Source organism: Aeromonas sp. MdU4, from assembly GCF_041929505.1.
Taxonomy (GTDB): Bacteria; Pseudomonadota; Gammaproteobacteria; order Enterobacterales; family Aeromonadaceae; genus Aeromonas.
In genome coordinates this window covers 175742-286544 of record NZ_JBHFMW010000023.1, presented here as the reverse complement: position 1 = coordinate 286544, position 110803 = coordinate 175742, and the positions used below count along the sequence as shown (strand labels likewise).

The 110803-nt window shown below is 56.1% G+C and carries 109 protein-coding genes and 1 pseudogene; 76 read left to right on the top strand and 34 right to left on the bottom strand.

Features of this window, described 5'->3' with window-relative positions; translation table 11 throughout:
* Nucleotides 1–7: 7 nt before the first annotated feature.
* The 4 genes from mobA to ACE1BR_RS13600 form a co-directional block, all read right to left on the bottom strand.
* Nucleotides 8–652, bottom strand: coding sequence for a molybdenum cofactor guanylyltransferase MobA (mobA, locus tag ACE1BR_RS13615; protein WP_374871099.1), 645 nt, complete (start codon nucleotides 650–652; stop codon nucleotides 8–10).
* On the bottom strand, nucleotides 624–1319 hold the full coding sequence (locus ACE1BR_RS13610; RefSeq protein WP_374871097.1) for an ATP-binding cassette domain-containing protein: 696 nt from the start codon (nucleotides 1317–1319) through the stop codon (nucleotides 624–626). The genes mobA and ACE1BR_RS13610 overlap by 29 nt, the downstream gene beginning before the upstream one ends.
* 28 nt (nucleotides 1320–1347) lie before the next feature.
* Nucleotides 1348–2049, bottom strand: coding sequence for an ABC transporter permease (locus tag ACE1BR_RS13605; RefSeq protein ID WP_374871117.1), 702 nt, complete (start codon nucleotides 2047–2049; stop codon nucleotides 1348–1350).
* A gap of 64 nt (nucleotides 2050–2113) precedes the next feature.
* Nucleotides 2114–2944, bottom strand: a complete 831-nt coding sequence (locus tag ACE1BR_RS13600) for a substrate-binding domain-containing protein (protein WP_374871095.1) — start codon at nucleotides 2942–2944, stop codon at nucleotides 2114–2116.
* Between the two features lie 255 nt (nucleotides 2945–3199).
* On the opposite strand from ACE1BR_RS13600, the gene ACE1BR_RS13595 reads away from it, so the two are divergent.
* Both ACE1BR_RS13595 and ACE1BR_RS13590 read left to right on the top strand, forming a co-directional pair.
* Complete coding sequence (locus tag ACE1BR_RS13595; RefSeq protein WP_374871093.1) at nucleotides 3200–4555, top strand: sigma-54-dependent transcriptional regulator; 1356 nt, start codon at nucleotides 3200–3202, stop codon at nucleotides 4553–4555.
* Nucleotides 4556–4580: 25 nt separating this feature from the next.
* Nucleotides 4581–6695 (top strand): cache domain-containing protein, encoded by a 2115-nt coding sequence (locus tag ACE1BR_RS13590; RefSeq protein WP_374871091.1) that lies wholly within the window; start codon nucleotides 4581–4583, stop codon nucleotides 6693–6695.
* Nucleotides 6696–7082: 387 nt separating this feature from the next.
* On the opposite strand, the gene ACE1BR_RS13585 is transcribed toward ACE1BR_RS13590, so the two are convergent.
* The 3 genes from ACE1BR_RS13585 to ACE1BR_RS13575 all read right to left on the bottom strand — a co-directional run bounded on the left by ACE1BR_RS13585 (nucleotide 7083) and on the right by ACE1BR_RS13575 (nucleotide 9923).
* Nucleotides 7083–7949, bottom strand: coding sequence for a substrate-binding domain-containing protein (locus ACE1BR_RS13585; RefSeq protein ID WP_374871115.1), 867 nt, complete (start codon nucleotides 7947–7949; stop codon nucleotides 7083–7085).
* A 101-nt stretch (nucleotides 7950–8050) separates the two neighbouring features.
* Nucleotides 8051–8908 (bottom strand): formate dehydrogenase accessory sulfurtransferase FdhD, encoded by an 858-nt coding sequence (locus ACE1BR_RS13580; RefSeq protein WP_374871089.1) that lies wholly within the window; start codon nucleotides 8906–8908, stop codon nucleotides 8051–8053.
* Nucleotides 8909–9014: 106 nt separating this feature from the next.
* Nucleotides 9015–9923 (bottom strand): nuclease-related domain-containing protein, encoded by a 909-nt coding sequence (locus ACE1BR_RS13575; RefSeq protein WP_201965615.1) that lies wholly within the window; start codon nucleotides 9921–9923, stop codon nucleotides 9015–9017.
* 313 nt (nucleotides 9924–10236) lie between these two features.
* On the opposite strand from ACE1BR_RS13575, the gene ACE1BR_RS13570 reads away from it, so the two are divergent.
* The 8 genes from ACE1BR_RS13570 (at nucleotide 10237) to ACE1BR_RS13535 (ending at nucleotide 18706) form a co-directional block, all read left to right on the top strand.
* Nucleotides 10237–10815 carry a DUF3305 domain-containing protein gene (locus tag ACE1BR_RS13570; protein WP_374871087.1) on the top strand — a complete coding sequence of 193 codons (579 nt, stop codon included), beginning with the start codon at nucleotides 10237–10239 and terminating at the stop codon, nucleotides 10813–10815.
* Complete coding sequence (locus ACE1BR_RS13565; protein WP_374871085.1) at nucleotides 10808–11407, top strand: DUF3306 domain-containing protein; 600 nt, start codon at nucleotides 10808–10810, stop codon at nucleotides 11405–11407. Before ACE1BR_RS13570 ends, ACE1BR_RS13565 begins: the two co-directional genes overlap by 8 nt.
* A gap of 103 nt (nucleotides 11408–11510) precedes the next feature.
* The gene (locus ACE1BR_RS13560) at nucleotides 11511–13289 is read left to right on the top strand and encodes a 4Fe-4S binding protein (RefSeq protein WP_374871083.1); all 1779 of its coding nucleotides are present in this window, start codon (nucleotides 11511–11513) and stop codon (nucleotides 13287–13289) included.
* A 10-nt stretch (nucleotides 13290–13299) separates the two neighbouring features.
* Nucleotides 13300–13920, top strand: a complete 621-nt coding sequence (locus tag ACE1BR_RS13555; protein WP_374871081.1) for a molecular chaperone — start codon at nucleotides 13300–13302, stop codon at nucleotides 13918–13920.
* An 83-nt stretch (nucleotides 13921–14003) separates the two neighbouring features.
* Nucleotides 14004–14207 carry a transcriptional initiation protein Tat gene (locus tag ACE1BR_RS13550; RefSeq protein WP_021229865.1) on the top strand — a complete coding sequence of 68 codons (204 nt, stop codon included), beginning with the start codon at nucleotides 14004–14006 and terminating at the stop codon, nucleotides 14205–14207.
* 23 nt (nucleotides 14208–14230) lie between these two features.
* A complete protein-coding gene (locus ACE1BR_RS13545; RefSeq protein ID WP_374871079.1) occupies nucleotides 14231–17107 on the top strand; it encodes a formate dehydrogenase subunit alpha in 2877 nt (958 codons plus the stop codon).
* A 4-nt stretch (nucleotides 17108–17111) separates the two neighbouring features.
* The gene (gene fdh3B / locus ACE1BR_RS13540) at nucleotides 17112–17738 is read left to right on the top strand and encodes a formate dehydrogenase FDH3 subunit beta (RefSeq protein WP_005334799.1); all 627 of its coding nucleotides are present in this window, start codon (nucleotides 17112–17114) and stop codon (nucleotides 17736–17738) included.
* Nucleotides 17735–18706, top strand: a complete 972-nt coding sequence (locus ACE1BR_RS13535; RefSeq protein ID WP_374871077.1) for a formate dehydrogenase subunit gamma — start codon at nucleotides 17735–17737, stop codon at nucleotides 18704–18706. The genes fdh3B and ACE1BR_RS13535 overlap by 4 nt, the downstream gene beginning before the upstream one ends.
* A 73-nt stretch (nucleotides 18707–18779) precedes the next feature.
* Here ACE1BR_RS13535 and ACE1BR_RS13530 read toward each other — a convergent pair whose 3' ends face one another.
* Nucleotides 18780–19928, bottom strand: coding sequence for a response regulator (locus ACE1BR_RS13530; protein WP_374871075.1), 1149 nt, complete (start codon nucleotides 19926–19928; stop codon nucleotides 18780–18782).
* Nucleotides 19929–20078: 150 nt separating this feature from the next.
* Between ACE1BR_RS13530 and ACE1BR_RS13525 the strand changes: the two genes are divergently transcribed.
* Entirely contained in the window at nucleotides 20079–20495 is a 417-nt protein-coding gene (locus ACE1BR_RS13525; protein ID WP_374871073.1) for a DNA breaking-rejoining protein, read from the top strand.
* Between the two features lie 218 nt (nucleotides 20496–20713).
* Nucleotides 20714–22429, top strand: a complete 1716-nt coding sequence (locus ACE1BR_RS13520) for an NAD-dependent malic enzyme (protein WP_374871071.1) — start codon at nucleotides 20714–20716, stop codon at nucleotides 22427–22429.
* A 90-nt stretch (nucleotides 22430–22519) separates the two neighbouring features.
* Here ACE1BR_RS13520 and ACE1BR_RS13515 read toward each other — a convergent pair whose 3' ends face one another.
* The 3 genes from ACE1BR_RS13515 to ACE1BR_RS13505 are packed head-to-tail and all read right to left on the bottom strand — an operon-like array spanning nucleotide 22520 to nucleotide 24317.
* Nucleotides 22520–22858 (bottom strand): RT0821/Lpp0805 family surface protein, encoded by a 339-nt coding sequence (locus tag ACE1BR_RS13515; protein ID WP_374871069.1) that lies wholly within the window; start codon nucleotides 22856–22858, stop codon nucleotides 22520–22522.
* A 5-nt stretch (nucleotides 22859–22863) separates the two neighbouring features.
* Nucleotides 22864–24009, bottom strand: a complete 1146-nt coding sequence (locus ACE1BR_RS13510; RefSeq protein ID WP_374871067.1) for a hypothetical protein — start codon at nucleotides 24007–24009, stop codon at nucleotides 22864–22866.
* Between the two features lie 32 nt (nucleotides 24010–24041).
* Complete coding sequence (locus ACE1BR_RS13505; protein ID WP_374871065.1) at nucleotides 24042–24317, bottom strand: hypothetical protein; 276 nt, start codon at nucleotides 24315–24317, stop codon at nucleotides 24042–24044.
* Here ACE1BR_RS13505 and ACE1BR_RS13500 point away from each other — a divergent pair.
* From ACE1BR_RS13500 to ACE1BR_RS13480, 5 genes are all read left to right on the top strand, one after another.
* On the top strand, nucleotides 24316–25554 hold the full coding sequence (locus tag ACE1BR_RS13500; protein ID WP_374871063.1) for a uracil-xanthine permease family protein: 1239 nt from the start codon (nucleotides 24316–24318) through the stop codon (nucleotides 25552–25554). The two genes, ACE1BR_RS13505 and ACE1BR_RS13500, sit on opposite strands and share 2 nt — an antisense overlap.
* A gap of 534 nt (nucleotides 25555–26088) precedes the next feature.
* Nucleotides 26089–26820: a substrate-binding periplasmic protein gene (locus ACE1BR_RS13495; RefSeq protein ID WP_374871113.1), complete on the top strand. Its 732-nt coding sequence runs from the start codon at nucleotides 26089–26091 to the stop codon at nucleotides 26818–26820.
* A gap of 40 nt (nucleotides 26821–26860) precedes the next feature.
* Nucleotides 26861–28387, top strand: a complete 1527-nt coding sequence (locus ACE1BR_RS13490) for a methyl-accepting chemotaxis protein (protein ID WP_374871061.1) — start codon at nucleotides 26861–26863, stop codon at nucleotides 28385–28387.
* Nucleotides 28388–28781: 394 nt separating this feature from the next.
* Nucleotides 28782–29579: a transcriptional regulator gene (locus tag ACE1BR_RS13485; protein ID WP_374871059.1), complete on the top strand. Its 798-nt coding sequence runs from the start codon at nucleotides 28782–28784 to the stop codon at nucleotides 29577–29579.
* A 10-nt stretch (nucleotides 29580–29589) separates the two neighbouring features.
* Nucleotides 29590–30108: a hypothetical protein gene (locus tag ACE1BR_RS13480; protein ID WP_374871057.1), complete on the top strand. Its 519-nt coding sequence runs from the start codon at nucleotides 29590–29592 to the stop codon at nucleotides 30106–30108.
* Here the strand turns inward: ACE1BR_RS13480 and ACE1BR_RS13475 are convergent.
* On the bottom strand, nucleotides 30098–30517 hold the full coding sequence (locus tag ACE1BR_RS13475) for a GNAT family N-acetyltransferase (RefSeq protein WP_374871055.1): 420 nt from the start codon (nucleotides 30515–30517) through the stop codon (nucleotides 30098–30100). The two genes, ACE1BR_RS13480 and ACE1BR_RS13475, sit on opposite strands and share 11 nt — an antisense overlap.
* A 161-nt stretch (nucleotides 30518–30678) precedes the next feature.
* On the opposite strand from ACE1BR_RS13475, the gene ACE1BR_RS13470 reads away from it, so the two are divergent.
* Nucleotides 30679–31179 carry an SRPBCC domain-containing protein gene (locus ACE1BR_RS13470; RefSeq protein ID WP_374871053.1) on the top strand — a complete coding sequence of 167 codons (501 nt, stop codon included), beginning with the start codon at nucleotides 30679–30681 and terminating at the stop codon, nucleotides 31177–31179.
* Between the two features lie 205 nt (nucleotides 31180–31384).
* Here ACE1BR_RS13470 and glk read toward each other — a convergent pair.
* Nucleotides 31385–32371 (bottom strand): annotated as a pseudogene (gene glk / locus ACE1BR_RS13465) (glucokinase); the annotation flags it as partial.
* 329 nt (nucleotides 32372–32700) lie between these two features.
* Between glk and ACE1BR_RS13460 the strand changes: the two are divergent.
* From ACE1BR_RS13460 to ACE1BR_RS13255, 42 genes are all read left to right on the top strand, one after another.
* Complete coding sequence (locus ACE1BR_RS13460; protein ID WP_005347620.1) at nucleotides 32701–33558, top strand: MurR/RpiR family transcriptional regulator; 858 nt, start codon at nucleotides 32701–32703, stop codon at nucleotides 33556–33558.
* A gap of 163 nt (nucleotides 33559–33721) precedes the next feature.
* On the top strand, nucleotides 33722–35161 hold the full coding sequence (gene pyk / locus ACE1BR_RS13455; RefSeq protein WP_374871051.1) for a pyruvate kinase: 1440 nt from the start codon (nucleotides 33722–33724) through the stop codon (nucleotides 35159–35161).
* A gap of 250 nt (nucleotides 35162–35411) precedes the next feature.
* Nucleotides 35412–36188 (top strand): hypothetical protein, encoded by a 777-nt coding sequence (locus tag ACE1BR_RS13450; RefSeq protein ID WP_374871049.1) that lies wholly within the window; start codon nucleotides 35412–35414, stop codon nucleotides 36186–36188.
* A gap of 186 nt (nucleotides 36189–36374) precedes the next feature.
* The gene (gene fliE / locus ACE1BR_RS13445) at nucleotides 36375–36692 is read left to right on the top strand and encodes a flagellar hook-basal body complex protein FliE (RefSeq protein WP_374871047.1); all 318 of its coding nucleotides are present in this window, start codon (nucleotides 36375–36377) and stop codon (nucleotides 36690–36692) included.
* A gap of 62 nt (nucleotides 36693–36754) precedes the next feature.
* Nucleotides 36755–38464, top strand: a complete 1710-nt coding sequence (gene fliF / locus ACE1BR_RS13440; RefSeq protein WP_374871045.1) for a flagellar basal-body MS-ring/collar protein FliF — start codon at nucleotides 36755–36757, stop codon at nucleotides 38462–38464.
* Nucleotides 38457–39518, top strand: a complete 1062-nt coding sequence (fliG, locus tag ACE1BR_RS13435) for a flagellar motor switch protein FliG (protein WP_374871043.1) — start codon at nucleotides 38457–38459, stop codon at nucleotides 39516–39518. Before fliF ends, fliG begins: the two co-directional genes overlap by 8 nt.
* Nucleotides 39519–39521: 3 nt before the next feature.
* Nucleotides 39522–40337: a flagellar assembly protein FliH gene (gene fliH / locus ACE1BR_RS13430; protein WP_374871041.1), complete on the top strand. Its 816-nt coding sequence runs from the start codon at nucleotides 39522–39524 to the stop codon at nucleotides 40335–40337.
* Between the two features lie 72 nt (nucleotides 40338–40409).
* Entirely contained in the window at nucleotides 40410–41741 is a 1332-nt protein-coding gene (gene fliI / locus ACE1BR_RS13425; RefSeq protein WP_374871039.1) for a flagellar protein export ATPase FliI, read from the top strand.
* Between the two features lie 27 nt (nucleotides 41742–41768).
* Complete coding sequence (gene fliJ / locus ACE1BR_RS13420; RefSeq protein WP_374871037.1) at nucleotides 41769–42209, top strand: flagellar export protein FliJ; 441 nt, start codon at nucleotides 41769–41771, stop codon at nucleotides 42207–42209.
* Between the two features lie 67 nt (nucleotides 42210–42276).
* Entirely contained in the window at nucleotides 42277–44223 is a 1947-nt protein-coding gene (locus tag ACE1BR_RS13415; protein WP_374871035.1) for a flagellar hook-length control protein FliK, read from the top strand.
* Between the two features lie 57 nt (nucleotides 44224–44280).
* A complete protein-coding gene (fliL, locus tag ACE1BR_RS13410) occupies nucleotides 44281–44796 on the top strand; it encodes a flagellar basal body-associated protein FliL (protein ID WP_374871033.1) in 516 nt (171 codons plus the stop codon).
* Between the two features lie 7 nt (nucleotides 44797–44803).
* Entirely contained in the window at nucleotides 44804–45874 is a 1071-nt protein-coding gene (gene fliM / locus ACE1BR_RS13405) for a flagellar motor switch protein FliM (protein ID WP_374871031.1), read from the top strand.
* Between the two features lie 49 nt (nucleotides 45875–45923).
* Nucleotides 45924–46316 carry a flagellar motor switch protein FliN gene (gene fliN, locus ACE1BR_RS13400; protein WP_005298791.1) on the top strand — a complete coding sequence of 131 codons (393 nt, stop codon included), beginning with the start codon at nucleotides 45924–45926 and terminating at the stop codon, nucleotides 46314–46316.
* Entirely contained in the window at nucleotides 46313–46696 is a 384-nt protein-coding gene (fliO, locus tag ACE1BR_RS13395) for a flagellar biosynthetic protein FliO (RefSeq protein ID WP_374871029.1), read from the top strand. The genes fliN and fliO overlap by 4 nt, the downstream gene beginning before the upstream one ends.
* Nucleotides 46683–47459 carry a flagellar type III secretion system pore protein FliP gene (gene fliP, locus ACE1BR_RS13390; RefSeq protein ID WP_374871027.1) on the top strand — a complete coding sequence of 259 codons (777 nt, stop codon included), beginning with the start codon at nucleotides 46683–46685 and terminating at the stop codon, nucleotides 47457–47459. Before fliO ends, fliP begins: the two co-directional genes overlap by 14 nt.
* Before the next feature lie 26 nt (nucleotides 47460–47485).
* Nucleotides 47486–47755, top strand: coding sequence for a flagellar biosynthesis protein FliQ (gene fliQ / locus ACE1BR_RS13385; protein WP_374871025.1), 270 nt, complete (start codon nucleotides 47486–47488; stop codon nucleotides 47753–47755).
* Nucleotides 47752–48549 carry a flagellar biosynthetic protein FliR gene (fliR, locus tag ACE1BR_RS13380; protein WP_374871023.1) on the top strand — a complete coding sequence of 266 codons (798 nt, stop codon included), beginning with the start codon at nucleotides 47752–47754 and terminating at the stop codon, nucleotides 48547–48549. The genes fliQ and fliR overlap by 4 nt, the downstream gene beginning before the upstream one ends.
* A complete protein-coding gene (gene flhB / locus ACE1BR_RS13375) occupies nucleotides 48542–49672 on the top strand; it encodes a flagellar biosynthesis protein FlhB (RefSeq protein WP_374871021.1) in 1131 nt (376 codons plus the stop codon). Before fliR ends, flhB begins: the two co-directional genes overlap by 8 nt.
* A gap of 107 nt (nucleotides 49673–49779) precedes the next feature.
* Nucleotides 49780–51882 (top strand): flagellar biosynthesis protein FlhA, encoded by a 2103-nt coding sequence (gene flhA, locus ACE1BR_RS13370; RefSeq protein ID WP_374871019.1) that lies wholly within the window; start codon nucleotides 49780–49782, stop codon nucleotides 51880–51882.
* A 16-nt stretch (nucleotides 51883–51898) separates the two neighbouring features.
* Entirely contained in the window at nucleotides 51899–53326 is a 1428-nt protein-coding gene (gene flhF / locus ACE1BR_RS13365) for a flagellar biosynthesis protein FlhF (RefSeq protein ID WP_374871017.1), read from the top strand.
* 34 nt (nucleotides 53327–53360) lie between these two features.
* The gene (locus ACE1BR_RS13360; RefSeq protein ID WP_374871111.1) at nucleotides 53361–54203 is read left to right on the top strand and encodes a MinD/ParA family protein; all 843 of its coding nucleotides are present in this window, start codon (nucleotides 53361–53363) and stop codon (nucleotides 54201–54203) included.
* Nucleotides 54196–54915, top strand: a complete 720-nt coding sequence (locus ACE1BR_RS13355) for an RNA polymerase sigma factor FliA (RefSeq protein ID WP_374871015.1) — start codon at nucleotides 54196–54198, stop codon at nucleotides 54913–54915. Before ACE1BR_RS13360 ends, ACE1BR_RS13355 begins: the two co-directional genes overlap by 8 nt.
* Nucleotides 54916–55026: 111 nt before the next feature.
* On the top strand, nucleotides 55027–55410 hold the full coding sequence (cheY, locus tag ACE1BR_RS13350) for a chemotaxis response regulator CheY (RefSeq protein WP_010634617.1): 384 nt from the start codon (nucleotides 55027–55029) through the stop codon (nucleotides 55408–55410).
* Nucleotides 55411–55422: 12 nt separating this feature from the next.
* A complete protein-coding gene (locus tag ACE1BR_RS13345; protein WP_374871013.1) occupies nucleotides 55423–56163 on the top strand; it encodes a protein phosphatase CheZ in 741 nt (246 codons plus the stop codon).
* Between the two features lie 11 nt (nucleotides 56164–56174).
* Nucleotides 56175–58379 (top strand): chemotaxis protein CheA, encoded by a 2205-nt coding sequence (locus ACE1BR_RS13340; RefSeq protein ID WP_374871012.1) that lies wholly within the window; start codon nucleotides 56175–56177, stop codon nucleotides 58377–58379.
* A 32-nt stretch (nucleotides 58380–58411) separates the two neighbouring features.
* Nucleotides 58412–59527 carry a chemotaxis response regulator protein-glutamate methylesterase gene (locus tag ACE1BR_RS13335; RefSeq protein ID WP_374871010.1) on the top strand — a complete coding sequence of 372 codons (1116 nt, stop codon included), beginning with the start codon at nucleotides 58412–58414 and terminating at the stop codon, nucleotides 59525–59527.
* Between the two features lie 2 nt (nucleotides 59528–59529).
* Nucleotides 59530–60267: a flagellar motor protein gene (locus tag ACE1BR_RS13330; RefSeq protein WP_374871008.1), complete on the top strand. Its 738-nt coding sequence runs from the start codon at nucleotides 59530–59532 to the stop codon at nucleotides 60265–60267.
* A gap of 2 nt (nucleotides 60268–60269) precedes the next feature.
* On the top strand, nucleotides 60270–61184 hold the full coding sequence (locus tag ACE1BR_RS13325) for a flagellar motor protein MotB (RefSeq protein ID WP_374871006.1): 915 nt from the start codon (nucleotides 60270–60272) through the stop codon (nucleotides 61182–61184).
* Nucleotides 61185–61188: 4 nt separating this feature from the next.
* On the top strand, nucleotides 61189–61983 hold the full coding sequence (locus tag ACE1BR_RS13320) for a ParA family protein (RefSeq protein ID WP_374871004.1): 795 nt from the start codon (nucleotides 61189–61191) through the stop codon (nucleotides 61981–61983).
* Nucleotides 61980–62855, top strand: coding sequence for a chemotaxis protein CheW (locus tag ACE1BR_RS13315; protein ID WP_374871002.1), 876 nt, complete (start codon nucleotides 61980–61982; stop codon nucleotides 62853–62855). Before ACE1BR_RS13320 ends, ACE1BR_RS13315 begins: the two co-directional genes overlap by 4 nt.
* A 69-nt stretch (nucleotides 62856–62924) precedes the next feature.
* On the top strand, nucleotides 62925–63413 hold the full coding sequence (locus ACE1BR_RS13310) for a chemotaxis protein CheW (RefSeq protein WP_005298836.1): 489 nt from the start codon (nucleotides 62925–62927) through the stop codon (nucleotides 63411–63413).
* A gap of 28 nt (nucleotides 63414–63441) precedes the next feature.
* Nucleotides 63442–63819, top strand: a complete 378-nt coding sequence (locus ACE1BR_RS13305) for a DUF2802 domain-containing protein (protein WP_374871109.1) — start codon at nucleotides 63442–63444, stop codon at nucleotides 63817–63819.
* A 301-nt stretch (nucleotides 63820–64120) separates the two neighbouring features.
* On the top strand, nucleotides 64121–64762 hold the full coding sequence (ccmA, locus tag ACE1BR_RS13300) for a cytochrome c biogenesis heme-transporting ATPase CcmA (RefSeq protein ID WP_374871000.1): 642 nt from the start codon (nucleotides 64121–64123) through the stop codon (nucleotides 64760–64762).
* Nucleotides 64763–64766: 4 nt separating this feature from the next.
* The gene (gene ccmB / locus ACE1BR_RS13295; RefSeq protein WP_374870998.1) at nucleotides 64767–65435 is read left to right on the top strand and encodes a heme exporter protein CcmB; all 669 of its coding nucleotides are present in this window, start codon (nucleotides 64767–64769) and stop codon (nucleotides 65433–65435) included.
* Between the two features lie 169 nt (nucleotides 65436–65604).
* The gene (locus ACE1BR_RS13290) at nucleotides 65605–66345 is read left to right on the top strand and encodes a heme ABC transporter permease (protein WP_374870996.1); all 741 of its coding nucleotides are present in this window, start codon (nucleotides 65605–65607) and stop codon (nucleotides 66343–66345) included.
* Nucleotides 66346–66347: 2 nt separating this feature from the next.
* Complete coding sequence (ccmD, locus tag ACE1BR_RS13285; protein WP_374870994.1) at nucleotides 66348–66554, top strand: heme exporter protein CcmD; 207 nt, start codon at nucleotides 66348–66350, stop codon at nucleotides 66552–66554.
* Entirely contained in the window at nucleotides 66551–67042 is a 492-nt protein-coding gene (gene ccmE, locus ACE1BR_RS13280; RefSeq protein ID WP_374870992.1) for a cytochrome c maturation protein CcmE, read from the top strand. Before ccmD ends, ccmE begins: the two co-directional genes overlap by 4 nt.
* An 82-nt stretch (nucleotides 67043–67124) precedes the next feature.
* Complete coding sequence (locus ACE1BR_RS13275) at nucleotides 67125–69080, top strand: heme lyase CcmF/NrfE family subunit (RefSeq protein WP_374870990.1); 1956 nt, start codon at nucleotides 67125–67127, stop codon at nucleotides 69078–69080.
* Nucleotides 69077–69607 carry a DsbE family thiol:disulfide interchange protein gene (locus tag ACE1BR_RS13270; protein WP_374870988.1) on the top strand — a complete coding sequence of 177 codons (531 nt, stop codon included), beginning with the start codon at nucleotides 69077–69079 and terminating at the stop codon, nucleotides 69605–69607. Before ACE1BR_RS13275 ends, ACE1BR_RS13270 begins: the two co-directional genes overlap by 4 nt.
* A gap of 11 nt (nucleotides 69608–69618) precedes the next feature.
* On the top strand, nucleotides 69619–70098 hold the full coding sequence (locus tag ACE1BR_RS13265; RefSeq protein WP_374870986.1) for a cytochrome c-type biogenesis protein: 480 nt from the start codon (nucleotides 69619–69621) through the stop codon (nucleotides 70096–70098).
* Nucleotides 70095–71363 (top strand): c-type cytochrome biogenesis protein CcmI, encoded by a 1269-nt coding sequence (gene ccmI / locus ACE1BR_RS13260; RefSeq protein ID WP_374870984.1) that lies wholly within the window; start codon nucleotides 70095–70097, stop codon nucleotides 71361–71363. The genes ACE1BR_RS13265 and ccmI overlap by 4 nt, the downstream gene beginning before the upstream one ends.
* A gap of 86 nt (nucleotides 71364–71449) precedes the next feature.
* Nucleotides 71450–72265, top strand: a complete 816-nt coding sequence (locus tag ACE1BR_RS13255; protein WP_374870982.1) for a VacJ family lipoprotein — start codon at nucleotides 71450–71452, stop codon at nucleotides 72263–72265.
* Between the two features lie 119 nt (nucleotides 72266–72384).
* On the opposite strand, the gene sodB is transcribed toward ACE1BR_RS13255, so the two are convergent.
* A complete protein-coding gene (gene sodB, locus ACE1BR_RS13250; protein WP_374870980.1) occupies nucleotides 72385–72969 on the bottom strand; it encodes a superoxide dismutase [Fe] in 585 nt (194 codons plus the stop codon).
* A 287-nt stretch (nucleotides 72970–73256) separates the two neighbouring features.
* Between sodB and ACE1BR_RS13245 the strand changes: the two genes are divergently transcribed.
* The 6 genes from ACE1BR_RS13245 to ACE1BR_RS13220 all read left to right on the top strand — a co-directional run bounded on the left by ACE1BR_RS13245 (nucleotide 73257) and on the right by ACE1BR_RS13220 (nucleotide 80545).
* A complete protein-coding gene (locus ACE1BR_RS13245) occupies nucleotides 73257–73601 on the top strand; it encodes a Grx4 family monothiol glutaredoxin (protein ID WP_374870978.1) in 345 nt (114 codons plus the stop codon).
* Between the two features lie 378 nt (nucleotides 73602–73979).
* A complete protein-coding gene (tdcB, locus tag ACE1BR_RS13240; RefSeq protein ID WP_374870976.1) occupies nucleotides 73980–74984 on the top strand; it encodes a bifunctional threonine ammonia-lyase/L-serine ammonia-lyase TdcB in 1005 nt (334 codons plus the stop codon).
* Nucleotides 74985–74995: 11 nt separating this feature from the next.
* A complete protein-coding gene (tdcC, locus tag ACE1BR_RS13235) occupies nucleotides 74996–76327 on the top strand; it encodes a threonine/serine transporter TdcC (RefSeq protein ID WP_374870975.1) in 1332 nt (443 codons plus the stop codon).
* 205 nt (nucleotides 76328–76532) lie between these two features.
* Nucleotides 76533–77741: a propionate kinase gene (gene tdcD, locus ACE1BR_RS13230; protein ID WP_374870973.1), complete on the top strand. Its 1209-nt coding sequence runs from the start codon at nucleotides 76533–76535 to the stop codon at nucleotides 77739–77741.
* Between the two features lie 44 nt (nucleotides 77742–77785).
* Entirely contained in the window at nucleotides 77786–80080 is a 2295-nt protein-coding gene (gene pflB / locus ACE1BR_RS13225; protein ID WP_374870971.1) for a formate C-acetyltransferase, read from the top strand.
* A 69-nt stretch (nucleotides 80081–80149) separates the two neighbouring features.
* Nucleotides 80150–80545: a RidA family protein gene (locus tag ACE1BR_RS13220; RefSeq protein ID WP_182937941.1), complete on the top strand. Its 396-nt coding sequence runs from the start codon at nucleotides 80150–80152 to the stop codon at nucleotides 80543–80545.
* Nucleotides 80546–80630: 85 nt separating this feature from the next.
* Here the strand turns inward: ACE1BR_RS13220 and ACE1BR_RS13215 are convergent, their stop codons facing one another.
* A complete protein-coding gene (locus tag ACE1BR_RS13215) occupies nucleotides 80631–81842 on the bottom strand; it encodes an RsmB/NOP family class I SAM-dependent RNA methyltransferase (protein ID WP_374870968.1) in 1212 nt (403 codons plus the stop codon).
* Between the two features lie 172 nt (nucleotides 81843–82014).
* Between ACE1BR_RS13215 and ACE1BR_RS13210 the strand changes: the two genes are divergently transcribed.
* The 6 genes from ACE1BR_RS13210 (at nucleotide 82015) to ACE1BR_RS13185 (ending at nucleotide 87912) form a co-directional block, all read left to right on the top strand.
* On the top strand, nucleotides 82015–83982 hold the full coding sequence (locus tag ACE1BR_RS13210; protein WP_374870966.1) for a reprolysin-like metallopeptidase: 1968 nt from the start codon (nucleotides 82015–82017) through the stop codon (nucleotides 83980–83982).
* A complete protein-coding gene (locus ACE1BR_RS13205; protein ID WP_374870964.1) occupies nucleotides 83961–84290 on the top strand; it encodes a hypothetical protein in 330 nt (109 codons plus the stop codon). Before ACE1BR_RS13210 ends, ACE1BR_RS13205 begins: the two co-directional genes overlap by 22 nt.
* Before the next feature lie 143 nt (nucleotides 84291–84433).
* Nucleotides 84434–85072 (top strand): pyridoxamine 5'-phosphate oxidase, encoded by a 639-nt coding sequence (gene pdxH / locus ACE1BR_RS13200; RefSeq protein ID WP_374870962.1) that lies wholly within the window; start codon nucleotides 84434–84436, stop codon nucleotides 85070–85072.
* A gap of 36 nt (nucleotides 85073–85108) precedes the next feature.
* Nucleotides 85109–85723 carry a glutathione S-transferase family protein gene (locus ACE1BR_RS13195; RefSeq protein ID WP_374870960.1) on the top strand — a complete coding sequence of 205 codons (615 nt, stop codon included), beginning with the start codon at nucleotides 85109–85111 and terminating at the stop codon, nucleotides 85721–85723.
* Nucleotides 85723–87366: a GNAT family N-acetyltransferase gene (locus tag ACE1BR_RS13190; RefSeq protein ID WP_374870958.1), complete on the top strand. Its 1644-nt coding sequence runs from the start codon at nucleotides 85723–85725 to the stop codon at nucleotides 87364–87366. The genes ACE1BR_RS13195 and ACE1BR_RS13190 overlap by 1 nt, the downstream gene beginning before the upstream one ends.
* Nucleotides 87367–87372: 6 nt before the next feature.
* Entirely contained in the window at nucleotides 87373–87912 is a 540-nt protein-coding gene (locus ACE1BR_RS13185) for a GNAT family N-acetyltransferase (RefSeq protein ID WP_374870956.1), read from the top strand.
* Between the two features lie 83 nt (nucleotides 87913–87995).
* Here the strand turns inward: ACE1BR_RS13185 and ACE1BR_RS13180 are convergent, their stop codons facing one another.
* Nucleotides 87996–88409: a hypothetical protein gene (locus tag ACE1BR_RS13180; protein WP_374870954.1), complete on the bottom strand. Its 414-nt coding sequence runs from the start codon at nucleotides 88407–88409 to the stop codon at nucleotides 87996–87998.
* A 497-nt stretch (nucleotides 88410–88906) separates the two neighbouring features.
* Between ACE1BR_RS13180 and ACE1BR_RS13175 the strand changes: the two genes are divergently transcribed.
* From ACE1BR_RS13175 to ACE1BR_RS13160, 4 genes are all read left to right on the top strand, one after another.
* Nucleotides 88907–90238 (top strand): flavin monoamine oxidase family protein, encoded by a 1332-nt coding sequence (locus ACE1BR_RS13175; protein WP_374870952.1) that lies wholly within the window; start codon nucleotides 88907–88909, stop codon nucleotides 90236–90238.
* A gap of 40 nt (nucleotides 90239–90278) precedes the next feature.
* Nucleotides 90279–91796 (top strand): protoporphyrinogen/coproporphyrinogen oxidase, encoded by a 1518-nt coding sequence (locus ACE1BR_RS13170; RefSeq protein ID WP_374870950.1) that lies wholly within the window; start codon nucleotides 90279–90281, stop codon nucleotides 91794–91796.
* Between the two features lie 207 nt (nucleotides 91797–92003).
* Nucleotides 92004–92270, top strand: coding sequence for a hypothetical protein (locus ACE1BR_RS13165; RefSeq protein WP_374870948.1), 267 nt, complete (start codon nucleotides 92004–92006; stop codon nucleotides 92268–92270).
* Nucleotides 92271–92393: 123 nt separating this feature from the next.
* Nucleotides 92394–93536 (top strand): heparan-alpha-glucosaminide N-acetyltransferase domain-containing protein, encoded by a 1143-nt coding sequence (locus ACE1BR_RS13160; RefSeq protein WP_374870946.1) that lies wholly within the window; start codon nucleotides 92394–92396, stop codon nucleotides 93534–93536.
* 70 nt (nucleotides 93537–93606) lie between these two features.
* On the opposite strand, the gene ACE1BR_RS13155 is transcribed toward ACE1BR_RS13160, so the two are convergent.
* The 18 genes from ACE1BR_RS13155 to ACE1BR_RS13070 form a co-directional block, all read right to left on the bottom strand.
* On the bottom strand, nucleotides 93607–94737 hold the full coding sequence (locus tag ACE1BR_RS13155; RefSeq protein WP_374870944.1) for a JmjC domain-containing protein: 1131 nt from the start codon (nucleotides 94735–94737) through the stop codon (nucleotides 93607–93609).
* A gap of 165 nt (nucleotides 94738–94902) precedes the next feature.
* Nucleotides 94903–96273, bottom strand: coding sequence for an adenylosuccinate lyase (purB, locus tag ACE1BR_RS13150; protein WP_374870942.1), 1371 nt, complete (start codon nucleotides 96271–96273; stop codon nucleotides 94903–94905).
* Between the two features lie 129 nt (nucleotides 96274–96402).
* On the bottom strand, nucleotides 96403–97017 hold the full coding sequence (hflD, locus tag ACE1BR_RS13145) for a high frequency lysogenization protein HflD (protein WP_139408316.1): 615 nt from the start codon (nucleotides 97015–97017) through the stop codon (nucleotides 96403–96405).
* Between the two features lie 102 nt (nucleotides 97018–97119).
* Complete coding sequence (mnmA, locus tag ACE1BR_RS13140) at nucleotides 97120–98226, bottom strand: tRNA 2-thiouridine(34) synthase MnmA (protein ID WP_043850388.1); 1107 nt, start codon at nucleotides 98224–98226, stop codon at nucleotides 97120–97122.
* A 203-nt stretch (nucleotides 98227–98429) separates the two neighbouring features.
* Nucleotides 98430–98921, bottom strand: a complete 492-nt coding sequence (locus tag ACE1BR_RS13135) for an NUDIX hydrolase (RefSeq protein WP_374870939.1) — start codon at nucleotides 98919–98921, stop codon at nucleotides 98430–98432.
* A complete protein-coding gene (gene rluE, locus ACE1BR_RS13130; RefSeq protein ID WP_374870937.1) occupies nucleotides 98921–99823 on the bottom strand; it encodes a 23S rRNA pseudouridine(2457) synthase RluE in 903 nt (300 codons plus the stop codon). Before rluE ends, ACE1BR_RS13135 begins: the two co-directional genes overlap by 1 nt.
* Nucleotides 99824–99929: 106 nt before the next feature.
* Complete coding sequence (locus tag ACE1BR_RS13125) at nucleotides 99930–100697, bottom strand: PTS sugar transporter subunit IIA (protein ID WP_374870935.1); 768 nt, start codon at nucleotides 100695–100697, stop codon at nucleotides 99930–99932.
* Nucleotides 100697–101002, bottom strand: a complete 306-nt coding sequence (locus ACE1BR_RS13120) for a PTS fructose transporter subunit IIB (RefSeq protein ID WP_374870933.1) — start codon at nucleotides 101000–101002, stop codon at nucleotides 100697–100699. The genes ACE1BR_RS13125 and ACE1BR_RS13120 overlap by 1 nt, the downstream gene beginning before the upstream one ends.
* A 217-nt stretch (nucleotides 101003–101219) precedes the next feature.
* Nucleotides 101220–102626, bottom strand: a complete 1407-nt coding sequence (gene uhpT, locus ACE1BR_RS13115) for a hexose-6-phosphate:phosphate antiporter (protein WP_374870931.1) — start codon at nucleotides 102624–102626, stop codon at nucleotides 101220–101222.
* Nucleotides 102627–103188: 562 nt separating this feature from the next.
* Nucleotides 103189–105102, bottom strand: coding sequence for a fructose-specific PTS transporter subunit EIIC (locus ACE1BR_RS13110; protein WP_374870929.1), 1914 nt, complete (start codon nucleotides 105100–105102; stop codon nucleotides 103189–103191).
* 533 nt (nucleotides 105103–105635) lie between these two features.
* On the bottom strand, nucleotides 105636–106412 hold the full coding sequence (locus ACE1BR_RS13105; RefSeq protein ID WP_374870927.1) for a phosphotransferase family protein: 777 nt from the start codon (nucleotides 106410–106412) through the stop codon (nucleotides 105636–105638).
* An 11-nt stretch (nucleotides 106413–106423) separates the two neighbouring features.
* Nucleotides 106424–106939 carry an AAA family ATPase gene (locus ACE1BR_RS13100; protein ID WP_374870925.1) on the bottom strand — a complete coding sequence of 172 codons (516 nt, stop codon included), beginning with the start codon at nucleotides 106937–106939 and terminating at the stop codon, nucleotides 106424–106426.
* A complete protein-coding gene (locus tag ACE1BR_RS13095; protein WP_374870923.1) occupies nucleotides 106940–107512 on the bottom strand; it encodes a GNAT family N-acetyltransferase in 573 nt (190 codons plus the stop codon). It lies immediately after the preceding gene.
* Nucleotides 107513–107644: 132 nt separating this feature from the next.
* Complete coding sequence (locus ACE1BR_RS13090; RefSeq protein ID WP_374870921.1) at nucleotides 107645–108136, bottom strand: DinB family protein; 492 nt, start codon at nucleotides 108134–108136, stop codon at nucleotides 107645–107647.
* Between the two features lie 57 nt (nucleotides 108137–108193).
* On the bottom strand, nucleotides 108194–108763 hold the full coding sequence (locus ACE1BR_RS13085; RefSeq protein WP_374870919.1) for a cysteine hydrolase: 570 nt from the start codon (nucleotides 108761–108763) through the stop codon (nucleotides 108194–108196).
* A 156-nt stretch (nucleotides 108764–108919) separates the two neighbouring features.
* Nucleotides 108920–109579: an HAD family hydrolase gene (locus ACE1BR_RS13080; protein ID WP_374870917.1), complete on the bottom strand. Its 660-nt coding sequence runs from the start codon at nucleotides 109577–109579 to the stop codon at nucleotides 108920–108922.
* Nucleotides 109580–109786: 207 nt separating this feature from the next.
* Complete coding sequence (locus tag ACE1BR_RS13075) at nucleotides 109787–110011, bottom strand: hypothetical protein (RefSeq protein ID WP_374870915.1); 225 nt, start codon at nucleotides 110009–110011, stop codon at nucleotides 109787–109789.
* A 344-nt stretch (nucleotides 110012–110355) separates the two neighbouring features.
* Nucleotides 110356–110619 carry a hypothetical protein gene (locus tag ACE1BR_RS13070; RefSeq protein WP_374870913.1) on the bottom strand — a complete coding sequence of 88 codons (264 nt, stop codon included), beginning with the start codon at nucleotides 110617–110619 and terminating at the stop codon, nucleotides 110356–110358.
* Nucleotides 110620–110803: the final 184 nt, after the last annotated feature.

The following is a 110803-nucleotide window of genomic DNA, read 5'->3' as shown; positions in this document are numbered from 1 at the left end:
GCCGGGGTCATGGGGTGACTCCTTGTTGGGGGGCAGTAACCGAGCCAAGCAGACGGGCCTCGTAGGCGGCCAGTTCGTCCGGGCTGTTGAGATTGATAAAGGCATCCGGCTGATCGGCAAAACTCACCACCGCCATGTTGTGGCGGGCAAACCAGATGTCTATCTTGCGTTCACCCTCGGCCAGTGCGGCGCACAGGGAGGGAAGCAGGGATTTGTGCAGCAGGGCCACCACGGGTTGCAGCCAGTCACCATCATGGGCGACCACTAGCTCGGTATCCGGGGTCAGGGCGGTGCGAAAGCGGCTCATCAGATCGGTTGGCAGGGCGGGGCCGTCGCAGGGGACGAACAGCACCCAGTCGTGACGGGCGGCGGCAAGACCCGCCTGCATGCCTGCCAGCGGGCCGAGATAGTCACAGTTGTCATCGCTGATGACTGGTGCCAGCGCCTGATAGCGGGCCTGACTGCGGTTGGCGTTGATCAGCACCTCATCCACCTGGGGGCGCAACCGCGCCAGAACGTGGTCGATAAGGGGGCGTCCCGCCAGTGCTACCCATCCCTTGTCTTCGCCCCCCATCCGGGTGGCGCGGCCTCCTGCCAGGATCACTGCTGATACGGCAAAGGGCTCAGAGTGGCTGTCGCTTTTTGAAGTCATGTCGCTCGATGATTTTTAAAGGGGTCGTCTCTTGCAGCTGGCCTCGGGCGAGGGTCCATTGCCGCTCGCACAGGGAGGTCAATGCATTGCTCTGATGGCTGATGACCACCAGGCCGCTGCCATGTTCCCGCAGATCTTGCGCCAATGCAGCCATCAGGGCAACCGAATGTGCATCCAGATTGGCGGTGGGCTCGTCCATCAGCAGAAAAGCGGGTTGCAGCGCCCAGGCGCGGGCCATGGCCAGCCGCTGCCGCTCACCGCCCGACAGAATGCTGATGTGCTCGCGGGCCAGCCCCTCCAGCTCGACCCGGCGCAGCGCTTCGAACACCCGCACCTCGCTGCCGGGCTGTTTATCCAGCGCCCAGGCGACATTGTCGTGCACGGTGCGATCAAACAGGTAAGGGGTCTGGTGCAGATAGATAACCCGTCCCGGCCCGAGATCCCGCTTGAGTAACCGGTTGAGCCGCAGTTGCCAGCGTCCCGGCAGGTTGGTGTGGCCGCGGGTAGGGGGGAGCAGCCCCGCCAGGATCTTGAGCAGGGTGGTCTTGCCCACCCCGTTGGCACCGTGCAGCCAGATGGCATCCCCCGCCGTGATGGAGAGACGCTCAATCTCGAACAGCTGGCGTTCGCCAAAGCGCATCGTCAGCTGATGGGCGGTCAGAGCCATGGAGTACTCCTGTGGGTTGCGGGCATGGTCAATTTTTCAGATAGCTCTGGCCGCGACAGGCGGTGAGCAGCAAGTTGAGCAGCAGGGCAAGGGTGAGCAGCACAATGCCAAGGGCCACCCCCTGAGTGAAGGCCCCTTTCTGGGTCTCCAGCGCGATGGCGGTGGGGATGTTGCGGGTAAAGTGCAAGATGTTGCCCCCCACCATCATGGAGCAACCCACCTCGGTGACGATGCGGCTGAAGGCGCCGATCACTGCCGCCAACAGGCCAAAGCGGCACTCGTGCATCAGCCCGAGCAGCGCCTTGGGCCAGGATACGCCCAGCGTCAGGGCGGTCTCCCAGGCGCGGCGGTCACTCTGCACAAAGGCGGCGTGAGCCATGGTGGCGATGACCGGAAAGGCGATCAGCATCTGCCCCGCCACCATCGCCTGCTGGGTAAAGAGCAGCTTCCAGTCGCCAAAGGGGCCAGCTCGCGACAGCAACATATAAAGCAGCAGGCCGATCACCACGGTGGGCACCGACTGCAGGGTGTTGATGCAGGAGAGCCAGAGCCAGCGGCCGGGTAGCGGCAGGTAGGCCAAGGCAAAGCCCAGCAGCAGCGCTGGCAGCAGCACCAGCAGCAGGGCGATGCCGGAGACGGAAAAAGAGACCCCCACCACCTGCCACAGTTCGGTATCACCGTTGAACAGCAGGGCGAGGGCCGCCAGGGTCGTGTCGAGCAGCGTCATCAGGCGCCTCCCCCGTCAGGGTTCAGGGGGAGGACCAGCTGTGCCGCCATATCGGTTGGTACGGGCATTACTTGGTGTTGGCGTCAGCCACGAACAGTGCTTGACCAGCTACCTTGAAGTCGCCGATCAGCTTCTGACCATGCTCGGAGACCAGCCAGTTTTTCAGGGTGCGGGCCCCTTCGGTGTTGAGATCCGGGTAACGCTTGGGGTTGACCAGGATCACCTGATAGGGGTTGAACAGGCGCTTGTCGCCTTCCAGCAGGACGGTGAGATCCAGCTTGCTCTGATAGGCGAGCCAGGTGCCGCGGTCGGTCAGGGTGTAGGCACCCAGCTCGGAGGCCATGGTCAGGGTCGGACCCATTCCCTGGCCGATGGATTTGTAACCGGCAAAATCGGGTTTGACGTTAGTGGCTTGCCACAGGGTCTTCTCCTTGATGTGGGTACCGGACTCGTCACCGCGGGAGATAAAGGTCTGTCCCTTCTCTTTGATTGCCTGCAGCGCCTGAGCCGCGTCGTGCAGTTTGGCCAGACCGGCCGGATCCTTGGCCGGGCCGACAATGACGAAGTCGTTGTACATCAGGTGCACCGGCTCGATGCCAAAGCCTGCGTCGACGAACTTCTTCTCGGCAGAGGGGGCGTGGACCATCACCAGATCCGCATCGCCATTCTCACCCATCTTCAGGCTCTGGCCGGTACCGGCCGCCATCACCTGCACCGGGTAGCCGGTCTCCTTGGTGAACTGGGGCAGCAGCCAGCCCAGCAGACCGGACTGTTCGGTGCTGGTGGTGGTGGCGAGGCGGATCGGCGTCTTGGTCGCCTCGGCATGGGCCGCACCGGCGATCAGCAGGCTGGCGGCAAGGGAGAGGGCAAAACGTTTGAGATTGGTTTTTATCGTCATCTTGATGCAACTTTTTCTGAGTGGATAGAGAGAGGCAGTGAATAAGCAAGCGGGGTGCCAAACTGTACCTTTTTGGTTTCATTTGCAATTTTGCTATTAAAAACAGAATCTTATTGAAATCAATTAGGTGAGCTCGTTATCGCTTTTAATAATTGGTGTTGGTGCTTTTGATAATAGAAGGACAAAATGTCCCACTAAGGTTCCGGTTATCGGGACATTCTCCGACCTTACGTGCATCCGAGGTACTTTTTTTCCATGACAGCTCCTCTTAGCCGCTGGTCTGCCCTCTCTCTGCTCATCGTCGACGATGAGTCCGGCATGCGCAGCTTTCTGGCCAAGGCGCTGGCCAAGCGCTTCGCCCAGATCGAGACTGCCGCCAGCGTGGAGGAGGCGGAAGCCCTGCGCTGCCGTCTCCACTTCGATCTCATCATCGCCGACATCCGGCTGCCGGGGCGCTCCGGCATCGAGTGGCACGAGGCGATCGATCCCGCTACCCGCCGCAGCGACATCATCTTCATGACCGGTTTTGGTGACATGGAGACCGCCCTCAAGGCGCTGCGTCTTGGGGCCAGCGACTTTATTCTCAAACCCTTCAATCTCGATCAGATGGTGCAGGCGGTGGATCGGGTCATCGAGCGCCGCCAGATGGAGCGGGAGAATCTGCTGTTGCGCCGGGAGGTGAGCAAGCTGTTCCCGCCCACCCTGATCGGCGACAGCGCCAAGACCCGTGAGCTCAAGACGCTCATCGCCAGAGTGGCGCCCTCTAACGCCGCCGTGTTGGTGGAGGGAGAGTCCGGCACCGGCAAGGAGCTGGTAGCCCGCGCGCTCCATCAGCTCTCTGGCCGGATGGGGGCCTTCGTGCCCCTCAACTGCGCCTCCATCGCGCCGGAGCTGCTCGAAAGCGAGCTGTTTGGCCACGTGCAGGGGGCCTTTACCGGTGCCCGCAAGGGGCGTGACGGCCTGTTCCGGGTCGCCCATCAGGGCACCCTGTTTCTCGACGAGATCGGCGAGATGCCGCTGGCCATGCAGGCTGCCCTGCTGCGGGCGCTGGAGCAGAAAGCCATTCGTCCGGTTGGTGCCGAGCGCGAACTGGCGGTGGATGTGCGCATCGTCGCCGCCACCAATCGCAATCTGAGAGCTGAGGTGGAGGCGGGCCGCTTTCGCGAAGATCTCTTCTATCGCCTCAACGTGGTGGCGTTGCCGGTGGCCCCGCTGCGCGAGCGGATCGACGACATCCCCGCGCTGGTGCATCACTTTACCCGCCAGCTTACCGCCGAGATGGGCATGGGCAGCCTAAGCTGGACTCATGAGGATGTGGTGGCGATGCAGGCTTATCCCTGGCCCGGCAACGTACGGGAGCTGCGCAACCTCATCGAGCGTTGTCTGTTGCTGGGCAAACCGCCTGCCGATTACTGGCAGAGCTGCAAGGGGGCCGAACAGGGGGCGAGCGAGGAGGGCTATCCACTGGAGTGGCCGCTGTCTGAAGTAGAAAAGGCGCACATTCTGCAAGTGGTGGCGAACCACGATGGCAACAAGTCGGCGGCTTCCCGGGTGCTCGGGGTGGCGCGCAAGACACTGGATCGCAAGTTCAAGGAGTGGGCCATCGAATGAGGATCGCCGATCGGAAGGTGTTGCAATGACGCAGAGCCTGTTGTCACGCTGCGTACGAACCCTGCTGCCCCGCTGTGTGCGAACGAAAGTACGCTGGCGCCTGCTGCTGCTCACCTCGGTGCCCATCATGCTGACTCTGGCGGGCATGATAGGGCTGACTCTCTACTGGACCCTCACCTACAGCTGGCAAAACCTGCTTACCACGGTGCGCAGTGATCTCGGGGTGGCCCACCATGCGGTGAGCGTGCAACAGCAGCGTCAGACCGAGCATCTGGAACACCTGCGTGATGCCTGGGCTTTCCAGCTGCGGCTGCGGGAATCGCCGGATCAGTTGCAGGATTGGGTGATGCCGCTGGCGGCCAACTATGGCCTCGACTTTCTGCGTCTGCGCACCGGTGCCGCGCTGGATCAACTGACGGCGCAGGAGCGTTCAGCCCTTGCCGCCGGGCACAGCGTCAGCCACTTCGTGGTCTGGTCGCAGCAGGAGATGGGGGAGCTCTCCCCGATACTGGCCAAGCGGGCGGTGCTGTGGCAAAGCGATGGCAGCAAGGCGGTGGAGACGCGGGGTCTGATCAGTCTGGCACTGACTCCGGTGCTGGCCCGCGACGGCTCGCTTTGGGCGGTACTGGAGGGGGGCGAGCTGATTAACGGCAGCACCCGGCTGGTGGACGAGCTCAAGGGGCAGGTGTTTGCCAAAAACACCCTGCCGGAGGGGAGCATAGGCACAGTCACCCTGTTTCTCGATGATCTGCGGGTAAGCACCAACGTACCGGTCAGCAGCAGTCGCCAGATTGGCCGTGCGGTGGGTACCCGGGTCTCGCCGCCGGTGCGTGAACAGGTGCTGGGACGAGGCGAGATGTGGGTCGACCGCGCCTTCGTCCACGACGCCTGGTATGTGTCGGGCTACGAGCCATTGCTGGGCGCCAGGGGCGAGCGGATCGGCATGCTCTATGTGGGCTTTCTCGAGTGGCCCATCATCCGCACCTACCTCACCAATCTGGTGGAGCTGGGTTCTGGCGTAGTGGTGTTGCTGTTGCTCTCGGGCCTGCTGGTCTATCGCAGTGCGCGGGATCTCTTCACCCCCATCGAGCGGATGCACAAGGTGGTGCGGCAGGTGCAGGCGGGGGAGTCGGCTCGCATCGGGCCGCTGGCCCTCGACCCCGACCACGAGCTGGCCCAGCTCGGTCGCCAGTTCGATGCCATGCTGGACCAGCAAGAGGCGCACCAGCAGCAGATGGCCCGCAGCGCCGACGAGCTGGAGCAGAAGGTGGCCGAGCGCACCCAAAGCCTCAAGCAGAAGACTGCCGAGCTGGAGGAGCATATCCATATGCTGACCGAGGCGCGCCAGCAGCTGCTCATCAGCGAGAAGCTGGCGGCCCTTGGTGAGCTCTCGGCTGGCGTTGCCCACGAGATCAACAACCCGCTGGCGGTGATCCTCGGCAACGTGGAGCTGATGAAGCTGGAACTGGGGGAGGCGGCCGAGCCGGTCAGTGAGGAGCTGGCGCTGGTGCTGACCCAGATCGAGCGCATTCGCGCCATCACCCGCAGCCTGCTGCAATATTCCCGCCCCGGCGACTACGAGACGGCGCCGGTGTGGCAGCACCTCAACCCCATCATCGAGGAGAGCCTGACTCTGGTGCGCTCCGCTCTGCGCCAGCAGCAGGTGGCGCTGGTGGCCGACCTCAAGGCCCAGCAACCCATCGAGGCGGATCGCCAGCAGTTGCTACAGGTGCTGATAAACCTCTTGGTCAACGCCAGCCACGCGCTGGGGGAGCAGGGGGAGATCCGGGTCGAGAGCCGCGACTGGTTCGATGAGGCGGGCGTGTTGCAGGGGGCGCTGGTGCGGGTCATCGACAACGGCAGCGGCATCGAGGCGGCCATCATGGACAAGATCTTCGATCCCTTCTTCACCACCCGCGCCGGCGGCACCGGGCTGGGGCTGGCCCTGAGTCACCGCATCATCAGCCGCTGGGGCGGCGAGCTGTTGGTGGACTCCACCCCGGGGCAGGGCAGCTGCTTTACCGTGCGGCTGCGCAGCCACGCCCTGCTGCCAAGCGGCGGCGAACCGGCCCAGCTCGAAGGGTGGCGCATTGCGCTTCATGCCGAGGGGTATGACTCCGGCGGCGAGCGCAGTCAGTAACCCTTCACCTGCGCGCAACTGCAAAAATCCCCGAGCAAGCCTTGGGGATTTTTTTATGGCGGTTCTGGCGGATCGGAGGGGGCTGTTGCAGGGCTGGCTGGGCCGACCTTGATGGCCTCTCTGGGGCAAAACTGTCGGTATAAATTAAATTTATGGGTTTTGCCAAAATAGCCCAATTTTAACTTATACCGATCGCTAACCCGTTCTGTACCTTTGCCAGAGGTTGCTGGGGGTCGCCAGCGCACTCCCTCCGATCTGGGGGGAAGATGATGAAGAGGCGTAGTGCCAAGAGCGTCAGGCAGAGGCAGGCAAACCGTCTCGCAGGCCGGGCGGCCAGCGAGACGGGAATTACTGGAGAGGGGGAAGGTTAAGGTCGTGCTGGGCCGCTTACTGCGGGCTCCACACCAGCTTGCCGCTTTGGGTCAGGTCATAGCCGCCGAGGCGGGCCGCCAGCTCGCGCCCCTCGGGGGATTGCAGCCAGCTGATCAGCTGTTGCAGCAGGGTGCGAAAGAAGACCCCCTGCGGCATCACCAGATCGAAGCACTCCTGCGACAGCGGCATAAAGCCGAGGCCAAACTCGGTGGCGGTGCTCTGGGCACCGGGCCCGACGTCCGCATCGCCACGGCTGATGGCGGCAGCCAGCTCCCGCTCGCTGTTGACCTCGAGGGTGCGCTCCAGCCGAGTCAGCGACTCCCCTTGCGTTTGCAGCCACTCCTGCAGGGCGCGCTGGCTGCCAGCCCCCTCCTGACGCATGGCCCAGCGCCAGTCGAGCGCCTCTTTCGCCTCTTTGGGTTGCAGCCCTTGCCGCAGCACCAGCCCCTGCACCCGGCGAAATCCATGAACGATCACCCATTGCCGGTGGCCCTGATACTGCTGCACCAGCGCGGGATGGCGCAGGTGCGCCTCCTCGGCCTGCCCCCAGTGGATGGCGCAGAGATCCACATGGCCGCGTGCCAGCATCGCCAGCCCCTGCCGGGTGCCGCACGGGGTGTAGCCCACCAGTGCCTGGGTGCCGAGCTGCCGGGCCAAGCGGCTGCTGGCATAGTGCAGCAGCACATCGTCCGAGCCCGCCAGCAGCAGGCGGTCGTTCATCACCCCCTCGTGGCAGCTGCCGAGCAGCCAGCGATCGAGCAGGGATCGGGGAAACAGCCACTTGCCGGTCGCCTTGGTGGCGGGGATGCGCGCCTCGTTGGCGAGCTGGTAGACCTTCTTCTCGTTGAGATCGAGATACTCCGCCACCTGCTTCACATTCATAAATTCGTTCATGGCTTGTTCCTGACCCCTGTGGTGGCCTGTGTGGTGGCGTGATCAAGATACAGAGCGATCTGTTCGGCACTTATAAACTCGTTCATTGCCTAGTCTCGCACCCCACGACCGGCCGAACCGGGCGCCAACACCGGCGGCTTCTCGTCCAGTACGATATGGTCGTGGCCGCTGAATACCTCGAAGTGGCGCCCCTTGGCACGGGCAATCATGGTGATACCGAGCTGGCGGGCGAGATCCAGCCCCATCTGGGTGACGCCGGAGCGCGACAGCAGCACCGGAATGCCCATCTGCGCCACCTTGATCACCATCTCCGAGGTGAGCCGCCCGGTGGTGTAGAAGATCTTGTCGTGGCCAGCCTCGCCGCGCATCCAGAGCTCGCCCGCCAGAGTATCCACCGCATTGTGGCGCCCCACATCCTCGACAAAGGAGAGGATTTCGCTGCCGCGACAGATGGCGCAGCCATGCACCGCACCGGCCATCTTGTAGGTTTCGTTATGGGCCGACAGCGCCTTGAGCAGGGCATAGAGGGTGCTCTGTTTAAGCTCGGGCGCTGCCAAGACCACCCCTTCGAGCTTCTTCATCACGCTGCCATACATGGTGCCCTGACCGCAGCCGGAGGTGACCGTCTTCTTCTCCAGCGATTTGTCGAGATCGGCGGCCTGCTGGCTGCTCACCACGGCGGCGGCCTCGCTCTCCCAGTCGACAATCACCGACTCGATGGCCGAGATATCCTCGATAAAGCCCTGATTTTTCAGATAACCCAGCACCAGCGCCTCGGGGCGGGCCCCCAGCGTCATCAGGGTTACGATTTCCTTCCAGTTGAGGTAGACCGTCAGTGGCCGCTCACAGGCGATTTGGCGGGTTTGCAGCGTGCCCTGCTCATCCATCACCTCGACGGCCATGGTGAGTTGGGCGGCTGCATTGCTTTTGATAAAGGTCGGTGTCATGGGCCCCTCGCGACCGGTTGCCGGGATCTAAGGGGAGGGGCACAGCAAGTTTTGTTCCAGATTACTTTGGGCGAGATTCTCTCTGTGGAGCCAGTGAGTTCCCTGTTCAGCCAGATTTGGCTACATCCCGGACTTTTTGCTCGACTTGATAGGCAATGGCCTGAATTTGCGAGAGTTCAAGGGTTCCAACGCGAAACTGATGCAGTAACTTTGGCAGTGCCGAAGGGTTTACCACATAGGGTGATATTGCTTTTTGCCGCAAATCCACAAACCAGCCAGGTAGCACCAATATCCCCCCAACGGGAATATCGTTGCCTGTGGCGCTGTTGAGCCAGTTGCGAACCGAGGTGACGTTACGGCGAACCTGCTCCAATGGTTCTGTTTCCGTATGATTGGGAAAATGGAGAGCATCATTTTCAACCCGAACTTTGAACTGCTTTGCACCATCGTTGATGGGCTTGGATCTGCCTTTGGTTTCTATGACGAATACCCCATTGGGGCAGATGATCAGGTGATCTATGTTGAAGTTATCAAAGGGAATATCGTGGTAGACCCGATAGGGGTGTTGAGGTGGGCGCACGATTTGATCCAGCTCTTGACCGACAGCAAGTTCGCATGAATACCCCAGTTTGAGGTGCTGCAGCCGTTTTGCTGTTTTGTAAGTTTTGGTGGTGCCATAGGTGAAGATCCCCAGCATTACGATCCCGATGAAAAGCAAGACTGTGGAGGTAATGGCCGTATTCTGCATGTAGTTCTGCAGCAGGACGTAAAACCCCATCATCATCATGATCAATGGAGTGAAGAATATTTGGGAAAAAAGGTCTATTTGCAGATCCTGGATTTGCTGCTGAAGTGTATGACCTGCTGGTCGCAGGAGATCTGCGGTTAACGGACTGACGTTGTGTGAACGCAGCCTTTTTCTTATCAACAAGATTATCCCTACTGATAAGAGAATTGGCCCCAAGAACAAGCCAGTGGCCGCCAGGATAGAGACAACAAGCGAAGAGAATTCCATTTCGAACGTCTTTGTTGGTACGTGACGTTCTAGCGTAGCGGCCCTGTAAGAGTCTATCAATATGATTTTGCGTTAGTTAATTGTTTATAAAGCTAAAAGTTAGACGCTAAATCCTCTGTCATTGCGCCATGTTCTGAATGCGCGATCATCCGAATGAGATTCGCTAATCGAGCTGCCGAAACCCCATCCCGCCTTGGCCCCACTCTTGCTAAGTCTTATCCCATTAATGGCCGTGGCCGCCCTGAATCTTCTGCTCTGAACCGCTCCGAACGGGGTGGATCACGGGGGAGGGCGGCCCGGCAGAGACCTTCTGATGGGAGCCGTGACAGTGCAAGAGACAACCAAACCCCTCTCCCCGCAGCGCTGGCTGCAACTGGAGTTAAAGGCCATCGACAGCCAGGTTGGCCGCTGGCAGAGCCGCCGTTTCGAGATTGCGGCGCTCCACCCCGCCGAACCTGAGGCTGCCGGTGCCTTGCCCCTGACCCTGTTTCGCGATGAGCGGGGGGATTATCGCTTCAATCTGAGCTCCGGCTCGCCCCGCCTCTTTGTCACCGGAAGCCGCGTGGACAGTGGCTTTGTGGCCGATGGCCTGACCCTGAGCCAGACCGTGGCCGCTGCCTATATGGATGGCGAGCGGCAGGTGCTCTCCTGCCCGCTGCCCGAGGCGCTGCAAGCCTGGGTGGAGGCCTTTATCGGCCGCCACGGCGAGCTGCTGGAGGCCCGTCGCAAGGGCAAGAAGGGCAAGGGGCGAGCGCAGGATCAGCTCGGTGTCGATACGGTAGATCAAGCCAGCTGCGGCGCCGTCAAGGCCACCGGTCCCGATGGCCGCGAGCGTGACAGCGACGCCGGAGCCATTGCCGTAAACAAGGCCGGAAACAGTGCCCATGAGTGAGTTTCTCAAGCGCTGGTCGTCGCGCAAGAGCGAGGCGCGCAAGCATCAGGCATTGCAGCCGAGGGAAGAGGTTATCCTCGAGGCGGTTGCCGCTCCCATAGAAGGCAGTGGCGAAGATGAAACTCCAGATACTGCGCTGGATAGCACCGTAGTCAGCACTGACAAGGGGAGCTGTGGATCCCTTGCCGTTGAGGGGGCCGAGAGTGGCGAACCGCCGCTGAAAACGGCCCAGCCGGGCAAGGCCAAACTCCCCGACAAGGAGGCGCTGCGGGCCATGTTTCGCACTCACAAGCCGGATGGGCTCGACGACTACACCCAGGATTTCAGCCAGCCCGAATTGCTGCCCGCGGCCCTGACTGCCGGCCTGCGCAACTGGCTGGTGGAGCAGGTGACTGCCCCTGACAGCGAATCGGTCAATCCGGCCAGCGTATCCGCTGAACCGGTGGCGCTTGCCAGCGAACCTGCCGCCGAGCCGCACGGGCTGGCTGATAACCATTCTCAAACCCCCACCGATCATCGGGACATTTTGGTTGACCATGATGGACAAAATGTCCCAACCAGAAGTGGGGGAATGGAACCCTCAGGATCCTGACTCCCTGTCAGTCACTTTTTTTCCGGGGGAGTTGGCTCGCCTCTTGCTCTCTCGGCTTACCAACAAGCGCCCATCCCATGAGGTGGCGCGCGCAGGAGTGTATGTGAGCACTGAACAAACATTGCCAAATCTGAGCCCAAATCTGGCCTCCAATCTTGCCCATGGGGCGGGGGCGGCCGAGCATAACGCGCGCGCTCGCGCCTATGCCCTGCAGCATACGGTCAAGACCGACAACCTGATCCCGGCCACTGTCTCTTACCAGAGTCAGGGGCGCCTGCTGCTGGTCGGCCCGGAAGATCGCATTCGCCGCGCCGCCAGCCTGCTGCCTGCCGGGGTGAAGCCCACTCTGCTAGTGAGCGAAGCGGTCCACGATGCCGAGGCGGCCGATCTCGAAACCATCTTCGATGCCACCGCATCCCTCGCGGCCCTGACCCTGCGCGAACCGGGCCTGACAGGGTATCTGGGGCAGTTCCAGCTCACCGGCCTCAATGGTCAGGGTGAGCGGGTTAATCTGGCTGTGCTTTGCTTCCCACAACAAGGCTTTCCACAACAAGCGACTGCTGTTAGTGAACAGCCACGCGCACCGCGCTTTGATCTGGTGGCCGATCTGGGCCGCGCCCCGCTCTTTGCGCTGGAGCGCCCGCCGGTCGGTTATCTGCATCTTGCCGATGATGCTGGCTTGGCCGAACGACTCGCCGAGCAACTCGCAGAACTTTGCGCGCTGACCGGTATCTTTGACAAGCCGCGCTATTTTCGCCTCGACCCCGAGGCCTGCGCCTTTACCGCCCGTGGCGTGCCCGGTTGCAGTCGCTGCCTCGATGTCTGCCCGACCGATGCCCTCAAACCCATCAATGGTCGCATCCAGATCGATCCCCATCTCTGTCAGGGTTTCGGCAGTTGTGCCTCGGCCTGTCCGACCGGGGCGATTGCCTATCACCAGCCCGATGCCAACACCAGCGGCGACTACCTGTTCCGTCTGCTCAAGCACTACCGGGAGGTGGGCGGCGAAGCGCCGCAGTTGCTAGTCGCCGGTGAAAGCGAGCGTGACTGGGTGGAAGCCGAACTCACCCGCTTGCCCGCCAACTGGCTGCCAGTCTGGGTGGAGGAGAGCGCGAGTTTGGGGATAGAGAGCTGGCTGGCCGCTCTCACCTACGGCGCCAGCGCGGTGCGCATTGCGCTGGGTGACGATGCCCCCGCCAGCGTCCGTGCGCTGGTTGAGCGGGAGCTGGCGAGCGCCGCCGTGCTCTTGGCGGGCGCCGGTCTCGCTGCCGATCGCATCGCCCTGTTTAACCCGGATGCTGGTGAGCCTGTTTCCGGCCAGCCAGCCCTTGCACTGCTGGAGAAGCCGCTCAAGGGGGATAAACGGGAGAACCTGTTTGCCGCCTTCGATGCTCTCTGGCAGGCCAATGAGGGGAGCCGCGAGCCGCTGGTTGTGCCCCACGGCGCCCCTTACGGCTGCGTGGAGCTGAAAGACGCTGACTGCACCCTTTGCATGGGCTGCGTGGCGGTCTGCCCGAGCCGCGCCCTGCATGCGGTGGGTCATGCGCCGGGCCTCAACTTTATCGAGCAGGACTGCATCCAGTGCGGCATGTGTGAAAAGGCCTGCCCCGAGCAGGCCATCGTGCTGATGCCCCGCTTGCAGCCTGTGCCCGAGGCGCGCCGCGCCGTGCAGAGCCTGAAAGCCGAAGAGGCGGCCTGCTGCATTCGCTGTGGCAAGCCGTTTGCGCCAGCCTCCCTTATCCGCCGCATCCAGCAGAAACTGGCCGGTCACTCCCACTTCCAGAACGAGGCCGCCCAGCGGCTGCTGATGTGTGAGGAGTGCCGGGCCAAGGATGTGTTTGCAGCGCTGGCGGCGGATCCCGTCTCCCAGCTCAAGGTGTGAGGGGTCGGTGATGAGTGAACAACATAACGAAAAGGCTGGCGAACTGACCATGACCGAACTGGAACAGAGCAGCGCCGATCTCTACGCCCTGCTGGCAAGCCTCTGGCGCGCCGCTCCCCGTGGCGAACAGCTCGCATGGCTGCAAGGCCTGCAAGCCATGCCCGGCCCTTTTGCCAGAGGGCTGGGGTTGGTGCAGCTGGCGGCCATTAGCCACCACGAAAACGAGCTTGCCGAGGAGTATCAGGATCTCTTTATCGGGCTGGGGCGCGGTGAAATCGTGCCGTTTGCCTCCTGGTATCTCACCGGCTCTTTGATGGAGCTGCCGCTGGCGGTGCTGCGCGCAGATCTCCAGTCGCTGGGTTTCGAGCGCCAGAGCGGAGTGTGCGAGCCGGAAGATCATCTGGCCGCCCTGTGTGAGGTGATGGCGGTACTGGTTGCCGAGCAACACCCGGAGCGCAACCGCTTCTATGAGCGCCACCTTGCCCCCTGGGTACTCGCCTGCTGCCGCGATCAGCAACAGGCGAAGGGGGGCAGCTTCTATCGGGCGGTCGGAGCCCTTGCCGAAGACTTTTTCAAACTGGAGCAGGATCTGCGCCTGCCCTTTGGCGCTTGTGTGGTGAACCACTCGTAAGAGGGGCCTGCAAGCGAGACAACACACACCATTCGTAGCTATGCCGGTCGCTGGCCGGTCATAACAACAGAGGTCACAGAAAGATGAGCGATGAAAAGCTGAAAGACCCGTCCCGCCGCAATCTGATCAAGGGAGTTGGCGTGGTCGCCACCATAGGCGTATTGGCCGGTGCCACCGGTCGGGTGGTGGGCAAAGAGGTGCTGACCCACGACACCGAGCCTGACAAGGGCTATCGGGAGACCCCCCATGTTCACGACTTTTATCGCACCCTGCGCGGCACTGACTGAGCCGGATCAGTGAAGGAGAACTCATGAAACTGACAAAACGTGCCGAGCAGCCCCAAGCGGGCGAGCAGGGCAATGAGGCTATTTGCGGTCAGGGGCTGACCCGTCGCGCCTTTATGGTCAACTCTGGTCTGGTGGCCGGTGGCGCCGTGGCCGCCGGTTGGCTGGCCCCTGCCATGATGCAGCGGGCCGAGGCCAAAACCGTGGCGGCCGAGGTGCCGGTCGAGGTGAAGCGCACCATCTGCTCCCACTGCTCGGTGGGCTGCGGCGTCTATGCCGAGGTGCAGAACGGCGTCTGGACCGGTCAGGAGCCAGCATTCGATCACCCCTTCAACCTTGGCGGTCATTGCGCCAAAGGGGCGGCCCTGCGCGAGCATGGTCACGGTGAGCGTCGCCTCAAGTACCCGATGAAGCTGGTGGGCGGCAAGTGGCAGCGCATCAGTTGGGATCAGGCCATCGAAGAGGTGGGCAACGAAGTGCTGCGTCTGCGCAAGGAGTCCGGCCCCGACAGTGTCTACTGGCTCGGCTCCGCCAAGCACTCCAACGAGCAGGCCTACCTGTTTCGCAAGATGGCGTCCCTGTGGGGCACCAACAACGTGGATCACCAGGCGCGGATCTGCCACTCCACCACGGTGGCTGGCGTCGCCAACACCTGGGGCTACGGCGCCATGACCAATAGCCTGAACGACATGCACAACAGCAAGTCGATCATGTTTATCGGCTCCAACCCGGCGGAGGCCCACCCGGTGGCCATGCAGCACATCCTGTTGGCCAAAGAGCGCAACGGCTGCAAGATCCTGGTAGTTGACCCGCGTCGCACCCGCACCGCCGCCAAGGCGGACATGTACCTCTCCCTGCGTCCGGGCACCGACGTCGCCTTTATCTGGGGCATGCTCTGGCACATCTTCAAGAACGGCTGGGAAGACAAGGAGTTCATCCGCACCCGCGTCTACGGCATGGACGAGGTGCAAAAAGAGGTGGCGCGCTGGACTCCGGCCGAAGTTGAGCGGGTGACCGGCCTCAACGAACAGCAGGTCTATGGCGCCGCCAAACTGCTGGCCGACAACCGTCCCGGCTGCGTGGTCTGGTGCATGGGCGGCACCCAGCACACCACCGGCAACAACAACACCCGCGCTTACTGTATCCTCGAACTGGCCCTCGGCAACGTGGGCAAGAGCGGGGCTGGCACCAACATCTTCCGTGGTCACGACAACGTGCAGGGTGCCACTGACTTTGGCGTCACCTCCGACTCCCTGCCCGGTTACTACGGGTTGGAAGAGGGCTCCTGGAAGCACTGGGCCCGGGTGTGGGATGTGGATTACGAGTGGATCAAGGCCCGTTTCGACAACAAGGCCTACAACGGCAAGTTGCCGATGAATAACAACGGCATTCCGGTCTCCCGCTGGGTGGACGGGGTGCTGGAGAACGCCGACCTTATCGAGCAGGGCTCCAACATCCGCGCCATGTTCTACTGGGGCCATGCGGTCAACTCCCAGACTCGCGGTCCCGAGATGAAGAAGGCGATGCAAAAGCTCGACATGATGGTGATTGTCGACCCGTATCCCACCGTTGCCTCGGTGATGAACGATCGCACCGACGGCGTCTACCTGCTGCCAGCCACTACCCAGTTCGAGACTTATGGTTCCGTCACCGCCACCAACCGCTCTATGCAGTGGCGCGACAAGGTGATAGAACCCCTGTTCGAATCCAAGGTCGACCACGAGATCATGTATCTGCTGAGCAAGAAACTCGGCTTTGCCGACCAGCTGTTCAAGCACATCAAGGTGGAGAACAACCAGCCACTGCTGGAAGACATCACCCGCGAATACAACCGCGGCATGTGGAGCGTGGGCTACACCGGCCAGAGCCCGGAGCGGCTCAAGGCACACCAGCAGAACTGGCACACCTTCCACAAGACCAACCTCAAGGCCGAGGGTGGCCCGGTCAGTGGCGAAGTGTACGGTCTGCCCTGGCCCTGCTGGGGCACCCCGGAGATGAAACACCCCGGTAGCCACATCCTCTACGACACCAGTATTCCGGTCTCGGAAGGGGGTGGCGGTTTCCGCGCCCGTTTCGGCATCGAGTATCAGGGCGTCTCGCTGCTCGCCGAAGATTCCTGGCCGAAGGGGAGCGAAGTGGAAGACGGCTATCCCGAGATCACCGCCGACCTGATGAAACAGCTCGGCTGGTGGGATGAGCTGACCGAGGCCGAGAAGAAAGAGGCCGAGGGCAAGAACTGGAAGACCGACCTCTCCGGCGGCATTCAGCGGGTGGCCATCAAACATGGCTTCGTGCCCTATGGCAACGCCAAGGCGCGCTGCGTGGTGTGGACCTTCCCGGATCAGGTGCCCAAGCACCGTGAGCCGCTCTACACCCCGCGCCGTGATCTGCTGGCCGACTATGCCACCTGGCCCGATGCCAAGAGCCTGTGGCGCCTGCCGACCCAATATGCCTCGGTGCAGGAGAAGGACGTCAGCAAGGAGTTCCCGATCATCCTCACCTCCGGCCGTCTGGTGGAGTACGAGGGGGGCGGTGACGAGACCCGCTCCAACCCCTGGCTGGCTGAATTGCAGCAGGAGATGTTCGTCGAGATGAACCCGGCGGATGCCAACGATGTCGGCGTGCGCGACGGTCAGGATGTGTGGGTCGAGGGGCCGGAAGGTGGCAGAGTTAAAGTGAAGGCGCTGGTGACCCCGCGGGTCAAACCGGGGCTCGCCTTTATGCCGTTCCACTTCGGCGGCCACTTCGAGGGCAAGGATCTGCGATCCAAATATCCGGAAGGGTCTGACCCTTATGTGCTGGGGGAGTCGGTCAACATAGTCACCACCTATGGCTATGACCCGGTCACCCAGATGCAGGAGACCAAGGTCACCCTGTGCCGTTTTCGCAAAGTAGGAGCCTGATCCCATGGCCAGAATGAAATTCATGTGTGACACCAAGCGCTGCATCGAGTGCAACGGCTGTGTGACGGCGTGCAAGAACGAGAACGACGATGCCCTCGAGTGGGGCATCCAGCGCCGCCGGGTAGTGACCCTCAACGACGGCCTGCCGGGTGAGACCTCTATCTCGGTCGCCTGCATGCACTGCACCGACGCCCCCTGCATGGCGGTCTGCCCGGCCGACTGCTTCTATCACACCGACGACGGCATCGTGCTGCACAACAAGGATCTCTGCATCGGTTGCGGCTACTGCCTGTTCGCTTGTCCGTTCGGTGCCCCCCAGTTCCCGAAAACCGCCGCCTTTGGCGATCGGGGCAAGATGGACAAGTGCACCTTCTGCGCTGGTGGCCCGGAAGAGGATCACAGCGAGGCGGAGCGCCAGAAGTACGGAGCCAACCGCATCGCCGAGGGCAAGCTGCCCATGTGTGCCGAGCTCTGCTCTACCAAGGCGCTGCTGGCAGGGGATGCGCAGGTTATCTCCGACATCTTCCGCGAGCGGGTTGCCTATCGCGGTGCCAAGGATGCTGCCTGGGGTAACGGCGATGAGCTGTTCCACGACGCCAGCAAGCTGAACAAGCAGGGAGGGGCGGCATGAAAACCTGGCTAATGGCCCTGTTTGCTGCCCTGCTGCTGGTGAGTACCGCAAGTTTCGCCGACGCCGAGAAAGAGGCGGTCGGCTTTGCCGGCGCCGACTACTGGCGGGCGGTGAAGGATGGGCAGGAGGGGTACACCACCTCCCGCTCGCCGGAGCACGGGGTGCTGATCTCGGTGCCGGGTCAGCTCTGGTTCGAGGTGAAGACCAAGTGGGTGTCGCCGCTCGGCGCCATCGCTATCTTCGGCTCCTTGGCCATGTGCGGCCTGATGTACTGGGTGGTGGGGCCGACCAGGCTCTCCAAGCCGCGTACCGGGCGCAAGCTCAAGCGCTGGAGCAGACTGGATCGGGCGCTGCACTGGACCACGGCGGGCATGTTCCTGACCCTCTCCGGCTCGGGGCTGGCCATTATCTACGGCAAGCACTTCATCAAGCCGGTGGTGAGCCTCGGGGTGTGGGAGAACTGGATCTGGTTCGCCAAGGTGTTCCACAACTACGTGGGGCCGCTCTTCTTCCTCTGCCTGATGGGAGTGCTCATCAAGTGGTTCCGCCACAACATCGTCAACATGGTGGATGTGCAGTGGTTCATGAAGGCGGGCGGCATGCTGGGGCCCCACAAGGGGAGTCACCCCTCGGCGGGCTTCTCCAACGGCGGCGAGAAGGCGATCTTCTGGCTGCTGATCTGGTTTGGCGGCATCGTGGTGGCGACCGGGCTGTTCCTCGACTTCCCCATCTTCGGCCAGCTGCGTCGCCAGATGGAGTGGGCCAGCTTTATCCATATCGTGGGGGCGTTGATCCTCATCTGCGGCTTCATCTTCCATATCTACATGGGCCTGTTCCAGCTGGAAGGGGCGCTGGAGGGGATGATCAGCGGCGAGGTGGACGAGACCTGGGCCAAGGAGCACCACGATCTCTGGTATGAAGAGGTAAAACACAAGCTCGACGAGCCCAAGGCGAACAAACCGGGCTGACGGTTTGGCAAAGATAATGTGAAGGGGCGCTGATGCGCCCCTTTTTGTTGTTCGCTTTCCTCTGCTCGGTGGCTCAGGTCACCGGTTTGAGCGGGAGGCGGATCTCGTAGCGCAATCCCTCGCCCGGCGGGCTGGTCACATTGACCGAACCGCGCAAATTGTTCTCCACCAGATTGTGGATGCGGCAGGCGCTGAGCCCGCAGTGGTTGGCATTGCCACGCATCGTAGTAAAGAAGGGTTCAAACAGGCGTGGCAGCTTGTCCGCGGGCATGCCGGGGCCCGAGTCCTGATAGACGAGCAGCAGTGAGCCCTCATTTTGTGCGATCTGAACTGTGATGCTGTGTTCCCTGTTGCCGTGAAAGGCGTGATCCATGCTGTTTTTCAGCAGCTCCTGCAGCAGGTCGACAAAGAGAGGTTCAGGGGCGGTCATGGTGACCTCACTCCCCTCAAAATGGGGGGTGATTCTGGCGATCTGCAGTTCAGGGCTGAATGCCTGCAACATCTGCTGGATACACTCCTTCACCGCGAAGGGGCGCGCTTCTTGTTCTTTCTGATCGCGGGTCAGCTCCTTGAAGCGGGTGATAAGCAGGGCGACCCGGCGCAGGCTGGACTCCACCAGTTCGGTACCCTCCTTGATGTCAGTCAGTTGCTGGTTAAGCAGCCGCTGGCCCAGTACCCCATTTTTTACCGCATTGGCCAGCAGGTCACCGGCGCCCTGGATCAGGCTGGAGGCGGTGATGCCGACTCCTACCGGGGTGTTGATCTCGTGGGCGATACCGGCGGTGAGCTGAAACAGGCCCTGATAGAGCTGCAGTTTCGCCTGTTGGCGGCCCAGCTCCCGCAGGCGCAGCTGGTTTTGTACCCGGGCCAGTACCTCCAGCTGGTGAAACGGTTTGGATACATAGTCACAGCCCCCGGCTTGAAATGCTTGTTCGAGCGCGCTGACATCGCTGTTGGCGCTGATAAAGATGATGGGCAGTCCCCAGAGGCCCTGCTGCTGTTTGATGCGGCGACACGCCTCGTAACCATCCATCACCGGCATGTTGATATCCATCAGGATCAGGTCAGGGGTGGCCCGAGCAACGGCCTCTACGGCCTGTTGGCCGTCTGCCGCTTCCAGCACCTGATAGCCAGCCTCCTCGAGCAGGCTGCGCAGGATATAGCGGTTGGAGGCCATATCATCGACGACAAGAATGTTGTGTATGGTGTTGGTGCTTGACATAGAGGGGCGCGTTTCCATGCGATGAGCCTGATGTTCAGCATAGTTGTTCATCTTGGGCATATATTTACAAATCACGGCTGACGTGAATCAGCGGGAGATTTGGGAACCTGCGGGCAACTGCATGTGTACATCGTCGTAATGGAGTGGAGTATGAAGATGAAAAAAGCGTTATTGGCAACGATATGTTCGGTCGGGTTGTTAGGGGGGCTCTCGGCGTTGCCAGTATTGGCTGCTGACGGGATCAAGACTCAGCAGGTGCAGTTCAAGAAGGGGGAGTCCGGGGCAACCATCAATGGCACCATTCAGGGGGGCCAGACCCTCGACTACAAACTGACGGCTAACAAGGGCCAAAGTATGGCGGTGATCCTCACTGGTAAACCCTACTTCAATATTTTGCCCCCCGGCAGCCAGGGGGAGGCGATCTTTATCGGCTCAACGGAAGGGAACAACTTTGAGGCGACTCTGCCCGCCAAGGGGACCTACACCATTAGGGTCTATCAAATGGGGGCAGCCGAGAGCAGCCACGCCAAGACCAAGTTCAAGCTGGAGGTGGGCATCAGCGGTTAGGTCTGCTGCGAGTCGGGGCATAACAACACGGTGGCAATTGCCACCGTGTTGTTATGCGGAAGGGCGACGTGATCCGGGGACCGATTTTGAATTCGTTTTTGGCCGCAGGGTATGCCCAAGCTCACAATATTCACTTACTAAACGTCATATGATTGATTTCATTACGAGTCTCTATCTCCTGCCGAATGGCAACTTCACGTAAATCAAAGAGAATGACTATGGCTACCGGACAATATCTGCTGTGGAAAGATGCACAGGGACAAGATTTTCGCCCCGTTGCACTGACAGGTACCAACCTGCTCAATGATCGTAATCTCAATAAGGGCACTGCCTTCACCGAACAGGAACGTGCCGATTTCGAGCTTGATGGCTTGTTGCCGCCTCAGGTTCAAACGTTTGAAGCCCAGCTGGATCGGGTTTATGAAGGGTTCAAGAGCGCAAGCAGCGACATTGAGAAGTACCAGAACCTGCGTGCGCTGCAGGATCGCAACGAGACTCTCTTTTATGCCCTGTTGTCACGCCATGTAGAGGAGATGACTCCCTACATTTATACCCCGACGGTAGGCAAGGCGTGCCAGGAGTTCAGTCACCGCTTCCAGAAGCCGCGCGGCCTCTACATTACCCCTGACAACGTGGATGACATGGGCAGCCAGGCTCACCATTTCGATGCCAAGTCGATCCGCATCATCGTAGTGACCGATAGCCAGGGCATTCTGGGGATCGGCGACCAAGGGGTCGGCGGCATGGGTATTCCGATCGGCAAACTGGCTCTCTATACCCTGGGGGCGGGCATCCACCCGGCCTGCTGCATGCCGATTGCGCTGGATGTGGGTACCGACAACCAGAAACTGCTGGATGACCCCATGTACCTCGGTCGCCCGCACAAGCGGATCCGCGGTAAAGAGTATGAGGAGTTCATCGACAAGTTCGTGCAGGGGGTCAAGCGCCACTTCCCCAACGCCGTGCTGCAGTGGGAAGATTTCAGTAAATCCAACGCTTTCAACAATCTGGCCCGCTATCAGCAGTCACTGCCATCATTCAACGATGACATTCAGGGCACAGGTGCCGTGGTGTTGGCCGGTATCATCGGAGCGGTCAAGGTCAAGGGTGAGACCCTGGGCCAGCAGAACTATCTGGTCTATGGCGCCGGTGCAGGTGGGGTCGGTGTTGCAGATCAGATCTGCGCGGGGATGATCCGCGAGGGGATGGATCCGCAAGCCGCGCGGGATCGCATCTACATTCTGGATACTCAGGGGTTGGTGTGTGACAACCGTGAGGGGCTTGACGAGTACAAGCGTCGCTATGCCAAACCGGGGTTGCTGCTGGCAGGCTGGGATACCGAAGTGCCCGGCAAGGCCAACCTGACCGATGTGCTGCGTCATGTGCCCATCACCGTATTGCTGGGAACCAGTGGCTCGGGCGGCGCCTTCAAGGAAGAGCACGTCCAGCTGATGCAGAAGCATTGCGAACGCCCCATGGTGTTCCCGCTCTCCAACCCGACCGCCAACTGCGAAGCGTTGCCGGAGGATATCTACAACTGGAGCCAGGGCAAGGCTATCGTCGCGACAGGTAGCCCGTTCAAGGATGTGCACTACGACGGGCAGGATTTCCGGGTAGGGCAGGGCAACAACGTCTTTATCTTCCCCGGTGTGGGACTGGCGGCCATTGTCAGCCAGATCCGCGAGATCACCCCGGATATCTTCACCACCGCTGCTTTTGCGCTGGCCGAGTGCGTGAGTGAGGTCGATCTGGCGAAGGGTGCTGTCTATCCGCGCATTCGCGAGTTGCGTAACATTTCTGTGCATGTGGCAACGGCTGTGCTGAAGGACATCGTACGTCGTGATCCTTCTCATCCGCTGATTGGTCAGGATCTGCATCAGCATATTTTGACCCATATGTGGGAGCCGGTTTACCTGCCTTATCGTCGGGTATAACGTCGAACCCATTACCCGGATCAGAATTGACCCGTGGATATGGCAAGGGGGGAGCGAAGCTCCCCCCTTTCATTTATTGCCGGTGGCTCGTCAGTTTCGTAATGGCCGCCAGCGACCATCCTGATTGCGGCAGGCAGTATCCTGCCACTGCTGACTGGCCTTGCCGATATAGAGTTGTTCGCGATAGTCGCGACACCACTCCCCGCTGGCATGGCGGAAGGTGCGCAGCGGCGTGACGCTGCCCGAGTGACGGTTGGCCGGATTGAACCAGGTGAGGCTCTGCCCTTTGGTACGGGTTTCCAGCGCGTTGGCGAGCGCTTGATTGGCCAACTGAACATCCGCTTTATCCATCTGATGATAAAGAGGAGCGTTGTCGACCGTGCTACAGCCTATGAGGCCGGTAAGGATCAGTGGCAACAGATAGCGCATTCCGGTTACTCCTGCTCGTTAAAGCCATTGTTGATCAGGGCTTGCTCCTGCTCATCGGTGAGAGTCTGCTGGCGATCGTCCGGCGTACCATCTCCTCTTAACTTGTTACCGTTGGCATCGACGGCATCTATGCCATTGTCATCGACTGAGCCATCGCCTCTTAGCTTGTTGCCGTTGGCATCGACGGCATCTATGCCATTGTCATCGACCGAGCCATCGCCTCTTAGCTTGTTGCCGTTGGCATCTATGGTATCCACGCTATTATCATCCAATCCATTGCCCAGCCCACGGCCACCTGCGTGTTGTTCACCACCGGCATGTCGCTCACCTCCGGCATGCTCTGCCTGGCTGTGATCATTATCGCTGCCACCGCCGCTGTCGTTGCCACCGTCGCTATCGCTGCCACCGCCGCTGTCGCTGCCACCGCCGCTATCGCTGCCACCGCCGCTATCGCTGCCACCGCCGCTATCGCTGCCACCGCCGCTATCGCTGCCACCGCCGCTATCGCTGCCACCGCCGCTATCGCTGCCTCCGTCACCATCCTTGTTGTGAACGATCAAGTCATTGGCGATATAGCTGTGGCTGCCATCAAGTATCAGATTGAAGAGTGCTGTGGTGGGAGGGGCCTCAATCCAGGAGAGCGATTCAACCAGCAGTATCTCTGGCTCTGGTTGCAGGGCCAGGTTGCCAGTCACGCTCCCGTGTGCCGGGCGGCAAATGATCTGCATGCCGGTAAATAGCGGTAGTACTGTCAGCTGCGAATTTTCGGCTCGGGTCATGGCGGGTGAGATGGCAGCCCAACCACGAGTCGTTAGTAGAGGATGTTCCGCTGTAAAAAATGGGGCCAGATGGTTGATCCCGTAGAGTCTGCGCTCGCCCAATATAACCTGTTCGACGGCCAGGATCCGGTTGCTGCCGCCATGTTGATCCTGTACTCGTTCACCTGCCTGGAGTGTCTCTATGGGACGTACGGAGCCATCTGCCATTGTGATGCGCGTACCGGCGATGAAGCAGGATTTTGCATAAGCCTGATTTACTTGCCACTCATTGTGGGTGAAATCATAACTAAACGGGGTCGCAAACAGGGCGAGAGCGATAGCAGAGCCGATCAGTATTCTGCGCGGACTGGCTTTGAATGGAAGCTGTGGCATGGGGGACTCCTTGTCCATTTTGGTGCACAGAGTTAATTATAGAGTGCCCCCTGATTGGTGCCCGTCAGACCATGAACACAATAAACAGGATGGAAAAACGATTGTCGTCCGTTGAAATGATGCGTAAAATCACATACTCGATGCTTGTAGCAACGAATCCCGCCTAAAAAGCCAGTTTCATGCCCTTCCCAAGCAGTAAAAGGTAACATTTGACGCCATTGTGCGCGTTTTGTGCCTTGAAAACGTCTTGCGATAACTGAAAAATGTAAAATATACCTGTCAGTTGTCAAAAAATTAAGGACATCCATGTTTTCCTTAGTCAAGCAAAGTGTCGCCGGGCTGCAAATCCTGTTTGTTGCCTTCGGCGCCATGGTTCTGGTGCCTCTGCTCACCGGATTGAACCCCTCCATGGCCCTGCTTGGCGCCGGTGTGGGCACCCTGCTGTTCCAGCTCTGCACTCGCCGCCAGGTCCCGATTTTCCTCGGTTCCAGCTTTGCCTTCATTGCCCCCATCATTTATGCCACCCAGACCTGGGGATTGCCATCCACCATGTTTGGCCTGTTTGCCGCCGGTTTCATGTATTTCATTCTGGCAGCGCTGATCCGGGCAAAAGGGATGGGATTTGTGCACAAATTACTGCCTCCTGTGGTGATTGGCCCGGTGATCATGGTGATCGGCCTCTCTGTGGCACAGGTCGCCTGTAACATGGCGATGGGCCGTGCTGGTGGTGAACAGGTCGTCCCAGCTGGCACAGCACTGACGCTGGCTGGTATCTCGCTGGCAGTCACCCTGATTGCAGCCGTGTTTTGCAAGGGGTGGATCAAGCTGATCCCCATCCTGTGCGGCGTGATAGCCGGTTATGTCTCTGCCGTGCTGATGGGACAGGTTAACTTCGATGGTCTGATCAACACCCCCTGGTTGGCGCTGCCTCATTTCGAAACGCCGGAGATCAACTGGGCCGCTGCCCTGTTCATGCTGCCGGTGGCGATTGCTCCCTGTATCGAGCATATCGGTGGCGTGCTGGCCATCGGCGGTGTGACCGGGCAGGACTACACTAAAAATCCGGGTCTGCACCGTACTCTGGCCGGTGACGGCATCGGCGTCTGCTTCGCCGGTTTCATCGGTGGCCCACCTGTGACCACTTATGCTGAAGTGACTGGCGCCGTGATGATCACCCGCAACTTCAATCCGGTCACCATGACCTGGGCCGCCGTGTTCGCCATCATTCTGGCCTTCTTTGGCAAGTTCAATGCGCTGCTCACTTCCATCCCCATGCCGGTGATGGGCGGTATCATGCTGCTGCTATTCGGATCCATCGCTGCCATCGGTCTTAAAACGCTGGTGGAGTCCAAGGTTGATCTGGGGCTGTCACGCAACATTGCTATCGTGGCCGTGACCTTGACCGTGGGGGTTGGTGCACTGGAGATGAAGATTGGAGACTTCGCTCTGGCTGGTGTCGGTCTGGCCTCGGTGGCTGCTATCCTGCTCAACCTGATCCTGCCTGCTCACTCCGAAGAGGGGGTGATGGATTCTGCCAAGGATTGAGCTCTGCCAGACGGTTAATCGTGATATTCAGAAGGCCACCTTGCGGTGGCTTTCTTTTTTCTATCTGTCTTGTCCTGATGTTCGACACACAACGTGGGGCGAGTGAGAGGGTGGCACTCATATTTGACGTATCCCTCTTCGTGGCCTTAGCTAAATGACAGGTTTCGCTCTTCGGCTGTCTTGAGCAGGATGAGAAAATGGATGTTGGGGTTCTCAATCATTTTTTCTTGACCGTAGTCGCACATCATCAAGGTCCTGGCTCCCTATATACCGGGGGCCGGTGCGCATCATGTGGCGTCACATCAATAGTCTCTTTCCCTCTTGTGATCCTTCCCTGGTCATCTTCCCCTGTTAGTTCATCATTTCAGCTGTTGGTACCGGAACGCTGCCTGGATTTGTTTGCTGCTGCGCATCTGCTGTGCGGGCGGTGAGCCGTGAAAACCGGCACGACCCTGTCGGGGTCATGATAGTCCAGCCATCCGTGATCGTGATGGCTGGCGTTTAGGGATGAATGGCAAACAAAGCGAGGTTGCGATGAACTATCAACTGTTGTGGAAAGGAGCCCTGTTTTCTGTCTCTTCAATGCTGGTAATGGGGTCAGCCCAGGCGGTACCACTCAATGTGATGACCGAAGATTACCCTCCTTTCAACATGCAAGGGGAGGGAGGCAAGATTATCGGGCTCTCCACCGAGGTGGTCGAAGAGCTGCTAAAACGTGCCGGGGTGGAGTACAAACTGACGCTGATGCCCTGGAAACGGGCTTATGAAGATACCCTTAGCACACCCAATACCGCGCTTTACTCCACCACGCGTACTCCGGAACGGGAGGCTTTGTTCAAATGGGTGGGGCCTCTGGTCAATAACAACTGGGTGTTCTTTTCCAGCTCGACGGCCAATATCACGGTCAAATCGCTGGAGGATGCCAAACAGTATTCGGTCGGTGGCTATAACGGGGATGCCGCAGCCGATTACCTCAAGGCTCAGGGATTTTCCAAGTTGCAGCTGGCTGCCAATGACACGGCCAATGTGAAGAAGCTGGAGGCTGGTCGTATCGATCTGTGGGCAACCGGTCAATATCTTGCGCCCTATCTGGCGAACAAGGAGAAGGTCGCCAGTCCCAAGCCGGTCTTTGTTTTCAAGGAAACCCAGATGAGTTTGGCGTTTAACAAGGATACGCCCGATGAGCTCATCACCAAGCTCAACGAGATCCTCGCTGCCATGAAGGCGGATGGCACCATCGAGAAGATCAACGCCAAGTACCAGTAATTCGCACTGTTCCGGCTGCCGTTAATACCGGGAGGACACCATGGATTGGAAAAGTCTGAAGTTCAGGATTGCCGTGCTGACCTCCCTGTCGGTGAGTCTGCTATTGGTGTTGTTTGGTGGTTACAACTACAGTGCCGCCAGGGTGGAGAGCTACAGCAAGCAGGCTCAGCTGGTCGAGCAGGCTATCAAGCGGCTGCAGCTCTCCTTGCCCGGCCCACTGTGGAATTATGAGTCGGCCTTCATTGAGGCATCGCTAAAGTCTGAATTGGCAGCCGATATGTTGAGCACACTGCTGGTCGTGAGCAAGGAGAAGTTGGTCGCTGGGTTTGCCCGCGATGATGCCGGTGGCATAGCACCAGTGACTGCGTTGCCAGCGGATACTGCCGCATATAGTGCACATGATCTGGTTTATGACGACAGTGGCCAGCCAACTACGGTGGCCAAGTTGTTGGTACAAACCAGTGATTTAGCCATTCAAGCCCATTTGCGTCAGTTGTTGATCACCACCATTTGGCAAATTGTGGTGCTCGATCTCTGCATCATTGTACTGTTGATGGTCCTTATCCATCGCAATGTGCTTCGTCCGCTCCACCAGATGAATCAGGCGGTGTTCGATTTGGCTCAAGGAGAGGGCGATTTGACCCAGCGTCTCAAGATCCGCCGTCAGGATGAGATGGGGGCATTGGCCACCAACATCAATCACTTTATCGCCAAGCTGCAGGAGATGGTTGCCGAGATCAACGAGCTTTCGGCGGGCGTGCTGCAAACCGCTGAACGATGTGACAGCCTGGCCGCCGATACCCGGGTGGGCAGTGATGCTCAGCAATCAGAATTGGATCAGGTGGCGACGGCCATTACCGAAATGAGCCAGGCAGTGCAGGAGGTGGCTGGCAATGCAGTGAAAACCTCAACCGCCACTGATGAGGCCAACCGCTATATGGAGCAAGGATACAACCTGGCCGGTCATGCCAATGAGGCTATCCGTCAGCTGGTGGGTGAAGTAGAACGGGTTGCCGTGCTGATGCGCTCTCTCTCGACCGAGAGCAACAGCATCGGCAACATTATCGAGGTGATTAATGGTATTGCCGAGCAGACCAACCTGCTTGCGCTTAATGCAGCGATTGAGGCAGCCAGAGCAGGGGATCAGGGACGCGGCTTTGCTGTTGTCGCGGATGAGGTTCGCACCCTGTCAGGCCGTACTCGTCAGTCAACCGAAGAGATCAGTGCCAGTATCAAACGGTTGCAACAAGCGACCCAAAATGTCGGAACCGGGATGCAGCAGAGCCAGGATAAGGCATCACAGGCGGGGATAGAGGCTGCAGATGTTCAGGTTTCGGTGGAGAAGATAAAAAATCAGGTCAGCCTTATCCGCGAAATGAATATGTATATTGCACAGGCGTCGGAAGAGCAGCATTCAGTGGCTGAGGGGGTTAGCCACAGTGTCAACAGGATCGCTACCCTGAACAGCGAGAGTGCGGCCAGAGTGGCACAGGTTGCCGAAGCCAGCAGCGATCTGCGTCAGCTGTCGGGCCAGCTTGATACGCTGCTTAAGCAGTTCCGGGTCTAATTGGCAAGATAGCTGATTCTTATGGGGCGCTGTGCACCCATGGGGCGATTTCACGGTGTAGCAGGGCGAGGCGGGATCATCTGCGGGTTGTGCATGATGACTCTTGGCCGGTTAACGCCGGGTTCTGTGGCTGCTACCAGCCATCTTTAGACCGGATTGTAAGTGGAAGTGCAACCTATTCGTCATGAGCTTCATGACCTGTCGGGAGCTTATACCGACAGTGGTAGACGCAGCTCAATATTTTCCCCAATCAGGCACGCTGGCATCTATTGTGCCGCTGATCCTGACCTATTAGAATTCCGCTTAATTACAGCCAGCACTGAGTCGCCATTTGGCATCATCAGGCGTAAGTACATTTTTCTTCATGGTGAATGCAAATAACAAGGTGGTTGGTATGACGGGGGTTGCGACAGGCAATGACATATCAGCCTATCACTTCGGTGATTATGTTTTTGACGTCAAAAGGCGAGAGCTGATTTTTTGTGCTGACAAAGTCAACTTACAGAGTGCCAAGGTCGTTCGGTTTTCATCGGCAGAGAGTCTGATTTTCAGTTATTTACTGGATCACCATGACGAGGTGTGCGACAAGGAGTTGTTGCTTGAGATTGGTTGGTTAGGTCGTCCAATCAGCCCCAATTCGCTGAACGTGGCCATTGCCAATATCCGTCGTCACTTTACTTCATCGTCCCCCACGCTCGATATCAGAAGTACCCCCAAAAAAGGCTACTCCTTGCATCTTAACTGCAAGGTAAAGACCTATTTCGGCAAGCCCGCAACTGTAGAGGATGACCGACAGCCGGAAGTGGTGAATGATCTCGTCTCCGCGGTGCCTGTCCAACCGTTATCTACACAGAACCAGGCGGCTGATGAGGTTATTCAGGTATCTTCTTCTGTTAGCTCTCGCTCCTTTGGTAAACGCATCAAACTTGCCTGTCTGAGTTGTCTCGGACGGCCGATGCTGGTTAGAAGTCTGATGTACGTCAATATAGCGCTGGTTGTGCTGGTGGCCTTTGCGGCCAGTTATCTGCATTTTGAATGGCTCCATGTGCACTGCGCTGATTCGCCAACCGGAGTGGTCTGCCAGATGGAAGCCAGGAGCGAAGTGCCGACAGTCAAGCCTGCATCATTGGTGCTGGTCTCTGGCCACAAAGTGCGAGTGTTCTCTTATCAAGAGCTCGAAAAAACGCTGTAAGGGATAAGTGATGAAACGAACGCTGAAACATACCTTGCTGCTCTTGCCGCTGCTCTTTGCACTGTTGTTTGTAGCCGGGATGTTTATCAATAGTCTGGGTTGTCATTACGACCTGAAAATGTCGGCTAACGGGGTCAATTATCACGGGGTATGTCGTTGGGGAAAGATCACTGTTATTGAAGAAGAGGAGGCGACCAAAGAGAAATGGCGAGTGACCGGCTTTCAGCTTACTTTTTTCAACCAGCTGGTTTATCTCATTGATAGTCGCACTCAACTGCATGAGTCGGCTAACGATGACTCTTATCTCAATGAATACAATCTGATCCAGTCACAATACGCCTTGGTCAATTATGCCTGGGTGCCGGTGACCGAGAACAAGGTGGCTATCTTCCAGCGTGACCCTGTGCATGAAGTCGTGATTGCCCAGCGTGATGGCTGGTTTGATCTTTATCGTTGGTTCTTTCCTCCCGCCCCGCTGGTGCCTGCCAAGCCTAAAGGCTCAGAGTCGGGGCTGTCAGCTAGCTTCTGAAGAGTTTGCGCCAGGGGCCGGTGATGTCGCAGTGACCGGTCTCCTCGCTATTCTCCCAGCCTAGCCGATGGTAGAAGGCGAGTGCCGCCGTGTTGCGGAGCGCCACCTTGAGTGAGCTGATAGGGGTATCTGCCAGCCCATGTTCAAGCAGGGCTCGCCCAATTCCCTGACCATGCCAGTCGCTGGCAACGTAAAGATGATGGACGAAGTGGTCAGGTTGCCAGATTGCAATAAATCCGCAGATATTGCCCCCCTGCTCGGCCACCCACACCTGCTCACCTTTGGTCTGCGCCTCGAAATCCTCGAGCTGGAAACGGGCGGGATCGACCCAGTGAAAGGTGTGGCGGCGGCTTTTTAAAAATAGCCGGGCCAGTTGGGGAATATCGTGTTCTTCCATGAGCCGGATCATGATGACCTTCTTGGGTAAGTCCCTGTTAGTTGATGAAGTCGCACAGCGGCAGGTTCAGCTGATACAAATGACAAGGGTGTGATTAAGCGCTGTCCATTGTATTTGTCATGAGGCTATACTGCCGAAGTCCCTTGTATGGATGGCTTGAGGATCGCTGATTTATGGACAATAAACAGATTGAAGGCAATATTTTTGTTCCGGCACACATAGATGATGTGTGGCATGCCTGGACGACCGAGAGTGGTCTGCGCAGTTTTCTGGCGCCCGAATGCTTGATGGTAGCCGAACCCAACGGCCCGTTTGAGATCTACTTCCGGCCTGATGCCCCCTTGGGTGAGCGCGGCAGCGAAGGGTGCCGGGTGATGGCCGTCATGCCCTATGATTTGCTCAGCTTCAGCTGGAATTTCCCGCCCAGCTTGCCACATATACGCCAACAGAAGACCCAGGTTTGTCTGCGCTTTGTGCCGGAAGGACAGGGTACCCGGCTCTACTTCCTGCAAACCGGTTGGGCTAACGATCCTGATTGGGATCAGGGGTATGCCTATTTTCGGGAAGAGTGGCTGGAAACCAGTCTGCCACGGTTGCAATACCGTTTTACCCATGGCCCTATCGATTGGAACAATCCGCCCGACAAGGCGCAGCTGAAGGCGCTGGCGCAGTAATTACTGGTGTCAGACATAAAAAAAACCGGCCAAGAGGCCGGTTGAAACAGTTCAGGCTTGTCAGGTGACAAACGTATCCAGTGGATAAGAGTCGCTTTCCACTCCTTGTGAAGCACAACCCTCTTGGTTACGTGCAGTAACTTTATGCCATCCACACTGAATCGAGGCTGAACCATGAGTGTTCCAGCCTCGATTCCTTTTTGGGTCAGAGCTTTATTCCCATTGATTGACGCAAATAGGCACCCGCGCCAAGCAAACCGGGTCCTTCGTGAGTGATCAGGAAGACCGGGATCTCCTTGAGATAGGATTTGAAACGCCCCTTGTCTTCAAAGGCTACCCGGAAACCGGAACCCGTGAAGAACTCCTGAAAGCGCGGCACTATGCCACCTGCGATATAGACGCCACCGAAGGTCGCCATATTGAGGGCCAGATTGCCAGCAAAGCGGCCCATCAGTACGCAGAACAGGCTCAGGGTGCGACGGCAATCGAGACACTCGCCTGCCAGCGCGCGTTCGGTAATGTCTTTGGGGGCGAGTGGCTCGGGTTCACGGCCATCTGATTTCACCAGGCCGCGATAGAGATTGACCAGACCCGGGCCGGATAAGAAGCGCTCGGCTGAAACATGGCCCAGCTCGCTGCGCATCACCTGCAGCACCGCATCTTCCTCTTCGGTGTTGGCAGCGAAATCTACATGACCACCTTCCCCCGGCAGACTCAACCACTGTTCGCCCGCCTTGACCAGATGGGCGACCCCAAGACCGGTACCTGCGCCATAGATGGCGATGGGCTTACCTTCGATTGGCGCTGTACCACCCAGCTGGATGCGATCAGATTCAGACAATACCGGTACAGCCATCGAGACCGCAGTAAAGTCGTTGATCACCTGCAGGCGTTCCAGCCCCAGATTGCTCTGCATCTCGCTGATGGAGAATTCCCAACTGTGGTTGGTCATGGCAACCCAGTCGCCATTGATGGGGCAGGCGATTGCAATGCAGGCTTCATTGACCTGCACATTGTGTTCGGTGAGATAGAGGCGTACCACCGCTTCCAGAGTCGGATGATCCAGACCTGAGTAGGTCTTTGCCTGAGAGATGGTACCGCTGGCCAGTTCACACAGGGCCAGGCGCGCATTGGTTCCGCCGACATCGCCGACCAGCGCATGGGTATGCTGCATAACAACTCCTTCGTTACAGGGTTTGGACGATCGTTGCGTCCTGACATTATTGTTGGATTGTGACGGCTCATTCTATCCGAGCTAGGGCTTGCTCACCCGCCGGATCGATACAAACGTGCGCCTGCTCACAGTGTTGTTGCTTTGCAACATTTGTAAGCGCTTTCACTGCAAGGTGACGTTTTGTAACGAAAAGTACGAAATAATTAGAGATGAGTCATACTTTGTATGGTGGGCGTTAGTTGCCATAACCGCTTGTCTTGTATAGTCCTTAGCTTGATTGGAAACCTGCTTAGCCGTAGATTGAGTGCAAAGACACTGAAGCTAAATTACAAAAACGCCTGGTGGTGATGATGAATACCCTTGATAAAATTACGAACAACTTGGAAAGTTTCAGTAAATCAGAACGCAAGGTTGCCGAGGTGATCCTGGCGTCTCCCCAGACTGCCATCCACTCCAGCATCGCCGCCCTGGCCAAGATGGCCGACGTCAGTGAACCGACCGTCAACCGCTTTTGCCGTCGTCTCGATACTAAAGGCTTTCCCGATTTCAAACTGCATCTGGCCCAGAGCCTGGCCAATGGCACCCCTTATGTTAATCGTCATGTGGAAGCGGAAGATGGGCCTGACACCTATACCGCCAAGATCTTCGAGTCCACCATGGCTTGTCTGGATGCTGCCAAAAACAGTCTGGATATCTCGGCGATCAACCGCTGTGTCGATATCCTGACCCAGTCCAAAAAGATCAGCTTCTTTGGTCTTGGCGCCTCTTCTGCTGTCGCGCGCGATGCCCAGAACAAATTCTTCCGCTTCAACATTCCGGTGGTGAGCTTCGATGACATCGTCATGATGCGCATGAGCTGCATCAACAGCAGTGAAGGGGATGTGGTAGTGCTTATCTCCCATACCGGTCGCACCAAGGCGCTGGTGGAAATTGCCGCGCTGGCCCGTGAAAATGATGCCACCGTTATCGGCATGACCGCCAAGGACTCTCCGTTGGCGCGTGAGTGCAACCTGGTGCTCTCCATGGACGTACCGGAAGATACCGATGTCTATATGCCAATGGCATCCCGCATCGCCCAGCTGGCGTTGGTGGATGTGCTGGCGACCGGTTTCACCCTGCGTAGGGGGATGAAATTTCGCGAAAACTTGAAGAAAGTGAAAGAGGGATTACGCGAATCCCGCTTCGAAACCCCGCACTCTTCCTGAATCGCCGGGGGCTTCGGCCCCCGACTGTCTATGCCACCCGCCTTGGTGTAGTATTGTAATTTAATAACAAAAACCACCCAGATGGTTTGCAAACGGGTGCATCGAGCCATGGGCTTGATGGGGCAGAATCTCAAGTCATATCAACTTCATATTGGAGTCTTTCATGCCTAGACGTACAAAGATTGTAACCACACTCGGTCCTGCTACTGATCGCGAAGGGATCCTCGAAGGGATCATCCGCGCCGGTGCCGATATGGTGCGGATGAACTTCTCTCACGGCACTGCTGAAGACCATATCCTGCGCGCCAATCAGGTGCGTGACATTGCTGCCAAGCTCGGTCGTCACGTCGCCATCATGGGTGATTTGCAAGGCCCGAAAATTCGTGTTTCCACGTTCAAGGATGGCAAAATCTATCTGGCCATCGGTGACAAGTTCATTCTCGACGCGGCCCTCGGCAAGGGTGAAGGTTGTCAGGAGCAGGTTGGGATCGACTACAAGAGCCTGCCAAACGATGTGGTCTCTGGCGACATTTTGTTGCTGGATGATGGCCGTGTGCAGCTGAAAGTCGAGCAGGTTGAAGGTACCCGCATTCACACCACGGTGACCGTGGCCGGGCCTCTCTCCAACAACAAGGGCATCAACAAGAAAGGGGGCGGTCTCTCCGCACCGGCCCTGACTGAGAAAGACAAGGAAGATATCAAAACCGCTGCTCGCATGAATGTGGACTATCTGGCCGTCTCCTTCCCGCGCTGTGGCGATGACTTGCGTTACGCTCGCGAACTGGCTCGCGAAGCCGGTTCCAATGCCAAAATCGTGGCCAAGGTTGAACGTGCAGAAACCGTTGCGACCGATGAAGCAATGGAAGACATCATCCTCGGTTCCGATGCCGTCATGGTTGCCCGTGGCGATCTCGGCGTCGAGATCGGTGACCCCGAGCTGGTTGGTGTACAGAAGAAGCTGATCCGCCACTCTCGTCGTCTGAACCGGGTGGTGATCACCGCGACCCAGATGATGGAGTCGATGATCAACGCGCCGCTGCCGACCCGTGCCGAGGTCATGGACGTGGCCAACGCCGTGCTGGATGGAACCGATGCGGTGATGCTCTCTGCCGAAACAGCAGCCGGTCAGTTCCCTATCGAAACAGTGACCTCCATGGCCAGCGTCTGTGTCGGTGCCGAGAAGCACCCGAGCCTGAACGTCTCCAATCACCGTATGAGCTACACCTTCACTTCGGTGGAAGAGGCGGTTGCCATGTCCACCATGTATGCGGCCAACCACCTGGAAGGGGTTAAGGCGATCGTGGCGCTGACCGAATCCGGTACCACCCCGTTGCTGATGTCCCGTATCAGCTCTGGCTTGCCGATTTTCGCCATGTCTCCCCACAACAAGACCCTGGCCTGGGCCAACCTCTATCGTGGCGTGACTCCGGTGATGTTTGACGGTGACGAGACCAAGCCGGTCTACGAAGTGTGCCGCGACGCGCTGGATGTGCTCAAGGCCAAAGGTTTGCTGCAAAGTGGCGACATGGTGCTGCTGACTCACGGTGACAAGATGGAAACGGTGGGTAGTACCAATACCTGCAAAGTGATGATGGTCGAATAAGAGCCTCCATCTGTTCTGTTATCAAAGCTGTTCGTCACTGGCGAACAGCTTTTTTTATGCTCGCAACATGGCGTCATACGCCAAGTGTGAGGTGAGAATGGACTCAATGATTGCCTCAATGGCGAGCCATCTTGATAATGCGGGTATTTCCTGTGCAAGCAGTACATGACAAATCCGTTCACTTGGACGATGGGACTGACATCCGGCTTATATGGTGAACAAACGGACAACGCAGAATGGGAGCAATAAGATGAAGCATCGTAACTGGCTGTTGGTCTTGTCACTGAGTCTGGCCTTCTCCCCTTGTTATGCCGATTGGGCCAAGCTCAAGGCAGCGGCATCCGATCTCGGCAGCGCAGTGAGCGAAACGGGCAAGGAGGTGTGGCAGGATGTAAGCCACTTCTCCAAGAAGAGCTGGGCGTCCATTTCCGCGTGGGGTGAGGAGGCGTTCAATACTGCCGGGGTGTGGACCGACAAGAGTATTGCAACTGGTAAGGAGTGGTTGAAAGTCGCCGACAAGAAACTCGACGAAATGTTGAATCCCAAAACGGCGCAGCAGGCAAGAGTGGCACTCAATACCATGGCGGATACCGCACTGGTGCGGTTGTTTAACGAGCAGCCATCAGCCAAGTTACTGTTTGATAAGGCCTATGGTTATGCGGTATTCGATTCGCGCAAATTTTCTCTGATGCTTCACACCAATCAGGGGGCTGGCGTTGCGATTAATCGAAAAAATGGCAAGCACACTTATATGAAGATGTTTGGCGCGGGTCTTGCTGCCGGTATCGGGGGCAAGTTTTATCAGCAGGTGATCCTGTTTGAAGACAAGGCGCGCTTTGACAGCTTTGTCAGCCAGGGTTGGGAAGCCACCTCCGAGATGGGCGTGGTGGCAGGTAAACAGAGTGCAGAGTTGACTGCCAAATACAATGGAGGCATGGCTATTTACCAGATTGGCGAGAAGGGCTTGCTGCTTGATGCCAATATCTCCGGCTCCAAATATTGGATCGACAAGGATCTGACCCAATAACGGCGGTGAGGATCCCTATTTTTCCGGTTGAATATCCAAGGTGTTCAGCCGGTGTGAATTGTTATTTTTTCTCAGCCCATCCTGCCTGTAATCCCGCTATAACCCCAGCCCTGGCTGCTGTCAGGTTGATTGGCACTATAATTGCTTGTTAGCTGTCAGCGTCAATGAATTGTCTGGGGATGGAAAATGGAAATAAGTGCAAGCAGCCTGATGCAAGAGATGCAGGCACTCAAGGTTGAGGCTGGTGCAATCCCATTAGCACAACCGGGTCGTCAGGCCACCTCCGACTTTGGCCTGCTGCTGCAACAGGCATTGGGCAACGTCAACGAATTGCAAGGCGCCGCGAATGATCTGCGCACCCGTTTTGATATGGGGGACAAGTCGGTAGATCTGGCCGAGGTGATGATCGCCGGCCAAAAATCTTCCATCGCCTTTGAAGCCACTGTTCAGGTGCGCAACAAGATGGTCGATGCCTACAAGACCATCATGAACATGCCGGTATAAAGGATTTCAACCAATCATGGCGACCGAGCATCATGGCGATGTCAGCAATAAGGACATAAATCGTGGCTACTGACCAAAACGGCGATCTGCTGCTAAACGATGAGGGCTCCGCCGCCCTTGATGAGAATGAGCAGAAGAGTTCGGCTCTGGGCTTTCTGTCCAATACCGATGTGTTGCGCCAGATCACCCTGATCCTGGGGCTTGCCATCTGTCTCGCTATCGCCGTATTTATCCTGCTCTGGGGTAAGGAGCCGGACATGCGTCCGCTTGGCACCTATACCACTCAGGAGCTGGTCAAGACCCTGGATTTTCTGGATCAACAAAAGATCCCCTATGAAGTCGATGGCAAGAACGTATTGGTCAGTGCCGAGAACTACCCCAGCATCAAGCTGGCATTGACCCGTGCAGGGCTTGCCAGCACGGCTGATGCCAGCAGTGACGGGGAAGACATTCTGCTGAAGGACTCCAGTTTTGGCGTGAGTCAGCGGATGGAAGGGGAACGACTCAAACTGAGTCGTGAACGCCAGCTGGCCAGTGCCATCGAGCAGTTTCAGAATGTGGCCAAGGCTCAAGTGTTGCTGGCTATCCCCAAAGACAACGTCTTTGCCCGTAATGAACGCAAGCCAAGTGCCACCGTGGTGGTTAACCTGAAAGGGGCTGCGTTGGGGCAGGGAGAGGTGGACTCCATCGTCGACATGGTCGCTTCTGCCGTTCACGGTCTCGAACCGACTCGCGTAACCGTCACCGATCAAAACGGTCGCTTGCTCAACTCAGGTTCACAAGATCCCGTTTCTGCCCAGACTCGCAAAGAGTTTGCCATGCAACAGAAGCAGGAGCTGGAGTACAAACAAAAAATTGACGCCATCCTGATCCCGGTATTGGGGGCTGACAACTATACGGCGGAAGTGGACCTCTCCCTCGATTTTTCCCAGCAGGAGCAGACTCGCAAAACCTATAACCCGGATCTGCCCGCGGTACGTTCAGAGATGACCGTGGAGGAGAACAGTGCCAACGGTAGCAGCGGTGGTGTTCCGGGAGCACTCTCCAACCAGCCGCCAGCAGCATCCAATATTCCCCAGCAGGCAACTGGCCCCAACGCCGATGCGACAGCATCCTCGTCCGGCAGTTCCCGCAAAGAGGCCACTCGCAACTTCGAGCTGGATACCACCGTCAGCCATACCCGTCGCCAGATGGGTGGCATTCGCCGCATGACCGTTTCGGTTGCGGTCGATTACAAATCGGCCACGGCTGCCGATGGCAAGGTGACCCGCGAAGCGCGCAGTCAGGCAGAACTCGATACATTGCGCCGTTTGCTGAGCGGTGGCCTTGGTTTTGATGTGACCCGGGGTGATACCCTTGAAGTGGTCGCCATTCCGTTCAACCGGCCCGAGCTGGAAAATGTGGCCGAAGCGCCTCTCTACGAGCAGCCCTGGTTCTGGCGTGCGGTGCGCATCGCCGCCTCCGTACTGGTCATTATTGTATTGATCGTCACAGTGGTTCGTCCCATGCTTAAGCGGCTGCTTTACCCGGATGCCAAGCCGGAAGGGGATCTGGATTTTGACAACCACACAGTACTGGGTGGGGATGATGAACTTAGCTTGCTGGCAGCACAGGCCGAAGCTGAACCTGTGTTCGGATTGCGCGATGGCCAGCTCAAATTGCCTGATCTGCACCGGGATGAAGATTTGCTCAAGGCGGTGCGTGCACTGGTGGCAAACGAACCGGATCTGGCCGCTCAGGTCATTAAAGAGTGGGTAACCAAAGATGCCTGAAGAGAATAAGAGCCAAGTGACTGGCAACGACATCACCGACAGTCAGCGCCAGCTTTTGGAGCAGATGTCCGGGATGGAGATGGCCGCTGTGCTGATGCTGAGCCTCAACGAAGAGGATGCCGCCCAGATTTTCCGTCATCTCGAGCCCAAGCAGGTGCAGCGGCTCGGTATGTCGATGGCCTCCATGTCTGATTTCAGTCACGATCGGGTGGCGGCAGTGCACCGTCAATTCATCGACGATATTCAGAAGTACACCAACATCGGTATCGGCAGCGAAGACTTCGTGCGCAAGGCGCTGGTGGCAGCCCTTGGCGAGGACAAGGCGAGCAACCTGGTGGACCAGATCATTCTCGGTTCCGGTGCCCGCGGCCTCGATTCGCTCAAGTGGATGGATGCTCGTCAGGTGGCCAGCATCATCCAGAACGAACACCCGCAGATCCAGACCATCGTCCTCTCTTATCTGGAGCCGGAGCAGTCCGCCGAAATCTTAAGCCAGTTTCCCGAGCAGGTGCGCCTCGATTTGGTGATGCGTATTGCCAACCTGGAAGAAGTACAACCAGCTGCCCTGCAAGAGCTGAACGACATCATGGAGAAACAGTTCGCCGGTGCGGCGGGAGCCCAAGCGGCCAAGATGGGCGGCCTGAAGGCTGCTGCCAACATCATGAACTACCTCGATACCAATATCGAAGGCCAATTGATGGACTCCATCCGCGAGTCGGACGAAGAGATGAGCCAGCAGATCCAGGATTTGATGTTCGTGTTTGAGAACCTCATCGATGTGGACGACCGCGGCATTCAGACCATGCTGCGGGAAGTGCCGGGAGATTTGCTGCAGCGTGCCCTCAAGGGGTCCGACGATCAGATGCGCGAGAAGATTTTCAAGAACATGTCCAAGCGGGCTGCAGAGATGCTGGCCGACGATCTGGAAGCCATGGGGCCGATCCGGGTTTCCGAAGTGGAGGCTGCCCAGAAAGAGATCCTCTCCATCGCCCGTCGTCTGGCCGATGCTGGCGAGATCATGTTGGGCTCCGGTGGTGGCGAGGAGTTCCTCTAATCTATGAGCAGCAAATTGCGTGGCTATGTACGCCCTGATGGAGATGATGCACGGGTAGAGGCCTGGGGTTGGCCCGAGATGGAGGCCGAGGCGGAGGTCGAGACCAATGCCCTCGGCCTTGCTCCTGACTGGTATCAGCAGGAAGAGGAGGTGGTGGAGCCGGAGCCCGAGCAGGAGCCGACCCCCAGTATCACCGCCGAAGAGCTCGAAGCGATCCGTCAGGCTGCCTGGGAAGAGGGGATGGCTGAGGGGCGTGAGGCCGGTTTTGCCAAAGGGCTCGAAGAGGGCAAGCTGGAAGGGTTGCAGCAGGGCCACTCTGCCGGTCTCGAACAGGGGCGTGAAGAGGGGTTGGCCATGGGGCGCGAGCTGGTTGAGCAGCAGATGGCTCACTGGCAGTCCCTGACAGATCGTCTGGCCACTCCCCTGCAGGAGCTGGATCAGGCGGTCGAGCAGCAACTTGTCTCGCTGGTAATGCAGCTGGCCCGCGCACTTATTTGCCACGAAGCCGAGACCTCGCCCCGTATCTTGCTGGAAGCGCTCAAGCAGGGGTTAGCCTTGCTGCCAGTTGCCGAGCAGGGGGTCACCCTGATGCTGCATCCCGATGATATTGCGCGGGTTGAGCAGGCTTTTGGCGCCGAAGAGTGTGTCAAGCGTCACTGGCGCTTGCAGAGCGAGCCCACCCTCTCTCCCGGTGATCTGCAACTGGCGACAGAACTCTCCAGCATCGATCTGACCCTCTCGGGACGGATCGACCAGCTGTTGCGCAATTTTCTGCGGGACAATGTGCGGGACAAGGCAGGACAGGATATCCGTGGCTAAGGCCAGCAGGAGCGACTCGATGGGTACCGCTTACCCTGCAGACTCATTCAATGTCATATGTCAGGAGGCTAGATGAGCGGCTCGTTACTCAATCGGTTGCAAGGGTATCGGGTGCGCGATAGCGCCCCCAAGCCGCCGGTTGCCGGTAAATTGACCCGGGTGGTCGGCCTCACCCTTGAGGCCATAGGTTGTCGTGCTGCTATCGGTGCGCTCTGTCGCATCGATACCCTGGATGGCATGCTGGAGGCCGAAGTGGTGGGTTTCTCCGGCGATCGGCTGTTTTTGATGCCGAGCGAACAGCTCAAGGGGGTGATCCCTGGAGCCCGGGTGGTGCCCATTACCGAGGAGCACGGCATTCCGGTTGGCATGAACCTGCTTGGCCGGGTCATCGATGGCATCGGTCAGCCGCTCGATGGCCTCGGCCCCATTCTCTCCTCTCAGACGGTGCAGTTTGCTCAGCACCGCATCAACCCGCTCTCTCGCCGCCCGATCCATCAGCCGATGGATGTGGGGGTGCGCGCCATCAACGCCGTGCTGACGGTGGGTCAGGGCCAGCGGATGGGGCTGTTTGCCGGTTCCGGTGTCGGTAAATCGGTGCTGCTTGGCATGATGACCCGCGGCTCGGTGGCGGATGTGGTGGTGGTCGGCCTCATCGGTGAACGGGGCCGGGAAGTGAAAGAGTTTATCGAAGACATTCTGGGGGAGGAGGGGCGAGCCCGCTCCGTGGTAGTGGCAGCTCCCGCCGATGCTTCGCCGCTGATGCGTCTCAAGGGGTGTGAAACGGCGCTGGCCATCGCCGAGTATTTTCGTGATCAGGGGCTCAACGTGCTGCTCTTGATGGATTCTCTTACCCGTTACGCTCAGGCCCAGCGTGAGATCGCGCTGGCGGTGGGCGAGCCGCCAGCAACCAAGGGCTATCCGCCCTCGGTATTTGCCAAATTACCGGCGCTGGTGGAGCGGGCGGGCAATGGTAGTGACGGCCAAGGCTCTATCACCGCCTTCTTCACCGTGCTGACTGAGGGGGATGATTTGCAAGACCCCATCGCTGATGCGGCGCGGGCCATTCTCGATGGCCATATCGTGCTGTCGCGCGAGCTGGCCGATGCGGGTCACTATCCGGCCATCGACATCGAGAAGTCCATCAGCCGGGTTATGCCCATGGTGACTTCGCCGGAACACATGGATCTGGCGCGCACCCTCAAGCAGTTCTACTCCCTCTATCAGCAGAACCGGGATCTCATCACCATTGGTGCTTACAGTCAGGGCTCCGACCCTCGCATCGACCGCGCCATCATTCAAAAGCCTTATCTGGACCAGTTCTTGCAGCAGGGTATGCGCGAGGTCATTCACTACGATGATGGCCTGCAAGCCTTGCAGATGGTGGCGATGCCACTGATGCGCTGATGACAGTCTGGATGGAGGAGGTCGACGATGAGTAGAGGGTTGGTATTGTTGGCCGAGCGGTTGGTAGAGGCTGAGCAGCAGTGCGCACTGGCGCTGGTGAAAGCGCAGCAGGATCTCAAGCTGTTCATGGATCAGCAGAATGCTCTTAACCAGTACCGCCAGATCTATCACCAGCAGTGGACCGATCGTGGCTTGCAAGGGATCTCACCCCAGCAAAATAGCCAGTACCACGCTTTTATCAACAAACTCGAACAGGCGGCGACTCAGCAGTACGAAGGGGTATTGCAGGTACGTCAGGCGTTGGAACTGCGACGTGAGGAGTGGCTGGCGGCCCAGCAACGGCGCAAGGCGGTGGAGCTGTTGCTGGAGAAGCAGGCGAGCCGTGAACAGCAGAAGGCCCTGCGTCAGGAGCAAAAGATGCTGGATGAGTACGCCATGTTGCGGCGGTTTCATTATTCTGGCCTGTAACTTGCTTTGAACTGGGTATTGTCGGGGGCCATCTCGTTGGGGGCCGCCAGAATTCAGGGATCCCATCATGATGCAGACACTGTTGACACAAACGCCTCCTGCTCCGGCTAACGGTTTGGATAAAGCCCCCCTGAGCGGAATCTCCGAGAGCAAGGCGATTGATAGTGGCACTGGCGCCGACAGCAAGGGCGACTTCGCCTCGCACATTGCCAAAGTACAGGGCGGTGATAAAAAAGGGCCGCCCAGTGATAAAGGGGCTGCAGACACCATCAGCAATGGTCAGGATGCCAGTTTGGCTGGATCAGCCAAATCTTTGGCGCCTGAAAGTAACAGCAAGACCATCAAAGAGAAGGAGGAGCAACCAGACGCCGAGCAGAAGAGCGATGACGACTTGCCGATCAATGATTTTCTGCTTCGCCTGCAAGACTCCCTCAAACTTGATACCTCGCTGGTGACAACACAGCTGGCCGTCGCTTCGCCGCAGAGTACCGCCTCTGATGCCCGGGTTGACGGCAATCCTTTGCCGCCACAAGAGGGTGAGCAGGAGCAAGACCTCTCTCCTTCTGCTGGCAAGGTTGCTCAACCGCTCGCCGGAAAAGCAGCTGCTGAATCCTCATCGACTCTCGCGACTATGGGGGCGGCTCTGGACAAAGCGGCTGCCCAGTCATCCGAACTACTATCAACCGGTGATGCTAGCGAGCTATCTGACGCCATGAACGCCGCAAAGGGGAGTTCAGTTAAAGCGGATGATGCCGCTGCCAAGGGCGATCACCGTCCCCTCAAAGAGGAGGTTCACTCCGAGGCTGCCAGTGGGAAAGGTGAAAAACCGCTCTCCGGCGCTGAGCGATTGGCGCAATTGGCTAAGGCGTTGCCTGCCGATGAGCTGGCTCGTGCTGGCAAACCGGGTGAAACGCTTCCCGCAAAAGAGGGAAGGGACGGAAAATCAGAGGCCTTCGCCACATCTAGTCATGCCATGGCCAGCAAGGAGCAAGCTGCTCAGGCTGTGAATCAGGGGGCCGCTCTCAAGGTGAGTGATGGGGTCAAGCAACCAGATCCCGGTACGACAACCACCACTGCTGCCACCGAGAGCACCAGCAAGGGGACGGGGAGCCAGCAAACAACAGCGACCTCTGCCAACCAGAGTACGGCCCAGAGCACCCAAGGGGTTACAGCCAGCAGCGTTGCACAAAATACGCCGACTCACGTCGTAATGAACCAGAACGATGGTTCTGCGACACCGGTGATGGAAGCGCCGCAGCAGGTGTTGGCACAAGCCGAGTCTCAGGGGCCGCAAGCACCGCTATCGACCATCTCGGCCGGTATCCAGCAAATGGTCGTAACCGGCAGTAGCAGCGAGCAGCGCAAAGCGGTGCAGCTGGAGGTGAAACCGAAGGCCGGTGAATCGGACAAGAGTCTCCTTGCCACGACAGCGAGCAGCGAGAACAGCCAGAGCCAGACGGTGCAACATAGTCAGAACAGTCAGCCACAGCCACAAGTGGCTGAGAACAAAGCGCTCGCTTCCGCAGAGGGTGCGGTACGCCGTGAACCACAGAATTTACCCCATCTGAAACTGGCCAGTCAGGAGGCGCCTGCCGAGCTGCACCAGAAGGTCAATCTGATGTTGGCCGACAAGCTGCAGCAAGCGGAGATCCAGCTCGACCCGATCGGCCTTGGCAAGATGAAGATCCAGATCCAGATTGGGGCCGACAGTCAGGCCAACGTCCATTTCGTGGTACAACATGGACAGACTCGCGAGATGCTGGAGCAGGCGATGCCGCGCTTGCGCGATATGCTGGCAGGGCAGGGGATCCAGCTCGGTCAGACCCAGGTTCAGCAGCAGTCACAACAGCAGCAACAACAGGGTCAGGCGGCATTCGCCGGTCAGGGCCAACAGGGACAGGGTGGTGACCCATCGCGCTCTGGTAACGGACAGCTTGAGGGGGAGTTCACCACTTCTACCCTGAATGTTTCAGTGGAATCGACAAACGGTTCCGGAATTGATTTCTATGCTTGATGCAATCCCGAGTAAGTTTATGATATCGAACAAGTTTGAGACGAGGGTGGACAAGGGATGGCTGACGATAACGAATTGACGCTAAAAGACCCGGCCGCGGGCAAAAAAAAGAAGCTGATCATTATCATCGCCCTGGCGGTCATTGTGCTCGGCGGTGGTGGTGCAGGTGCCTTCCTGATGCTCTCCGGCTCGGATAAACCCCCCGCAGAAGCAGCGGAGGGTAAGGATGCCAAGCCCAAGGTGGAAGCACCTCAACCCTCCCTTTATGTCGGGATGCCGCGCCCCTTTGTCTTCAACGTGGCAGGAGTACAGCGGGATCGACTGGTGCAGATCAAGATCCAGCTGCAAGTACGTGGAGCGGCTGATGAGACCCTGGCCAAACAGAATATCCCATTGATCGAAGGCACGTTGCTGCGGGTGTTCAGCGCAGCGACGGCCGAACAGCTGATGACCTTTGAAGGCAAGGAGAAGCTGCGCAAGGACTCACTGGAAGAGTGCCGTCGGGTGCTCAAGGACCTGGTCTCTTCCCCCGTTATCGAACAAGTGCTGTTTACCGGCTTTGTAATGCAGTAGGTGAAGCGTGAGCGATCTGTTAAGTCAGGACGAAATTGATGCCCTTTTGCACGGTGTCGATGATGTCGAAGAGGAAGAGATAGGCTCGGCGGGGGAGCCCGGCGTTGCCCAGTTTGACTTCTCTTCCCAGGACCGCATCGTCCGTGGTCGCATGCCGACGCTGGAGTTGGTGAACGAACGTTTTGCCCGCCATATGCGGATCAGTCTGTTCAACATGATGCGTCGCACCGCCGAAGTTTCCATCAACGGCGTGCAGATGCTCAAGTTTGGCGAGTACGTTCATACCCTGTTTGTGCCGACCAGTCTCAACATGGTGCGCTTCCGCCCGCTCAAGGGAACGGCGCTCATTACCATGGAGGCTCGACTGGTCTTCATTCTGGTGGAGAACTTCTTCGGCGGCGATGGTCGTTACCACGCCAAGATAGAAGGGCGCGAGTTCACGCCGACCGAGCGGCGCATCATCCAGATGCTGCTCAAGCTGGTGTTCGAGGATTACAAGGATGCCTGGGCGCCGGTGATGGATGTCGGGTTTGAGTACCTCGATTCGGAAGTGAACCCGGCGATGGCTAACATTGTCAGCCCCACGGAGGTTATCGTGGTGAGCTCATTCCACATAGAGCTCGATGGTGGTGGCGGCGACTTCCACGTTGCAATGCCCTATTCCATGCTGGAACCGATCCGCGAGCTGCTCGATGCCGGTGTGCAGAGTGACAAGGGTGATACCGATGTGCGCTGGAGCAAGGCGCTACGCGACGAGATCATGGACGTCAAGGTGGAGCTGCGAGCCAAGTTGCTGGAAACCGAGCTGACTTTGCGTGAGCTGATGGAGCTGCGTCCCGGCGATATCATTCCGGTCGAGATGCCGGAAAATCTGCTGGTGTATGTGGAAGACTTGCCCACCTTCCACGCCAAGATGGGGCGCACCAAGGATAATGTGGCGCTCAAAATCACCGATAAACTCAAGCGACCGGAAGGGGTCAAGACTGAGATGCACTTGGTGACCCGGGGCGGGGTACGAATTGATGGCGAGGCCGAGCTGGAAGAGCTTGAGCGCAGTATCGAAGATCAACAGCGATAATCGACGGTTTATTGCGATAAACGGTCACGAAGTAGCATAAGGAAACAAGATGAGCGGAACTGAGGAAGAGGATTTGATGGCTGATGCCTGGGCTGCGGCGCTGGAAGAGCAGGTAACTGCCGAAGCCAAGCCTGCCCCCCTGGAGGAGCTCAAGGACGATGCCCCCATCAGTGCCGAGGAGCGGCGCAAGCTCGACACCATTCTCGATATTCCGGTCACCATCGCCATGGAAGTGGGTCGCAGCCAGATCAGTATTCGCAACCTGTTGCAGCTCAATCAGGGCTCGGTGGTCGAGCTTGATCGGGTGGCGGGTGAACCGCTGGATGTGTTGGTCAATGGCACCCTGATTGCACATGGCGAAGTGGTGGTGGTGAATGACAAGTTTGGTATCCGTCTCACTGACGTCATCAGCCAGATTGAACGGATCAAGAAGCTGAAATGATACGAGCGCTGTTGTTACTGCTGCTGCCCCTGCCTGCTATTGCTGAGGTTCAGGGGGCGGTCAATGCACCCAGTCTGAGCTCCTGGTTGCTCTCCAGCCTGATGGTGATCGGCCTCATCCTGGTGCTGGGGTTCTTGCTCAAGAAGAGCAAGATAGCCACCGCCATGGGCGGGGGGCAGATGAAAGTGATCGCCAGTTTACCTGTGGGTTATAAAGAGAAACTGCTGGTGGTCAAGGTGGGCGAACAGCAACTGCTGGTTGGGGTGACGCCACAGCAGGTCAACTTCCTCTATCGGCTGGAGGAGCCACTGGATGAGAACCAGCCTCAGGCTTTCTCCCAGCAGCTTGGCAAATTGATGGGCAAGCATGAAAAAACCTAACAGATTATGGTCATTCCTCGGGCTGCTGGTCGGCCTGTTGGCATCTTTGCTCCTACTGTCGCAGCCTGCACTGGCGCAAGATGCCATGTCGGCCGTGACCGTCAAGACCATGGCAGATGGTTCTCAGGAATACAGCTTGACCTTGCAAGTGCTGGCGCTGATGACAGCGCTCTCCTTCTTGCCGGCCATGGTGATCATGATGACGTCGTTTACCCGCATTATCATAGTGCTGGGTATCTTGCGTCAGGCGATCGGTTTGCAGCAGAGCCCCTCCAACCAGGTGCTGATCGGTATTGCGCTGTTTATGTCCTTCTTCATCATGTCGCCGGTGCTGGATCGCATCAATAACGAGGCGTTGCAGCCCTATCTGGCCGAGACCATTCAGGCCAAGGAGGCTCTGGAAAAGGCCGAGTTGCCCATTCACCAGTTCATGCTGGCGCAAACTCGCATTAAGGATCTCAATACCTTTATGGAGATCGCCAATGTACAGGTAGAGAAGCCAGCCGATGTGCCGCTGCGGGTGCTGATCCCGGCCTTTGTCACCAGCGAGCTGAAAACCGCCTTCCAGATTGGTTTTATGCTGTTCTTGCCATTTCTGGTCATCGACCTGGTGGTCGCCAGTATCCTGATGGCGATGGGGATGATGATGCTCTCGCCGATGATCGTCTCGTTGCCCTTCAAACTGATGTTGTTTGTGATGGTTGATGGCTGGAACCTCATTCTGGGCTCGCTGGCCAACAGTTTCGGACTGGGTGCCGGTTAAACTGGTCAAGTACAAGGAGTCCAAACATGAGTCCTGAAACCTTTGTCGACGTCTTTCGTGAAGCGCTCTGGCTTGTGACCGTCATGGTATGTGCCGTGATCCTGCCGAGTCTGATGATTGGCCTGGTGGTCGCCATTTTTCAGGCTGCCACCTCCATTAACGAACAGACCCTGAGTTTTCTGCCGCGTCTTGTCGTCACTATGTTTGCCCTCGGTGCCGGGGCTCACTGGGGCTTGCAGAGCCTGATGGACTTTTTTGTGTTGATGGTCAATCAAATCCCCGAGGTGGTGGGATGACCTATACAACCGCTCTGATCATGGAGTGGTTGTCTTCCATCCTCTGGCCGCTGGCGCGGGTGAGCAGTCTGCTGATGGTGATGGCGGTGTTTGGCAGCCGGTTGGCGCCAGCTCGTATCCGCATGGGGTTGGCGCTCGCCATTACCTTTCTGATCTCGCCGCTGTTACCGAAAATGCCTGCTATCGAACTCTTTTCTGTCGGCAGCTTTCTGGTGTTGGCCCAGCAACTGCTTATTGGTATTGCGCTCGGCCTGATGACCCAGTTTCTGATGGAGAGTTTCGTAATGGCCGGGCAGGTCATTGCCATGCAGACCAGTCTGGGTTTCGCCACGCTGGTGGACCCGATGAATGGCCAGTCCGCTCCCGTGGTCGGCCAATTTTATCTGATGCTCGCCACGTTGGTGTTTCTGGCTGTGGATGGTCATCTCACCATGTTGCGTATGGTGGTGCTGAGTTTTGATACCTTGCCGGTGTCCGATAGTGGGCTATCTCTGCCTTCTATCCGCACTCTGATCGGGTTTCTCGGCGTGATGTATCAGGCCTCTCTGGTGATGGCTCTGTCTGCCATCGTCGCCTTGCTGCTTATCAACTTTGCCTTTGGTGTCATGACCAGGGCAGCGCCGCAGCTCAACATTTTCAGTATCGGTTTTGCTGTCAGCATGATGTCGGGTCTGCTGATCCTCTGGCTAACAATCGGCGGGTTCCTCGGCCACTTCGACATGATGTGGGAGCGGGTGCAGGAGGTCAGCTGTGAGCTAATTGGTACCCAGTGTTTCGGTGGTGCCCATGGCTGATACCGATCAGGAACGTACCGAACAACCTACGGGCAAACGACTGCAACAGGCCCGTGACAAAGGGCAGATTGCACGTTCAAAGGAGCTTGGCACCGCCAGTGTGCTGTTGGCCGCCGTATTTGGCTTGCTGATGCTCAAGGGGTCGTTGGCGACCGCCATGGTGAAGGTGTTGACCATAGGGTTTACCCTCGACCGGGAACAGGCTTTTGATCCCAATGCCATGACTGCCATGTTGCCTGCCCTGTTGGTGGAGCTGATCCAGCCGCTGGGGTTACTGTTCGCACTGGTTGCCATTGCTGCGTTTGTCGGCAACATCTTGATGGGGGGAATGAACTTCTCGACTGAAGCCATGATGCCCAAGTTCAGCAAGTTGAGCCCGCTCAACGGCTTGAAGCGGATGTTCGGGGTGCAGTCACTGATCGAACTGGTCAAGTCTATCGCCAAAGTGGTGTTTATCACCCTGTTTGCCTGGTGGATGTTGTCTAGCCAGTTCAATCATTTGCTCAACCTCTCCATGGAAGGGTTTCCTGGCGGTATTATCGATGCTCTCGAACTTTTCCTCTGGATGTTGATCATCCTTTGCTGTGCGCTTATCCCGATCGTGGCCATCGACGTACCGTTCCAGCAGTGGAATCACATGCGTCAACTCAAGATGACCAAGCAAGAGGTCAAGGACGAGTTCAAGGACAGTGAGGGCAAGCCCGAGGTGAAAGGGCGGATCCGTCGCCTGCAGATGGAGGCTGCGATGCGCCGGATGATGGGGGATGTCCCCAAGGCTGACGTAGTGATCACCAACCCGACGCATTACTCGGTTGCGCTCAAGTATGATGCGGGCAAACCCGGGGCCGCACCCAAGGTTGTGGCCAAGGGCACGGATGAGATAGCGATGAAGATCAGGGAGATCGCCAGGGAGTATGAGATCCCCATCATGCCTTCACCCGAGCTGACCCGTGCCATTTACCACTCTACCGAGCTGGGTCGTGAAATACCTGAAGGATTGTTTGCGGCGGTTGCCCAGGTACTCGCTTATGTCTTCCAGCTCAAGAAATTCCGCCGTGGTCAGGGGCGTCGTCCCCAGCCGCTGGCCAAGGATCTCCCCATCCCTACCGAATATCGCAAATGACAAAGTTCTGACGTTGTCAAAATAAAATCATTACATTTCAGTTGGTTGTATTGTTGGCTTGATGTTTGCTTTAATCAAATACCAGTATGTTGAAATTGAGAAAAGCGATGGAAGTCAAGGCAGCATTAGGCCGGATAAAAGAGTACAGATGGCTGCTGAGCAAGGGGGTCGGTACCCCTCTGCTGGTATTAGCTGCGCTCGGCATGGTGGTGTTGCCCATCCCGCCGATGATGCTGGACGTGCTCTTTTCCTTCAACATTGCGCTCTCCATTGTGGTGCTGCTGGTATCCGTCTATACCCGGCGTCCCCTCGAATTTGCCGCCTTCCCCACAGTATTACTGCTCGCGACCTTACTGCGGTTGGCATTGAACGTTGCCTCGACCCGGGTGGTGTTGCTGGAAGGTCATAATGGTACTGCTGCTGCGGGCCATGTGATCGAGGCGTTCGGTAATGTGGTAATCGGCGGTAACTATGCGGTCGGCATCATCGTCTTTACCATCCTGATGATCATCAACTTTGTTGTCATCACCAAGGGGGCCGGGCGGATCGCGGAAGTGAGCGCCCGTTTTACCCTGGATGCCATGCCGGGCAAACAGATGGCTATCGATGCCGATCTGAACGCCGGGCTTATCAATCAGGAAGAGGCTAAAAAACGTCGGCAAGATGTGACTCAGGAAGCTGATTTCTACGGCTCCATGGACGGTGCCTCCAAATTTGTCAAAGGGGATGCGGTTGCAGGCATCATGATCCTGTTCATCAACATCCTGGGTGGCTTCATTATCGGGATGATGCAGCACCACCTTACCTTCAGTGAATCGGCGGGAATTTACACTCTGTTGGCCATCGGTGACGGCCTGGTGGCGCAGATCCCCTCCCTGCTGCTCTCCATTGCCGCAGCAATCATAGTGACCCGGCAGAATACCGATCAGGATATGGGGACGGCAGTACTGGGTCAGCTGTTTGATAACCCCAAGGCGTTGATCATTTCAGCCGGTATTCTGTTGATGATGGGGTTTGTGCCGGGCATGCCGCACTTTGCCTTCCTCAGTCTGGGGGGGATCTCGGCTGCCGGTGCCTGGTGGCTGTTGCGCCGCCAGAAACTGGCTGTGGCCAAAGCAGCCAGGGGCGAGTTGATGCCTGCAACTTCCGATCAACCGCATGAGCAAAAAGAGTTGAGCTGGGATGATGTAATGCCTGTTGACGTTATCGGGCTGGAGGTTGGTTATCAGCTGATCCCGCTGGTGGATCGCAATCAGGGGGGGGAACTGCTCAACCGGATCAAAGGGGTACGCAAGAAACTCTCGCAGGAACTGGGCTTTTTGGTGCCAGCAGTGCATATCCGTGACAACCTGGATCTGGCGCCCAACCAATATCGCATCACCTTGATGGGGGTCAGTACCGGCGAAGCCAATGTTTACCATGATAAGGAAATGGCTATCAATCCGGGCCAGGTATTTGGCCAGATCCAGGGTATTGCCACCCGAGATCCCGCGTTTGGTCTGGAGGCGGTCTGGGTTGCCAAGGAGATGGTTTCCCAAGCCCAGACCCTGGGTTATACCGTGGTGGATACCGCAACCGTGGTGGCTACGCATTTGAGCCAGATCCTCACCAACCATGCGTCACTGCTGTTGGGGCATGATGAGGTGCAGCAGTTGCTCGACATGATTGGCAAGCACCAGAGCAAACTGGTTGAAGGGCTGGTGCCGGAAGTGATTAGTATGGGCAACCTGGTGAAGGTATTGCAGAATCTGCTCAATGAAGGCGTGCCAATCCGTGATATGCGCACTATCCTGCAGACCCTGGTGGAGTATGCGCCGCGTAGCCCGGATCCCGAAGTGCTGACTGCCGCGTGTCGGATTGCCCTGCGTCGCCTGATTGTGCAGGAGATTGCAGGCCCCGATCCTGAGCTGCCGGTGATTACCTTGGCACCAGAATTGGAACGCATATTGCATCAGTCGTTGCAAGCGGGTGGTGGCGATGGCGCCGGGATTGAACCGGGTCTGGCAGAGCGGATGCAGCGTTCGCTGGCGGAAGCCACTCAACGACAAGAATTGGAAGGCCAACCGGCTGTGCTTCTGACATCAGGGATTTTGCGCAATACCCTGGCCAAATTTGTCAAGAATGCCATTCCTGGATTGCGCGTTCTCTCCTATCAGGAAGTGCCTGACGACAAGCAAATTCGCATTGTCAGTGCGGTGGGACAGAACTAGTTAGCGGAGACGACGGGTGAAGATTAAGCGGTTTTTTGCCAAGGACATGCGAACGGCTCTGGCCGAGGTCAAGGAGACTCTCGGACCCGATGCCGTCATCATGTCTAACAAAAAAGTCACCGGAGGGGTAGAGATAGTCGCGGCCGTCGATTATCAATCCCAGGTCCCGGGGCCCAAAGATGCGCCGATTCGTCGTCAACTGAACGATGAGAGTGTCAATATTTCGTCTGCCGGTCGGCAGATGATCCGCCCTGAGGCGGTTCCGGTGCAGGAACAGAATGAGCACTATGCCGACACCCTGGCAGCGCTGCTGGCGCGTCAACAGAAACTCAAGCCAGGCAGCACAGCCGGAAGCGGAGGCTCTCAGTCTGCTGGTCTGGTCGCTGCTAACGGTGCTCCCAGAACGTTGGCCGAGCAGGGGCAATGGGGTGCAGCAGCTCCTGAACCTGTCAAACCCAAGGCACGGAGTACCTCCGGTCAGCGAGCAGCTCAACCCGCCCAGCGGGATCAGGAGATGGAGGGGATGCGCAAGGAGATGGCCAGCATCCGCAAACTGTTGGAACATCAGATCTCCGGCTTGATGTGGCAAGAGGTCGAGCGTCGTGAACCGATGCGTGCCTTGCTTATCAAAGAGCTCAAGAAAATGGGGTTTGATGATGCGTTTGCCGATCAGCTTGCCGGGCTGATCCCCGAAGATATGCCCATCCATCAGGCGATGGCTCAGTTGGCCGAGGTGTTGACTGGCCAGCTCAAGATCAGTGAAGACGAGATTTTACGTCAGGGCGGTGCGGTTGCTCTACTGGGGCCGACCGGGGTGGGAAAAACCACCACTATCGCCAAATTGGCGGCCCGTTTTGCGATGAAGTATGGCGCTGAGCAGGTGGCGCTGATCACCACGGACAATTACCGGATTGGTGCCCATGAGCAGTTGCAGACCTATGGTCGCATCATGGGCTGTCCGGTTCGCCAAGTGCGCGATGCCGAGGAGCTGGCCAGTGCGCTCTACCAGTTCCGCCACCGTCGTTTGGTGTTGATCGATACGGCAGGGGTTGGTCAGCGGGATATCCGTTTGACCGAGCAGCTTGATACCCTGGTCAAGAATGCCAAGGTACGGATCCGCAGCTATCTGGTGATGTCGGCTACCTCTCAGCGTCGGGTTATGCAGGAGGCGGTGGACCATTTCCGGCGTATTCCGTTAAGCGGCTGCATACTTACCAAATTGGATGAAAGTCTGAATCTGGGCGAAGTGATTAACGTGTGTATCCAGAATGCGTTGCCAATCAGTTATATCACTGACGGGCAGCGGGTTCCGGAAGATATTCAGGTTGCCAATGCGGCGCAGCTCGTCGGAGCTGCAATGGGCTCGCTGGAGCGAGAAACAGAAGAGCCCTATTTCTGGGGCGCAGGCTTTGGCGAGGCCGAAGATTCGGAGTTTTATGAGTAACATGTATATGGATCAGGCGAGTGGTCTGCGCAAAATGCGTCAAAACAATCGAGTAAAAGTGATCGCCGTGTCTGGTGGCAAGGGGGGCGTCGGCAAGACCAACGTGACCCTGAACGTGGCGGGTGCTATTGCCGCACAAGGCAAACGGGTGATGGTGCTGGATGCCGACCTGGGTCTAGCCAACGTGGACGTCATGCTGGGGCTGCGGGTGCACCGCAACCTCTCTCATGTACTGGCGGGCGAATGTACCATCGATGACATCATCGTCGAGGGGCCTTACGGCATGATGATTGTGCCTGCAACGTCTGGCACCCAATCGATGGTCGAGCTTTCACCGGTGCAGCATGCCGAGCTTATCCGAGCGTTCAGCGAGATGAAAACCCAGGTTGATATCCTGATGGTTGATACGGCGGCTGGCATCTCTGACATGGTGCTGAGCTTCACTCGTGCTGCGCAGGACGTCATGGTGGTGGTGTGTGATGAGCCCACCTCCATTACCGATGCCTATGCACTTATCAAGATCCTCTCCAAGGAGCACGGCGTGTTCCGCTTCAAAGTGGTTGCCAACATGGTGCGCAGTTTGCGTGAAGGCCAGGAGCTCTTCGCCAAGCTGACCCGGGTAACGGACCGCTTCCTCGATACCTCGCTGGAGTTGGTGGCCTGTGTGCCTTACGACACCAATCTACGGGCGTCGGTGCGTAAGCAGAAGTTGATTGTCGAGGCATTTCCCAAGTCGCCAGCAGCTCTGGCGTTCCGGGCGCTTGCCAATAAAGCTGCGAGCTGGCCGGTTCCAAATCAGCCGGGGGGCCACCTGGAGTTTTTCCTGGAAAATTTGTTGCAGAAACCGGCCACTACACAGGAAGGTTCCCGTGAATAAAGCCCAAGCGTACTTGCGTCATCAGGATTCCTACGTACTGGTGGAGCGTCATGCTCCATTGGTCAAGCGAATTGCCCAGCATTTGTTGGCTCGCTTGCCGAGCAGTGTCTTGCTGGATGACCTGATCCAGGCAGGTATGATTGGGTTGCTCGAAGCATCGCGTAATTTTGATGGTAGCAAGGGGGCTAGTTTTGAGACCTATGCCGGGATCCGTATCCGAGGCGCTATGCTGGATGAGATCCGGCGTGGTGACTGGGTTCCCCGTTCCGTGCATCGCAATAGCCGGGCTATCGCGGAAGCGATCGAAAATGTCGAGCAGGCCCATGGCAGGGATGCGCGTGATACCGAAGTAGCAGCCGAAATGGGTGTCTCCATCGCTGATTATCATGCCATGCTACAAGATGTCTCTTGCGGCAAGATCATCGGTATCGAGGATCTGGGGGTGAGTGAAGATGTGATTGGCAATCCGGAAGACGCTCCTTCTGGTTCGGGGTTTGATGAATTAGCGGCAGAAAGATTTCAAATTGTATTATCCGAGCAAATTGGTCGCTTACCTGAGAGGGAAGCGTTGGTTCTCTCTCTTTACTACGATGAAGAGCTTAATTTGCGCGAGATTGGCGAGGTTTTAAATGTGAGCGAGTCGCGTGTTAGCCAGATCCACAGTCAGGCCATGCACAGATTGCGTGCTCGTTTGAGAGATTGGCATCTATAAGTGTTTGTACTGGCTACACTGAGATGAAACTCTAAGGCATAATCCGCACGACACAACCCGTTTCTAGCATCATGTAAGTGAGCCACTCTAGTGGCTATTTAGGAGGGAATTTTGGACAAGAACATGAAAATCCTCATTGTTGACGATTTTTCAACGATGCGCCGGATTATCAAGAACTTGCTGCGCGACTTGGGATTCAACAACACCCATGAGGCGGATGACGGTAATACAGCGCTGCCGATGCTGAAAAATGGTGATTTTCAGTTTGTGGTCACCGACTGGAACATGCCTGGCATGCAAGGTATTGACCTGCTTAAAGCCATTCGCGTTGATGATAAGCTCAAGCACCTACCGGTGCTGATGGTAACGGCCGAAGCCAAGCGTGAGCAGATCATTGAGGCCGCTCAAGCTGGCGTTAACGGTTACATCGTCAAGCCCTTCACTGCAGCAACACTGAAAGAAAAACTCGACAAAATTTTCGAACGAATTGGCTAAGGAGCGGCAGGGATGATGGCCAAAACGAGAGCAATGATTTCGCTCGACCAGGCAAGGATGCTTGTTGCCCATCTGGAGCAAAGCGAATTTGAGCTGGCCGATGAACTGCTTGCCGAAGTATGTGCCCCCAACGCAGCCGATCTGTTTGAAAAAGTAGGTCAGCTGACCCGACAACTACACGATTCACTTCAAGAGTTTCGCCTCGACCCCCGTATTCCAGACTTGGCAACCCATGAAATTCCCGATGCGCGGGAGCGTCTGAGCTATGTCATCGATATGACAGACAAGGCCGCCAATCGCACTATGGATGCGGTAGAAGCCAGTTTGCCAATAGCTGATCGCCTTAATGACAATATTCAGCTGGTGATGCCGAATTGGAATGCACTGATGTCCCGCGATATGAACGTGGGGCAGTTCAAATCCTTATGTCATCAACTTGATGATTTTATTAAGGCTTCTGAGTCTGATGCCGATAAATTACGGCAACTGCTGACAGAAATCCTGATGGCGCAAGATTTTCAGGATTTGACTGGTCAGATGATTCGCAAGGTCATCAAGCTTGTTCAGGAAGTTGAAACAAAATTAATAGAAATGTTGACCATGTTTGGTGAGGCTGCTGCCGAGCATTCAACTCGCAGTCTTCCTGTCAACGGGATCGAAGCAGAAGGGCCTATCATGAACCCGGAGGCCCGTGCCGATGTGGTTAATGGTCAGGATGATGTGGACGATCTTCTGTCTAGTCTGGGATTCTAATGGAGTGACGCATGGCCTTCGAAGTTGATGAAGACATACTGCAAGACTTTCTGGTCGAAGCATCCGAAATATTGGAACAGTTGTCTGAGCAACTGGTCGACCTGGAAAAGCGGCCCGATGACAAGAACCTGTTGAATGCCATATTTCGCGGTTTCCATACTGTGAAAGGGGGCGCAGGTTTTCTGTCGCTCGGCGAACTGGTTGACGTCTGCCATGGTGCGGAGAACGTGTTCGACATCTTGCGTAATGGCAAGCGAACCGTAACTGCCGAGCTGATGGATGTGATCCTGCAAGCGCTGGATGCTATCAATGTCATGTTCGCCCAGGTACAAAATCGCGAAGCGCCAAGCCCTGCATCAGATGATTTGCTTCATGATCTCCATGAGTTGTGCAAGCCGGAAGGAGAAGAGCAACTACGTACTGCAACAAATACGTCCGTTGCGGCAGAGCCTGAACCCGTTGTTCCGATAGTAGAGGTGCTTCCTGAGGCTGTTGAACAGGTAGCAATGAGCAACGACCCAGCACCTGTTAACGGCGGTGGATCCATTGACGAGATTTCAGCGGACGAGTTTGAACGTCTGCTGGACGAACTGCATGGCGTGGGTGGGGCGCCGACCAAGACCACTGTAGCGCCCCCAATCGTGGGTGGTTCTGGTGATATCACCGATGATGAGTTTGAAGCCTTGTTGGATCAGCTTCATGGCCAGGGCCAACACATGGGGGCACCAGAGGTTAACCCCTTGAAGTCGGTGCAAAAAGAGGTGGATGAACTTATCGACGATGATGAGTTTGAGCGCCTGCTTGACGAATTGCATGGTCGTGGCCAAGGGCCGCAAAGTACCATAGCACCTGCTGCACCTGCTGCACCTGCTGCACCTGCTGCACCTGCTGCACCTGCTGCACCTGCTGCAGTAATTCCACCCAAACCGGCGGCTCCTGCAGCCAAACCTACGCCTGTAGCCTCCGCAAAACCCGCAGAAGCAGCCAAGGCTCCGGCACCTGCCGCCAAGGCTGCGCAAGCGCCAGCCGAAACCAGTGCCGTACAAAGCGATACGACAGTACGGGTGGATACCAAGACTCTCGATGTCATCATGAACATGGTGGGTGAGCTGGTACTGGTACGTAACCGGTTGGTGAGCCTGGGTATTGCCAGCAATGATGAAGAGATGTCAAAGGCGGTTGCCAACCTGGATGTGGTAACGGCTGACTTGCAAGGTGCGGTGATGAAAACCCGCATGCAGCCAATCAAGAAGGTATTTGGTCGTTTCCCGCGCGTTGTGCGTGACTTGGCCAGAACCCTCAAGAAAGAGATTGAGCTGGTGATGGTGGGGGAAGAGACCGACCTTGATAAAAACCTGGTGGAGGCGCTTGCTGATCCTCTGGTTCACCTTGTCCGCAACTCTTGCGATCACGGGGTCGAAATGCCGGATGTGCGGGAAAAAGCAGGCAAGCCGCGGCAAGGGACGATAACCCTTAGTGCTTCCCAGCAAGGTGACCATATTTTGCTTTGCATCGAGGACGATGGGGCAGGGATGGATCCGGAGAAGCTCAAGTCTATTGCAATCAGTCGTGGTGTTCTGGATGCAGATACTGCAGCTCGCATGAGCGACAACGATGCCTATAACCTGATCTTTGCTCCGGGCTTTTCGACCAAGGCCGAGATCTCAGATATTTCCGGCCGTGGTGTCGGCATGGATGTGGTCAAAACCAGCATTGTCAGCCTTAATGGTTCGGTACATATCGATTCAACGTGGGGGAAAGGCACCCGTCTCGAAATAAAGGTTCCTTTGACACTCGCAATTCTGCCGACACTGATGGTTGAAGTGGGTGAACAGACTTTCGCTTTGCCCCTTGGCTGTGTGAACGAGATTTTCCATCTGGATCTGAAAAAGGCCAACATGGTTGATGGCCAGTTGACCATCATTGTGCGTGAGAAGGCGATACCACTCTTCTATTTACACAAGTGGTTGACGCGTGGAGCCAACAAGCATGCTCGCCAGGATACTGGCCATGTGGTGATTGTGCAGATTGGTACTCAGCAAATAGGTTTTGTTGTAGACAGTCTGATTGGTCAGGAAGAGGTGGTAATAAAGCCACTCGATAATCTGCTGCAAGGTACGCCGGGCATGGCTGGGGCGACAATTACCAGTGATGGCGGTATTGCCCTTATTTTGGATGTGCCAAGTCTGCTCAAAGCATATGCGCGTAGACATTAATCGCACTGGCCCAAGGAGTTAGAAAAATAACAATGGCAGTCAAGGTATTAGTTGTCGACGATTCGAGCTTCTTTCGCCGTCGGGTGAGCGAAATCATCAATCAGGATCCGATGCTGACGGTGATCGACACGGCACAGAATGGACGCGAAGCGGTGGATAAGGCAATGTCACTGCGCCCTGATGTGATCACCATGGACATCGAGATGCCCGTGATGGATGGCATCAGTGCGGTGCGGGAGATCATGGCCAAGTGTCCGACGCCGATTCTGATGTTCTCATCCCTGACCCATGAAGGGGCCAAGGCGACGCTGGATGCACTGGACGCAGGTGCCTTGGACTTCTTACCCAAGAAGTTTGAAGACATTGCCAGAGATAAGGACGAAGCTGTCAGATTGTTGCAACAGCGGGTTAAGGAGATTTCCCGCAAGCGCTTTCTGATGACGTCTACGACCCGTCCCAAAGCACCTGAACCGGTTGTTCGTGCTCCACTGGGCAGCACAGCGCCAAGAACACTTGAGCGTCAGTCTGATCTGCAACGCGGGGTGCCAAGCGCTTCATTCAAGCGCAGTGGCAAGACTTATCAATTGGTTGCGATTGGAACCTCTACCGGTGGGCCTGTTGCTCTGCAAAATGTGTTGACCAAGTTGCCGGGAGATTTTCCCCATCCAATTTTGCTTATCCAGCATATGCCGGCAACCTTCACTGCCGCATTTGCCGCCCGACTCAATGGTTTGTGCCAGATTGGAGTCAAAGAGGCCGAAGATGGCGATGTGCTGAAACCTGGCCATGCCTATCTTGCTCCCGGTGGCAGACAAATGTTATTGGAAGGGCGAGGGGTCGGCGCTCGAATCCGGATCGTTGATGGTAATGACAAGGTGAACTACAAACCTTGCGTGGATATTACCTTTGCTTCAGCAGCCAAGACTTATGCTGACAAAGTGCTGGCGATTGTGCTGACTGGCATGGGGGCTGATGGTCGCGATGGTGCACGTTTGCTGAAGGAGCAGGGCTCTACCATCTGGGCTCAGGATGAGGCCTCCTGCGTGGTGTATGGTATGCCCCAAGCTGTTGCTAAAGCGGGTATTGCCAGCGAATCTCTCCCTTTGGACAAGGTGGCACAGCGTATCCTGGTTGAGTTGGGGCGCTAATTATGGGTTTGCTCGGTCTGCTCCTGGCATTGGGAGCCATTGCTATTGCCCAGTTGTGGCATGGTGGCTCTCTGCTAACACTTGTAGATGGACCTGCTTTTCTGATCGTGCTGGGTGGGACCGTCGGAGCGGTAACATTACAGACTCCTGCTAAATATGTGCTGCTGGCTATCAGGCAATTGTTATGGATTTTTGCTCCTCCTCGACATGATCTCTCTGCCCAAGCCGAGAGAATGCAATCTTGGGCTATTTTTGCCCGTCAGCAAGGGTTGTTGGCCCTTGAAAATCAGGCAGAGGAAGAACAGGACAGCTTTACCCGACAAGGGTTGAACATGATTGTCGATGGCGTATCGACTGAAGATATTCGCATGTTGCTTGAAGCTGACATCGATATTGAACAGGAACGCAATGAACATGCCGCCCGGGTGTTTGAATCGATGGGGGGATACAGCCCTACTATTGGCATCATTGGCGCAGTTATGGGGCTTATCCAGGCCATGTTTCATCTCGAAGACCCGGCAGCCCTGGGGGCTGGTATTGCCGTGGCATTTGTGGCAACTATTTACGGTGTAGGTTTTGCCAACCTTATTTATTTGCCGATCGCAAACCGCTTGCGGGCTTTTCATTATCACTATGGGTTGTTTCAGGAGATGACCCTGGAGGGGCTGATAGCTATTGCTCATGGTGAAAATGGTTTGCAGGTTGAACGTCGTCTCAGAGCCTATTTGAAAGGAGAGTAGCCATGCGCAAGCGCTATCGGTTGCACTTGCAGGGGCGTGAGCACCTTGATCGCTGGCTGGTATCCTATGCCGACTATATGACGTTGATATTTGCCCTGTTTGTGGTGCTCTATTCTGTTGCTCTGGTTAACAAAGACAAGTACCGCGCTGTGATTGATGGCATGAGCCAAGCGTTTAGCGTCATTCAATCGCGTAGCGATGGCTTGCTTGATGGTCAAGGTCATTCCCTGCTCGATAATGCTGTTTCTTCGTCGCCATCGTTATTGGAGGGGGCTACAGCTGCTGCGCCCTCGCTTGCCCCCATTTCGGGTGTTCCTGTCCTGCAAAATGGCACAACCCTTGCGAAGCTCGATATGCAGTTGCAGGAAAGTATGAGTTCGCTGGTGGACTCCGGAATAGTCAAATTGACGCAAGATGAGAACTGGCTGACCATCGAACTTAGTTCTGGGCTGTTATTTGGTAGTGGTAGCGCGTTCATGGGGCCAAATGCTGCGCCGGTCATTAATACTCTTTCAAGTATTCTCAAACCGGTCGATAACTATGTAAGAGTGCGTGGCTATACCGATAACCAGCAGATTAATAATGAAATATATCGATCTAACTGGGCATTATCTGCGGCACGTGCCGAGGCAGTACTCAATGGTTTGATTGCCAATGGCATAGCTCCCCAGCGACTGGCTTTTGAGGCTTATGGGGAATTTTCTCCCTTTGCTGACAACAGCAGCGAGCAGGGAAGACTGCAAAATCGCAAGGTTGTAGTTGCTATCTCGAAATTTGCCTGGGTGCCTACAGCCCCAGCCGTTAAGCCAGAGATTGCTGAGCCTGCGCCTGCATTGCAGCAGGCAATGGATGCAGGAGAGGTAAAAGTTATCTCCTTGCCCGGTGGTGGCATACGTATAACAACAAGGCAGGACTGATACAGTGATTGTTTGGACGGTTGCCAACCAGAAAGGTGGAGTGGGTAAGACCACCACAGTGGTCTCGCTGGCCGGGATCTTGGCTCAGCGTGGCCAGCGGGTGCTGTTGATTGACACCGATCCTCATGCTTCGCTAACAGCATATCTCGATTTTGATTCAGATCGTCTGGATGGAACCCTCTATGAGTTGTTTCAAGCTGTCAAACCGACAGCCGAGCTTGTCAATAAACTGACGCTTAAGACCAAGTTCGACAATATCAATTTATTGCCAGCGTCTATTACCTTGGCGACCCTTGATCGGGTGATGGGCAATCGTGAGGGAATGGGGTTGGTACTGAAGCGGGCACTGCTGCGCATTCAGGATCAATATGATTACGTGATAATCGATTGCCCACCGGTGCTGGGGGTGATGATGGTCAATGCGTTGGCTGCTTGCGATCGGATTCTGGTGCCTGTCCAGACCGAGTTTCTGGCCCTCAAAGGGCTGGAGCGGATGATGAAAACATTCGAGATTATGCAGCGTTCCAAGCGTGACAAGTTTCGTTATACCGTGATCCCGACCATGTTCGACAAGCGTACCCGGGCCTCTCTGATGACCTTGAAATCGATCAAGGATCAATATGGGGATTCGGTGTGGAATGCGGTGATCCCCATTGATACCAAGTTTCGGGATGCCAGCTTGCTGCATATTCCCCCGTCTATCTATTCTCCCGGAAGTCGCGGAACCTATGCATACGAAACGCTGCTCAATCATCTTGATGCCCTTGAGCGGCAACGGGTTCATGAGGTGACGGCATGAGAGATACCATTCAAGTCCGGGCGATGGATGACTATTTCCACTCCCTGCTCCTCGATGAGCCGCTAGTGCTGGATGATGAGGTGGAAGAGGTTCAATCTGCCCCTGTATTGCAGTTGCAACGTCAATCCCAGAGTGTTCCCGAGGTGGTGGCTGCACCTTACCTCGAAAGCGATCCACGCCTTGCTCAGCTCGGTGAATTGCTGGCTCAGGTGGGACAGGTCCAGTTTGAGAATGACACCTTCACGCAGGAGGTAACACTTACTGCCCCGCTGGAGATTGTGGCAGAGGATTCACTGTTGCCGGTTGAGCCTGAATTGCCTGCGGAGGTTCTGCTCCCCGAGGCTGTTGAGCCGTATACTACTATTCTGACCGAGACGGCGCTGGAGGTTGCTCCGGTAGAAGCCAGTGAACCTGTTGCCTGGGAAAATATTGATACCGGCAAAGAGTTTCAGGCCCTCTTTTTTGAAGTCGCAGGCGTGACTTTTGCCGTGCCTTTGACCGAGCTTGGCGGGATCCATCAGCTGGGCGAGGTCTCCTCTTTGTTTGGTCAGCCTGATTGGTACAAGGGGATCATGACTTCCCGCGAGCAGAAGATGAATGTGGTTGATACGGCCCTGTGGGTCATGCCAGGTCAGCATCTGGAGATGGATGATTACAAGTATCTGATTATGCTTGGTGAATCTCCTTGGGGGTTGGCATGTCACCACCTGAAAGGAACTGAATTGTTACATCGTGATCAGGTGAAATGGCGCCATCAGGAGGGTAAACGCCCATGGTTGGCGGGCATGGTCAAAGAGAAAATGTGTGCCCTGTTACACGTCCGTGAACTGCTCCTGTTGCTGGAGCGTGGAGTTAACATAGAAGGTCGCTGATAACTTCTGCAATCGAGCTGTTTTATTGCTAGTTTTAGCAGTAGACGTTTTCATAAAAGGAATAAAAACATGACAGAGAAGCGCAATATTGCACAGAATCTGGCCGAAGATGAAGTGCTGCAATGGGTAACCTTCCAACTGGAAAACGAAACCTACGGCATCAATGTGATGCAGGTTCAGGAAGTGTTGCGCTACACCGAGATTGCACCGGTGCCGGGGGCGCCTGAGTACGTACTGGGGATCATCAACCTGCGTGGCAATGTGGTGACTGTCATCGATACCCGTTCCCGTTTCGGTCTGCCTTCCGGTGATGTGAGTGAAAACTCCCGTATCGTGATCATTGAGGCCGAGAAGCAGGTTATCGGCATCATGGTCGACAGTGTGGCGGAAGTGGTTTATCTGCGTTCTTCCGAGATCGATGCTGCTCCTGCAGTGGGAACCGAAGAGAGTGCCAAATTCATCCAGGGGGTGAGCAACCGCGATGGTCAACTGTTGATCCTGGTTGATTTGAACAAGCTGCTCTCCGATGAAGAGTGGGAAGATATCGGTTCCCTCTGATAAATAAGGTGATGTTTTGATAATCGAGATGGTTGCCTTGGGGTTGTCTCTGATTGCCTTGGTGTTTGCCTTTTATATCTGGTTCAAAAGCAAACGCAGCAAACAGGAGTCCGAGGCCAGCGTGGCTACGCTGCAAGGTCAGCTGGAAAGCCTGCGCAAGCAGATGATGGAACTGCACACTGGCACTATCGGCATGGGGCAGCGTTTGCAATCGGTTGAAGGGGCGATGCAGCAGATGAATGATCGCCAGCAAGAGCTGACCATGCAGGATCCCGAGCGAAGGCTCTACAGCAGGGCTGCCAAAATGGTTGAACTGGGCGCCGATTTGGATGAAGTCATGAGCGAGTGCGAGTTGCCAAAGGCAGAAGCCGAGCTATTGATATCATTGCGAAAAGGGCGCTCTTGAGCATTAGGGGAGGCGATGGCCTTCCCTAATTTTTTCTCTCTTCTTGTTCCGAGCTGTGCGTTCTACCGGTTTGATCGATGCATGGTGATGTAGAAGAATAGTTATGCACTTTTGTCCAATTATCAGGTTTCGGACAGCCTAATTCGTTTGGAAACTGTCGATTGACGTTTATTTCACCACGCCCCCTTGGCTGATGCGCGATCTTTGCCACAAAACCAGTGGATGATGGGCATCTTGGAAAAGACGCATTCCAATATTGTGTTAAGATGCAGGCCGCTTATTTTCATCTGATAACATCCTCATGCTGCTTCAAGTTAACAATCTGAGCTGCGTGCGTGAAGATCGCACTCTGTTTGAACGTCTCTCCTTTACGGTTGCTCCCGGTGATTTGGTGCAAATAGAAGGACCTAATGGTGTAGGTAAGACCAGCTTGTTACGGCTGCTTACAGGATTATCTCAGCCATTTGTCGGTGAGGTGTGCTGGAATGGAGAGAATATAGGCAAGTGTCGCGATGAGTATCATGCAAATCTGCTCTATCTAGGTCATCAGCCGGGCGTAAAAGCTGCGCTGACTCCGCTTGAAAACCTGAAATTTTACCAACAGTTACATCATCCACAGCAAACTGAAGCTGATTTATGGCTGATATTGGCACGGGTGGGGCTGGCTGGTTTTGAAGATAATCCGACCGGGCAGCTCTCTGCAGGCCAACAACGTCGTGTCGCTCTGGCCAGGCTCTGGCTGTCACAAAAACCATCCCTCTGGATCCTGGATGAACCCTTTACTGCTATCGACAAGCAGGGGGTCAAGGTACTCGAGCAGCTGTTCCTGGCCCATGCCGATCGGGGAGGCATGGTGGTCCTTACCACCCATCAGGATTTGACCCTGATGCAGGGGAGGTTGACAACCGTGTCACTGACCCCGACTCCCTTGTTGCAGGAGTAAATTAATGTTGCGCGCCGTATTGCACCTTATTCACCGTGAACTGCTGATGGCCCTGCGTCAGCGTGCCGATATTTTGAACCCGCTCTGGTTTTTCCTGATCGTCATCACCCTTTTTCCACTTGGTATTGGCCCCGAGCCCAAGTTGCTGGCCCGTATTGCCCCCGGCATCATCTGGGTTGCGGCCTTGCTGGCAGCCATGCTGTCATTGGAACGGCTGTTTCGCGACGACTTTGCCGATGGGGCGCTGGAGCAGATGATGCTAATGCCTCACCCTCTTGGGCTGCTGGCATTGGCCAAAGTGGTCGCTCACTGGCTGCTGACCGGTTTGCCTCTGTTGCTTATCTCCCCACTGATTGCCATTTTGTTGTCGCTTGATATGAATACCTATCTTGCCGTGGTGGTGACGTTGGCACTGGGTACGCCGGTGTTGAGCTTGCTCGGTGCGGTGGGAGTGGCTCTGACGGTAGGGTTGCGTAAGGGAGGCGTACTGCTCAGCCTGCTGATCTTGCCGCTTTATATTCCAGTACTGATTTTTGCCACCTCTGCCATTGATGCGGCCGGCATGGGTCTGCCTTACGGTGGGCAGCTTGCGATTCTTGCCGCCATGCTGGTTGGTGCCCTGACGCTGACGCCGTTGGCAGTTTCGGCTGCGTTGCGGGTCAGTCTCAATTGATTCCGTCTGAGTCGAGCCAGATCTGACTCCTGACGGAGCAGAGTAAAAAATGAAGTTGCGATGGATCAAATTGAGCGCCGCTTATTGCTTTCGGGGTATTTGATGTTGCCCTGTGGTCGGTATGGTAGGCCTCGCCCAACGATTAATAACAAAAAAGGTTTTTTTAGCTATGTGGAAATGGTTGCACCCTTATGCCAAGCCGGAGCGGGCCTATCAACTGGCTGGTGCCTTGTTGCCCTGGTTTGCGGTAATTAGTCTTCTCTCGTTTGTGATCGGTACTGTATGGGGCTTGGCGTTTGCGCCAGCGGACTATCAGCAGGGAGATTCATTCCGGATCATCTATATCCATGTGCCTTCCGCCATTCTCTCCATGGGCGCTTACTCCACCATGGCGGTGGCTGCCTTCATCGGGTTGGTATGGCAATTGCGCATGGCTGACATGACGGTGGCAGCGGTGGCGCCAGTGGGAGCTGTGTTTACCTTTATCGCGCTCTTTACCGGTTCTGCATGGGGCAAGCCCATGTGGGGAACCTGGTGGGTGTGGGATGCTCGCCTGACTTCCGAGCTTATTTTGCTGTTTCTCTACCTCGGCGTGATCGCTCTCTACAATGCCTTCAGTGACAAGGTTGTTGCCGGGCGTGCGGCCGGTATTCTGGCATTGGTGGGGGTGATCAATCTGCCCATCATTCACTACTCGGTGGAGTGGTGGAACACCCTGCATCAGGGCGCAACCATCACCAAGTTTGCCAAGCCTTCCATATCCTCCGAGATGCTGTGGCCGCTGCTAATCATGATCCTGGCGTTCACCGCCTTTCTCGGGGCCTTGTCCTTGATGCGTTTTCGCAATGAACTCTTGATGCGGGAGTGGCATCGCCCCTGGGTCAAAGAGATTGCCGAGCAGGAGAAGTAAGCATGCACTTTGCCTCTTTCAGTGACTTTATGGCGATGGGCGGTTACGCCTTCTATGTCTGGCTCTCGTTTGGCCTGACACTGATCTCTCTGGTCGGTATTATCGTCGCAACCCGTATGAAAACCCGCAGCCTGCTCAATGAGTTGCGTAGCAAACAGGCGCGTGAAGAGCGCCGTAAGGCGGCCCAGCAGATGGAGAACACCCTATGAATCCGCGACGCAAGAAACGCCTCACCATCATTTTGGCAATCACGCTGGGTCTCGCCACTGTGAGTGGGCTGGTGCTTTATGCCCTCAGTCAGAACATCGACCTCTTCTATACCCCGAGCGAGCTGGTGGAAGGTAAGGGGCCGGACAAAATCAAACCGGAAGAGGGGCAACGTCTGCGTATCGGTGGACTGGTGGTGCCGGGTTCGGTGCAGCGGGATCCTCAGAGCCTCAAGGTAGCCTTCAAGCTTATCGATAACGGAGGTCATCTGGTGACGGTGGAGTATGACGGCATCCTGCCGGACCTGTTCCGTGAAGGGCAGGGGATCGTTGCACAGGGCACCCTCAAGAATGCCACTACGGTGCAGGCATTCGAAGTGCTGGCCAAGCACGATGAAAACTACATGCCGCCAGAAGTCGCCGATGCCACCAACAGCGTTCACTTAAAGCCGGAATATACCGAAGCGCAGTTGAAAGGGGCCAAACAATGACCCCTGTTGTCCCCGCGCTATTTTCGCTCTTGTGTAGCTGTGAGTCGGCATTTGTCGCCGTTCAATTGAAAGGAATTCGTCCATGATCCCGGAATTAGGCCAGTTTTCACTGATCCTGGCTCTTGCTACCGCCTTGCTGCTGGGTAGTTACCCGCTGCTTGGCGCCAAGTTGGGTCGGCTTGGCATGATGTCGGCGGCCCGTCCGCTTGCCTATGCTCAGTTCTTGTTGTTATTGCTATCGTTTCTCTGCCTGACTTGGGCCTTTATTGATAACGACTTCACCGTGCAGTATGTGGCCACTAACTCCAACAGCTTGCTGCCCCTAGCCTATCGCATCTCGGCGGTATGGGGGGCTCACGAAGGTTCCCTGCTGCTGTGGGTACTGACCTTGGGTGGCTGGACTGCGGCCGTCGCCATGTTCAGCCGCCGCCTGCCCCTTGATGCCGTCGCACGGGTACTCGGCGTGCTGGGGCTGATCTCGGTCGGCTTCACCGCGTTCGTGCTGTTCACCTCCGATCCCTTCACCCGTACGCTGCCCTATTTTCCGGTAGATGGCCGTGACCTCAATCCGCTGCTGCAGGATCCGGGTCTGATCTTCCACCCGCCAATGCTCTATATGGGTTATGTGGGCTTCTCGGTGGCATTTGCGTTCGCTATTGCCTCGCTGATGACCGGCCGACTCGATGCCACCTGGGCACGCTGGTCGCGCCCCTGGACCATGGCTGCTTGGGTCTTCCTGACTTTAGGGATCGTGCTGGGCTCCTGGTGGGCCTATTACGAGCTCGGCTGGGGCGGCTGGTGGTTCTGGGACCCGGTGGAAAACGCCTCCTTTATGCCATGGTTGGCGGGCACAGCCCTGCTGCATTCGCTGGCGGTGAGTGAGAAGCGGGCCAGCTTCAAGGCATGGACTGTGCTGCTGGCACTTTCTGCTTTCTCCCTGAGTTTGCTGGGCACCTTCCTGGTGCGCTCCGGTGTGCTGGTCTCTGTACACGCATTTGCCTCCGATCCTACCCGCGGCCTGTTTATTCTCGGCTTCCTGCTGGCGGTGATCGGCTCATCCTTGCTGCTGTTTGCCTTTAAAGGCTCGCAAGTGAAGAGCCACGGCAAGCACGAGCTGTGGAGTCGCGAGACCCTGCTGCTCTGCAACAACATTATGCTGGTTGCGGGTCTGCTGACTGTTCTGCTTGGCACCTTGTTGCCGCTGGTGCACAAGGAGCTGGGGCTGGGCAGCATCTCCATCGGTACCCCCTTCTTCAACCATATCTACAGCTGGCTGATCATCCCGTTTGCTCTGCTGCTGGGCATTGGCCCGCTGTTCCGCTGGCGCCGTCAAGATCTGGGAGAACTCAGAGGCAAGGTGGTCGTGGCACTGGTGCTGAGTCTGGCCGCTGCCGTGCTGTTGCCGCTGGTCTTTGCCGAAACCTTCAAGTCCTGGGCTGCGGTTGGTATTGGTCTGGGGGCCTGGATCATTGTCACCAGCGTGCAGGAAACTTGGGCGCGCGCCACCCACAAACACAGCTTTGCTGTTGGGGTTCGCAAGCTAGGCAACAGCCACTGGGCCATGATCCTCGGCCATGTGGGGCTGGCGGTCAGCATCATCGGTATCGCTTGTACCCAGAACTACAGTATCGAGAAAGATCTGCGGATGCAGGCAGGTGATCGGGTGCAATTTGCTGATTACGAGTTTGTCTTTGCTGGCATAAAAGAGAAGAACGGTCCCAACTACGATGGCTTCAAGGGGGTGCTGGAAGTGCACAAGCATGGTAAGCAGGTCGCCCTGCTCAAACCTGAAAAGCGTGTTTACAAGGTGACCCGGATGCCGATGACCGAATCTGCCATTGATGCCGGTATCACTCGGGATCTCTATGCGGCACTTGGCGAGCAGCTCGACAACGGCGCCTGGGCGATACGGATTTATTACAAGCCATTTGTACGCTGGATCTGGTTTGGCGGTGTGTTCATGGCTATCGGCGGTGTGCTGGCGATGCTGGATAAACGCTATCGTTTTGGTCGCCGTGAAGAGGAAACTAAGGCATGACTCGCAAGACCTGGTTGTTTTTAATTCCGTTTGTGATCTTCTTGCTGGGCGCAGTTTTCCTGTTCAAAGGGCTCTACTCTGACCCAACCAAGCTTGAGTCCGTGATGGTGGGCAAAGAGGTGCCGATGTTCACCCTGCAGGACATTTATGATCTCAACAAGCAGCACGATCGCAGCATCCTGACCGGTCGCCCCATGCTGCTCAACGTCTGGGCTACCTGGTGCCCGACCTGTTACGGCGAGCATACCTATCTCAAGCAATTGGCTGGTCAGGGTATTCCCATCGTGGGCATGAACTACAAGGACGAGCGCGGCAAGGCGATCAAGTGGCTGGCTGAGCTGGGCAACCCCTATCAGATCAATCTCTATGATCCGGATGGCATGTTGGGACTGGATCTGGGGGTTTACGGTGCGCCGGAGACCTTCTTCATCGACAGCAAGGGGATTATCCGCTATCGCCATGTGGGTGATATCAATCCCGAGGTTTGGGCATCGACTCTCAAACCCATCTTTGATGCCATGAAGTGAGGGCCATGCTGATGAGAGTATTAATTGCTTCCCTGCTGCTGTTGCTGGGATGGGTTGTACAAGCGCCGGCCATGGCCGCCATCGATGTCTATACCTTCGACAATGACAACCAGGAGCAGGTCTTTCGCGAGCTGACCAAGGAGCTGCGTTGCCCCAAGTGCCAGAACCAGGATATTGCTGACTCCAACGCGGGACTTGCCAAGGATCTGCGGGATAAAACCTATCAGATGGTGCGTGAGGGTAAGGATAAAGAGGAGATAGTGGATTATATGGTGGCCCGCTACGGCAACTTTATCCTCTATAACCCGCCGTTAATGGCATCTACCCTGATCCTCTGGTTGGGCCCCCTGTCGGTGATTGTCATTGGTGTACTGGTGGTTTTCATGCGCAGTCGTCGCACTCCCGTCGTGACAAAGAGAGCGGGTAACGCCCTGAGCGAAGAGGAGCAGCGTCGGCTGGCTGAACTGCTCAAAGAGGAAGAGAAACAATGACCGCCTTTTGGATAGTAATTGCAGCCATGCTGGTACTGGTGAGCCTGGCACTGGTGATGCCACTTTGGCGTGGTGAAGGCAAGCAAAGCATCAGTCGTTCCGCGCTCAACAAGCAGCTCTATCGTCAGCGCCTGCTGGAGATTGGTGAAGAGCGCGAGCAAGGTGTGCTGGCCGAGGAGCCAGATTCACTTATCGAATTGCAGCGCAGCTTGTTGGACGACATTCCCGATGTGGAGCAGACCGCTCTGGGTGGTAAGAGTCTGATCTGGATCCCCGGTGTGCTGGTATTGGTGGTGGTGAGTCTGGGGCTCTATTACAAGCTGGGTTCCTGGCAAGAGGTGAGTCGCTGGCAGGATGCGAGCAGCCGTCTTGGTGAGTTGAGCAACCGCATTCTGGTAGAACGGAATGCCGACGTGACTGAACAGGATCTGCTGGATTTCACGCTGGCTCTGCGTACCCGTCTCAAGGATGAACCCGATGATTATCGTGGCTGGTTGCTGCTGGGGCGCTTAGGTCTGGATGGTAAAGATCCGGATATGGCCCGTGATGCGCTTGAGCTTGCATATAAGCTGGCGCCACAAAAAACCATGGTAGCGGTTCCCTATGCCCAAGCGTTGATGATGACAGGGGATGAGGCGCAGGCCAATGCATTGTTGCAGTCTGCGATTGCGCAGGACCCGAATAATCTTGAGGCGCGCTCTGTCTATGCCTTTATGGCGCTACAACAAGAGGAGTTCCAGATCGCACTGGATCGTTGGCAAGCCATGCTGCCGTTGATGGAGAAAGGCTCAGCTCGCTATGTGATGGTAGAGCGCTCCATGGAGTATGCAAAAGAGCAACTGAAGCAGCGTGGTGTGGTTGTGACGACTCCTGGCGCAGCGGCTGATGCTCAAGCCTCCTCGGCAACATCCGAGGTTAAGGCTGGGGAGTTCCCTATCCATGTCACTCTGGCTACCGGGATCCAGATGCCGGAAGATGCCTATCTCTTCATCTTTGCTGTCGTACCCAACGGGCCACCCATGCCTATCGCGGTGAAGCGCATTGCAGGGCCGACCCTGCCGGTGACGCTCTCGCTGGGTGATGGCGATGCAATGATGGAGGGAAGCAAGCTGGCCTCCTATCCAGAGCTGCAATTCAAGGCGCGTCTTTCCCGCGGTAATAATGTGATGAACAAGGAAGGGGCTTTTGAAGGCCTCTCCCAGCCAGTCAAGACGGCTGAGATACCCTCTGCACCGATTGACATCCGTATCGATCACGCCCTCTAATATACCTCTTTGATAACCCGGCCCCTGGATGGGGGCCGGGTTATCTATACTTCTGATAAATCAAAATAAAACGTCAGGATTTCCATATGTATCTTCGTACAGGTGCAGTGCTGTCAGCCATCTTGTTGGCTGGCTGTGCCGGTGGCCCGCCCAAGCCCGGCCCAGAGAGTCTGGATCTCAATCCAGGGGTGAGTCATCCTGGCACAACCAGTACGGCAACCGATCCTCGTGACCCTTTTCAAGGGGCCAACAGGGCCATGTGGGCTGTCAACTATGATGTGCTGGAGCCTTATGTTACTCGTCCTGTGGTACATGGTTACGCACGCTATGTGCCACAAGGTATGAGGGATGGCATCGAGAATTTAGTCGAAAACTTCAATGAGCCGAGCAGCATGATCAACCATCTGGTCTCCGGTGATTTGAAGGGGGCAGGAACCAACCTCGGACGCTTCACCCTCAACACCACTGTTGGTCTGCTCGGTATTTTCGATGTTGCTAAGCATACTGGTCTCGAGCGCAACAAGCTGGAGATGGATACCGTATTGGGCAAAGCCGATATCGGTGATGGCGCCTATTTGATGGTGCCTGTCTACGGCCCCACGACTACGCGCAAGCTGGTAGGCGATACGATCGATACTATTTATTTCCCCTATGCTCTGCTGACGTTGCCATTGCGAGTGGTACATTGGGCGCTGGATGGCCTGGGTACCCGCTCCAAGCTGATCGATCAGGAACGGATAATCGACAATTCCCTCGATCCCTATTCGTTGACCAAGGATTTCTACCTGCAATATAACCAGGGTAAGGTGACGGGCAAGAAAGCTGAACTCAAGGAGACGCCGCAGGAGCAGTCGGATGATGCCAACCTCGACCAGTATATGGATGAGATAGACGAGCAGTAAATTAGCGGTCTCATGTTAGAGAAAAGGCGCCTTCGGGCGCCGTTTTCATTTTTACTGCGTGCAGAGATAAAAAAACGCCTCACTTGGGTGAGGCGTTTTGGCAAGAACAGGTGCCGTTATCAGGCTGCCAGATTCTTGGCCACGAATTCCCAGTTCACCAGGGTCCAGAAGGTTTCCATGTACTTCGGACGCAGGTTGCGGAAGTCGATGTAGTAGGCGTGCTCCCACAGGTCAACAGTCAGCAGCGGAGTAGTACCTGCTTCGGTCAGCGGGCAACCGGCGTTGGAGGTGTTAACGATGGCCAGAGAGCCATCGGCTTTTTTCACCAGCCAAGTCCAGCTGGAACCGAAGTTACCGATGGCAGATTTGGTGAAGGCATCTTTGAACTCGGCGAAGGAGCCGAATGCTTTGTTGATGGCATCAGCCAGAGCACCAGTCGGTTCGCCACCACCGTTCGGGGAGAGGCAGTGCCAGTAGAAGGTGTGGTTCCAGATTTGGGCGGCGTTGTTGAAGATGCCGCCGCTGGAGGCCTTGATGATCTCTTCCAGAGACTTGCCTTCAAACTCGGTACCTGGCACCAGATTGTTCAGATTGACCACGTAGGTGTTGTGGTGCTTGCCGTGGTGATATTCCAGGGTTTCCTGGGAGATGTGCGGTTCCAGAGCGTTGATTGCATAGGGCAGAGCGGGAAGTTCGAATGCCATTTTCTACTCTCCATTGGCTGGACCGTGCGAAGGCGACGGTTGCAAGACATTGCGTACTCTTTTCTATTGTGAAAAGAGTTGTTTTTAAAATGAGGGGGCTGGGTAGCCCAAAGCCAAGGGATTGTAGCAGTATCAAAGATGGCCTAACAACTCTTGATTGGCGCCATGATCATGATCAAGCCTGAGTGGGTTCTATGCGCAATTCGAGCCGGGTCACCCCTTTGTCAGTTTGTGCTCGGGCAAGATTGCAGTAGAATGGCCGCCGAAATCGCTCTAGTGAGGCACCTATGGAAACTATTGAAAAGATTAAGCAGCAGCTGGCTGACAACCCCATCATCCTCTACATGAAGGGATCCCCCAAGCTACCCAGCTGTGGCTTCTCTGCCCAGGCCTCCCAGGCTCTGATGTCCTGTGGCGAGCCGTTTGCATACGTCGATATCCTGCAGAACCCGGATATCCGCGCTGAATTGCCAAAATTTGCCAACTGGCCAACCTTCCCCCAGCTGTGGGTCGAAGGTGAGCTGATCGGCGGCTGCGACATCATGATCGAGATGTTCCAGGCCGGTGAGTTGCAGAGCCTGATCAAGGAAACTGCCGCCAAGCACAAGCAGGATGACGCCGCTGCAGAATAAGCGGGTTCGGTGATTGCTCATGTGTTGATAAGGGAGCCAATTTGGCTCCTTTTTTTATCTGTGGTATCGCTTGAACGGGGTTGAAGCAGCAGTTTTTGCGTGTAACTCCAAAGCAACATTTTCGATTACAAAATCTAATCATTAAATGTTTGTTTTTTAATTGTTAATTATATTATTTGTGTTTTTTGATTATATTTTCTAATCCTTGTTGGACCCGAGTGTTGCTGTTGTCACATTTTTTGATAATTTAACAATGAGCTAGTCTCTTTGCATGTTTTTTTGTGTTGATGCTCACATTAATTGCAGGTGATAGAACCTAGTATCGCTGCGCCCAGTGAAGTAAAACCCTACAAATTAATAAATAAAAAGAGACTTGCGATGAAGATGTATAGCAATCTGCCCATTGGTCTTCATGATATTACTGAAGCCAAAAAAAGACTGACCAATCATATATACAAGACCGCGCAACTACCCTCAAATTATATCAGTGAACGTTGTCATGGCGAGGTTTACCTCAAGCTTGAAAACATGCAACGTACAGGCTCTTTTAAAATTCGTGGTGCCTTTAACAAACTCAGTTCATTAAGTCTGGAAGATCGCCAAAAAGGTGTTGTCGCCTGTTCGGCGGGCAACCATGCCCAAGGTGTATCCCTCTCCAGTGCCATGTTAGGTATTGATGCCAAGGTCGTCATGCCCTGCTGTGCACCCAAATCAAAAATTGCAGCCACCAGTGATTATTCAGCAGAAGTGATTCTGCATGGTAATAGCTTTAATGACACTATTGCCAAAGTCAGTGAAATAGTGGAGATGGAAGGCCGCGTATTTATCCCCCCTTTCGATGACGAAAAGGTGATTGCAGGCCAAGGGACGATTGGTCTGGAAATTATCGAAGATTTATATGATGTCGATAACATCATAGTACCGATCGGTGGCGGTGGTTTGATTGCTGGCGTTGCCATGGCCATTAAATCCATTAACCCGACCATCAAGATCATCGGTGTGCAATCCGAGAATGTGCACGGTATGGCAGCCTCTTTCTATGCTGGCACCATTACCAATCACAGAACCAGCAGCACGCTGGCAGATGGTTGTGATGTGGCCAGACCCGGTTCACTGACTTTCGAAATCGTCAAGCAATTGGTAGATGATATTGTACTGGTTACCGAGGATGATATTCGTCACAGCATGGTCGACATGATCCAGCGTAATAAAATTATTACAGAAGGAGCTGGTGCTCTCGCCTCTGCGGCACTGCTTAGTGGCAAGTTGAAACATTATGTTGAAGGTAAAAAAACCGTCAGCATTATCTCTGGTGGCAATATCGACCTGACCCGAATTGCTGAAATAATCGAACAGAACAATATTCGTCAGTTTAGCCTGTAAGGAACGCAGTCATGATATTAGACAGTGTTGTTACCAGCAGTAAAGAAAATGCACGCGCATGGCGCAAATCAGATACTACATGGGGATTGGGTCTGTTCGGTACCGCTATCGGTGCAGGAGTGCTGTTTTTCCCCATTCGTGCCGGATATGGTGGTCTGATCCCGATATTGATTATGCTGATGCTGGCTTATCCCATCGCATTCTATTGCCACAGGGCGTTGGCCAGATTATGTCTTTCCGGCAGCAATCCTTCAGCCAATATCACCGAAACCGTTGAAGAACATTTTGGCAAAATGGGTGGAGTGGTAATTACCTTCCTCTATTTCTTTGCTATCTGCCCACTGCTGTGGATATATGGTGTGACAATCACCAATACCTTCATGGCATTCTGGGAACATCAACTGCAAATGGCGCCGCTCAATCGAGGTGTGGTTGCACTGGCATTGTTGATGTTGATGGCCTTCGTGATCTATTTCGGTAAGGATCTGATGGTTCGCGTAATGAGCTATCTGGTCTTTCCATTTATCGCCAGCCTGATCGTCATCTCCCTCTCACTGGTGCCCTACTGGAACGGTGCGGTATTTGATCAGGTCAACCTGAGTGAAATATCCATGTTCGGTCACGATGGTATTCTGGTTACCGTCTGGCTTGGCATCTCCATCATGGTCTTCTCCTTCAACTTCTCGCCGATTGTCTCCTCTTTTATTGTCTCCAAGCGGGAAGAGTATGAGCACGAGTTTGGTCGCGATTTTACCGAGAAGCGCTGCTCCAAAATTATCTCTGGTGCCAGCATGCTGATGGTTGCCGTGGTGATGTTTTTCGCCTTCAGCTGTCTGTTTACCCTGTCGCCGCAAAATATGGCGGAAGCCAAGGCCCAGAATATTCCTGTGCTCTCCTATCTGGCCAACCACTTCTCATCGATGACTGGCAGTAAGTCTGCGTTTGCCACCACGCTGGAGTATGCGGCGTCCATTATTGCGCTGGTTGCCATATTCAAGTCCTTCTTCGGCCACTATCTGGGAACGCTGGAAGGGTTGAACGGCCTGATCCTCCGCTTTGGCTATCAAGGTGACAAGAACAAGGTCTCTTTGAAAAAGCTTAACATGATCAGTATGTTGTTCATCATGGGTTCCACCTGGCTGGTCGCCTATGTCAACCCCAACATCCTTGACCTGATTGAAGCAATGGGTGCGCCAATTATTGCCTCTCTGCTCTGCCTGCTGCCAATGTATGCGGTGAGCAAGACACCGGCACTGGCAAAATATAAAGGTCAGGCCAGCAACCTGTTTGTCACCATCATCGGTGTGTTGACCATCCTGAATATTGTTTCCAAGCTGTTCTGAAAACCTTTTCTGCAAGTCATTAACCATCCAGGCCCCTTGGCTGGGTCTGGATGGTGCAGTCAGACGTGATCAATAACCGGTTTTTGTTGGTACTCATTATTTGTGCCATCGGCAAGGCTATCCGTTATCTGATCATCGGTGTATACACAGTGGCAAACATGCCCTGACTGCTGTGACTCGACACTATTAATATCGAGGCGATGTAATGAAGTTTGATTCGTTGGTTCTGGTTATCAATTGCGGCTCCTCATCGGTCAAATTCTCCGTACTGGATAGTCAATTCTGTGAAGTGGTGATATCCGGTATGGCTGATGGTATTGAGACTGCACACCCACAATTGCAAGTGGGCAAAGAGCCCGCCATGCCATTACCCGCAAATAGTCACACCTGTGCATTGGCCGCCATTGCAGCGGAATTGAAAACGCGAGATCTGCTGGATGCCATTACCTTGGTGGGCCATCGCATTGCGCATGGTGGTAGTGAATTTAGCGAAGCCGTGATCATTGATGAAAATGTATTGGCAAAAATAAAGCAGGTGTCACCTTTGGCGCCACTGCACAATCACGCCAATCTGAGTGGTGTGATGGCCGCTCGTCAGCTATTTCCGACACAACCACAAATTGCGGTATTTGATACCGGCTTTCACCAGACCTTGAAACCAGAAGCTTATATCTATGGGCTGCCCTATCAATATTTGCAGGATTACGGTGTGCGCCGTTATGGCTTCCATGGTACCTCTCATCGCTATGTCGCCGAGCAGGCCTGCTTATTTCTGGCGTTGAATGCGCAAAATGCCGGTCTGGTCATCGCCCATCTGGGTAATGGCGCCTCTATTTGTGCAGTGCAGGATGGCAAGAGCGTTGATACCTCGATGGGGATGACCCCGCTCGAGGGGCTGATTATGGGCAGCCGTAGCGGTGATATTGATTTCGGCGCCCTGGCCTATATCGCTAGCAAGACGGGCCAATCCATTGAGGATATCGAGCGGGTATTAAACAAGCACTCCGGCTTGCTCGGTATTTCCGGTCTATCTTCCGATATGCGAGTACTGGAGGCGGCTTATCACGAAGGCCATCCCGGGGCGAAATTGGCTATCCACGCCTTTGTCCACCGTATTGCCCGCCATATTGGTGGCCATGCCACCTCATTGCGCCGACTGGATGCCGTTATTTTCACCGGCGGTATTGGCGAGAACTCTGCCTTTATCAGAAAGCTGGTGTGTGAACGACTGCAGGTATTTGGCGTGGTAATGAACGAGTCACTTAATCAGCGCCCCAATAGCGAGGGTTACCGGGTTATTTCGGCGGTGGAGTCTGCAGTACAGGCTGCGGTGATCCCGACTAATGAAGAAAAAATGATTGCACTGGATGCTATTCGCTTGGGTCAACAGGTTCGCCAGGCTGAGTGTGTCTGAACATTTCAACTGTAATGTCATGAATCGTGAATGAGGTTTATTTAATGAAAATTGATGTGCAATTGGATCAGGATAGCTATGTCCAGGCATGGCAAGGTTTTGCCGGTGAAAACTGGAAACATGAAATCAATGTTCGTGATTTCATTCAACAAAACTACACCCCTTATGAAGGTGACGAACAGTTTTTAGCCGATGCTACCGAAGCGACCACCACCTTGTGGAACAAGGTGATGGAGGGGATCCGCATCGAGAATGCCACCCACGCGCCGGTCGATTTTGATACCAATATTGCCACTACCATCACCGCCCACGGGCCGGGTTATATCGAGCAGGGGCTGGAAAAAATCGTTGGCCTGCAAACCGACAAGCCGTTGAAAAGAGCACTGCACCCCTTTGGTGGTGTAAATATGATCAGAAGCTCTTTTGAGGCATATGGTCGGGAGATGGATCCCGAATTTGAATATACCTTCAGCGAATTGCGTAAAACCCATAATCAGGGGGTGTTCGACGTCTACTCTCCAGAGATGTTGCGCTGTCGGAAGTCGGGAATTTTGACCGGTTTGCCGGATGGTTATGGCCGTGGTCGGATTATCGGAGATTATCGTCGGGTTGCACTTTATGGGATAGATTATCTTATCCGTGAGCGGGAGCTGCAGTTTGCCGATCTGCAACCGGCCCTCGAGCGGGGAGAGCAGCTGGAGCTAGTGATCCGCCAGCGCGAGGAGCTGGCCGAGCACAAGCGGGCGCTGGTGCAGATCAAGGAGATGGCGGCGAGCTACGGTTGCGATATTTCCGGTCCGGCCCGCACTGCCCAGCAGGCGGTGCAGTGGCTCTACTTTGCCTATCTGGCGGCGGTGAAGTCGCAAAATGGCGGTGCCATGTCCCTCGGTCGCACCGCGACCTTCCTCGACATCTATATCGAGCGGGATTTGAAGGCGGGGCTCATCAGCGAGCAGGATGCCCAGGAGCTGGTCGATCACTTCATCATGAAGATCCGCATGGTACGTTTCCTGCGTACTCCCGAGTTTGACTCCCTCTTCTCCGGCGACCCCATTTGGGTCACCGAGGTGATCGGCGGCATGGGGCTGGATGGTCGTACTCTGGTGACCAGGAACTCCTTCCGTTACCTCAATACCCTCAAGACCATGGGGCCTGCGCCCGAGCCCAACCTCACCATCCTCTGGGCGGAAGGGTTGCCACGTGCCTTCAAGACCTATGCGGCCCGCGTCTCCATCGATACCTCATCCCTGCAGTATGAGAATGATGACCTGATGCGCACCGATTTCGAGAGCGATGACTACGCCATTGCCTGCTGCGTGAGCCCGATGGTGATCGGCAAGCAGATGCAGTTCTTCGGTGCCCGCGCCAACCTCGCCAAAACCCTGCTCTATTGCATCAATGGTGGCGTGGACGAGAAGCTGAAGATCCAGGTTGGCCCGAAAGTGGCGCCCATCATGGACGAGGTACTGGATTACGACACTGTCATGACCAGCCTCGACAGCTTTATGGATTGGCTGGCTGTGCAGTACATCAGCGCGTTGAACCTGATCCACTATATGCACGACAAGTACAGCTATGAGGCCTCGCTGATGGCGCTGCACGATCGCGACGTCTATCGCACCATGGCCTGTGGCATTGCCGGTCTGTCGGTGGCAGTCGATTCGCTGGCGGCCATCAAGTACGCCAGGGTCAAGCCGGTGCGCGATGCTGACGGGCTGGCTGTCGATTTCGTGATTGAGGGGGAGTATCCCCAGTACGGCAACAACGACGAGCGGGCCGACTCCATCGCCTGCGATCTGGTCGAGCGCTTCATGAAGAAGATCCAGGCGTTGCCGACCTACCGCAATGCGGTGCCGACTCAGTCGATCCTGACCATTACCTCCAACGTGGTCTATGGCCAGAAGACCGGCAATACCCCGGATGGCCGCCGCGCCGGTGCGCCGTTTGCACCGGGGGCCAACCCGATGCATGGCCGGGATCGCAACGGGGCGGTCGCTTCGCTCGCCTCGGTGGCCAAGCTGCCGTTCAAATATGCCAAGGACGGGATCTCCTACACCTTCTCCATCGTGCCTGGGGCGCTCGGCAAGGAGCCCGCCAATCGCGAGAACAACCTGGTGGGGCTGATGGATGGCTACTTCCACCATGAGCGGGATGTCGAAGGGGGTCAGCACCTCAACGTCAACGTGATGAACCGCGAGATGCTGCTGGATGCCATCGAGAATCCGGACAAGTATCCCAGCCTGACCATTCGGGTTTCCGGCTATGCGGTGCGCTTCAACGCCCTGACTCGTGAGCAGCAGCAGGACGTCATCTCCAGAACCTTCACCAACATGATGTAACTCTCATGCCCGGGGTGAGCAGACTTGCTCCGGGCCTATTTTTTGTTTGTCAGCACGAGGAAGTAATAGATGCGACAAGTTATCAGTACCAAAGCGGCACCGGGTGCCATCGGCCCCTATGTGCAGGGTGTTACCTTAAGCAGCGTGACCGGCAACATGATCTACACCTCGGGTCAAATTCCGCTGGATCCGGTGAGTGGCGAGATCCCGGAGAGCATCGAAGCACAGACCCTGCGTTCGTTGCAAAACGTTCAGGCGATTATCGAAGCGGCAGGCGGCCAGGTGCGCAACATCATCAAGACCACGGTGTTTGTCTCGGATCTGAACGACTTTGCTGCGGTGAATCAGGTCTACAACGACTTTTTCACCAAGCACGATGCCATGTATCCGGCGCGCTCTTGCGTGGAAGTGGCCCGCTTGCCGAAGGATGTGAAGATCGAGATTGAGGCGATTGCTGCGCTGTAACCCCCATCGGGCGTGGGTCAGCAAGCCAAAACAAAGCGGCTGCCAATGGCAGCCGCTTTTGTCTATATGGTTATCGGGGGGGCGCTCAGGCGATCCGTTCGATACGGGCCATGTAGAAACCGTCGAAGCCTGTTTCGGACGGGCTCACGGTATGATCGTCACGCAGACGGAAGTTCTCGTTGGCCGCGAGGAACTTGTCCACCTGCTGGCGGTTTTCCTGAGGCAGGATGGAGCAGGTTGCATAGACCAGCAGACCACCCACCTTCACCATCTGGCTGTAACGCTGCAGGATCTCTTCTTGCAGCGCGACCAGCACCGGCAGACGCTCGGCGGTATCACGCCACTTGGCATCCGGATTGCGCTTGAGCACGCCAAGCCCGGAGCAGGGCACGTCCAGCAGTACTCGGTCGGCGCTCTCCTTGAGGCGCTTGACGGTCTTGCTGCTGGTGATGACCCGGGTCTCCACGTTGTGGGCACCGGCGCGACGGGCGCGCTGCTTGAGGTTCTCCAGCTTCCACTCTTCCACATCCATTGCCAGCAGACGGCCCTTGCCCTGCATCATGGCGGCGATATGCAGGGTCTTGCCACCGGCACCGGCGCAGGCGTCGATGACGCGCATGCCCGGGGTGACTTCCAGCGCAGCAGCAACCAGCTGGGAGCCTGCATCCTGCTGCTCGAAGCAACCATCGGCAAAGGCCTTGGTGCGGAACAGGGCGGCGTCGGAGGTAACCTGCAGGGCAGTCTCCACACCATCAACCGGAATGGTGGTGACCTGCTCTTTGGCCAGAATGGCCTGCAGCTCATCACGGGTGCACTTGAGGGTGTTGACCCTCAGGTAGCGCTTGGGCATCCAGGCCAGAGCGGCACGCTCGGCAGGCCAGGCTTCACCCAGCTGCTCGCTGCCGAGTTTCTCCAGCCAGCTCGGGCAACCATCCATCAATACCGGGTTCTTCTTCGCCTCGGTCAGACGGCGGCGGAAGGCCTCTTCATTGAAGCGATCCAGTGTCGGGTTGTTGGGCTGGGCAATCTTGTGGAAGGCGTGCCAGCTGTGCAGCAGTGGCCAGACATTCTTTTCGGCCTGACGCACCTGAATGCCGGTGAGGAAACAATAGAGGCTGAGACGGCGCAGCAGGTCGCCGGTGACCAGGGCAATCCTTGCCTGTTCTTGTGGTTTGAGTTCGATGCCGGAGAAGTGACGGGCATAGGCACGGTCGAGGGTAAGACCCTGACCGAGCACATCGTCAATAATGGCAACGACCAGATCCCCGAAACGGGGCAACAGTGGGGATTTAAGCATGAAATTAACCTTGGCCAGATAAAGATGGGCGACCTCGCGGCGAGGGCGGCTTTGAAACAGACAAACTGGCGCAATGATAGGGGGAAGGGGGGGAGTGTGCAAGGTGGATATTCGGCGAGTCATGTGGGGCTAAGCCATACTTGCGGGGATAATAATAGAGCATGGAGGCGCTATGAAGTATGGTCTGACCCTGTTTCTCTCTTGCCTGGCAATGCCGGTGCTGGCATCACCGGAGTGGTTATTTGAGGATGCAAAAACCGCAGAAAACGTCGCGTTTGATGTGCGGGCTGACAAGGTGAGAGTGGTGGTACCTGAGCCTCTTTTCGCCACGGGCGAGCTGCCATCCTCGCTCAGTTTGCCGCTGACCGATGGCCGCATCATCACGTTCTCACTTCACCCCAACACCCTGTTGCCACCCGCGCTGGCGCTGCGCTACCCCGCTATCAAAACCTATTCAGGCAGTGCGGCAGAAGATCCCCAGAGCAGCGGTCGTTTTGATCTGACACCGCAGGGATTTCATGGCATGTTCACCTATCGGGGGAAAACCTTCTATATAGATCCTCTCTTTGATGGCACTTCGTACGCCGTGTATACCCAGCAGGAGAGCTGGCGCCGACTGGATGAGGACGAGGTGCTCTCGCCACAGCTGGGGGATCTGACTGCCCGTTCGGTGCTGGTCAGCGGCAACCAGCGCAAGCGTTACACCATTGCCATCTCGGCGACCGGCGAATATACCCGTTATCACGGGGGCACCAAGGCTGACGCATTGGCTGCCATCGCGACCATGCTTAACCGGATCAATGAGGTCTACCGTCGCGATGTGGGGGCCGAGTTTCAGCTGGCTGCGGACACGGACAAGGTGATCTTTACCGATCCGGCGACCGATCCTTTCACCAATTCCACTCAGGATCTGACCATCAACCAGACCCAGCAAGCCTTGTTGCTGGCCCCTGGTTTCGATATCGGTCACCTGCTGACCACTTCAGGCGGCGGACTGGCCACGCTTGGGGCACTCTGCAACCCTGCCAGCCGTTCACAGGGGATGACCGGAAGTCCACAGCCCACGGGGGATGCCTTCTACATCGACTACGTAGCCCATGAACTGGGCCATCAGATGGGGGCGGAGCACTCCTTCAACGGTACCTCGGGTAGTTGTGGTAGTGGACGGGAGGCGAGTTCGGCTTGGGAGCCGGGCAGTGGATCTTCCATCATGGCTTATGCTGGGATCTGCGGGGAGGAGGATCTGCAGAGCAATAGCGTGCCTTTTTTTCACAGCAAGTCGATAGAGCAGATCCGCACCAAGATGGCCTCGTTGCCATCTTGTGGCACCAATCTGGCGCTCTCCAATAATGCGCCGGTGGTGGATGCGGGGGTGGATCGGGTTATCCCGGCCAACACCGTCTTCACCCTGAGCGGTAGTGCCGTGGACCTTGATGGCAACCCGCTGAGCTACAGCTGGGAGGAGCTCGATCTCGGCTCCGCCTCTACCGGTGCGGCCACCATGGTGGATGACGGTTCACGCCCGCTGTTTCGCATGTTGTCGCCGACCCAAGTCCCCAGCCGTAGTTTACCTGCGATGAGTTCACTCATTTCGGGAGTGCTGGCCAAGGGCGAGGCCTGGCCAACCACCAGCCGTAACCTCCATTTCCGTCTTGCCGTGCGCGATGGTCAAGGGGCGGTCAGCAGTGACGAGACGGTGGTTCAAGTGGTCAACACTGGTGCTGTCTTTGCCATCAAGGCTCCTTTGGCGGGCAATATGGTGGCGGGTGCAACCCAGACGCTGAACTGGGACGTGGCAGGCACAAACCAGGCTCCCATCAATTGTCAGAATGTGGATGTGGCTCTGACCCAGGATAGCGGCAGCCACTGGACCACGCTGGTGGCCGGTATACCCAACAGCGGCTCGACCAGCATTACCCTGCCCAACCCGCTGGCCAGAGGTGCTTTGCTGCGGCTCGCTTGCAGCGACAATATCTTTTTTACCATTAATACTGCGGAACGGGCGACTGCCACCCCGGGCAGTTCAACGGGCAGTACCGTTATCGGTGGTTCGGGTGGTGGGGGCGGCGGTGGTAGTGTGGATCCGCTTTGGCTGGTGATGTTGGCAGGAGGTGCGATATGGCGCAGACGTTGCGTGTAGTGGCAGGCTTGTTGCTGCTCTATATCTCGGGTTGTTATGCCCTACCCGAGGGGGCCGAGCAGGCGGTGGCGCAGAGCCTCAACATTCAGGATTATCGGCTTATTGTGCGGGGTGGCCGGGGCGGTGGTGTCCCCGGTATTGCCGAGAGTGAACAGGAGCAGGCGAAAAACCGCTGCGGGGTGCGTTATCTGGCTGGATTCGCCGATGTGATTACGCCGGGCAAGGAGGCGGAATACGCTCAGCTTGAGGCCTATGCTACGGACTATAACCGGCGCATGTTGCCGCACTGCCAAAAGCCAGAAAAGTAGAGTTGCTCCATCACTGAATGGACGGGGGAGGCACGAGCCTCCCCCGTTCGTTATGGCTTGTCACCGGCGAAAGGGCAGCGCACAATGCCTGCATCGCTATCTTGATGGTGGTAAAACCATTATTTATTTGAAGGAAAATCAAGATGATGGATGTTGCTGATCTGCGCCGGGAGTATACCCGTGGCGGGTTGCATCGGGCCGATCTACCCGCCGAGCCCCTCGAGCTGTTCGAGAAGTGGCTAGCCCAGGCCTGCGAGGCCAAGCTGACCGATCCTACCGCCATGGTGGTCGCTACCGTGGATGCTGCTGGCCAGCCGTGGCAGCGTACCGTGTTGCTCAAACACTACGACGCCCAGGGGATGGTCTTCTACACCAACATGGGCAGTCGCAAGGCGCATCAGCTGGAGGAGAATCCCCGTATCAGCCTGCTCTTCCCCTGGCACACTCTTGACCGTCAGGTGCATGTGACCGGTCGGGTGGAGAAGATGAGTACCTTCGAGGTGATGAAGTACTTCCACAGTCGTCCCAAGGATAGCCAGATCGCTGCCTGGGTCTCCAAACAGTCGACCCGTATCTCGGCCCGCGGCGTGCTTGAAGCCAAGTTTCTCGAACTCAAACAGAAGTTTGCCAACGGCGAAGTGCCGCTGCCGAGCTTTTGGGGCGGTTATCGGGTGGTGATCGAGACGGTCGAATTCTGGCAGGGGGGAGAACACCGTCTGCACGACCGTTTCTATTACACCCGCGAAGGGGCTGGCTGGCATATCGAACGTCTGGCCCCCTGATAGTTTTCCTCAAACCCGTTTTCACAAGGAGTGTGCATGCGTCTGCACGGTGATCTGCGTTCCGGCAACTGTTACAAGGCGTGGTTGCTGGCGCGCTGGCTTGAACTGCCCCTCGAGTGGGTGGCGGTCGATATCGCGGCGGGAGATACCCGTACCCCCGACTTTCTGGCGCTCAACCCCAACGGCAAGATCCCGGTGCTGGAGATTGGCCAGGGCGATACCCTGGCGGAATCCAACGCCATCCTCTTCTATCTGGCGCAGGGCTCGCCACTGTGGCCGACCGATCCGCGCCAGCAGGCTGACGTGCTAAAATGGATGTTTTTCGAGCAGTACAGCCATGAGCCCTATATCGCGGTGGCCCGTTTTATCGTCCGCTATCTGGGGCGGCCCGAGTCGCAGGAGGCGCGGCTCGACGGGCTGAAAGCCGGTGGCGAGAAGGCGCTGGCAGTGATGGAGCAGCAGCTCAGAACAAGCCCCTATCTGTGTGGTGAAGTACCGACCATCGCCGATATTGCCCTCTACGCTTACACCCACGTGGCGGAGGAGGGGATATTCTCCCTGCAGGGGTGGCCTGCCATTCGTGACTGGATTGCCCGCATCGAGGCTCATCCCCGCCATCTGAGCCTGCCCGCTGCCTGTCAGGCGGGCTGATGGAGCTGTTGATCGAGGGGAGCCTGTGGCAGCCCCACTGGCATCAGGTCGTCAACCACTGGCAGCAGCAGGGCCATCGCTGGCAGCTGTTGCTGGGCCAGGAGGTGGCTGCCACCCTCGAGCACCAGAGTGCCCCTTGGGCAGGTCTGACCCCTGACGGCATAATGTGCCCTGGCGCCCTGCTGGCCGCCTGGCTCGATGGTGACCTGTTGCCGCAACACCATGCCGACCCCACCCGGCAGATCCTGATCAGCGCTTCCACCTCCCTGTTGACCCTCGCCAAGGAGCAGGGGCTGCTCACTCTGGGCCCGGTGGGTGCCGATTTGGTACTGAATGAGTACTCCGATCTGGGGGCTGTGCTCAATCGCCTGCTTGCACGCCGGCTGCAGGTCCCCTCCTTGCAAGAACGGGATTGCGATGCTCCGCTGCAACTGCGCGCGCTGCGCACCGAAGATGAAGACGAGATAGTGCGCTATTGCAGCGACGAGGCGATCGCCCGCTACACCCTCAACATTCCGCACCCCTACCCGCCGGAGGGGGCTCGCGACTGGCTGGCCCTCAGCTGGCGCAAGGCCGCGCTGGGACTGGGCTGGAGCTGGGCCATCACCTTGCCGCAAGGGGCGGAAGAAGCGCCGCTGATCGGCGTTATCAGCCTGCACTGGAATGGCGAGCTGGCCTGGTGGGTTGGTGTGCCCTGGCAGGGGCGCGGTATCGCCACCCGGGCCGCCAGACTGGTCAAGGCATTTGCCTTTGGTCAACTGCATTTGCCTGCCATCACAGCCCGTCATATGCCGGAGAATCTGGCTTCGGGCCGGGTGATGGCAAAGCTGGGGATGCACTATCGCGGGCGGCGTCAGATCAGCGGCCGTCAGCCGTGTGACGTGAGTTACTGGCGGCTGGATCGAGCCCCCTCTTTGGCCACCCCCTTGCTGGATGAGCTCTCCCGTTGGTGTGCGGATCCGGCGATTGCTGTCGTGATCCTTGGTGCACCGGACATGGCGAGTGAGCCGGATGGTTGCGGCAAGCTGGCTCTCTCGCTCTTTATGGATGAAACCGACGCGGGAGAGCGACACCCCTGTCCACCTTGTTCACCACAGCTTGCGATGCAGCTGGAGATAGCGTGTTATCCGGTTTCTTTGCTGGATCAGGCCGATCCGGAACAGCTGTCGCTGCTCGGCGGCGTATTGCTCAAAGATCGGGATGAGCAGGGGCTGGCATGGCTGTTGCAACTGGCCGCACTGCAGCGTCAGGGGTCTGAGCTGCTCAGCCGGGAAGAGCGCGCGTTACGGCGCCATGGGTTCAACCAACAGATGGCGCAGGCGCTGGGTGCCAGTCATGAGTCGCCACTGGGGCGATACCAGCAGTTGCAACTGCTGGTGGAGCTGCCTGAGCGGGTCGATGAGTTGGATGGTCGTTGGCATTTGAGCCCCAATGTGACCCTCGAGCGGCTGGCGCGGGAGGCGCCAGCCCTCTGGCTGGCCTACTGCGAGGCGATGAACCGGGTCACGCCAAGCGCATTACAGACCTTGCAGCGGCAGTTTGCCGCTCGTTTTCCTGAGTGCACCCTCCCATTTCTGGACAAAGATGCTCAGAGTGCCCGGCAGTTGTGTGGAATAATGCCCCCTCTGTGGTACGAGGAGTAACGCTGTATGCTGAGAACAGAGCGCCCCGGTGACATGCTGCCGGTCTATGAACTGGTGAGTGCCGCCTTCGGTCGTTCCGATGAGGCTGAATTGGTCAACCGTCTGCGCGAATGTGGCGCCGCCGTGGTGACCATGGTCGAAGAGGAAGAGTACGAGTTCATGGGGCACCTGATGCTAAGCCCGATCACCATTAACGGCATGGAAGGGCCCTGGCTCGGTCTGGCGCCGGTGGCGGTTCATCCCGATTGGCAAGGCCAGGGGATAGGGTCGGACCTCATTCGTGAAGGGCTCGATACGGCGCTCGAGATGGACTGGAAAGGGGTGGTGGTACTTGGCGATCCTGCCTACTACAGCCGTTTCGGTTTCCGTCCGGCCAGCGAGTTTGGTCTGCACTGCATCTATGAGGTGCCTGCCGACTGCTTTATGGCGATGGAGCTGCAGGAGCGAGGTTTTGCTGGCGTGCAGGGTGAGGTGCTCTATCACCCCCTGTTTGATGAACTCCCCGATGAGTTGCCAGACGTGCTGACAGAAGAGTCCCATCTATAGCGAAAAAGCCCTCATCGAGGGCTTTTTCATCTCATATCGGTCCCTGCTGGGCTGACCCGGGCAAGTCACTTGGGCAAATTCACTCAGGCGACGATGTCCAGCTGAGTGCCCTTGCGCTGCTCTTCGCCCACCATGCTGCCCATCTGCCGGGCGAGCGGGCTCTGCTGGAATTGCAGATAGTCGCTCAGATTCTGCTGGCGCTGGTAGCGAGTCGTCGCCTGATAAAGATCCCCGGCACCTGGGCCTGAGCGCTCATCATGCTCTACGCCGCTGGCTTCCATATAGCGCTCTACCACTGCTTTATCCTGCTGGTGGGCGGTATAGGAGACGGCCATGGTTCTGCGAGCCGTCGCCTGCTCCTCACTTTGCGCCTGCCATTCATCCTTCTTGGCCAGTGCTTCGTTGCGGGCTTTATTGATCTGTTCCGGTGTGACATCGGGATAGGAGGGATATTTGCCGTAAGCGGGCAGCGGCATGGGCCGGGAGGTGATCTGCATGGTGACGCTTCTCTTCTGAACAGGAACCCGCGCATGATACGGGGCCGTTTCTGCTCAAGAAAGCACCATCTCTCTGCTCATCAAGAGTGGGTTCAGCTTCGCTAATCGATTGTTAATTGAACATATTGCAGTGTAAAAAGTGAATTTCATTAATTTTTATGCACAGGCAATACTGAATGAAGCCAATTTCAGTAACGTTACATGCATTTAATTCACTTTGATTTTAAAGGTTATTTATCTTTTCTCATCTCAATTACAGCTGTGTTTTATTCGATTATTGTACGTAATTAGTTGCTTTATGCATGCTGGTTACTGTGACCACAAGGCACGTTTTGGTTGCTGCTATTGACTTGTTGCAAGCCCTTGCAGTAGTTTTGAGCGGTCGCTCAAATTGGTGTGAATAATGTCTGAGATGCTTCACAGGTTGCAGTGACAATATCGCCTCGAGCCAATCGGTTTACTGGCAACTTGGTCATAGTAGAGGAGACGTTAATACCATGGGTGAGTTGAAGTCTGCGGTTACCGATAGATGGCAAGTCATAGTGATTGGCGCCGGAGTGGCAGGTCTTGTTGCGGCTAAAAAATTGCGAGATGCCGGATACCATGTATTGGTACTTGAAGCCAGAGAGCGTATTGGGGGGCGTTTGCATACCTCTTCGCAGTGGTCGGGGCCCGCTATTGATCTTGGGGCAACATGGATCCATGGTGCTGGTTCAAAAAATCCTATTGCCAAATTGGCTGGCGAGTTGGGTATCAAGCACTTTGCCACCGATTCGGAGAGCGCAGATATTTTTTATGGTGGCTCTCATAAATTGAGCTCATCCCAGCGTAGACGTCTTGCTCTGATTGAAGACGAAATATTTGCAGCGATAACGGTGTTGCAAGATGCAGAGCGAGATGTCTCCTTACGGGATGGAATATATTCCCGGCTATCCTACTCTTCACGTTCAAAAGAAGATCAACGTATTATCGATTTTGTTTTAAGCAGCACCATAGAGCATGAGTATGGTGGCGCCATCGAACGGCTCTCTGCATATTGGTTTGACAGTGATGAAGAGTTTGCTGGAGACGAATGGGTTCTATATGACGGCTATCAATCAGTTGTCGAGTATCTTGCACAGGATTTAGATATCAGGCTTGACCAGGAGGTTGTCAAAGTCGAATACGAGCGTGATACAGCGGTTATCGTTAAAACTAAAACAATGACATACCAAGCTGCGCAAGTGATAGTCAGCCTGCCACTGGGCGTTCTGAAATCAGGGATGGTAGAGTTTCAACCATTGTTGCCAGACAGGAAAAATCAGGCGATTAAAAAACTGGGTGTTGGTACGCTCAATAAATGTTGTCTCCATTTTCCCTATACATTTTGGGATACTCGCTGCGACTGGATTAATAATATTCCTGATGCTGGCAACAAAGGACAATGGATTGAATGGCTAAGCATGGCCAGACATACCAATCAACCGATTCTGGTCGGTTTTAATGCCGCCGATTTTGCGCTTCATGTTGAGCTTCTGGATGATCAGGATACAGTGGCCAGTGCGATGGCTGTCTTGAGGTCCATGTATGGTGCAGATATTCCCGACCCGGTGAGTTATCTGATTACACGCTGGAGTGCAGATCCTTATGCACAGGGAGCCTATTCATACAATGGATTGGGCTCAACGCCCAAGACTCGGGACGATTTGGCCAAGAGTATTGCACATCGCCTCTTTTTTGCTGGCGAGGCGACGGAGAGATACTACTTTCAGACGGTACATGGTGCTTATTTTTCTGGAGTGAGGGCTGCTGCTGAGGTTATCTCTTCTGGTATATGTTGTGCCCGTTAATGATCATTGAATAAGTTAGGAAGACAGCAAAGGTGACATTATGCAGATTAATATAAAACATGGTTTAAATAAACAGGCAGCACTCATTGGTATATGTTATTTATTATGTGCAACCACTGCTTCCGCTCGCGACCATGCTGTGCAGCCAGCTCAGGTTGAGTTCCATGATATAGTGATCATCGGTGGTGGCATATCGGGTCTTACTGCAGGGTATTTTCTGAAAGATAAAGATATTATCCTGCTGGAAAAAAACGATGTTGTTGGTGGGCGTACATCGTCAGGAAATTATAAACAGTTTACCTACGCCAGAGGTACTGAATATCTTGGAGAGCCGGATGATGTGTTGGCCGGTATGGTGAGCAAGCTCGGTCTGGAAATGAAAGAGATTCCCTCTCCAATGGATGCCATTTTTGATGGAAAATCTATCAGTTATGGTAGTGATGGTATAGCCAGACACTTGATCAAATACAGTGACCTTGAGACATACAACAAGTTTACCAAGTTGATTTCATCAGAATATAAGCATTACGATGAAATACCTAGTACAGAATATAATGAGCGTACAAAAAAAATGGATTATATGGATGCCAAAAGCTGGTTGACAGCAAATGGTATTCCAGAAATTTATATCGATAAATACAATGTGACTAGTCGCGGGCTCTTTGGTGCGGGTTTGCAGGAGATATCGGCACTGAGCTTGATCCCCGAGGTGGCATTTGATTATGACGATGACGAACGTGGTTACGTGCTGGATGATGAACCAGGTAGTGCTGCAGAACAGTATGCTGATGCGACAAAAGAGGGTTCCAACTCTTACACCTTTACCAAGGGTATCTCCGAGCTGACTGACAAGCTGGGGCAGGAGTTGAATGGCAAGCTCCGGCTTGGGAGCACCGTCACCGGTATTACCAGACAAGGTGAAAATTATGCGGTGGCGTACACTCAAAAGGGCGGTAAGAAAACCACGATTCTGGCCAGGAGAGTCATCATTGCGACCCCGGCTCCGGTGACGATGAAGATCGCAGATGCAGTGCTGTCATCAGAGCGGAAAGAGATAATGAAAAACATAAATTACGCACCTTATGTGACGGTCGCCCTCTTCTCTGATACGCCGATATTCGACAAGGCGTTTGATTTAGCTGTGCCAGACAGTTACTTCTTTACCGATGTATATGATGCTACCTGGGTTGAACGTTTTTACGACAAACAAAAAACTGATCGGCCTAATATCATTTCGGTCTACATCGCACCCAAGACCAGTCATGACGGGTCAATTTTGACCATGAGTGACAATGAATTGTTGAAAAATGTCTATCGTGATTTGGATAAAATATTTGCATCAGCAAGCAAAAAAATCACCGGTTACGATATAGAGCGGTTCCCTTATGGTTATCCAGTGATGTCTTTGGGGGCATACGACAGATTGCTCAAATTGAATAATAGCGATGATGATTCAATTATATTGGCGGGCGACTATATGATTTACCCGACTTTTGAAGCAGCAGTACAGTCTGGTTACTCTGCGGCAGAGAAAATGCTTGATGCTGCTCACGACTGACATCATCAGTTAACTGCAGCCGTAAATATTAATTTGGAGATGGAGTAATACCTTGTAAGGTATTGCTCCTGTTTGCCATGTAGCCAACGGAAATCTATATTTAAAAGTAGTTGGTGATTGAATGGCGAAATGAACATAGGTTTAGTTTTAAGGGGGATCGATGAAGGAAGATAAAATAACCAACCTGCGAGCACCAATGGTATTATTTTGGGTTTTTTGCTCAATTATATGGCGACATGGGTACGTGGTGATGCAGAACATGTTGGCTCTGAGTGGCAGGCTTATTTGATAGGCATGTGTGTTTTTTCTGGCACGGTCAGTATGATCTTTGTGCTGTTCAGGATATTAAGCGTTCGTCAGAATGATGATGCCCTGACTTATTATAGAAACACCCTCTATCTTTTTATATTTGGTATCAGCATCGCCTTTTTTGGTGTGTTCTTTGATATGTTTATGACATTTATGGTTGAATGATCATTCAAGACGGATTTCTTTCCTTATAAGTCTGAGGTGATACGTTATGGCATTGTGTTCGCAATGCCATATTGTTGCATCGCTATGCCGTAACCAGCGCCATGAAATAAAGGCAGGTGATATATGTTTTCTCCGGATAAAGTAAACAGTGGAAGGCAACCTGAGCTAGATATAGCCAGAGGCTTGGCTGTGCTCTTTATGATTATCATCCATGTGCAACTGGTGTTTGCCAATACGGGGGTATGGGACACTCTATTGGCTGACATCAATGATTTTAATGGGGACATCCCAGCTGCCCCCATGTTTATGTTTCTGCTTGGTATCGGTATCAATTACTCAAGGAAGAATCAACCGGCATCAATGGCTTGGCGTGGTCTGGCACTGTTATGCACAGCCTACCTGCTCAGTTTTGTTCGCGGATTCATCCCAAACGTAATCATGGGTTTCAATAGTGCAGACATCAGCTATCTCTACAAGGGATTCAATGAGCTGATGATCGTGGATATCCTGCAATTTTCAGGGTTGGCAATGATCATGTTTGCTGGCTTCAACTTCTTCCGGTTTAACAAGGTTGCTATCGGAGTTAGCGGGTTGGTGTTTGCCCTGATAAACATTTTGCTATTGCCAGTGCAAACTCAGACTATTCCCGTATCTTCTCTAGCTGGACTTTTTTGGGGAAGTAATGAAAGTTCATATTTCCCGTTCCTGACATGGGCATTTTACCCCATCGCCGGTTATATCTTTGGCGATTACCTGATTCGTTGTGTCGATAAAAGCAAGTTTTATCTGATATCGGGGGCCATTGCGGCAGTCGTATTTTTTATCGGGATATACCTTTTCAATGTTGTTTTCTCTATTCCAACAGGCATGAATATGGAGACTGGTTACTACCATCATATCTTGACGGATAACATTACCTTTACTGGTGGTGTTATATTTGAACTTGCTATATTGAGTTGTCTGGTGCGTTATGTACCTGGCTTTATCAAGGATATAGCGGGTCGTTGGAGTAAGAATGTTACCCCGATTTACTGTATTCACTGGGGGATCATTTCATGGCTGACCTTGGCGATTCCGGGGCAAAGTTTGAGCATGGCGAGCTTTATTGCCCTGACCGCTGGGATTATGGTGGTCAGTGATGTGTTGGCGACGATATATGCAAATTGGAAAGCGGGAGATGGTCACAGGCGCTTCTCCTCCACGACCCTGATCCTGGTTGGGGCGCTGCTCGCTACCATGCTGGTGCTCTTCCTCTTTCATAAATAAGGCGGCGCAGCATTAAAAAGAAAAAGGAGGGATATCCCTCCTTTTTTATCTCTGCACGCTTGTTGTCGTATCAGTTGAAGAACCAGTAACCGCGGTTGACCAGTCGGGTCAGCAGTTGCAGGAAGCCGGCCTGATCGGCCAGCTCCACCATATCGGCCTGAGTGATGATGTCCTTGTCGCACAACAGGGAAATGGCTGCAGCATCTTCGCTCTGCAGGGTCCAGGCTTCGCCGTCGATGTAGCACTGCTGGCTCTCGCCGCTAAACCAGACGCTGCGCAGACCCGGCACCTTGATGGCAGGCTCGCCCTGGGTCAGCAGATCGGCTACTTCCTCGGCGCTGTAGTCAGGCTCGACCGGATTGACGTCCAGATCGTGCTTGGCCTCGGAGATCATGGTGCCGAACCACTCCTTGAACAGGGTCTCGTCATCGAGTGCCTGTTGCATCAGCTCGCGCAGACGGTGCAGCTCGTGGGGCTGGATCTCGCCGTGACGGGCACGGGGTTTGAGATCCGGGTCGCTGTAACGCTCGGTGCGTACCTCGTTGTCGATCAGGTGATCGGCGAAGGAGGAGATAAGCGCCTTGGCATCCGGTGCGCGGAAACCGACCGAGAAGTTCATGGAAGGCTCGATGGCGTAGCCTTCGTGGGGGAATCCGGGCGGAATGTAGAGAATATCGCCCGGCTCCATGATGACATCGATGATCGCCTCGAACGGCTCGCAGTGCAGCAGGGCGGCGTGGGCGGCAAACTCATTGAGCGGCAGTGCATCGCCAACGCGCCAGTGGCGCTTGCCCAGGCCCTGGGTGATGAACACATCGTAGTGGTCGATGTGGGGGCCGACACCCGCGTGAGGGGTGGAGAAGCTCACCATCACGTCGTCCAGGCGCCAGCCGGGGATGAACTGGAACGGCACCGCCAGCTCGTTCACCTCGGGGGCCCAGTGGTTGCAAGCCTGTACCAGAATGGTCCAGTTCTCTTCGCCCAGATGGTCGTAGGATTCGAAGGGGCCGTGGGCGGCATCCCACTTGCCATCGAAACGGGTGACGAGGCGGGACTCTACCACCTCTTCCATGGCCAGACCCGCCAGCTCGTCCGGGCTGATGGGATCCTTAAAGTCCTTGAAGCCGCCCTTGATAAGGAGCGGACGCTTCTGCCAGTAGTGCTCAAGGAAGTGAGCGATATCCAGATTGAGTTCGTACATAGATCTTCTCGTTAAAGGGTTCGGCAAAGGTCAAGAGAGGTCTTGCCAGAGGCGGCTGCCAGCCTCGGGCAAGCCCTCTTGCACACGGTGTATAGGGTGCCACATAAAATAACCGGGGCCCTGTTGCAGATCATGCACAGGGCCCCGGTAGTGTCACTTATCCGCTTATTTCAGCAGATCGACCAGACGCTGGGCGTCGCCGATGTAGTTGGCCGGGGTCAGCTTTTTCAGCTCAACCTTGACCGCTTCCGGCAACTCCAGGCTGTCGATAAAGGTGCGCATCCCTTCGGCATCGACACGGCGACCACGGGTCAGCTCCTTGAGCTTCTCGTAGGGCTTCTCGATACCGTAACGGCGCATCACGGTCTGGATCGGCTCGGCCAGCACTTCCCAGTTGGCATCCAGATCGGCGGCCATGGCGGCGGCGTTGGCTTCCAGTTTGGAGATACCCTTGAGGGTGGACTGATAGGCGATAAGGGAATAGCCGATGGCAACGCCCAGATTGCGCAGCACGGTCGAGTCGGTCAGATCACGCTGCCAGCGGGAGATGGGCAGCTTGCTGGCCAGATGCTGGAACACGGCGTTGGCCAGACCCAGATTGCCTTCGGAGTTCTCGAAGTCGATGGGGTTGACCTTGTGCGGCATGGTGGAGGAGCCGATTTCGCCCGCGATGGTGCGCTGCTTGAAGTGGCCCAGCGAGATGTAGCCCCACACGTCGCGGTCAAAGTCGAGCAGGATGGTGTTGAAGCGGGCCATGGCGTCGAACAGCTCGGCGATGTAGTCGTGCGGCTCGATCTGGGTGGTGTAGGGGTTCCAGGTCAGGCCCAGAGAGGTCACGAACTCCTCGGCGAACTGGTGCCAGTCCACTTCCGGATAGGCGCTGAGGTGGGCGTTGTAGTTGCCGACCGCGCCGTTGATCTTGCCGAGGATCTCCACCGCCATGATCTGCTTGTACTGGCGCTCCAGACGGTAGGCGACGTTGGCCATCTCCTTGCCCATGGTGCTCGGGGTGGCCGGCTGACCGTGGGTGCGGGAGAGCAGCGGCATGTCGCGGTACTCGTGGGCCAGACGCTTGATCTCGCCGATCAGCTTCTCGCAATAAGGCTTGATGACCTCTTCGCGGGCGGTTTTCAGCATCAGACCGTGGGAGTTGTTGTTGATGTCTTCCGAGGTGCAGGCGAAGTGGATGAACTCGCTGACAGCCGCCAGCTCGGGGTTCACTTCGACCTTCTCTTTGAGGAAGTACTCCACCGCTTTCACATCATGGTTGGTGGTGCGCTCGATCTGTTTGATGCGGGCGGCGTCGTTCTCGTTGAAGTTGCTGACGATGCCGTCGAGCAGGGCGCTCGCGGCTGCGCTCAGGGCAGGGACTTCCGGGATCCCGGCGTGGCTGGCCAGTTTCTGCAACCAGCGCACTTCGACTTCAACGCGAAAACGCAGCAGACCGAACTCGGAGAAGATAGGGCGCAGGGCATCGGCCTTGTCGCCATAACGACCGTCAATCGGGGAAACAGCAGTCAGCGCGGACAGCTCCATGGGGTGAACTCCTGATGATTGGTGTGGGGGATCCGTATCCACTCGCGCTGGAGCCAGGGTCGTCATCAAGATGGATGTGTGGCTGTTCACCCTGATGTCGACCTCGCAGGCCCGCGCACGAGCCGATGATTAGTAACGTTTGGCCAGTTCCACCATCTTCTTGCGGGCGAAGATGATCTGGGTGCGGCTGCCACCGAGCTGGCGCCACAGCACCACGGCGCGGATGCCCGCCAGCAGCAGGGCGCGCACCTTGTGCTGCACCAGCGGCTGTTGCAGGAACAGCGGGGTGCCCGCCACCTGGATTCTGGGGCCGATCGGGCTGATAAGGTCGCTGTAGATGCTCGCCATGTTGGCCAGGATCTGCTCGTCGAGCAGATCGAAGTGCTGTTGCTGGCGACCAATCTGGCTGATCCGCTCACCCAGCATGTTGAGAATATCCTTGCGCTTGGCCAGCTTGCGCTCCAGCGCAATCAGGCTCACCACGTAACGGGTCAGCTCGGCATTCTTCTGGCTGCCGTCAGCACCCAGCTGCTCGACCAGCGCGCGGTAGCCGTCGCGAATGGCCAGATGGGTGTTGTTGAACACCTCGAGCGGCTGGCTCGGGTTGGTCACCAGAATGCTGGAGAGGCTCTCGCGCAGGGCGGCCTCGTCACAGTTGCCGTCGCGGGCCACCTTCTGGACCAGATACGCCGCCTGGCAGATGCCGGCAAAGGCCATGGTTCTATCTTGGAATTTATCGCTCATATGTTCACGGCCTTCTCTTGTTCATTGGCTGGCTGATACTGCAGCTGGCCATGATCCGGCCCTGGAAGTTATCACTCACGTATGCTGCCTTTTGCTATTGGCTCAAACCGGATGGCTGAAACGCTGTTCGATGATGCCGCCGCCCAGACACACTTCCCCGTCGTAGAAGACGGCGGACTGGCCCGGGGTTACCGCAGCCTGTTTCTCGTCGAAGATGACCCGAATGGTCTCGTCGTCGATGGGCTGGATCAGGCAGGGGATATCCTGCTGGCGATAGCGGGTCTTGACGGTGCAGCGGCGCGGCTCGCGGATCGGGGTGCGATCCACCCAGTGCAGCTGGCTTGCAATCAAACCATCGGAGTAGAGGCGGGGATGTTCGCCCTGCGCCACCACCAGCACGTTGCGTTCGACCTCTTTGTCGACCACATACCATGCCTCTTCGGTGGCATCTTTGCGCCCACCGATGCCAAGCCCCTTGCGCTGGCCCAGGGTGTGATACATCAGACCCTGATGCTCGCCGATCACCTTGCCATCGACGGTCTCGATGTTGCCGGGCTGGGCGGGCAGGAACTTGGCCAGGAAGTCCTTGAATTTGCGCTCGCCGATAAAGCAGATACCGGTGGAGTCTTTTTTCTTGGCGGTAATCAGATCGAGCTGCTCGGCGATGCGGCGCACTTCCGGCTTCTCCAGATCGCCAACCGGGAACAGGCTTTGACCCACCTGCTTTTCGCTCAGGGTATAGAGGAAGTAGCTCTGATCCTTGTTGGTATCGAGACCGCGCAGCAGGCGCGGGCGGCCGGTGCTGTCGTCACGGCGCACATAGTGGCCGGTGGCGATATAGGTGGCACCCAGCTCTTCGGCGGCAAATTCGAGGAACGCCTTGAACTTGATCTCCTTGTTGCACAGGATATCGGGGTTCGGCGTGCGGCCAGCCTTGTACTCTTCGAGGAAGTGCTCGAACACGTTGTCCCAGTACTCGGCCGCGAAGTTGATGGTGTGGAGTTTCATCCCCAGCTTGTCGCAGACGGCCTTGGCATCAGCCAAATCCTGGGCGGCAGAGCAGTACTCGTCCGTGTCGTCTTCTTCCCAGTTCTTCATGAACAAGCCTTCGACCTGATAGCCCTGCTGCTGGAGCAGGTAGGCCGAAACGGAAGAATCCACGCCGCCGGACATGCCGACGATCACCTTGATTTGGCTGTTGTCTGTCATTAGTCGAAGTTACCAGTTCGTTTAAACGGGGCGTATTCTACCAGAGTTTTGCGCCCCCGGTCACATCTCCATGCCTGGGTTCCCATCAGGAACCTTGCGGCAGGAAATCGTTTTTCTGTTCGTCGGCACCATGATGAAAAAAGGGTGCCAAACGATCTCAAATGGTCTGTTCACGGTCTCGTAGCAAGATCGTGGACAGGTGCTCAAATAAAGGCCTTGAGCGCCGACAGCGGCAGTCGGGTTCCCGCCAGATAGTCCTGAATGCACTGCCATACCAAGGGGCTGCGCAGGGCCGGTTTGCACTCGGCGATCTCCTCCAGGGTGAGCCAGTGGCAAGCGAGCACATCACCGTCAGGATCCTCTGGATGGTGCTGACCGGGCGCTTTTTCAAGGTCGAAGATCAATGCGGTGCGCACATAAGTGGCCTCGCTGTCGGCCGGTTTATAGAGATAGGTGCCGAGCCAGGCGGTCGGTGTGGCGGTTAGCCCCGTCTCCTCTTTCAGTTCGCGACAGGCCGCTTCAAGCAGGTTTTCTCCCGGCTCGACATGGCCGGCGGGCTGGTTGAAACGGCGCTGGCCTTTTATCTCCTCTTCCACCACCAGAAAGCGGCCCTGCCACTGCACCACGGCGGCGACCGTCAGGCGCGCCTCCATGCGGGCATGGCTGGTGGTCGATTGCTCTGCCTGATTGCTCATCATGACTCCTTGTCGCTGCTATTGGGATTGCCCGCGCGGGCGGGTCGGCGTGCGGTACTGCGCCCGCTGCTGCGGGGTTTGCCGCCGGTCGGGCTTGGGGTTGCGCTCGCCGTTGAGTGAGTGCTGCGGGGACGCTCGTCCCGTTTCGGCTGGCTGGCCCGCCGTGGTGCATCCCCTGCCGGTTTGGCGGTGTTGTTACCTGAGCGCGAGGATGACGGCTTGTGTTGGCGAGTGGCTGGCGCCAGCTCGGGAGCGGGCAGGGCGCGGCTCTCGCCGGGTGCCAGACCATCTAACGTCCAGTCACCGATGGCATAGCGAATAAGGCGCAGGGTGGGGTGGCCGATATGGGCGGTCATCCGCCGCACCTGCCGGTTGCGCCCCTCGATGATTTTGATCTCCAGCCAGCTGGTGGGGATCTCCTTGCGCTCGCGAATGGGCGGATTGCGCGGCCACACCGCAGGTTCATCCATAATGCGCGCCCCGGCGGGCAGGGTCATGCCGTCATTGAGCTCCACTCCGGCGCGCAGGGCGGCCAGTTTCTCCTCGCTCGGAATACCTTCCACCTGCACCCAGTAGGTCTTGGGGGTCTTCTCCCCGGGTTGGGTAAGGCGCGCCTGCAGCTTGCCGTCGTTGGTGAGCAGCAACAATCCCTCGCTGTCGCGGTCAAGCCGCCCTGCGGCATAGATGCCGGGCTCGGTGATGTAATCCTTGAGGGTTTCGCGGCCCGCCTCGTCGGTGAACTGGCACAGCACCATATAGGGCTTGTTCAACAGCAGCAGCTTGCGATCCGCGGGCGCCAGCTCCGGTTTGCGGAGCGTGACCGGGCGCGTCGTGGTGGTGCGGGTGGCGCCATCACGGGGTGGCCGGTTGGCGAGGGAGAGACGGGAACGGGCAGATTTCATCGGATACACACATCAGACAGACAATGGCAGCGAGTGTACCACAGGGTGCTGAGGGCAGGATGAATGGCTGTGGTGTCACAACAATAAGCGCCCGGAGCTGATTCGCCTAGCTCAGCAGGCTCTCTATCACGATGGCTTGCCGGGCCGGTGCAGAGCCCGCTTGCAACAGGGCGTGACTGACCACATCGTCGAGCATCGCCTGCGCCAGTCGGGTGAGGGGGCGCAAGGTGTCGCGTCCGCTGCCGAGCGGCACCGCCAGCAAAATGATGGTCTGCACCGGGCCGATGAGTGAACCCCATTCGATAGGCTGCTGGCAACTGAGCAGGGTCAGGGCGGGCTGGCTGATCCCCTCGCTCAACACATGGGGCATGGCAAGACCGGGGCGGATAATGGTGGCGGAGATCTGTTCGCGCCGCTCGACCGCTGCGCTTAACGTGGCTCGGTCGGTAACCAGTTCGGCGGGCAGCAGATCGAGCAAATGTTCGAGCGCGTCGGCCTTGCTCAACGAGGCGGGGCTGTGGGCGATCTGGCGCAGGGCGAAGTGGTAGTTGGGCAGGCTATTTGCCAGTCGCAATTCGGCCATGGCGGCGGTCATTGGGCGTACCAGCGGTTGGCCGAGTTCGCCACACCAGCAGGTAAAGGCCATATGGGCCAGCTCGGCATCGTCCCCTTTGATCTGCAATTGGCAGAGATCGCCGGGTTGGGTCGCGAGGGTGAGCAGGGATAGCTGGTTGCTGGCACTGATGGTCTGGCGCCGGGTGAGGTTGGCGCAGCAAATGGTCGAATTGAACATCCCCGCCAGCCGGTTCAACTGCTTGGCCTGGGTGATGCTCAACCCCTGCTGGCAGTAGAAGGTGATCTCGCAGGTTGGCATCAGACTGCGATCGGCAGCGCCTTGAGCACGGCGGCGGCATCCAGCAGCACGGTTTCCAGGGTCACCTGATGGATGGGGCAACCGAGGAAACGCTCTTTCTGTTCCACCTCGATGTCGGAGGCGATCAGCACCAGATCGGCACCGGCGATATCGCGGGCGGTCAGCATGTTCTCCATGCCCATGGCGCCCTGAGTTTCGACTTTGATCTTGAGCCCCAGTGCGGTGGCGGCTTTTTGCAGGGCATCGGCAGCCATATAGGTATGGGCGATACCAGTCGGGCAAGCGGTGACGGCAACGATCTTCATCTGCTCTCTATGATGGTGACAGGGGGGAGCAACAAGATAGCGTCAGCGGGGGGCTTTTACCAAAAGTCCATGCAAAAAGTGGGATCTTGATGGGGATATGCCTGCCCCTTGAGCGGCAAAAATGGCCAATACGAGCCAGTTGGGTATTTAATTTCTTTAAACAACAAGGGCCACCCGTGTGGGTGGCCCTGAACAATCAGCGAAGTGTCGCAGGGGATCAGGCGGTCTGGGCAGCCAGCTCGGCGGTGCGCAGCTCACGCTTGATGCGGCGGATCTTGCGCTCTTCGGCAATGGCCACACAGCCCATCAGCACCAGACAGGCGGCTGCGGCGATGTCGAGGGCGGCGAAGGAGCCGGTCCAGCCGGTCAGGCCGAAGATGGGGGTGCCATCGGCGATCATGCCCAGACCCAGTTTGGCGAAGCTGTCACCGATGAGGTAGGCGAAGGTGCCCTTGACGCCATCGGCCACGCTGATGCCCTGCTTGGGGACGAAGCCCACGGCGGCAACGCCGATCAGCAGTTGCGGACCAAACACCAGGAAGCCCAGGGTGAACAGGGAACCCAGGAACATGAACTGGGTAGTCGCATGCTGGTAGAGACCCAGGGTGGCGATGATCAGTGCTAGGGCGACACACGCCACCAGACCACGACGGCCGTTGGCCAGATCGGAGAGGTAACCCCACATCAGGGTGCCGACCAGTGCGCCCACTTCAAAGAAGGTGAAGCCCTGAATGGCGATCTCTTTGGAGAAGCCCAGCACCTGGTGAGCGTAGACGGTGGACCACTGGTCGATACCGATGCGCACCACGTAGAGGAAGATGTTGGCAAAGCAGAGCAGCCAGATCACCTTGTTCAGCAGCACATACTTCACGAAGATCTGACCCTTGGTCAGCTTCTGCTCCTCGGTGGCGATATCCTCTTCGCTCGCCACTTCGTCAAACAGCTCCTCCACCTTGCCCAGACCATAGGCTTCCGGTGAATCGCTACCAAAACGCAGGCCGATAAAGCCGACGATCAGCGCGATGATGGAGGGGAAGATAAACATGCCTAGCACGTTGCCATCAAACAGGTAGTTGGCACCGAACAGCGCCACACCGGCCGCACCGGCCCCGCCCACGTTGTGGGAGAGGTTCCACATGCCGAGATAGGTGCCGCGCTTGTTGCGAGGGGTCCACTTGGTAATGGTGGAGTAACTGCACGAGCCGCCACAGCTCTGGAAGAAACCGCTGGCTGCGTAGAAGAAGATCATGAAATAGAGGCTAAAACCGGTGCCGCCCATGCTGGCACTGAAGCCCAGCATGCAGAGCGCGGAGAGGATCAGCATCAGCGGCAGGAACTGCTTGGTATTCTTGCCATCGGCGTAGTAGGAGACGATGGTCTTGCCCACCCCGTAGGTGATGGAGAAGCCAAGGCCGATCATGCCAAGCTCGGTCATGGAGAGACCGTACTCCTGGATCATGTCATTTTGCGCAATGTTGAAGTTCTTGCGGATCAGGTACATGGTCAAATAGCCAATAAATACAACCAGATAAGATTGCATAAACGGCTTGAACCAGAGCTTGCGCCGGGCTTCGACCGGCAGGTCCAGGGTCGGGACCCGGACCTGTTGGAGAAATTTCAACATCTTCGTTCATCCTCTGCGAGATAGACGGTATTGCCGCCGCGCCCCTCATTGGTAGATAGGTTGTTAGAGGTCACGCCACGTAAGGGGAACGGAAAGTCAGGGGCTGCCAGCCGTTGCTGCGCTCGACTCTCCATCCATATCAACCCGGGCCCGGCACGGGATGACGGGGCGCAATGCCCGTCGTGGTGCGGGTCACGACATCAGGTGGGTTGACTCTAATCAGGGGGGCAATAAATGGCTTGAGAGCCATCCCTAGTGGAGTTAGGAAATTTTCCTAGTTTTGGCGCTTTCGCGGGGAAAGCGTGAGAAGCATCACACCGCTGACACCGGATTGCTGCCATTTCAGCCAGTGGCAGTCGGATTATCCGGGGGCTGGGTGCGATACAAGCGGGGCCGGGGGGGCACTGGCAGGTGAGAGGCAGAGCATGCTGGCCGGAGGGCGAGCGTTGAGCGCGATGGTAAAAACGTTGGTCACGCTGACAAAAACAAAGAGGCCACCCTGCGGTGGCCTCTTGGCGTGTGCCGAACCTTATGGTTGCGGCTGATGGTGGCGAGAGTCTGCTCAGGCAGCTTTGGCCAGAGTCACTTCCTCATTGGCAGCTTTTTTGATGCGCATTTTTTTCAGCGCAACCGCAGCCACGCCGGTGACGATAGCACCACAGACCATGCAGAGCAGTGCCAGCAGCGGCTTGTTGATTGCACCCAGCAGGGCCACGATGGGGCCACCGTGGGCAACGCTGTTGGTGATGCCGAACAGGAAGGCCATTACCGCGGCGGTCATGCTGCCCAGAATGTTGGCCGGGATGACGGCCAGCGGATCACGAGCGGCGAACGGAATCGCACCTTCGGAGATACCCACCAGACCCATGGCACCGGCGGCTTTGCCCGCTTCGATTTCAGACTCATCGAAGATGCCCATTTTGCGACCGATGACGGTTGCCAGCGACATGCCGAGCGGTGCAGCCGGGATGGCGCAGGCCATGGCACCCATAAACTGGGTCTGACCGGAGGCGATCATGCCCACCGAGAACAGGAAGGCCACCTTGTTGACCGGGCCACCCATATCAAAGCCAGCCATACCCCCCAGCACGATACCCAGCAGCACCAGACTGCCACCGCTCATGGAGACCAGCATGGCATTGAGGCTGGTCATCATGTCGGCAATCGGGGCGCCGATGATGAAGATGAAGACCGCAGCGATAAACAGGGAAGCAACGATCGGTGCGATCAGGATCGGCACCAGCGGTTGCACCATCTTGTGGTAGTTGCGGGTGGCAATCCAGCGCACCAGATAACCGACCAGCAGGCCCGCAATGATGGCACCGATAAAGCCGGTACCGGCCTCGGCACCGTAGAAGCTGCCGTTGTTGGCGATCCAGCCGCCGATCAAGCCCGGGGCCAGCGCCGGACGATCACCGATGGCGTAGGCGATATAACCGGCCAGGATCGGGATCATCAGGGTAAAGGAGACCACACCCACGTTGAGGATCTGGTTCCACAGGCTCCCTTCCGGGATCTGCATGCCGCTCGGGGTCGGGTGACCACCGATGGCCAGCGCCAGCGCAATCAGCAGACCGCCGGTGATGACGAACGGCAGCATGTGAGAGACACCGTTCATCAGGTAGCGATAGAGTTCGGAGCGGCCACTGGCGATCGTCTCTTCACCCTTTTTATCTTCTTTGCCAGCCACATAGGCCGGGGCTTTCAGTGCTTGCTCGATCAGACCCTTGCCATCTTTGATGGGGGCCTTGACGCCGGTTTTGACCAGCGGCTTGCCAGCGAAGCGGGCCATGTCTACCTGCTTGTCACAGGCAACCACGATGGCGCTGGCGCGGGCAATCTCGTCTGCAGTCGGGCTGTTCTTGACGCCGATGGAGCCGTTGGTCTCCACCTTCACCTCGTAACCCAGCTCTTTGGCTGCGCGCTCCAGCGACTCGGCCGCCAGATAGGTGTGGGCGATACCGGCCGGGCAACCGGTGACACCGATGATGAAACCCTTGCTGGTGGTCGGGGCAGTGATCTGCTCTTCCTTTTTGGCCAGCAGCAGCGCCAGCGCATCGGCCGGGCTCTTGGCTGCCATCAGCTTGGCGATAAAGCCCTCTTCGATCAGCTTGCCGGAGAGTTCTGCCAGCACCTCGATATGGTGATTGGCGCCACCATCGGGGGAGGCAATCATGAAAAAGAGGTGGGACGGCTCGCCATCTTCGGCGCCGTACTCGATGCCGTTGCGGCTGATGCCGATGGCGACCGCCGGGTTGCAGACCGCCGCGCTCTTGGCGTGGGGCAGGGCTACGCCCTCCTCAAAACCGGTGTTACCCAGCTCTTCACGGGCCCACAGATCCTTGATAAAGGCCTGCTCGTCGCTGACCTTGCCCTGCGATGCCAGCAGGCGGGCCATCTCGGTGAAGACCTCTTCCTTACGCGTCGCTTTCAAATCGAGATTGATCAGATGTTCATTGATCAAGGTGGTGATCATTGCGCTCTCCCCGCTTCCGGTGATGGAAGCTATGCGTGAGTACGAATCGACGTACTGGATAAAAATGACTTGGTTATTATCGCGGTTCGCTTGTCCCCTCCCTATCGGACAAATGTGCTAATAACTGGATTTTTGTGCGCATAAAAGCGCAGTGTGATGGAGATCCCGTTTTTCAGCGGGACTCGCCATTTTTCAAACTCTGACAATTTTCTCTTTAAAAACAAAAGAGTGAGTGCTGATATGGCTTGTGGCGAGGTTTTCTGTGTGCAGCATTAATTAATTAATCATTATCGCTATCTGGATTTATATGTGGTTTAACGGCTCCGTGCGATGTGATCTATCTCACAAAAAGGCCCTGTTTTGCCGAATGGATTAGGATTTTTATGCGCTTGGTGCGCCGGGGTTGGCCCGTTCGGCAGAGCAAGGCGCTGGCTGACGGACGAAGGCTGGCGCCCAAGGCAAACCGCGCCAGGTGCAATGCAGAACGTCATCAATACAGGCACATCGCATGGCGCGCTGTGCAGGGTCTGTGACTACCAGAGATGCCCAACCGATTCCAGCCAGTGAGGCACCTGCTGCCGATACCAGTTCAGGTAGGTCTGTGCCTGCGGTTTTCCTCTTCTGATCAGCAGGTTGGCAACCTCGATAATCAGCCAGCATTTGGCCATCACCAGATGGCGAAGCAAGCGGTCGCCAGCGATGAGCGAGCTGTGGCGCAGATAGCGCTCAATGATGGCTTCATACTCCGCCAGTGAACCCATCCGCGGCACCAGCGGGGCCAGGTCGATGGCCGGGCTGCCATAACCAAATCGTTCCCAGTCAAACAACACCAGCTCGCCATTGTCGCGGGTGCCCCAGTTGCCCGCATTGCTATCCCCCGAGATCAGGCACGGCCCCTCGAATAGTTCGTGGCCAAGCTGCTGGAGATGGCGGATCTTCTCGTTGGCCGCTTCCGGCAGGCGGAGCATGGCGAGCGCCGCCTCGGTATCGGCCTGCGACCAGCCGTGAGCCTTCAGCGCAAAGTCGGGCTGATAGTTGGCGTTGTGCAGGCTGGCCAGCTGAGCAAAGGTCTGCTCGTTGTGGTGCAGTTGCGCGAGGGTGACCGGATGAGGGATCTGCTCAAGGAACAGGGTCTCCCCCTCGACCTTGAGCAGGGCCGGGGTGTTGATCCCGGGCAAGCAGGGTGCCGCACGTTGGTAAAAATTACGTTCGACCGGCGATGCGCCGCTTTTCCTGATGCAGGGAGTGCCATCCAGCAGCTGAATATTGACCGAAGCGCTCCCCATTTTTGCCAGCTCCTGTTGCGTCATCCTCTACCCCGTTAGCTATGAGTGGTCAGTTGCGTGAGATAGTTGTTTACCTCTTGGCGGGTGGTGAAATGGTGTTTGTCGCTTTGGTATCGTTCAAACAGCTCGCGATGGAATTGGCGGGAGCTTTTGCTGGCTCGCAGTTCATATTCCGATGCCCACACCAGCAACTGTTGAAAATTCTCTTCCGCGGCGATGGCATCGCGCTGTATGGCACTTTGCGAACCGCGTGATAGCAGTGAATCCCGGCAGACCGACCAGTCGAGATCGAGAAATAGCAGGAGGTCGGCGGCAGCAAGCAACTGCTCGGCCAGGGCGCCAAATACCCCTTCAACCACCCAGGATGGTTCTTGGGCAAGCGCTTTAATGGCGAGGTCGATCTCATCTTGTGACCGTTTTTGATTAAAGCCGCCGGGCTGCCAGACGATGGTATCGAGATTGACCTCGCGGATCGTTAACTGCTCAGCCAATCGAGCCGCCAACCAGCTCTTGCCCGAGCCGGAGTTGCCAATAATCAGAATGCGTTGCATCTATGAGCGCTCTTTATATGCCTGATTGGCTGGTGACGAACTTTGTTGCCACTCGCGCTGGAGGATGGCCAACACCACGGTATCCCACCACTGATCTTTGAAGAAACGGTGTTCGCGAAAATATCCCTCTTGCCTCATGCCCAACGTTTTGCATAACCGTATCGCAGCGCGATTTTGGCTGATGGTTTCTGCATAGATCCGGTGTACCGCCAAGGTCCGGAAACCAAAATCCAGCAAGGCGTGCGCTGCTTCATGTATAAGTCCATGACCCTGATACTCCCGGGACATGCCGCAGCCCATTGATGCCTGATTATTCGCTTCAAGACGCAGGCAGACCGTGCCAATAAATTTCCCGGTTGCCTTGTACTCGATGGCCAATTGATAGGCAGTACGCGGGTGTTCGCTCGCCTGCTCGATAAACAGCTTGGTGAGCTGCCGATATTTATCCGGGGCGCAATCCGTCTCACTGTAAAACCGCTGATACTTGCTCTGTTGCGAGATGGCGACAAATGCCGCCTCATCAGTTGGCTGCATATCGCGCAGTATAAGATGTGTGGTTTCAAGCTTGAACATAACGTCCTTGTTAATCGCACCGCTTGTTTGGTGACAGAAAGTGTGGTGGCTGGAGGGTAGCGATAATTTTACGAATGTCAAAATACGCTTCGTTATTCTACATGCTGCCGATTACCAATATAGATTGGTAACCTATCGTGCTCTTCTATTTGGTTCTACCTGATGAATGTACATAGAGAAGGTGTCTGCTGGTCTGATATAACCGGTATGCTGAATTTGATGTGCTATGGCACTACGATGATATGTGCCATGATTGATAATATGAAATAGTATTTCCATTGTTGACATGCAACCAGGCTGGCCATCGGTAAAGTCAAACAGAACTGTTTTTTGCAGATGCTCATCTGAAATATCAAAAATAAACTCTTGAAACCATCGATTTGATCTCGCTAATCGTACAGCGAGCTCTGGTAGCGAGGGGGGCTTGAGCGTATTTGTGCTCTGATGCGGGGAGGGTAAGTCCTGTAGATGGGCACGAAATATCTCTTCAACAATAACCATGTGGTTCAATTGTTGTTGAGCAAAATGTATGACCTCTTGTGAACGTGCTGCAGGTATATCAGATAATGCAGTTAATAACCGCTTATCTGACCATTCTTTGTAGTCAAAAGCGTTTTTTAGCATAAGCGATTACCTGTTGGCGGTTAAAGATTAAACCGGTGTTTGGAACATAATCGTTCATCATGCATAAACAGCATTGTTTATGTGGTGCTGGATCTGCCGATTGGAAAGAGGAATGCCAATTCCGCTGTTAACCATATAGTTAAATGACTCTTCATGACACCCTTTATCATATGAATCGATACACTCTTGCGCCAGGATCAATTTGTAATCCCGCTGATAGGCATCGATTGCAGTAACTCTTACACAGGCATGGGTGTTGACGCCTGCGATCACAATCTCACTGGGTGAGATCTCTTGGAGTAATACGTCAAGTTCGGTCTGGAAGAAGGCACTATACCTTTTCTTTATTATTTCTGGCTCATCGGGAAGGCGAGTTAATTCGGCAAGCAGTTCACAGCCTGCAGTGCCTTCAATCGTCCATTGTTGCTTGGCGTGGCGTAATGCAAGGTAGCTATCTGACAAGTCCTCTTTGAAAACCTGCCGAACCCATATAATGTTATGGTTCTCCTCTCTAAATAGAGTAAGCAACTCATTGATGGCAGTGGTAAATTGTGCCCTTTTCTCGAAAAGTCTGCCTGCGCGGAAAAAATCTTCCTGTATATCAATCAGCAAAAGAAGTTTTTGCATTTGGTTTACCTCAAGATCGATGTAAATTATATATAGAAAAATCCGCCATCCATTTTTTTACATCGACGGGCACCGTTGTGATGGAAAAATATTTCATGGAATATGAACAAGAGAAGGTGAGTCGGCTAGACTTTCCCGCAGAGTTTTATCTGCTTACTATTCCTGCAATACCAAATTTAGATCAAACTGTTCGAGATGAGTAATAATCTCATGACTGTAATGGGTATAATCTTCATCAATTGAGTTAACAATAATGATTTTGCCAGCGTGGGCGGCTTCAGCTGCAAGTATGCCAGTTTGCGAGTCTTCAAAAACAATCACTTCATGTGGAGCGCAACCAAGTTTCTTCATCGCTATTTCGAATATTTCCGGGCTTGGCTTACTCGCAATTTTGCCGTTATTGTAGATAATGCTCTCTAATGAAAACCAGCGAGCCAGGTCATAGTGTTCGAAGAAGAAACTGACATTCTCAATGCCGGATGATGTTGCAATAGTGAAGGGGACCTTATGTTCTTGCAAATGGTCAAGCAGTTCGACGACTCCCGGCCCGAGCGCAAGCTGTTTGGCTAAACACAGGTCTTGATAAATCAGCTCTTTTTCTAGCGTGTATTTTTCTATTTCGGCTGGGGGAAGATCTTTACGGAAGAGATCTTTGAATATTTGCTGGTTTTGTTTGCCATGGATGACCTCGTTCTTCTCTTCATCAGTCAGGTTGAATCCATGCTTTTCCAGGAATGAATCCCAAGCTTGATTGTGCAGCGGGGTATCCCAAAGCAGGGTGCCATTAAAATCGAAAATGATTGCTTTGTACTTCATGTTTTTCCTTACGTGCTGATTAGTGGAAGATAAATGAAATGTATAGTTCCCCCCATTCACCATGAATAACAATTGAAGAGTTGTATGGTTTATTTTTGAGTGATAGCAGTTGCCATTGTGTAATAGCACTCATGGAGCGGACTTATGGGGGCATGGGTAGAAAGAGGAATATTGCTTGTCGTAATAAAATCATACAGTTTTAAAAAATCAAGACGCTTTATTGGCATGGAGGTCGATGAGCACATTTTTAATAAAATAGATAACCGCGGCCAAGATGGTTAAGGGAAGTATAAAAGGAGCTGTGCGATAAATTTCTGGTTCAAAGAGACCAATTAATAGAAGAAATATGATTGGCGCGACGGCTAAAAATAATGTAAATCCGACATGTTTTTTAATGATTTTTTCTATCTGTTGTTCAGTTATTTGGTTCACAATAGTTCATCCTTGGGCTGATAGATAATGATCTGTACAGGCTAATATTCAGTTCCCTGTTTTTGTCAGACAAGGCTACCGCCCCTGAGTTTCAGCTCCCAGCTTGCTGCTTTTTACCTGTGAATGAGCGGTATGGGTAACACAGAGCAGATCCATAGATATGACTCCGTTGAAGGCTTGGTAGCCAAGTGGAGCACTTTAACCGATTGCTGGGGTTGGCAGAACAGAATGCGGATAAAAATCAGGCGGGGATCAACAAATGGGTGAGGTAGATCTAATTCCAAAGTGGAGCATGCCACCTCTTGCGGCAGAGGTGGCTTCGGCTGCACGTTGCAGTCCGGTTTTCAATACTCCAGAAACTTCTCCCCGCAGCGTTCGCAAATAAGATGTTTTACATGGGTGGCCTGATAGGCGAGGGTCTGGCCGAAGACAGCATTGGTCAGGCTGCTGGAGCGAAAGGCTTGCCAGAAGGCTTTGCGCGGGTCTTTAGGCATCACATCCTGACTGTGATCCCGTGGCACCAATACCACGATATGGCGGGTGCGCTCCCTGCATTTGTCACAGCGATGGATTTCAGTTGGTGGGTTCTGATCGTGCTGACTACTCATAAAGGGGCTCGTGAAGAGAGGGAGACGCCCATCATATTCCTCTCCACTTGGCTCTCAATCTCTCCTTGCCAGCGCAGTGAGCAGGCTCACGTTTTGCGCTGCTGCAGGCTTGCCCAGCCAGTTCAGGCTGATGCCCTCTTCTGCGGTTTGCTGGTGAGCGGTACTGATATGGCGGGTGGGGCGA

Excerpts from the sequence above, each read along its gene's own strand:
- mobA (WP_374871099.1), bottom strand. The coding sequence starts at position 652 with ATGACTTCAAAAAGCGACAGCCACTCTGAGCCCTTTGCCGTATCAGCA.
- ACE1BR_RS13610 (WP_374871097.1), bottom strand. The coding sequence starts at position 1,319 with ATGGCTCTGACCGCCCATCAGCTGACGATGCGCTTTGGCGAACGCCAG.
- ACE1BR_RS13600 (WP_374871095.1), bottom strand. The coding sequence starts at position 2,944 with ATGACGATAAAAACCAATCTCAAACGTTTTGCCCTCTCCCTTGCCGCC.
- ACE1BR_RS13595 (WP_374871093.1), top strand. The coding sequence starts at position 3,200 with ATGACAGCTCCTCTTAGCCGCTGGTCTGCCCTCTCTCTGCTCATCGTC.
- ACE1BR_RS13590 (WP_374871091.1), top strand. The coding sequence starts at position 4,581 with ATGACGCAGAGCCTGTTGTCACGCTGCGTACGAACCCTGCTGCCCCGC.
- ACE1BR_RS13585 (WP_374871115.1), bottom strand. The coding sequence starts at position 7,949 with ATGAATGTGAAGCAGGTGGCGGAGTATCTCGATCTCAACGAGAAGAAG.
- ACE1BR_RS13580 (WP_374871089.1), bottom strand. The coding sequence starts at position 8,908 with ATGACACCGACCTTTATCAAAAGCAATGCAGCCGCCCAACTCACCATG.
- ACE1BR_RS13575 (WP_201965615.1), bottom strand. The coding sequence starts at position 9,923 with ATGGAATTCTCTTCGCTTGTTGTCTCTATCCTGGCGGCCACTGGCTTG.
- ACE1BR_RS13570 (WP_374871087.1), top strand. The coding sequence starts at position 10,237 with ATGGGAGCCGTGACAGTGCAAGAGACAACCAAACCCCTCTCCCCGCAG.
- ACE1BR_RS13565 (WP_374871085.1), top strand. The coding sequence starts at position 10,808 with ATGAGTGAGTTTCTCAAGCGCTGGTCGTCGCGCAAGAGCGAGGCGCGC.
- ACE1BR_RS13555 (WP_374871081.1), top strand. The coding sequence starts at position 13,300 with ATGAGTGAACAACATAACGAAAAGGCTGGCGAACTGACCATGACCGAA.
- ACE1BR_RS13550 (WP_021229865.1), top strand. The coding sequence starts at position 14,004 with ATGAGCGATGAAAAGCTGAAAGACCCGTCCCGCCGCAATCTGATCAAG.
- ACE1BR_RS13545 (WP_374871079.1), top strand. The coding sequence starts at position 14,231 with ATGAAACTGACAAAACGTGCCGAGCAGCCCCAAGCGGGCGAGCAGGGC.
- fdh3B (WP_005334799.1), top strand. The coding sequence starts at position 17,112 with ATGGCCAGAATGAAATTCATGTGTGACACCAAGCGCTGCATCGAGTGC.
- ACE1BR_RS13535 (WP_374871077.1), top strand. The coding sequence starts at position 17,735 with ATGAAAACCTGGCTAATGGCCCTGTTTGCTGCCCTGCTGCTGGTGAGT.
- ACE1BR_RS13530 (WP_374871075.1), bottom strand. The coding sequence starts at position 19,928 with ATGTCAAGCACCAACACCATACACAACATTCTTGTCGTCGATGATATG.
- ACE1BR_RS13525 (WP_374871073.1), top strand. The coding sequence starts at position 20,079 with ATGAAGATGAAAAAAGCGTTATTGGCAACGATATGTTCGGTCGGGTTG.
- ACE1BR_RS13520 (WP_374871071.1), top strand. The coding sequence starts at position 20,714 with ATGGCTACCGGACAATATCTGCTGTGGAAAGATGCACAGGGACAAGAT.
- ACE1BR_RS13515 (WP_374871069.1), bottom strand. The coding sequence starts at position 22,858 with ATGCGCTATCTGTTGCCACTGATCCTTACCGGCCTCATAGGCTGTAGC.
- ACE1BR_RS13510 (WP_374871067.1), bottom strand. The coding sequence starts at position 24,009 with ATGCCACAGCTTCCATTCAAAGCCAGTCCGCGCAGAATACTGATCGGC.
- ACE1BR_RS13500 (WP_374871063.1), top strand. The coding sequence starts at position 24,316 with ATGTTTTCCTTAGTCAAGCAAAGTGTCGCCGGGCTGCAAATCCTGTTT.
- ACE1BR_RS13505 (WP_374871065.1), bottom strand. The coding sequence starts at position 24,317 with ATGGATGTCCTTAATTTTTTGACAACTGACAGGTATATTTTACATTTT.
- ACE1BR_RS13495 (WP_374871113.1), top strand. The coding sequence starts at position 26,089 with ATGAACTATCAACTGTTGTGGAAAGGAGCCCTGTTTTCTGTCTCTTCA.
- ACE1BR_RS13490 (WP_374871061.1), top strand. The coding sequence starts at position 26,861 with ATGGATTGGAAAAGTCTGAAGTTCAGGATTGCCGTGCTGACCTCCCTG.
- ACE1BR_RS13485 (WP_374871059.1), top strand. The coding sequence starts at position 28,782 with ATGACGGGGGTTGCGACAGGCAATGACATATCAGCCTATCACTTCGGT.
- ACE1BR_RS13480 (WP_374871057.1), top strand. The coding sequence starts at position 29,590 with ATGAAACGAACGCTGAAACATACCTTGCTGCTCTTGCCGCTGCTCTTT.
- ACE1BR_RS13475 (WP_374871055.1), bottom strand. The coding sequence starts at position 30,517 with ATGATCCGGCTCATGGAAGAACACGATATTCCCCAACTGGCCCGGCTA.
- ACE1BR_RS13470 (WP_374871053.1), top strand. The coding sequence starts at position 30,679 with ATGGACAATAAACAGATTGAAGGCAATATTTTTGTTCCGGCACACATA.
- ACE1BR_RS13460 (WP_005347620.1), top strand. The coding sequence starts at position 32,701 with ATGATGAATACCCTTGATAAAATTACGAACAACTTGGAAAGTTTCAGT.
- pyk (WP_374871051.1), top strand. The coding sequence starts at position 33,722 with ATGCCTAGACGTACAAAGATTGTAACCACACTCGGTCCTGCTACTGAT.
- ACE1BR_RS13450 (WP_374871049.1), top strand. The coding sequence starts at position 35,412 with ATGAAGCATCGTAACTGGCTGTTGGTCTTGTCACTGAGTCTGGCCTTC.
- fliE (WP_374871047.1), top strand. The coding sequence starts at position 36,375 with ATGGAAATAAGTGCAAGCAGCCTGATGCAAGAGATGCAGGCACTCAAG.
- fliG (WP_374871043.1), top strand. The coding sequence starts at position 38,457 with ATGCCTGAAGAGAATAAGAGCCAAGTGACTGGCAACGACATCACCGAC.
- fliH (WP_374871041.1), top strand. The coding sequence starts at position 39,522 with ATGAGCAGCAAATTGCGTGGCTATGTACGCCCTGATGGAGATGATGCA.
- fliI (WP_374871039.1), top strand. The coding sequence starts at position 40,410 with ATGAGCGGCTCGTTACTCAATCGGTTGCAAGGGTATCGGGTGCGCGAT.
- fliJ (WP_374871037.1), top strand. The coding sequence starts at position 41,769 with ATGAGTAGAGGGTTGGTATTGTTGGCCGAGCGGTTGGTAGAGGCTGAG.
- ACE1BR_RS13415 (WP_374871035.1), top strand. The coding sequence starts at position 42,277 with ATGATGCAGACACTGTTGACACAAACGCCTCCTGCTCCGGCTAACGGT.
- fliL (WP_374871033.1), top strand. The coding sequence starts at position 44,281 with ATGGCTGACGATAACGAATTGACGCTAAAAGACCCGGCCGCGGGCAAA.
- fliN (WP_005298791.1), top strand. The coding sequence starts at position 45,924 with ATGAGCGGAACTGAGGAAGAGGATTTGATGGCTGATGCCTGGGCTGCG.
- fliO (WP_374871029.1), top strand. The coding sequence starts at position 46,313 with ATGATACGAGCGCTGTTGTTACTGCTGCTGCCCCTGCCTGCTATTGCT.
- fliP (WP_374871027.1), top strand. The coding sequence starts at position 46,683 with ATGAAAAAACCTAACAGATTATGGTCATTCCTCGGGCTGCTGGTCGGC.
- fliQ (WP_374871025.1), top strand. The coding sequence starts at position 47,486 with ATGAGTCCTGAAACCTTTGTCGACGTCTTTCGTGAAGCGCTCTGGCTT.
- fliR (WP_374871023.1), top strand. The coding sequence starts at position 47,752 with ATGACCTATACAACCGCTCTGATCATGGAGTGGTTGTCTTCCATCCTC.
- flhB (WP_374871021.1), top strand. The coding sequence starts at position 48,542 with ATGGCTGATACCGATCAGGAACGTACCGAACAACCTACGGGCAAACGA.
- flhA (WP_374871019.1), top strand. The coding sequence starts at position 49,780 with ATGGAAGTCAAGGCAGCATTAGGCCGGATAAAAGAGTACAGATGGCTG.
- ACE1BR_RS13360 (WP_374871111.1), top strand. The coding sequence starts at position 53,361 with ATGCGTCAAAACAATCGAGTAAAAGTGATCGCCGTGTCTGGTGGCAAG.
- ACE1BR_RS13345 (WP_374871013.1), top strand. The coding sequence starts at position 55,423 with ATGATGGCCAAAACGAGAGCAATGATTTCGCTCGACCAGGCAAGGATG.
- ACE1BR_RS13340 (WP_374871012.1), top strand. The coding sequence starts at position 56,175 with ATGGCCTTCGAAGTTGATGAAGACATACTGCAAGACTTTCTGGTCGAA.
- ACE1BR_RS13335 (WP_374871010.1), top strand. The coding sequence starts at position 58,412 with ATGGCAGTCAAGGTATTAGTTGTCGACGATTCGAGCTTCTTTCGCCGT.
- ACE1BR_RS13330 (WP_374871008.1), top strand. The coding sequence starts at position 59,530 with ATGGGTTTGCTCGGTCTGCTCCTGGCATTGGGAGCCATTGCTATTGCC.
- ACE1BR_RS13325 (WP_374871006.1), top strand. The coding sequence starts at position 60,270 with ATGCGCAAGCGCTATCGGTTGCACTTGCAGGGGCGTGAGCACCTTGAT.
- ACE1BR_RS13315 (WP_374871002.1), top strand. The coding sequence starts at position 61,980 with ATGAGAGATACCATTCAAGTCCGGGCGATGGATGACTATTTCCACTCC.
- ACE1BR_RS13310 (WP_005298836.1), top strand. The coding sequence starts at position 62,925 with ATGACAGAGAAGCGCAATATTGCACAGAATCTGGCCGAAGATGAAGTG.
- ACE1BR_RS13305 (WP_374871109.1), top strand. The coding sequence starts at position 63,442 with ATGGTTGCCTTGGGGTTGTCTCTGATTGCCTTGGTGTTTGCCTTTTAT.
- ccmA (WP_374871000.1), top strand. The coding sequence starts at position 64,121 with ATGCTGCTTCAAGTTAACAATCTGAGCTGCGTGCGTGAAGATCGCACT.
- ccmB (WP_374870998.1), top strand. The coding sequence starts at position 64,767 with ATGTTGCGCGCCGTATTGCACCTTATTCACCGTGAACTGCTGATGGCC.
- ACE1BR_RS13290 (WP_374870996.1), top strand. The coding sequence starts at position 65,605 with ATGTGGAAATGGTTGCACCCTTATGCCAAGCCGGAGCGGGCCTATCAA.
- ccmD (WP_374870994.1), top strand. The coding sequence starts at position 66,348 with ATGCACTTTGCCTCTTTCAGTGACTTTATGGCGATGGGCGGTTACGCC.
- ccmE (WP_374870992.1), top strand. The coding sequence starts at position 66,551 with ATGAATCCGCGACGCAAGAAACGCCTCACCATCATTTTGGCAATCACG.
- ACE1BR_RS13275 (WP_374870990.1), top strand. The coding sequence starts at position 67,125 with ATGATCCCGGAATTAGGCCAGTTTTCACTGATCCTGGCTCTTGCTACC.
- ACE1BR_RS13270 (WP_374870988.1), top strand. The coding sequence starts at position 69,077 with ATGACTCGCAAGACCTGGTTGTTTTTAATTCCGTTTGTGATCTTCTTG.
- ACE1BR_RS13265 (WP_374870986.1), top strand. The coding sequence starts at position 69,619 with ATGAGAGTATTAATTGCTTCCCTGCTGCTGTTGCTGGGATGGGTTGTA.
- ccmI (WP_374870984.1), top strand. The coding sequence starts at position 70,095 with ATGACCGCCTTTTGGATAGTAATTGCAGCCATGCTGGTACTGGTGAGC.
- ACE1BR_RS13255 (WP_374870982.1), top strand. The coding sequence starts at position 71,450 with ATGTATCTTCGTACAGGTGCAGTGCTGTCAGCCATCTTGTTGGCTGGC.
- sodB (WP_374870980.1), bottom strand. The coding sequence starts at position 72,969 with ATGGCATTCGAACTTCCCGCTCTGCCCTATGCAATCAACGCTCTGGAA.
- ACE1BR_RS13245 (WP_374870978.1), top strand. The coding sequence starts at position 73,257 with ATGGAAACTATTGAAAAGATTAAGCAGCAGCTGGCTGACAACCCCATC.
- tdcB (WP_374870976.1), top strand. The coding sequence starts at position 73,980 with ATGAAGATGTATAGCAATCTGCCCATTGGTCTTCATGATATTACTGAA.
- tdcC (WP_374870975.1), top strand. The coding sequence starts at position 74,996 with ATGATATTAGACAGTGTTGTTACCAGCAGTAAAGAAAATGCACGCGCA.
- tdcD (WP_374870973.1), top strand. The coding sequence starts at position 76,533 with ATGAAGTTTGATTCGTTGGTTCTGGTTATCAATTGCGGCTCCTCATCG.
- pflB (WP_374870971.1), top strand. The coding sequence starts at position 77,786 with ATGAAAATTGATGTGCAATTGGATCAGGATAGCTATGTCCAGGCATGG.
- ACE1BR_RS13220 (WP_182937941.1), top strand. The coding sequence starts at position 80,150 with ATGCGACAAGTTATCAGTACCAAAGCGGCACCGGGTGCCATCGGCCCC.
- ACE1BR_RS13215 (WP_374870968.1), bottom strand. The coding sequence starts at position 81,842 with ATGCTTAAATCCCCACTGTTGCCCCGTTTCGGGGATCTGGTCGTTGCC.
- ACE1BR_RS13210 (WP_374870966.1), top strand. The coding sequence starts at position 82,015 with ATGAAGTATGGTCTGACCCTGTTTCTCTCTTGCCTGGCAATGCCGGTG.
- ACE1BR_RS13205 (WP_374870964.1), top strand. The coding sequence starts at position 83,961 with ATGGCGCAGACGTTGCGTGTAGTGGCAGGCTTGTTGCTGCTCTATATC.
- pdxH (WP_374870962.1), top strand. The coding sequence starts at position 84,434 with ATGATGGATGTTGCTGATCTGCGCCGGGAGTATACCCGTGGCGGGTTG.
- ACE1BR_RS13195 (WP_374870960.1), top strand. The coding sequence starts at position 85,109 with ATGCGTCTGCACGGTGATCTGCGTTCCGGCAACTGTTACAAGGCGTGG.
- ACE1BR_RS13190 (WP_374870958.1), top strand. The coding sequence starts at position 85,723 with ATGGAGCTGTTGATCGAGGGGAGCCTGTGGCAGCCCCACTGGCATCAG.
- ACE1BR_RS13185 (WP_374870956.1), top strand. The coding sequence starts at position 87,373 with ATGCTGAGAACAGAGCGCCCCGGTGACATGCTGCCGGTCTATGAACTG.
- ACE1BR_RS13180 (WP_374870954.1), bottom strand. The coding sequence starts at position 88,409 with ATGCAGATCACCTCCCGGCCCATGCCGCTGCCCGCTTACGGCAAATAT.
- ACE1BR_RS13175 (WP_374870952.1), top strand. The coding sequence starts at position 88,907 with ATGGGTGAGTTGAAGTCTGCGGTTACCGATAGATGGCAAGTCATAGTG.
- ACE1BR_RS13170 (WP_374870950.1), top strand. The coding sequence starts at position 90,279 with ATGCAGATTAATATAAAACATGGTTTAAATAAACAGGCAGCACTCATT.
- ACE1BR_RS13160 (WP_374870946.1), top strand. The coding sequence starts at position 92,394 with ATGTTTTCTCCGGATAAAGTAAACAGTGGAAGGCAACCTGAGCTAGAT.
- ACE1BR_RS13155 (WP_374870944.1), bottom strand. The coding sequence starts at position 94,737 with ATGTACGAACTCAATCTGGATATCGCTCACTTCCTTGAGCACTACTGG.
- purB (WP_374870942.1), bottom strand. The coding sequence starts at position 96,273 with ATGGAGCTGTCCGCGCTGACTGCTGTTTCCCCGATTGACGGTCGTTAT.
- hflD (WP_139408316.1), bottom strand. The coding sequence starts at position 97,017 with ATGAGCGATAAATTCCAAGATAGAACCATGGCCTTTGCCGGCATCTGC.
- mnmA (WP_043850388.1), bottom strand. The coding sequence starts at position 98,226 with ATGACAGACAACAGCCAAATCAAGGTGATCGTCGGCATGTCCGGCGGC.
- ACE1BR_RS13135 (WP_374870939.1), bottom strand. The coding sequence starts at position 98,921 with ATGAGCAATCAGGCAGAGCAATCGACCACCAGCCATGCCCGCATGGAG.
- rluE (WP_374870937.1), bottom strand. The coding sequence starts at position 99,823 with ATGAAATCTGCCCGTTCCCGTCTCTCCCTCGCCAACCGGCCACCCCGT.
- ACE1BR_RS13125 (WP_374870935.1), bottom strand. The coding sequence starts at position 100,697 with ATGCCAACCTGCGAGATCACCTTCTACTGCCAGCAGGGGTTGAGCATC.
- ACE1BR_RS13120 (WP_374870933.1), bottom strand. The coding sequence starts at position 101,002 with ATGAAGATCGTTGCCGTCACCGCTTGCCCGACTGGTATCGCCCATACC.
- uhpT (WP_374870931.1), bottom strand. The coding sequence starts at position 102,626 with ATGTTGAAATTTCTCCAACAGGTCCGGGTCCCGACCCTGGACCTGCCG.
- ACE1BR_RS13110 (WP_374870929.1), bottom strand. The coding sequence starts at position 105,102 with ATGATCACCACCTTGATCAATGAACATCTGATCAATCTCGATTTGAAA.
- ACE1BR_RS13105 (WP_374870927.1), bottom strand. The coding sequence starts at position 106,412 with ATGACGCAACAGGAGCTGGCAAAAATGGGGAGCGCTTCGGTCAATATT.
- ACE1BR_RS13100 (WP_374870925.1), bottom strand. The coding sequence starts at position 106,939 with ATGCAACGCATTCTGATTATTGGCAACTCCGGCTCGGGCAAGAGCTGG.
- ACE1BR_RS13095 (WP_374870923.1), bottom strand. The coding sequence starts at position 107,512 with ATGTTCAAGCTTGAAACCACACATCTTATACTGCGCGATATGCAGCCA.
- ACE1BR_RS13090 (WP_374870921.1), bottom strand. The coding sequence starts at position 108,136 with ATGCTAAAAAACGCTTTTGACTACAAAGAATGGTCAGATAAGCGGTTA.
- ACE1BR_RS13085 (WP_374870919.1), bottom strand. The coding sequence starts at position 108,763 with ATGCAAAAACTTCTTTTGCTGATTGATATACAGGAAGATTTTTTCCGC.
- ACE1BR_RS13080 (WP_374870917.1), bottom strand. The coding sequence starts at position 109,579 with ATGAAGTACAAAGCAATCATTTTCGATTTTAATGGCACCCTGCTTTGG.
- ACE1BR_RS13070 (WP_374870913.1), bottom strand. The coding sequence starts at position 110,619 with ATGAGTAGTCAGCACGATCAGAACCCACCAACTGAAATCCATCGCTGT.